Genomic DNA, 109,425 nt, shown 5'->3' with positions numbered 1-109,425 from the left:
CCGGCACTGATCGCGGCGGAAGGCCGGCTCCGTCGGGATCGGGACCGTTTCGCGGCGTTCCTCGAGACGGTACTGGCGGGCTGGGCGGACGCCGTGTGCGAGCCCGAGTCGGTCGCTCGGACGGCCGCGAGCGAGACCGACGAGTCGGCCCACCGCCTCGCGCGGACCTTCCAGCGGGCGACCGATCGCTTCGCCGATAGCGAGGGTGTTCGACGCAACGGCTGGGGCTGGCACTCGCCCGACGCGTGGCGAAACCTCCGGGACGCACTGGCACAGGGTGGCCTTCTTGAGGGCGAGTGATTCCGCGAGAACCGACCGCTACCGGACGGAGAGGTCCTCGCCGCCCGCTGGGGCAGTGAACTCGAGTTCGACCTCGAGTTCCCGGTCGTGCTGGTCGCCGAACTCGATCTCGACCTCGATCGGGTCGTCGTACTCGAAGGGGATCTCCCACTCCGAGGCGGAGATCGTAAACGAGGAGCCGGCCTCGAGTTGCTCGGCCAGTTCGTGGAGGAACGCCGCGGTCTCCTCGCTGGAGAGGTAGACCTCCTGTTCGAAGAAGCCGCTGGTGATCGTCCGCCGGTCGCCGGTCCGATCGTCGGGGAAGTCGACGCGGTCACTCATGGTTCTCGCTCCCACGCCGGCACCGATAAAACCGCAGTCAGGGAATTCGATACGTTCGAAGCGGCCGAACGCGCCGGGTATCTAGCCGAATCGAGGCAGCCCTTCTTGTGGTCGGCGAGTGAAAACTAGTGGCATGGATCTTCTCGAGGCGCTCGGTAACGGCACTCGCCTGGCGATCCTCAGGCAGCTCTCGCGGGAACCGATGTACGTCTCGGAACTCGCGGAGGCGACCGGTATGGACGGCACGACCGCCGTCCATCACCTCTCGACGCTGGAGGAGGCCGGACTGGTGACCCACTACAGACGCGGCAACAGGAAGTACTACGAACTCGTCCAACGGGTCGAGTTACGGATCGCGCCGCCACCCGAGCGGACCTTCGTCCTGCAAGCCGACGAGGCCGACGAACACGACACCGCGGCGGACGACTGACCCGCTCCGCCCGGGTCTCCCGTCGGACGCGAGCGTCACGGACCACCGACCACGATGCGTGTATAGATTTCCAACGGACGTTCCTCCCCGGACTGTTAGCTATATGTGACCATGCACCGTGGATCGATGGTATGATCGAGGCGGCCCTCGAGGGCGTGGTCGACTCCCAGGGAACGTGGTTCGCGTACCTCGTTCTCATCGTCGGGGCGATCGCCCTGACCTACAGCGTCGAGAAACTCATCAGCTACCTCACGCGGGCGGCGATGGGGCTTGGCGTCTCGATCTTCGCGCTGGCGATCGTCTTCACCGGCATCGAGTTCGACGACACGGTCGTCGCGCTGGTGTTCGGGGCCGGCGACTTAGAGGGAGTGGCGCTTGGCACCGCGCTCGGAACCGCGCTGGCGATCACCGGTATCACGCTGGCCGCCGCGGCGATCTACAAGCCGTTTCCCGTCGAGGTCCCACGGGACTACCTGCTGTTGTTCGCGATTGCGCCGCTCTTGCTGGTCCCGTTCGTCGCCGTCGATCGGCTCGGGTTCGTCCACGGGCTCGTCCTCGTCGCGGTCTTCGTCGGTCTCTTCGGGTATATCGTCGCCCGAGAACTCCAGCGCGACGTGCCGGTGTTCAGGGACTCCGAGATCGCCGAGCGACTCGAGGCCGACGGCGGCGTCCCGCTCGACGACCTCGCCATCGGAGATGTCGACAGCCGAACGGTCTTGGAGGAGATCCCCGAGGATCGGTACGTCGCCGAGCGACGCTACGAGGGGCTGTTCTGGCTCGGGCTCGCGGTCGTCTCGCTGGTCGGCGTGATCGCCGGCGCGATGCTGCTCGAGGCCGGCTCCGAGGCGATCGTCGAGTCGTGGGGGATCGAGGAGACCGTCTTCGGGGCGACGGTGTTGACGCTCGTGTTGACGGTCGAGAACCTGCTGTTGACGATCGAGCCGGTCCGGCGTGGCATCCCGGAGATCGGGATCGGCCACGTCATCGGCAGCGTCGTCTTCTCGGTGACGGCCAACGTCGGCGTCATCACGTTCGTCGCCGACGTGACGATCCCGCGAGCGGTCCTTTACTTTCATCTGCCCGCCGTCGTCGTCCTCACCGCCGTCGCCGCCGTCTTCGTCTCGAGCGGACGGCTCCGACGGCGACACGGGCTCGTCTTGCTGGGCCTCTACGCCGCCTACTGGCTCGTCTCGCTGCTGGTCTTCGGCGGCGTACCGATCCCAGAGGCGCTCTGATCGGGGCGACGCACCGGCCGGACGGGTCGCGCGCGTACGATCCGACGGTCGAAACTAAGTGTCACAACGGTGTAGGTCGGCCGCGATGGTCGTCCCCAGTTCGCCGGTCGCGCTCGTGGCCCTCTTTCTGGTCGGCGTCGTCCTCGTGATCTGGTGTGTCGAGGTCTTCATCGAGGCCGTCGCCAGAAGCGCCGTCTCGCTGGGGCTCTCCGGCTTTTTCCTCGCGGTCGTGTTGGCCGGCATCGACCTCGAGAACGCCGTCCTCGGCGTGACCGCGGCGTTCGTCGCCCTCCCCGACCTCGCGCTCGGGACCGTGTTCGGGGAGTCGCTGTTCGTCCTCGCCGTCGCGGTCGGCCTCGCCGGCCTCCTCGTACCCTTTCGAACGGCCGTCCCCCGGGCGTATCTGCTCATGCTCGTGCTGGTGCCGCTTCCCGCGTTCGCGCTGTCGCTCGACGGCCGGCTCACCCCCCTCGAGGGCGCGGGGCTGCTCGTGTTGTTCGTCCCGTTGCTCGGCTACATCTTCCGGCGCGAGCGCCGGACCGAGACGACGTTTCTGCTCTCGGCGGAGGTCCAGGATGCCGTCCCGCTCGAGGGCGGCGCGGAACCGAGACCGGAAACGCCCGATGGCGGAGATCTGACGGCCTCCGAATCCGACGGGCAGACGGCGGACGACGGCTGGGATCTCGACCTCGACGAGTTCGTCCCCGCCTTCGAGGACCGGAGCGGGCTCTTCAACCTTGGCGTCGCCGCTCTCGCGGTCGCGGGGATGACGATCGGCTCCGGGATCACGGTCGTCAGCGCCGAGGCGATCTTCGTCGCGCTCGGTATCTCGGGATTGGCCTTCGGGGCGACGGTGTTGAGCTTCATCGCCTCGCTCGAGGAACTCGCGCTCACCGTCGAACCTGTCCGGCGCAACCGGCCGGAACTGGCGGTCGGCAACGTGATCGGCAGCACGGTCTTCTACGTCACCGCCAACGTCGGCATCGTCGCCGCGGTGCATCCGATCGAAACCGGCGGGGACGTGCTGACGATCCACTGGCCGTTTCTGGGCGTCTGTCTGCTCGTCGCGACCGCCATGCTCGCCCGCGGACGCGTCGGCCGCGTCGGCGGCCTCCTGCTGTGTGGACTCTACGCCGCGTACTGGGTCGCGAACTACCTCTGACGGGACCCGCCGTCGGACGGCCGGAGGACCGCGATTCTCAGTGTGAGAGGAGACGGTAACGATTCACGTCTCGAGGCGGCCGGATCGAAAGGAGCAATTAGGCAACGGCAAGCCGGTGTTGGAACCGCTCGCGCCGCCCAAGTCGATCTTGAGCGGGGAACGATCGGACCGGTTTATTGCGCACTACCGAGACCCCGTATCCAGTACGCGGGCGGGAACGGATCGCTACCCGGCGTACTGGTTTACTATGACACGGAACGACGATCACGCGTTCTCGAGGCGGTGGCTCCTTCGATCATCGGCGGCACTTTCCATAGCCGGCGTCGCGTCAACGGCGCTGGCACAGGAGGCGCTCCCGAGCGAAATCGAACTCGGCGGCCGAGTCAGTAGCTGGGTCGGGCAAGCGCCCGACGCCATCGCCGACGAGCGGAACCCGACCCTCCGGCTCGAGGCGGGCCAGGAGTACACCCTCACGTGGGAGAACCTAGACGGCGCGGCCCACAACTTCGTCATCGTCGACGGGAACGACGAGCGACTCCTCGAGACGGATCTCGTGGCCAGTTCGGGCGAGACCCAGACCGTCGAGTTCACCGCCGAGGAGGGAATGGTCGGGTACTTCTGTGGCCCGCATCGCTCCTCGATGAACGGCGAGATCGAACTCGTTGGGGGCGATGGCGGCGACGGGGCGACGACCGACGACGGGCCGCTGATCGGCGAGGGACCGACGGTCGGCCTCGAGCCCGTCGCCGACGGGTTCGCCAACCCGGTCACGCTCGAGACGGCCGACGAGGACGCCGACCGCCGGTTCATCGTCGATCAGACCGGTACGATCTCCGTCCACGGCGAGGACGGCCTCGAATCGGAGCCGTTCCTCGACGTCTCGGACCGACTGGTCGACCTCCGGGAGGGATTCGACGAGCGTGGCCTGCTCGGACTGGCCTTCCATCCCGACTTCGCGGAGAACGGCCGCTTTTTCGTCCGCTACAGCGCACCGCCCCGCGAGGACACCCCCGAAGGGTACGATCACACGTTCGTCCTCTCGGAATTCCAGACGGCGGACGACGACCACGCGAGCGCCGATCCCGACTCCGAACGGACGATCCTCGAGATTCCGGAGCCGCAGTTCAACCACAACGCGGGCCCGATCGCGTTCGGCCCGGACGGCTTCCTCTACGTCGCCACCGGCGACGGCGGGGGAGCCAACGATTCGGGCGAGGGACACGTCGAGGACTGGTACGACGAGAACGAGGGCGGCAACGGACAGGACACGGAGGAGAACCTGTTGGGCGGAATTCTTCGGCTCGATGTGGACGGCGGGACGTCGGAGACGTCCCGAGACGGAGGCGGCGACGCCGCCGACGAAGGCGAGGAGCGCGACGAGCGCGCCTACGGCATCCCCGACGACAACCCGCTGGTCGATATGGAGGGCCACCGCGACGAGTACTACGCATGGGGGCTGCGCAACCCGTGGGGGATGACACTCACCAGCGAGGGGACGATCCTCGCTGCCGACGTCGGTCAGGAGTTGTTCGAGGAGGTCGACCACGTCGAACGCGGCGGCAACTACGGCTGGAACGTCAGGGAAGGGACCCACTGTTTCAGCACCGAATCGCCGACGGAGCCGCCCGAGGAGTGTCCCCGGGAGACCCCCGAGTCGGTCCGCGGGGGCGAGCCACTGCTCGATCCGGTCCTCGAGTACCCCCACGAGGCCGACGGCGAACCGGTCGGCGTCTCCGTGATCGGGGGCTACCTCTACGAGGGCGAGGAGGTCGACCCCCTCGCCGGCACCTACGTCTTCGGCGACTGGAGCCGGAACGGCCAGAGCCCCGGCCGACTGTTCGTCGCCCGCCCACCGACCGCGTGGCTCGAGGAGAACGCGACAGTCGAGACGGAGGAGGACGACGACAACCCCTTCATCGATCCGCCGGGCGAGGGCGACGGCGATGGCGAGGGTGACGGCGGGGAAACCGAAAGCGAGGACGGACTCTGGCCGATCGAGGAACTCGAGGTCGAGACCGCAAGCGAGGACGATGACGACGACAGGACCGAGGACGATGACGGCGAGCCGGTCGCTGTCGACGGGGACATAAACCGCCTCGTCTACGGCTTCGGCCGCGACGACGCCGGCGAACTCTACGTCCTGACGTCGGCGACGCCATCCATCGAAGAGGACGACGGCGCGGTCTACCGGATCGTTCCCCAACAGCGATCCGAACACTGACCGCGTCGGACGGGACACTTGGCGTCGGCGCGGTCGCTTGCGATTCCGTCCGCGCAAAAAAGACCGGCCGGCCGCTCAGATCTCGAGCGAGAAGACGGCCAGCGTAGTCCCGAGTTCGACGTCGGTGTGGTGGCCGCCGCCGGCGGGCATCGCGATGTACTGTTTCTCCTCGTGGGGGTCGACCCAGGAGATCGGCGCGCCGTCGACGCCGTGGTCGCCGACCTCGAACTCGGCGAGGCGATCGCCCGACTCGACGTCGTAGGCGGCCATCACGCCGTTGGGCGTGCCCGCGAATGCCAGCCCGGTCGGCGTGGTGAACGACCCGCCACGGGGATGATAGTTGGACCAGTCGTACCACTCCTGCCACTTCACGTCGCCGGTGTAGGGGTCAATGCCAGCGATGACGCCGATCGCACCGTTCCACACCGGCGGATAGGCGGGTCGGCCCGACGCGTCACCGTCGCCGTCAGTGGCTTCGTCGTCCGCGGTTTCGGCGTCGTCGCCGTTCCCCTCGTCGACCTCCGCCTCGAGGTGTGGGTCTTCGCCCTCGGCGACCTCCTCGGCATCGAGGGTCGGCTCGTCGGGCTCCTCGATGTCTTCGGGCGGTTCGCCGCCGACGATATCCATCCCCATGTACCGCTCGCCGGCCTCGTACTCCTCTTCGTACCACGACAGCGCCATCGGCTCGTTGGCCCCCTTGACGACCATCGTCCGGGTGTTGGGATCGAAGGAACTCGGCTGGGGGTTGGTGCCGCCGGTGAGATGGGGCATCATCCACTCGGCGCTGTCGATGTCGTCGTACGGCGGCAGGGAGAAGGTGTTGACGTGCTGGACGTACTCCTCGCTGCGCTGGTGGAGCTGTCCGGTTGCCATATCGACCGTGTAGACCCAGCCGGTCTTGCCCGGCCACGCCGCGAATCGCGTCGTCTCTCCGTCCGATTCCTCGCGGAAGACGATCGGCGGGCTCGGCGAGTCGTAGTCCCACCAGTCGTGGGGCGAGTCCTGGTAGTGCCACTGGTACTCGCCGGACTCGATGTCGATACCGACCTTCCCGCAGGTAAAGGGGTTGTAGCCCGGTCGAACCGTGCCGTACCACGGCCCGGGATTGGCCGACGGCACGATCACCGTCCCCGACTCCGGTTCGATGGCCGCCGAGGCCCAGGCGGTCCCCCCGCCGTGACGCCACGACTCGCCGACCCACTCCTCCGACGGCGTCATGTTGAACCGCCACTGCGGGTTCCCCTCGAGATCGATCGCGTCGAAGAAGCCGCTGACGCCGAACTCGCCGCCGAAACTCCCTTTCAGCAGGGTGCCGTCGTAGATCAGCGGCGGGAACGAGGAGGTCGACCCCCGCTCGCGCTCCCACTGCAGTTCCTCGTGGATGAGGTCGTCGGCGACCTCGCCGCGATAGGCGGCCGCCCCGTTGTAGTACCACTCCGTCTCGCCGGTGTAGCGATCGACCGCCAGCACGCCCAGATCGAGCGTACTCTTGTAGACGGTATCGCCGTAGACTGCCGGGCCACGCTCGGCCGGCGGCGCGTCCTCCGAGTAGCCCACGGCCGGCTCGTAGTAGTGTTCCCACAGCTTCTCGCCGGTCCGGGCGTTGAGCGCGTAGAGCTGGTCGGCCCCGACCGTCGTGTACATGATCGGCGGATCGCCGTCGACGACCAGCGGCGACCCCTGGAACTCGTGGCTCGGGTTCGGCTCGAGCGCCTGCGGCGGCGCGAGATCGATGCGCCACTCGAGTTCGAGCTGGTCGACGTTGTCCGGCGTGATGTGTTCCGCCGGAGTGTGGCGTTGGTTCTCGTAGGCCCCGCCGAACAGCAGCCAGTTCGTCTCGTCGTCCGCGGTCCGACTGAGGTCTTCTTGGGTGATCTCGCGCTCGGGAATGGTATCGATATCCCCCTGTGCGACGTGTGACTCGCCCGGTTTCTCGTCCCACGGTGCGTCCGACGGCAGGTCCATGTGTTCGGTCTCGAACGGCATCAGTAACTCACCTCGCGGGGCGCTCGCATGTGATCGTCAATGTGAACCACGTCGTTACGGAGGAACTCCTGGCCGATGATCGTGATCGCAGCACTGCCCGTGATCAGTGCCGAGAGCTGTTCGTCGGCGATCTCACCGCCAGCGAGATCGCGGGCGGCCGACCCCAACAGGTAGTAGCCACCGAGCATCGACTTGATGTCCCAGAGCCCGCGGTCGATCATCTCGTCGGTCACCAGTACCTCGTTCTGCCAGAGGAAGTGATCCAGGCCGTCGATCCACAGCAGGGCACCCTCCGCGGCCCGCCGATGCAGCGGCGCGACGAACTCGTGGACGACCCCGTCCTCGACGGCTTCGGCCGGCGGATAATCCGGCGTCTTCATCCACCACGAGAGCTGCTCGCGCGAATTGACGATGTTCGTCACCAGCGCCGTCCGCTCGCTCTCGGCGAACCCGACTTCCGCGAGGGTCGCCGGCAACTCCTCGATGTGGAGCAGCTGTCGGGTCGTCTCCTCGATGTGATCGGGGGTAAACGCCGGCAGATTCTCCTCCGCGCTCGCGAAGAACCCGACCTCAGCGAGGTGGTCGTTGATCGTCCATGCCGGCGTCGTCAGCTCCTGATAGGCCGACGCCCCCTGCTCGGGTACCCCCATCGACGCCAGTTGGGGCAACAACTCGAAACTCTCCTCGAGTCCAGTCAGTTCCTCGGCCAACAGCGCGCCGTCCAGCGTGCCGGTCAACCCGGCCCGTACCGCCTCGCCCATCTCGGCGAGCCCGCCCGCAGCGCCGCTTGCGACCTCCCCGCGGAGATCACGGAGCGTCGCACCGGCGACACCGCCGCCGGCGACGACGCCCAGCGCCTTCAGGAACTCGCGACGGTCCTCGTCGCTTACCTCCCCGTAACTGTATCGCTCTTCAGGTGCAGTTCCATATGCCATGATGCCTGTTAACGGACATCACATCACCCATTAGATGCGTTCATAGTTGCATCGTTTGCAACATATTTATTCCGGCGGCCCCGTGGGATGCATTTACGGACCGAACACCCAGCATATGATGGGGTCGACAACCACTGATTAGAACATCGCTCCGAAACGCAATCACCGGTTTCAATGTCCGTTGTGGAAGTAATCCCTCTCCAGAACCGGGGACGAGTGATGAATCACGCTTCGTCGATGAGGGCCCGATTCGGCACGGCCCCACGTTTCCACCGAACACGATCGACGGCGAGGACCAGTCCACGTCGCCGGTCTCACGGGGCGGCGTGAGCCAGCCGTGGCAACTCCCCGGTGGGACCGCGGGCCGAAGCCGCCGCTGATCGATGCAATCGGTCCCGGCCGCCGGTCGACCGTTAGCTGTCCCCGTCGGTCTCGAGTTCGAACTGCTCGTTCTCGCTGACGGCGTTGAGGACGATACTGGTACTCGACTGGTTGATGTCGGGATCGGTGATCAACTGCTTGATCTGATCGTTCATGTCGTCGGTGTCTTTGAACTTCCCGATGGCGATCACGTCGTAGTCACCCGTGACCTCGTAGACCGAGATCATCTGTCGGTGGTCTTTCAGCGTCTCCGTGATCTCGGGCAGGGCGTTCCCTTCGGCCTTGAGTTGCATCACGGCGGTCACGTCGTAGCCGACCGCGTCGTAGTCGATCTTCGGCGTATACCCCTCGATCACGCCCTCGTCCTCGAGGTCGGAGAGGTGGTTCGAAACGGTCGTCACGGAGACATCGAGTTCCTCCGCGAGGCTGCGGAGACTCGAGCGGCCGTCGTCGAGCAGTTCGTTTACTAGATCGGAATCCAGATTCTCGTACGTCATTGATTGATCTAAACGGCTTCTTATATTAGGAGTTTACGGATATCAACTTCTATCTCGGGCTTGGGTCGGACTGTTTCGGCACTGACGGTTTCGGCTCACCCCCTGTCCACCTACGGGTCGAAAACGCGACCGTTCCGACGACTCCCGCGGCGCTTCGACGGACAGGAACGCTCTAGTGGCGTCGCTCCTAACGGGTTGGTATGACAGCGCCAGCCAAACCGGTTGTCGGCCGCCTCGAGACGGTCGCAGTCAGCGGCACCGACACGACCGAAACGGTCATCGCGAAGGCCGACACCGGGGCGGACCGGACGACGATCGACGAAACCCTCCTCGAGCGGATCGGTAGTACCGGCGCGATCGACGACGTCACCGTCAGGTCCGGCGGCAGCGCCGAGAGTCGCGACATCGTCGCGATCAGCGTCGACGTCCGGAGCGTCGACCGGGGGCCTCGAGTCGTGTTGGCCGACGTGGACGACCGCCAGCCGTACACGGGCGAAGTCCTGCTCGGGAGCGATCTACTGGACGGGTTCTACGTCGACTGCGAACTACAAAACACCACCGTGAACGCCGATTAGCGGGGGGTTCGACGAGTCACCACACGAGCGGGTACTCCGATCGTCCCGCCGTGGTCCGCGACGGCGTATATGACTCGCGAACGATTTCACGGGCGCGGTTACAGTGGCCGAGACGAACTGCTTTCTATGAGCCTCGTCCTCCTGGGTGCGGTCCTCTCGCTTTGTCTGCTCCCATCGCTTTGCTTTCTCGGTCTCTGGCACGGACTCGGCCGACTGCAACGCAGTTCGCTGATCGAACGCGTCACCGACCGTGCAGGGAACGCCGATACGGATCCGGTGGTTACGTGGGGCGATGTTCTCGATGCGTACTCCGACCCCCGGAAACGGCTCTTTGCGGCCACCTCGGGATCGCGACCGTCGACGACTCGTGACGACCAGTGTGCCGTCTGTGCCGCGGAGAACGACCCCGTCGCATCGTACTGTCACAACTGCTTCCGGAAACTCGAGTGAGACGGATTTCCGCTCACGTATCTGGCCGGAAGGACGTGAACCGTAGCCGGGGCTCGAGGATTACTGATGGAAAATGTTCTGTCTGGGATTTGAACCACGCCCAGACGTACTCACTACGCTGTGTGCGACTGGTCTGATTCAAATCAAGGGTCACATTTTCGGCTCACGGATTTGTTCGCCGAAAAGTACTCCGTCTGGGATTTGAACCACGCGAAGACGTTCCTGCTCACTCACTTCGTTCGCTCGCGGATTGCGACTTCTCTACTTCAAATCCCAGAGCGTGCGCTTCCTCCTTCACTCACTTCGTTCGTTCAGAAGAGTGCTCCGTCTGGGATTTGAACCCAGGTCATCGGCTCGAAAGGCCGAAATGATTGGCCGGACTACACCAACGGAGCGTTCACTGCGTTCGCGCACCGAGCCTCGACGGACTGCGTCCGTCTCACCAACGGGAGCGCGTCTCGCAACTCATTGTTGCCGAGGCCTAATGAAAAACGTTCCGTTCCGGGCCGGCAGTGCCACGATATCACGCACGCTGACCCGTCAGGCCGTTAACAGCAGCCCGCTCGAGCGACCCGTTTCACCCGCAGGCGGTCGCTGCCGAATCCGCGAACCATCCTTCGAACTGACCGGCTTCTCAACGCTTTTGATCCCCGGTGTCCATTCCACCGAGCATGAAATACGCCCGCTTTCGCGACCCGGCCGGTGCGGTCCGCCGTGGCGAGTACGAGAACGGCGCTGTCCACTTCGGAACGGAAAGCTACGACCTCGAGAGCGACGAGATCGACGTGTTGCCGCCGACGGAGCCGTCGAAGATCGTCTGTATCGGGCGGAATTACGCCGACCACGCGGCGGAACTCGACTCCGAAGTGCCGGATCGGCCCTTGCTCTTCCTGAAGCCGCCGAACGCGCTGGCGGCCCACGGCGATACCGTCACCCTGCCCGCGGGCAAGGAACGGATCGACCACGAGGCCGAACTCGGCGTCGTCATCGGCGAACAGTGCCGCCACGTCGCCGAAGCCGACGCGATGGACGTCGTGGAGGGCTTTACCTGCGTCAACGACCTCTCGAACCGCGACGATCAACGACAGGAACAGAACTGGGTCCGCGGGAAGGCCTTCGACGGCGCGGCTCCGATCGGACCGGTGCTGGCGACCCCCGACGAAGTCCCGGCGGACGCGTCCGTACAAACCCGCGTCAACGGCGAACTAAAGCAGGACGGCTCCCGCGAGCAACTCATCTTCCCGATCCCGGAACTGATCGCCGAGATCACGACGTATCTCACCTTGGAGCCCGGCGACGTGATCGCGACGGGCACACCCGAGGGCGTCGGCCCGCTCTCGGACGGCGATACAGTCGAGATCGAGGTCGAGGGCGTCGGTACCCTCGAGCATTCGGTCCGGATCCCCTGAACCGGCCCGCAGGAGGCGGCACTCGATCGACGAACGCAGCCGCTCACCGCCCTCGAGAGAAGCCTTTTCGGATCTCTTGCGCGTGTCTCCGGGCATGACCGTCCGATTCGACGCGGTGACCGTCGACTGGCTCGGCCACGCTACCGTCCGTCTCGAGGGACAGACGGGTGCGGTCGTCTACACCGATCCCGGCCCGGAACGGGTACTGGAGGGGCTCGATCCACGGGACGGCGACCTGATCCTCGTCTCCCACGGCCACCACTACGATCCCGACGCGATCCGGCGGGTCGCCCGCGACGACGCGCTGGTCGTCGTTCACGAGTCAGTCGACGCGAGCGAGATCGGCGGCGGCGTCGAGCGGCCGGAATCCCTGCCGTTCGACGTCGAACGCGTCCGTACGGACGAGTCGTTCGTCCTCGGCCCGCTGGATCTGTTCACGACGCCGGCGTACAACGACCCCGCTGGGCCACGTGCCGACGCCGACGGGACCGTTCCACATCCCGAGGGACGGGGCTGTGGTTTCGGTGTGACGATCGACGGAATCACGGCGTTCTGGCCCGGCGGCACCGACGCCCTCCCGCGCCACGAGTCGCTCGCGATCGACCTCCTGCTCCCGCCGATCGGCGGGTCGGCCACGATGGACCGCCACGAGGCCGCGTCGCTGGCGGGCGAAATCCGCCCTGATCTGGTCCTGCCGGTTCACTACGACACGAACGGGGCGCTCGCGGCCGACGCCGAGGCGTTCGTCGTCGACGTGGCGACCCGCGGCGTGCCGGTCGTCCTCGACGAGTAGGCACGCCGGCGGCCATGCTTACACGCCCACCCGAGACCAGGCAAAGAGCGCGACTGCGGCCAGGGCCAGCACACCGAGTGCGAGCCACTGCCCGACTCCGGAGTCGGCGATCGGGGCGAAGAAGTCGACGAGCCCGGACCCCTGCAAGAGACCGAGCCCGAGGAGGACCATGGCACCGATGGCGATCAGCCCGACCGTGATCCCCTCTTTCATCATCCACGCGGTCTCGTCGGCCTCCTGTGCGCCCGAGGTCGTCGGCTCATCTATTGCGCCCTCGTCGGGGTCGCTGTGCAACGGCCGTTGGTCGTCTTTGTCGTCCGCCATGTCACCGTTCTAGACGGTGAGTGGCCACGCAGACGGGAACCGGTTGCACCTGCAGTCACAGGGCACGCGACGAGCGTTGGTTCTGTCGGCGTCGAAGGCCCTCGAGGCGCAGGCCTAGAGGACGCCCATCTCGCCGAGTCGTTCGGGCAGATAGGTGTCCGTCACGAAGTCCAACCCGCGAGCGGCCAGCGACTGCTGTTCGGATTTCTTCCCGAGATCGAGCTGGAGTTCGATCTGTTCCTCCCAGTAGTCGGTCTGGAACCGCGGATCCTCGAGTTCGCTCTCGAGGGCGTTGATGTCGGAATCGGAGAGCGGGTCGGAGGGCAGATCGTACTCGACGATGTCGGCGGGCTGGATGCCGATGAAGTCCGCCTCGGGGGTCGCGAGATACTCCGAGAGGTGGGCGGACTTGATCGAGCCGTAGGCCACCGAGCCGTAGATGCGGTACGACCACGGGTCGCCGTCCGTAAACACGGTGACCGGCAGGTCGAGTTCGTCGTGGAGCCGCTTGGTGATCCGGCGGGTCGCGCGGGCGGGCTGGCCCTTCAGGTGGACGATCAGGGCGTTGAACTCCTCGTCGAAGCCGTTCTCGACGAGCCGATCGCGCATCCCACCGGTCTCGACCGCGAGGATGAAGTCGGCGTCGGAGCCCAGAAACTCGATCGTGTCCGGGTTGTTCGGGATCTGGTAGCCGCCCTCGCCGACGTCTTCCTGACAGTGGATCTCGCGTTCGCCGCGGCGGGTCTGCTCGCGCAGGTGCAGCGGGCCCATGATCGTCGCGCCCGACTCCTCGGGCCGCATGTGGAAGTCCTCGCGGGTAACCCCCGAGACGATCTCGAGGTCCTCGACGAGGTTGTTCGACTCGTCCTGGCTCGAGAACTGGGCCTCTTCGTTGTCCCAGCTCTCCGAGAGGTAGTAGAGTTCACGCAGGGTCGAGGAGCGGTCCTCCTCGAGCTGGTCGGCGAGGAACTCGATCGTGTAGACCGCTTTCAGGAGCTTCCGCGCCCCCTGGACCGAGTTGGCCGACCGGGTCGACTCGCGGTCGCCGTAGACCCAGACGTCTTTGTCCTCGTCGTACTCGATGTTGTTCTTCGTCCGCGTCGGCACGGACATGTGGGGGATCTCGCCCAGTTCGAACTGGTCGTAAAACTGCGCGGCGAGATCGATCAACTGCTCTCTGGCTTCCTGGGTATCGTCTGCGCTCATTGGTTTACGGTCAGTTTCTCGCTTTCGACGCCTTTGACGTCCAGATCGAAGGTCGCATCGTCCGGTACCTCGTACTCGAGGGCCGCCTCGTCGTCACTTTTGACCTCGGGTTCCCACTTGACGAACCACTCGCCGTCCATCTCGACGACGGTCGCGCCGTCCGAGAGGGCGGTGGGTTCCGCCGAGACGATATCGGTGATCTCGAGGGACTCGTTCGTTCCCGAGTTGTTCTCGACGACGACCGAGACGGCCCGTCCGTCGCCGTTTGCCTCGACGTTGCGCTCGACGAGGACGTTGTTCATGATGCGAGCGATCGCGTCGTCGATGTCGGGTTCGTCGCGGTCGGTGACCTCGGCGACTTTCTCGGCCATCTCCGGGAGGATCTTCCCGAGGACGTTCTGTTTCTTCCGGCGCTGTTGCATCGAGCGCCGTTTGTTGAGGTAGCTCTTGAGATCGCGGGCCGCCTCGCGGATCGCGAGTTCGATCTCGTCTTCGATCTCGGGGACGTTCGCGACCGCGTCCTTCGACTCGCTGGTGAAGGGGACGTTCGTCGAGGCGACGTGGACCATGATCACGACCGGGCCGTTGGGCAGCCCGGAGCCGCCGGGCTGATCTAACCCGTAGTTGCGCCAGCCGATCGACTTCACTACGTCCGTCGTGGCACAGGCCCCGCGCTGGTAGACCAGCGGCACCCGGTTGGCAAAGCGCATGACCTCGCCGGTGCCCTCCGCGGGGAGGTCGCCGCCGTAGGCGATCCCGGCCTCGACGATGAACGGATCGCCGCCGGAAACGCCCGCGTCGCGGGTCGCCGAAGCGTAGAAGTCCGCATCGAACTCCTTCTCGAGGCCCGCGGTGATGAGGTCCTCGGAGATCGGCGAGAGACACCGCGTCGGCGGCGCCATGATGTCGGTCGCACGCATCGCGTCGACGAGGTCGCTGGTGGCGTCGCGGTCGCCGTTCAGTTCCCGTACCAGCGGTGGGTCGTCGGGCACGGTGGCCATCACGTCCCAGATAGCATTCGTAACGTTCTCGCGGGCCGTCTCGCCGAAGGAAACGTCGTCGTACTCCTCGGTGAGGTCGGCCGCGCGGTCGACGAACGCCCGGAGCCGCGTCCGCGTGAGCCGGTGGCGGACGTTCCCCTCGTCGTCGCCGGCCGCGAGTTCGTCCCCGAACGCGGCCCCGAGCCGGTCGGCGAAGGCGTGGATGGTCTCGTCGTCCTTGCGGGTACTCGTTGCCTCGTCCGCGAGGTCGTAGAGGTCGGCAACCAGTCGCGACTCGTCGTCAGCACCACCGTCGGCTCCGTCGTCCACCGACTCGGTTTCGACGGCGTCGATCAGCTCGAGCCAGACGGCTTCGACGGCGTTTTCCCGGACGGTATCGCCGAACGTCGTTCCGTGGTCGTCTTCGACGGCTTCGGCGGCGGACTCGACCGTCTCGAGCAGTTCGTGATAGGCGATGCGGTCGTAGTCGTCGACCCCGTCGGCGATGGACTGGGCGAACGCAGCCGTCGCCTCGGCACCTTTGTTCGCGGTCGCGTCTTCGACTGCGGCGTGGAGGTCGACGTTCTCGTGACTCGCGGGCGGTCGCCAGCGCATCTCGCGGCCGTAGTGACGATCGCGGAACTCGTCGATGATCGAGTCGGCAGTCTTCTTGCCGACGCGGGTGAACTCCTCCTGAACGAACCCGGAGACGGTCTGGGAGTCCGTCGCCGTCAGCATCTTCATCACCGTCCCGAGTTCGACGCCGTGGGGATGGGGACGGATCTCCTCGGTCTCCTCGGGGAGCTGATCGGTCGCGCGCTCGAACTTGAAGTGTTCCTGGGGCTCGCGCAGCTCGAGGCGGGCATGGGGGTTGACGACCGCCGTGTGCTTGATGTAGTCGTGGAGCTGCTGGCGGGCCCGCATGTTGGCCTCCATCTCGAGTTCGATGCGCGTGCCGTGGGGCCGGTCCCAGGTGGTCTTTTCCTCGACGCTGATCTCGGGCTCGTTGCTGTCGGTATCGATGATGAGTTCGAAGTATTCGGCCTCCTCGGAACCCTGCGTGCGGCTGGTGATCTTCGCGGGCTTGCCGCTGGTCAGTTGTGAGTAGAGGACGGCCGCGGAGATCCCGATCCCCTGCTGGCCGCGGGATTGTTCGCGTGCGTGAAAGCGAGAGCCGTAGAGCAGTTTCCCGAAGACTTTCGGGAGCGATTCCTTGGTCAGCCCCGGCCCGTTGTCCTCGACGATCAGGCGGTAGTAGTCGCCGGCCTCCTCGATCTCGACGTAGATATCCGGGAGAATTCCCGACTCCTCGGCGGCGTCTAAGGCGTTGTCGACGGCCTCTTTGACGGCCGTGACGAGGCCTCGAGCGCCGCTGTCGAAGCCGAGCATGTGCTTGTTCTTCTCGAAGAACTCGGCGATGGAGATCGACTGCTGGCTCTCGGCCAGCTCCTCGGCGATCCCCGGCTCGTCACCGAGTGTCGACTGGAACGACGTCATCGTCTCCCTGTACTAACGGGGAGGCTAAAAGGTGTGTGCTACCGGAGTGAAAGTGAATCCGCAGCGGCCTTTTCGTTTCGTCGGTGCCACGGACCGGTCCGAGAAGTGTCCTCGTCCCGCTTAGAAGGTGATAATCTCGTAGTCGTCGTCGACCAGCGAGCGGATGCTTGGGTGTCCCTCGTTGTCGTCTACCGTGACGACGCCGGCGTCGTTGACGGCGTCTTCGACGCCGAACGCGCCCGCACAGTAGTCACAGGCCGCCGCCTCGTCGCTGACCGATCGGTAGAGGTCGTGGTAGTCGTGGTCCTCGTCTTCCAGTTCAGGAATCCACTGCGTGCCGGCCCCGTCGAAGATGAGTTCCAGATCGTCCTCGAGGTTCTCGGCGAACTCCCGGGCCGCCTCGAGGCCGTTGACGAGCCGCCCGAGGTCGCTGTGGGATTCGGTCCCTGCCAGAATTACGATTGCTGCGTTCGTCATTACGGCGGGTCGTAGGCGATTGGCAGGTAAAAGAAGCGGGCGGTCGTGTGCCGCGGACGAAGATCCGTCGACGACGGCGAGTGTTCGTCGATCCGAGGCGTTGGATATCGAGGACGGAACGCGACGACCGGTATCGCCTCGCCGGAATTGAGTCAGTGATCGTGACTGTGATCGTGACTGTGGTCGTGTCCGCCCCGCGTGAACTGCCCGGAAAAGGCCCGCTGGACGACCTCCGAGAGCGCGGGGTGGATGTGGACCGACTGGCGGATATCCTGGACCGTCCCGGAGCCGGCCGTCATCGCGACGACGACTTCCTGGATCAAGTTCGAGGCCTCCGGCCCGACGATGTGACAACCGAGGATCTCGCCCTCGAGGTCGATGATCGGCTTGACGAACCCCTCGGCTTTCATCGCCGACCCGCGGGCGGTCTCCTCGTAGCGGTAGGTGCGCGTGGCGTATTCCCGGTCCGACTCCCGCAACTCCTGCTCGGTCAGTCCGACGCCGGCGACTTCCGGCGAGCCGAAGACGGCGAAGGGCATCGCCGAGTAGTCGACCGGATCGAGGGCCTCGCCGAACAGGTTCCGCGCGACGGCGCGGGCCTCGTGGTTTGCGTTGTGTTTCAGCAGGTATTCGCCGACGATATCGCCCAGCGCCCAGACGCCGTCGGCGGTCGTCCGCAGGTACTCGTCGGTTTCGACGAAGCCGGCGGCGTCGGTCTCGATCCCGGCGGCCTCGACGTTCAGCGCGTCCGTGTTGGGGACGCGGCCGGCGGCGACGAGTAGTTCGTCGCCGGTGACCGAGACCGTCTCGCCGGGACCCGCCGTCTCCGCGTCCGCGGCGCCGTCCGACTCGGAGAACGGCCGTGCCTCGACCGTGATCGACTCCCCCGACTGCATTGCTGCGGTGGCCTCGTAGCCCGTGTAGACATCGAACCGGTCGGCGTAGCGGTCGGTGAACTCGGCGGCGACCGCCGCGTCGGCGTCGGGAAGCAAGTACGGCCGCCGGCCGACGATCGACACGTCGCTGCCGAAGGTACCGAAGAAGTGGCCCAGTTCCGCGGCGATGTAGCCGCCACCGACGATCACGAGGTGATCCGGCGGAGACTCGAGTTGGAGCGCCTCGCGACTGGTGAGGTAGTCGACGGAGTCGATCCCGTCGATCGGCGGAACCGCCGGGCGGGTCCCGGCCGCCACGAGGACGGTGTCGGCGGTGAGTCGCTCGCCGTCGTAGTCGCCGCCGGCGAGTTCGATCGTCCGCTCGTCGACGAACCTGGCCTCGGCCTGGTACAGGTCGTGGCGGTCCGACGAGGAGAGGCCACGCTCGAGCGAGTCGGAACTACCGTGGACGTCCTCGGTGACTTCGCGGACGATCTCGGCGACGTCGACGTCCTCGACGGTCGCGTCGATGTGGAACGCGTCGGCCCGCTCGATCGTCTCCAGTACGTCGGCGTGATACAGCAACTGCTTCGAGGGGATACAGCCGCGGTTCAAACAGGTCCCGCCGAGCCGTCCCTTCTCGACGATCGCGACCGACTGGCCCTGATTCACCGCCGCGTTCGCCACGTCCAGTCCCGATCCCGAACCGATGACCAGAAAGTCGTACTCTTCCATACGTGGGGGACGGCCGCCAACGCAATGAATATCGGGCCACGTTTCCCCGTATCTCGGCCGGAATCCCTCCGGTGATGTCGGAAAACTACTGCGGGGTGCCTCCGCGCTATTCCTCGACCGGCGGCCACTCCCAGGCGTCCGCCTCGACCACACCGAGGAGTCGCCGTCGCCGGTCGGTCTGGTCGGCCAGTGCCTCGGCGAACGCCTCGTCGGAGACGGTCGAGATGTCGTCCTCGCGCAAGCGCTCGAGGTCCGGGGCCCGCGGGACCGATGGCGCGGGGTCGATGAACGAGTCGTCTAACGTCTCGAGGTAACTCTGTGCGCTCGAGCGGCCGTTCTCGACGATGGCGGGGTCGAGCCCCTGTCCCTCGGGCATCGCGTACCGGGACAGCATGAGCGCCTCGTCGAGGATCGGGACGGCGACGGCCGAGGCTCGGGAGGCCGGCTCGCTGTGGTAGTAGTGCAGGATCGGGTAGGACTTGTGCTGTTCGGCGAGGGTACTCAGGTCCGCCGCGAGCGACTCGACGGTCAACTCGAGCCCGCGGAAGTCCTCGCCGTTCCAGCCGGTTCGGAGGAACGCCTCGCTGCGGTTGCCCAACCCCGTCACGGTGCTGGCGAAGGAGCGTTTGTCGGCGACGGCACCGAGGACGGTCAGGACGTAGGAGACGCCGAGCGTGACGAAGGCCATTCCGGAGGCCGTCGTGAACGCGCTGGCGACCTCCCAGATGTTGCCGCCGTAAACGGGGGTGTAGTCGCCGTTCCCGTCCGTGAACATCGTGTAGGCGACGTAGTAGAACCGCCCCCACCAATCGGCGGGACCGCCGGTCCGGCTGTTGACGACGGCGAGGGGCTCGCTCGCGAAGATAATCGTCCAGCCGACCCAGATGAGACCGATCCACGTCGCGAGCGTGAGCATCAGAATGAGGGGACCGGCAAGGCTGAGCGCGCGGTTGCGGTCCCCCGTCGCGGCGCGGAGTCCTTTCCAGACGCCGGTCGTGAGCCGGCCCGACACGGGGCCGGAACCGCCGTCGACCCACAGCGTCGTCCAGACGATGTCGACGATGCCGGTGACGAGGATGACGATCCCGACGGCGAGATAGACCGGATTCATTCGACGACCGCCCGCTGCTCGAGGGTCTCGGCCAGCACCTGCGCGATCTCCGCGTTGGTCTCGGGGCTGTAGTGGCCGCCCTCCCCGCGCTCGACGTACAGCGACTCGACGTCGCCGTCGGCCGGCGAGAGGTGGGTGGCCATGTCGATCGTCGTCAGGTCCGCGTACCGCTCGTCGAGTCGCTCGAGCAGGTCGCCGTAGATCGGGCCGTGTTCGGCCTCGTAGGTGGCGTACCGGAGCTGCTGGACCATCACGAACGTCGGCTCGAAGTCCTGCTCGTCGGCGTAGTCGACGAACTCCTCGATGAGCGCGTCGAAGAGGGCCTCGTGGGTGTCGAACAGTCGCTCGTGGTACCGCACGCGGGGCCGCTCCAGTCGCAGTGCCGACTGCGTCTGGGCCAGGTCGAAGTCGATTCCCGGGATCGATCGGCCGAGCCGCCGCTCGAGGTCCTTCCCGGCCGTATAGGCCGCGTAGCGGACGTGTTCGTTTTTCTCGAGGAAGTCCGCCGTGTACGGTCGCGTCGCGAAATGCGGCTGGAACCAGTGGTCGTAGTGGAAGTCGTACTCCCGGAGGAAGTCGGCCTTGGACTCGAGATCGAGTAACTCCTCTTTCTCGTCGACGGGGCTTTCGATCCGCTCCAACTCGCCGTCTTCTAACACGTACCGGGGCTTGACCGCTAAGATATTGCCGAACTCCTGATAGTGTTTCCAGACCGAGAGGATGCGGGCGATCGAGGAGGCGGTGACGACCATGCAGACGTGATCGGTCGGGTCCTCAGGGTACTGCCGTTTGAGCCGCATCAGGGCCTGATCGAGGCCGTAGTTGCCGCCGCCGTAGTTGGCGACGTGGGTGTGGAGTTCCTGGGCGAGGTAGTGCTGAAAGGTCTCGTCGTCGTCGACCTCCCGGCAGAAACAGTAGGAGTCGCCGTAGGTCGAGACCGTCAGCTCGGCGTCGGAATCGCGCTCTTTGGCGGGACAGACCCGGCTCGCGTACTCGTCGGTCGAGTACGTGACGACGCTGCGGACCTCCTCGCCGGGGAGGTGGTCACCGGTGTCTTTCTGTTTCTCGCGGTCGGGCTGTGGACACCAGCCCAGTTCGGGGTCGAAGCTGCTGAACTTCCCCAGTAACTCCCGGTCGATCTCGGGGAACTCCTCGGTGGCGACCGAGGGGACCCGCTCGAGCGCTCGGTATGACACGACCTCGAGAACGACCGCGACGCCGACCACCGCGAGGGCGATCGCGACGAACGGAAGCATGGACGTATCGTACCGGAACGGGCGGTAAGTGGGTTGGGCCGGACAATGCCGCTTTCACGTCGCCGTGGGTCGGACGTCGACGGCTCGGCGGCGACGCCGGATCCGGATGGCGCTGTAAATCCCCAGTCCGGCGGCGAGCAGTCCGGCGACGACGTCGATCCAGAAGCCGGGTTCGCTCGTCGTCTCGACGCCGCCGCTGCCGGCACCCAGCAGGAACGGAGCGGCGACGAGCCAGAGGCCGACGAGCGCCACGAGGACCGCGACGCCCATGCTCCCGAACGCCCCATTCGTGCGGCGGACGTAGTTGTACGCGCCGGCGATCGACAGCGTCACGCCGATGAAGACATCGTTCCAGAACTGGCCCGCGGCCAGTTCGAGAAGCAACGCCTGCCCGAGGACCGCGATCCCGGCCAGGGCGATCGCTGCCGACAGCCACGTTCCGCGTTCGGCCCGGTTTGGTTCGAACGGCGTTTTGTCCCCGCCGGTCACCCCCTCGTCCCCGCGGTTGTCGTGTTCGTCGGTTCCATCCTCTCGCCAGGGAGTGTCGGGGTTCTCGGTGCCGTCGTACTCGCTCATGGCCTCGAGATCCACGCCTCGGCGCAAAGAGGCCGCTGCCCGTGTCTGCAGGCCGGACCGGTTCGAGGCCAGCGCCGTCAGAGCAGCCCGGCGATCGAGCGAACGAGCGATTCGGCGGTCACGAGCGACGTCAGGAACATCGCGACCACGGCCGCAAAGAAAATCGCTTGCTCGAGTCGACTCGGCTCGAAGTAGCGCTTGATCGCCGCAAACAGTGCAAGCGCCGTGATCGGCAGCCCGACGACGCCGTTGACGGCGGGCATGAGCAGCGCCAGCCTGACCGGCGTGAAGTCGGTGAACGCGAGGATCGGGATCGCGAGGACGACCGAGAGGCCGATCAGGAAGTGGACGGTCCGGCGGAAGTGCATGTCGCCGAACTGGGTCGTGAGTTCGTACGACTGCGGGACCATGAAGCCGGCGGCGAACAGCGTTCCGGTCGCGCTCGTGAAGGAGGCGGCACCGACCGCGAGGACGAACACCCCGAGTACCCACGGGCCGATCATGTCGATCAGCGGTTCCGCGGGGGCAGTCAGGGTGAGCGTCCCGTCGGGGACGGCCATCGCCGCCGCGATGACGACCGTCGCGCTGAGCGCGACGACGGCCGCCAGTCCGACGGTGTGATCTTTGCGGTAGCGGGAGACGTTCGTCCAGTCTTTCTCGTGTTGCATGCTCGTCTGGATGAAGAAGTTCGGATAGTAGACGGTCGTCCCCATCAGCGCGATGATCATCGTGAGATAGTTCAGATCACCGGATATCGTCGGGACGAACCCCATCGCGACGCCGCCAAGCGCGGGCTGGAGGTTCGCGACGATGACCAGATACGAGGCGAAGATCGCGAGAACGAGCGTCGCGATGACGCCCTCGATGCGGCTGTACACCCGGAGTTCAACGAGCGAGATGCCCAGCGCCGCCATGAGGATTATCCCCACGTACAGGTTCGACAGTGGGGTCAGAAAGACCAGTGCGGCTCCCGCGAGCGCGTAGTTCGCCACGCTCCAGAACTGCATGATGAACGCGATTCCGAGCGCGAACGGTTTCGCCGCCGTCGGGCCGATCACGTCCCTGATATAGTCCATGAGCGGTTCGTCCTTCGCCGCGAGGCGAGCCGACATTTCGTGCATCGTCAGCCCGACGCCGAGTGCCAGCGGCAGGACCCACAACAGGCCGAACCCGAAACTGACGCCCGCCTGTGTCAGGATGTAGACGGACCCGGCTCCGAAAATATTCGCTGCGAAGAGGAGACCGAGCCCGTACTGGTGAACTGTTTGTTTGGCCTTTTCGACAGGAACGTCGACCACGGTACTGTGTTCTTCCATGTGTGGGACTGCTCCGAAAACCGGCAGACGTGTTGCCCGCTCGAGCCAGTCCGGCCGCATCGACTCGCGGCCGGACGAATTGCACCTGTGTACTGTCGCACGGAATGCTGTACCCGAAGCAACGATTGGGATCCGGTTGAGCGGAAAGCTTGAGATAGCAGCCCACCCCTCGCAACGCCGACTCGAGTAATCCGATGTTTACCGATTCATGACGGATCGACCCAGCGTGACGACCTCGAGGGCGTCGGGCTCGGAGCGGCAACGATCGCCGACACCGACCGATCAGCCCGCCGACCCGATCGAGACGTCGTCTCTCGAGAGTCGGCCGACGCCGCCGATCGGTCCCGTATCGGGCCGACCCTCTCGAGTCCCTGCTGGCACCACTTTCTTGGGAGTTCGGGTCGAAGCGGCCGATACAGGCCAAGTTGCCTTCAGAAGAAGGCCTATATATTTCTATCCCTTACCACAGGTGAAGACCAAATGCAAGGACAATCCCAACAGCAGGCCTACGACCGGGGTATCACCATCTTCTCCCCGGACGGACGCCTCTACCAAGTCGAGTACGCTCGCGAAGCCGTCAAACGCGGTACCGCGAGCGTCGGCGTTCGAACGCCCGACGGCGTCGTCCTCGCCGCGAACCGCCAGATCAGCTCGCCGCTCATGGAGCGCTCGAGCGTCGAGAAGATCCACAAGGCAGACGACCACGTCGGCGTCGCAAGCGCCGGCCACGTCGCCGATGCGCGCCAGTTGATCGACCTCGCACGGCGACGCGCACAGGGCGAACAGCTCCGCTACGGTCAGGATATCGGCGTCGAGACGCTGACCCGATCGATCACCGATCATATCCAGGAGTACACCCAGACCGGCGGCGCGCGACCGTTCGGGGTCGCGCTGCTGGTCGGCGGTGTCGAGGACGGCCAGCCGCGGCTGTTCGAGACCGACCCCTCCGGCACCGACTACGAGTGGCAGGCCGCCGCCGTCGGCGGCGACCGCGACGTCATCCAGGGCTACCTCGAGGAGGAGTACCGCGAGGACCTGGACATCGATGCCGGCATCGAACTCGCCATCAGCGCGCTCAACGAGCCCGAAGAGGAGTCCGTCGCGGCCGAAGCGGTCGACGTCGCGACGATCACGACCGAGGACGAGTCGTTCAGTACGGTCGACGACGAGCGCCTCGAGTCGATCGTCGCGGAGATCGACACGGAGGAAAGCGATGAATAACCCGCTCTCGCAGGGCAACGGCGACCCGTCGCCGTACGAGCCCGAACTGGGGTCGCTGCCGAACGGCAGCCAGACCGGCGACGACGGGACGGTCACCAAGACCGGGACGACGACCATCGGCATCACGACCGACGAGGGCGTCGTCATCGCGACGGACATGCGCGCCAGCCTCGGCGGGCGGTTCGTCTCGAACAAGAACGTCCAGAAGGTCGAGCAGATCCACCCGACCGGCGCACTGACGCTGGTCGGCTCCGTCGGCGGCGCGCAGTCGTTCATCTCGACGCTGCGAGCCGAGGTCAACCTCTATGAATCCCGGCGCGACGAGCCGATGCCGATCGAGGCGCTGGCGACGCTGGCGGGTAACTTCGCCCGCGGCGGCCCGTTCCGGGCGATCAACCCCATCCTCGGCGGCGTCGACAGCGAAGGCAGTCACGTCTACAGCATCGACCCCGCCGGCGGTGTCATGGCCGACGACTACACCGTCACCGGCTCCGGGATGCAACTGGCTTACGGCCTCCTCGAGCAGGAGTATGAGGACGACCTCTCGCTCGAGGACGCGAAGTCCGTCGCGGCCCGCGCGATCAAAAGCGCCGTCGAGCGCGACACCGGCTCGGGCAACGGCGTCTTCCTCGCGGAAGTCACCGGCGAGGGCGTCGACATTCAGGGCCACGAGGAGTTCGACGCGGTCATCTAAGCCGCTTCGACGGCAGGTTCGGTTTCGCCGCCGCGATTCACCGGATCCGCGCTCGCGCGCGTACACGTGACTTTTATTAGGGCCGGACCGCTATCCGAAAGCAGGTTTTACATGTCCCAGGAAAGCGAGTACGGAGCCGGGCAGATTCAGGTCTTAGAGGGCCTGGAGGCTGTACGAAAGCGACCGGCGATGTACATCGGCTCTACCGATTCTCGAGGACTCCACCATCTGGTCTACGAAGTGGTGGACAACTCGATCGACGAGGCACTGGCCGGCCACTGCGACGACATCACCGTCTCCATCCACGAGGACGGCTCGGTGAGCGTCGCCGACGACGGCCGCGGCATCCCCGTCGACACACACGAGGAGTACGACCGCCCTGCACTCGAGGTCATTCTGACCGTCCTCCACGCCGGCGGCAAGTTCGACAACAAGTCCTACCAGGTCTCCGGCGGCCTCCACGGCGTCGGCGTCAGCGTCGTCAACGCCCTCTCCGAACGACTCGAGGCCGAGGTCAAACGCGACGGCGGGGTCTTCCGCCACGCCTTCGAAGGCGGCGAACCCGTCGGCGACATGGAGCGGGTCCGCGATATGGAGTCCGACGAGGAGACCGGCACCCAGATTCAGTTCTGGCCCGACACCGGAATCTTCGAGACGGGCGAGATGTCGTTCTCGACGCTGTCGAACCGGCTCCGCGAACTGGCCTTCCTCAACTCGGGCGTTCGCATTACGCTCCGCGACGAGCGCGAGGAGACCGACGACGGCGACGTGGTCTCCGAGACCTACGAGTACGACGGCGGCATCCGCGAGTTCGTCGAGTACCTGAACGAGACGCGCTCGGCGATGCACGAGGACGTCATCTACTTCGAGGACGAGGAACAGAGCATCCAGATCGAGGTCGCGATGCAGGCCACACAGGAACTGCAGGGCTCGATCCACGCCTTCGCGAACAATATCAACACCCGCGAGGGTGGCACCCATCTCACCGGGTTCAAGACCGCTCTGACCCGGACGGTCAACGACTACGCCAACGAGAACGACCTCCTCTCGGACCTCGATAACAACCTCACGGGCGAGGACATCCGCGAGGGACTGACGGCGGTCATCTCGATCAAACACCCCGATCCCCAGTTCGAGGGCCAGACGAAGACGAAACTCGGCAACTCCGAAGTTCGAGGAATCGTCGAGAGCGCCATGCACGAGGGGCTCGGCACCTACTTCGAAGAACACCCCGACACCGCCGAGTCGATCGTCAACAAGGCCGTCGAGGCCGCCAAGGCCCGAATGGCCGCCCAGAAAGCCGAGGAACTCACGCGGCGCAAGTCCGCCCTCGAGTCGACCTCCCTCCCCGGGAAACTGGCCGACTGCCAGACCAAAGACCCCGAAGAGGCCGAACTGTTCATCGCGGAGGGTGACTCCGCGGGCGGCAGTGCGAAACAGGCCCGCAACCCCGACCTCCAGGCCATCCTGCCGATCAAAGGGAAGATCCTCAACGTCGAGAAACACCGGCTCGATCGCATCCTCGAGAACGACGAGATCCGGAACATGATCACCGCCATCGGCGCGGGGATCGGCGACGAGTTCGACATCGAGGACGTCCGGTACAAGAAGATCATCATGGCGACCGACGCCGACGTCGACGGGGCTCACATCCGGACGCTCCTGCTGACGTTTTTCTACCGGCACATGCGCCCGCTGCTCGAGGGTGGCTACGTCTACGCGACCCAGCCGCCGCTGTACCGGATCCGCTATCGCGGCGAGACCTACGACGCGATGACGGAGGCCGAACGCGACGAGATCGTCGCGGAGAAATGCGACGGCAACCCATCGCAGGTCCAGCGGTTCAAGGGGTTAGGCGAGATGAACCCCCAACAGCTCTGGGATACGACGATGGACCCGGACAACCGCATCCTCAAACAGATCACCATCGAGGACGCGGCCGCGGCGGACAAGATGTTCTCCGTCCTGATGGGCGACGCCGTCGAACCCCGCAAGCAGTTCATCAAGGAACACGCGCCGGAAGCCGAGTGGATCGACATTTGAGAGCCGAGGTGAGGTAACTACATGAGTTCAGACGTACCCGATCCGACTGATATCGAGGCGCGAGCGGTAGAGAACGTCCGCATCGAGGACGAGATGGAACAGAGCTACATCGACTACGCGATGTCCGTCATCGCGGGGCGGGCGCTGCCCCGCGTCGAGGACGGTCTCAAGCCCGTCCACCGGCGCATCCTCTATGCGATGCACGAGATGGGTGTCTCGAGCGGCTCGAGCCACCGCAAATCCTCCTCGATCGTCGGGGAGACGATGGGTGACTACCACCCCCACGGTGACAGCGCGATCTACGACACCCTGGTCCGGATGGCCCAGGACTTCTCGATGCGATATCCCCTCGTGGACGGCCAGGGGAACTTCGGCTCGATGGACGGCGACCCGGCCGCCGCACAGCGATACACCGAGGCCCGGATGTCGCCGATCTCCGAGGAGTTGCTCGCGGACATCGAGAAAGACACCGTCGACTTCTCCGCGAACTACGACGACCGCCTGCAGGAACCCGACGTCCTGCCGGCAGCGTTCCCGAACCTACTCGTCAACGGATCCTCCGGGATCGCGGTCGGGATGTCGACGAACATCCCGCCGCACAATCTCGGCGAGGTGATCGACGCGACGATCGAACTGATTGACGACCCCGACGCGACGGTCGAAGACCTGATGGAACACGTCAAGGGACCCGACTTCCCGACCGGCGCGAACATCGTCGGGCGCGACGCGATCTACTCCGCCTACAAGACCGGGCGTGGCCGCCTCCGCGTCCGGGCCGAGTTCGAGGTCGAGGAGTGGAAGAACGGGCGTGAGCGGATCGTCATCACCGAACTCCCGTTCCAGGCCAACAAGGCCCGCCTCGTCGAGCGCATCGCCGACGACGTCAACGAAGGGGAGATCGAGGGGATCTCCGACCTGCGCGACGAGTCCGACCGCGACGGCGTCCGGATCGTCATCGAACTCAACCGCGGGGCAAACGCCGAGGTCGTCAAGAACAAACTGCTCGAGAACCACCTCGAGAAGACCTTCGGCGTCATCAACCTCGCGCTGGTCGACGGCCAGCCACGGGTCCTCTCGCTCAAGGAGACGTTAGAGGAGTACGTCGCCCACCGCCGCGAGGTCGTCCGCCGGCGCAGCGAGTACGACCTTGCGGAGGCCGAGGACCGCGCCCACATCCTCGAGGGCCGGCTGACGGCCGTCGAGAACGCCGAGGACGTGGTCGAACTGATCCAGAACAGCGAGACCCGATCGGACGCAAAGGAGAACCTCCAGGACGCCTACGACTTCTCCGCGGACCAGGCCGACCACATCGTCCGGATGCAACTGGGGAGTCTCACCTCGATGGAGGCCGCGGAGATCAACGAGGAGTACGAGGAGGTCCAGGCCGAGATCGAGCGCCTGACCGCCATCCTCGAGAGCGAGGACGAGTTGCTCTCAGTCATCAAGGAGGAACTCCGCGAGATCAAAGCCGAGTACGCCGACGACCGCCGGACCTCGATCGTCGAGGACGAGGGGACGGTCACCCACGAGGACCTCATCCCCGAGGAGGAGGTCGTCGTCGTCATGACCGAAGACGACTACGTCAAGCGGATGCCGATCGACCAGTTCGACCCCCAGGGACGGGGTGGCAAGGGCATCATCGGCGCGGATGTCAAGGAAGACGACCGCGTCGCGACGGTCTTCCGGGCGAACACCCACGATTACCTGCTCTGCTTTACCAATCAGGGCGAGGTCTACCGGCTCAAGACCTACGAGATCCCCGAGATGGGCCGGACGGCCCGCGGGAAATCCGCGGTCAACATCCTCGACCTCGATCCCGGCGAGGACATCACGGCCATCGTCGACACCGACGCCCTCGAGGACGACGAGTACGTGACCATGGCCACCCGGAACGGCTACGTCAAACGCACCGCCGGCGAGGCGTTCGACAACATCCGCTCGACGGGGATCATCGCCGCCGATCTCGAGGCGGGCGACGAACTCGTCGACGTCGAGGTCACCGACGGCTCGCAGGACCTGGTCATCGCGACCGAGGGCGGGATGACGATCCGCTTCGACGAGGACGAAGTCCGCGCGATGGGGCGAAACGCTCGCGGCGTCAACGGCATCAAACTGCAGGACGGCGATGCCGTGGCCGGACTGGTCGCGACCGACGAAGGCGACGAGCAGGCGCTGCTGACAGTGACCGAGAACGGCTACGGCAAGCGCACACCCCTTTCGGAGTACAGCACCCAGTCCCGGTACGGCAAGGGCCTGATCGACATCAAGACCGGCGAGCGAAACGGGCCCGTGACGGCCGTCAAAGCCGTCTCCGACGACGACCAGCTCGTACTGATGAGCGAACGTGGGCAGATCGTTCGGACCCGCGTCGACGAGATTTCGACCGTCAGCCGGAACACGATGGGCGTGATCGTCATGGACGTCGAGGAGGGCGACGCAGTCGCTGCGGTCGACGACATCCCGGCAGCCGCCGCCGAAACCGGCGACGAACCGGTCGACGCGACGGACTGAACCGGCCGCGACTCGGCGCTGCTCAAGCGGGCGAAAAACGCTGTTTTCGAACCGATACGGCGGAGAGAGCAGACGCTAGATGGACGGAGAGACGGCGGTCGAGTGCCGATCAGTGGGCCGGTTCCTCGGCGGGCGCGACCATGTCGTCGATCCGCAGGATCAGGATGTTGTTCGTGTCGTCCTTGCCGTCGACTGTTCCCTCGATCAGCAGCTTCGAGAGCGGCGTCGGACCGACGGTGACCGAATCGTCCTCGTGGATGTCGCTCAGCGTCCCCTGAATGTGGATCTCAGCCCGGCAGAGTTCGGGGTGGTGAACGCTCGAGAGGTCGATTTCCTCGATGATGGTGGCGTCGACTGGTTCGCCCTCGTGTTGCATCGGGACCGCGGCGGGCTCGTCCATCTGCTGGATCTCGAGTGCCTCGTAGGCGGCTGCAGTGGGCTTGTAGCCACCTTTCGGCCCCGGTACACCCTCGACGAGCTGGAGGGCTTTGAGACTCTGCATCTGGTTACGGATCGTGCCGGGGTTGCGGTCGACCTGTTCCGCGATGTCCTCGCCTTTGATGGCATCTTCGGACTCTTTGTGGAGGTTCGTGAGCGCGCGGAGGATTTTCTTCTGGCTGGGTGTGAGTTCGATGGATGACATAGGTATTTATTCGTATTTGGTTTCCTTAAACCCGGCGGGTGAGTCCGTCGGATTCGTGGGGGAACGTGACGTTTGCACGGGGGACGTGAAGATGTTTCTTTTCGTTCCGCGACGGAAACTAGGTGTCCGTTGGCACGATTCACCGGGAGTCAAACGCTTGCGAACTATCCCTGTGGATCCGGCTCTGCCGGGGTCACGACGCGGACGTGGTGTGCGACCGTTTCGGGCAGCGATACCGGCTCCTCGCTCTCGCTCGAGCGAGCAGTCACCATGCCGAAGGGGGCGACCTCGAGAATCTCGAGTTCGACGCCGGGTTCGACGCCGCGGTCGGCGAGATAGGAGAGAACCTCGGGGTCGCGGTCGGCAACCTCCGCGACGGTGACGATCGCCCCCTCCTCGAACTCGGAGATGGCCTTGCCTGCGGGCCGCTCGGGCGGCTCGAGGTCGGCGCCCGGGATCGGCGAGCCGTGGGGATCGACCGTGGGCTCGCCGAGCGCGTCGGCGACGCGGGCCTCGAAATCCTCGCTGATGTGGTGTTCGAGTCGGTCGGCCTCGGCGTGGACCTCCGACCAGTCGTAGTCGAGATGCTCGGTGAGGTAGGCCTCGAGCAGGCGGTGGTGGCGCACGATCTCGAGGGCGACCGTCTCGCCCTCGTCGGTCAGCGTGACGCCGCGGTACTTCTCGCGGTCGACGAGTTCCCGTTCCTCGAGCTTGTCGAGCATGCTGGTGACCGTCGGCGACGTGACGTCTAACTCCCCGGCGATCTCGGACGTGCGGATCCGCTCGTCGGTCCCGCGTTGGAGCTGGTAGATCGCCTTGAGGTAGTCCTCCATCACGTCGCTCAGCATCATGCTGTCCCGGATTTAGACGGGTCTAACCCTAAACCTGTCGCCCTCGAGAACGCCACGGGATCGCCACGACCAAGCCGGTCGACCCCCTATCGTGGATATGGACCGAACCGTCAGGATCATTGGCGCGCCGATGGACTACGGGGCGAACCGCCGGGGGGTCGACATGGGACCGTCCGCGATCCGATACGCGGATCTGGCCGACCGACTCGCCGAGGCGGACGTCGAACCCGTCGACGACGGCGACCTGACGATGCCCCGGGCAGAAGAACGGGATCCGGACGCCGACCAGCCCACCGACGGGAACGCGAAGTTCCTCCGGGAGGTCGAAGACGTCTGTCGGCGAGTGAGCGACCGCGTCGCGGCGACGCTCGCGGACGGGGAGTTCCCCCTCGTTCTCGGTGGCGACCACTCGGTTGCGATCGGCTCACTGGCGGGGTCGGCACGCGAGGCCGATCTCGGCGCGATCTGGTTCGACGCCCATGCCGACATCAATACGCCCGAGACCTCGCCCAGCGGCAACGTCCACGGGATGCCGCTGGCCGCGGCGCTTGGCCACGGGTCGTTCGGCGAGACGGAGTGGGCTCCCGCCCCCCGGCTCCAGGCGTCTTCGATCGCGTACGTCGGTCTCCGGAGCATCGACGATCGCGAACGCGAACTGCTCCGGGAGAGCGAACTGACCGTCTTTACCATGTCCGACATCGATCAGCGGGGCGTCTCGTCCGTCGTCGAGGACGCGCTCGCTGTCGCGACCGACGGGACCGACGGCGTCCACGTCAGCCTCGACCTCGACTGGCTCGATCCCAAGACCGCGCCCGGCGTCGGCACCCCCGTCCGCGGCGGCGTCACCTACCGGGAGGCCCACGCCGCCCTCGAGGCCCTCTCGCGGCGCGACCGCGCGGACGACGTCCTCAGATCGATGGACGTCGTCGAGGTCAACCCGATCTTGGACGAGGGCAACGAGACGGCGACGCTGGCAGCCGAACTGACCGCGAGTACGTTCGGCAAGCGCATCTTCTGACCGACCAGTCGTCGACGCCCGCTCCACGAAACGAGACGTTTGTCAACATCGTTCGTGGGGCAACCGGTTTCAACAGCTTTGTATCATAGTGTTTCTCAGTATGCCGTATGACTGAGAACGTCGTCGTACTCGGAGCCGGCTACGCCGGAACCGGTGCGATCACGAAGCTCCAATCCGAACTCGGGGGCAACGCGCGACTGACCTGGATCGCCGACGTCGACTATCACCTCGTTCTCCACGAATCCCACCGCGTCATCCGCGATCCCAGCGTCCGCTCGGACATCACCTTCCCCGTCGAGGAGATCGCCGACCCCGCGACCCGCTTTATCCAGGACGAGGTCGTCGGCCTCGACGTCGACGAGCAGGTCGTCGAACTCGAAGACACCGACGACGTCGAGTACGACTACGTTCTCGTCGGACTGGGCAGCCAGACCGCCTACTACGGTATCCCCGGCCTCGAGGAACACTCCCTGACCCTGAAGAGTTTAGACGACGCGCTGGAGATCCACGAAGCGGTCAAAGACGCCAGTCAGGAGGCGACCCGCGGCGAGCCCGCACAGGTCGTCATCGGCGGTGCCGGCCTCTCGGGCATCCAGACCGCCGGCGAGATCGCCGAGTTCCGCGACGAACACCGCGCGCCGATCGAGATCCACCTCGTCGAGGCCCTCGAGGAGATCTTCCCCGGCAACGACCCCGAGATCCAGCAGGCCCTGCGGGACCTCCTCGAGGACGCCGGTGTCCAGATCCACACCGATGACCCGATCACCGAGGCCACTGAGGACCACATCGAGTTCGACGAGGGCGAGCCCCTCGATCACGATGTCCTCGTCTGGACCGGCGGCATTACGGGCCGCGACGCGATGGAGACCGCCGACCTCGAGAAGGAACACAACCGCGTCAACGCGAGCGCGAACTTCCAGACTTCCGACGAGCGCGTCTTCGCCATCGGCGACTCGGCGATCATCGATCAGGGCGACCAGCCCGCACCGCCGACGGCACAGGCCGCCTGGCAGGCCGCCGAAGTCGCCGGCGAGAACATCGCCCGCGCGATCCAGAACCGCCCGTTGAAGACCTGGGAACACGAGGACAAGGGGACCGTCATCTCCGTCGGCGACGAAGCCGTCGCCCACGAGGTCAAGCCCGCCTTCGGCATCTCCCTGCCCGTCGACACCTTCGGCGGCATCCCGGCCAAGAACTTAAAGAAGATGATCGCCGCCCGCTGGATCGCCGACATCACCTCCTGGAACGAGGCCCGCAAGTCCTGGTCGTCGTTGTAACTCGGTTTCGACGCCCCGACTCCGAGAGTCCGTTTTTCTGCCCGCTCGAGCGAGCAGCCGTCAGTCCGGCCGTTCGTCGGTCGGTCCGTCACCGGCCGGTTCACCCATCGGTTCCGCGGGGACCCCCGCGACCGTCGTCCCCGGTGGGACGTCACGAGTCACCAGCGAGTTCGCCGCCACCCGAGCGCCCGCTCCGATCTCGACGCCGGGCAGTACGATCGCGCCCGCGCCGATCATCGCTCGCTCGCCGACGACGACCTCGCCGGTCCGGTACTCCTCGTAGAGGAACTCGTGACAGAGGATCGTCGCGTCGTAGCCGACGATCGCGTCGGCCTCGACGGTGATCAGGTCCGGCCAGAAAACGTCCGGCGTGGCCTCGAGCCCCCACGAGACCCCCTCGCCGACCGTGACGCCGATCCGGCGCAGGAGCCAGCGCTTGAGTGTGAGACTCGGCGAGATCCGGACCAGCCAGACGACGACGTAGTTGATCGCGACCCGGAGCGGGTTGCGGGCGGCCGTCCAGTGGGCCAGCGAGTTGCGCGGCCCGGGCGTCGCGTGGCGTTCGACGCGCTCGTGTCGTGGCGTCGTATCGTCGGAACCCGTCACTGGGTCGCGGTTTCGAGCCGTTGGCACATGAAACCGAGCGATGCGGAACCGCGTGTGACTATCGCTGGGTGCCCAACTAGTAAGGGGATACCGCTGTTGCGCTCCGAACTGACCCACCGCTATGTCCCGTTCCCGACAGACCGCCCTCGAGACCGAGACCATCTACACGCTGCTCGCGGACGAAACACACCGGGCCGTCCTCGAGGCGCTTCGGGCGGACGAGCCGGCGTCGCCCGACGAACTCGGTCGTCGCCTCGCCGCGTCGGATCGCTCCCTCGAGGAGAGTACCGCCGGATGGACTGATCGTCGTGCGATCACCGTCGAGCTGATCCACTACTACCTGCCGAAACTCGACGATCACGACGTCGTCGAGTACGACCGGTCGGACGCGACGGTGACGACCGGACCGAACGTCGACGACATTGCACCGCTTCTCGACGGGATCGAAACGGTCTCGTCCTGACGGCAGGAGTCGATCCGCCGCCGACCGCTGCCTACGGCTGCCGAGGGCGACCCGGGTTCCAGCGGTCGCGTTCCGCCGCCGTCCGCGCGCCCGGAACCCCGATCAGGTCTCGAAAGGACGACCCCGTGAGGGCACAGCGATAGGCCGGTTTGTACATCATGTTCTCGCCGCCGGCCCGGACGTTCCACTCCGCGTCGATCTCTTCGCGGAGGTAGTACTGTGCCCGCTCGTTGCCCGGCTTGACGTAGTAGTCGCTGAGCCGGATCGGGTCCCGCTCGAAGAGCCCGCCGGGTTCGCGGCCGTCGACGATCACGACCGGCTTCTCGAGGTAGAGATCCCCGTTCTGTGCGCGTTTCGCGTGTGCGTTCTCGGGGTGGGAAGCGAGGATCGATTCCCGCTCGGCCGGCGGCATCTCCGGGCCGACGACGGCAACCTCGTCGACGGTGAAGTAGCCGATCAGATAGCGGTGCGCGCGGTCGCCGTCGGGCCGGCGCAGGCCGGCGTAGAACCCGACGACGTCGCCCGGCTCGAGCGCGCGCAGCCGCGAGACGTAGCCGCTGGTCCGGTGTTCGCCGTAGGTCAGCGCCGCGAAGTTGGGGTCACGGTGGAGCGGCCAGGACTCGAGGGCGTCGCCGGCGACGGTCTCGCTCCCGTCGTGGACCGGCTGTGGCGTGATACGGGTCGTCAAGTCCGCGGCGACGCCGTCACCGGCCCGCAGCTCCCACGAGCCGAGCGTTTCGGTCTCGGCCGTCTCGCGGGTCTTCTCGGGGATCGGAACGTACTCGAACCGCCCGTCGTCGTACAGCGGAGCCAGGGCACCGAGGTTCGTGCTGTCAGCGCCGACGCCGGCGAGGACGACCGTCATGGTGTTCGTCGTCCCGTCGGGACGGCGAGGGGGTAAACCCCCCGATCGCGTTCGGTCACCCGTCCGTGCCGCGAGCGAGATAGAACAGGGGAATCGCGAGTGCGAGGAACACGGACCCCAGCCCGGCGATGCCGATCCAGGCCGTCGACAGCCACCGGTCGGGGAGGACGCCGCCGACCTCGAGGACCCACAGCAGGCTGTAGGTTCCGAGGAGCAAACAGCCGGCCACGTAGAGCCGCAGGAGCCAGCCGGCGATCCGATAGACCGTCGCCGTCGTGATCGCCGGCGGGAGCGCGTCCTCGAGGCCCTCGATCATCGGCTCACCGTCCGATCGCCGTCGTCGACGACGGCCGTCACGTCGCCCCTCGAGCGTCCGTGACCGCGGGCCGTCGGAAGCGATGCCATCGATCGATACCCGACGATGTGGCGTCGAACCGCTTGAATCTTCGTGTCCTCGGGACGGGGACGGAACACCTGCTGACCGCGAAACCGGTCGCGTCCGCGGCGGTCGTCGCCGTGATCCGTTCGTACCGACCGGTGCGCTCGCGAGAGGTACCCTTATCGGGGCGGACGTGCCACTCCAGCGTATGCGTGTCACCTTTCTCGGAACGGGTTCGGCGTTGCCCACTGGCGAACGGTTTCAGGCGGGCATCCTCGTCCAGGAGGACGGACGGACCGTCCTGATCGACTGCGGAGCCGGGGCCCTCCAGCGGCTCCAACAGTCCGGCGTCGGCTACGAGGGCGTCTCGACGGTGCTGCTGACCCACCATCACCTCGATCACGTCTCCGACCTGCTCCCGCTGCTGAAGGCCCGCTGGCTCGCCGGGGAGGATCACCTCGAGGTCGTCGGGCCGCAGGGAACCAAGGCGTTGCTCGACGACCTGCTGGCGGTCCACGAGTACATGCAGGACAAGATCGACCTGCAGGTCCGGGAGGTCGTCCCCGGCGAGTTCTCGGTCGCCGGGTTCGACGTCTCGGCCTACGAGACGCGTCACTCCCTGCCGTGTCTGGCCTACCGGTTCGACGACCGGTTTACCTTCAGCGGCGACAGCGAGGCCTTCGAAGGGCTGGCCAACTTCGCCGAGGGATCGGCGATCCTCGCCCACGACTGTTCGTTCCCCGACGGCGTCGACGTCTCGAACCACCCGACGCCCGACAGCCTCGGCCGCGCACTGGCCGGCCGGGAGATCGGCCGGGTCTACCTGACCCACCTCTACCCCCACACCGAGGGCCAGCACGAGGAAATGCTCGAGTCGATCGGAGCCCACTACGACGGCGACGTTCGGTTCGCCGAAGACCTCCAGACGGTTTCGATCGAATCGGGTCGAAACGAGTGACGGTCAGGAGGGGAAGAAAGTCAATGGTATAAGTGATTTTTGAAACCTTTAACCACACATATTGGATTTTATCTCTTTTAGATCCCGTTTCCAAAAAGATATGTGCGGTCGCGTTTGTAGGATCATAACAACAGAAATGATCCGATGCGAATCCCCACGACCGAACCGGGAGGTGAACACATGAGCGTTCCCGATCGACTCGCGGACGCCCTCATGTCTCACACGAGAATCGTACTCGTCGTCCTCCTGCTCACGACGGCAGTCGTCGGTGCAGGCATGCCGATGGTCGACGACGACTCCTCGCTCGATCAGTTCGAGAGCGACTCCGACGAGGCGAAAGCCCTCGAGCGGATCGATGAGAACTTTACCAGCGAACAACGGGAAAACGCCACGACCGTCCAGTTGATCGTTCGGGGTAGCGAGGACGACAACGTTCTCACGAAAGAGTCTCTGATCGACTCTCTGGAGCTACAACAGGAGATCCGCGAGGACGAGTCGATCAACGAGACGCTGGTCGAGAACCAGTCGATGGTCGGCGTCGAGAACGTCATCGCGACGTCGGTGATCAAAAACGAACGGGCGGCCGAACTCAACGAGACCCGGTCGCGGCTCAGCGACGGGCTCAACACGACGGTCGGGATCCAGCGACAGTACGAGCAACTGAACGACTCGTACAACGAGACCGACCCCGAGTACCAGCGACAGGCCGCCGAACTCGAGGCACAACTCAACGCCACCGTCGAGAACGCGACGGCCGGCCTTTCCGAAACCCAGACCGCGCGGTACGAGGCTGCGGTTCAGGACGTCCGTGAGATCGAGTCCCAGCAGTACGAGATTCGATCACAGACGGACGCGCCGGCGGAAGATCCCGAGTACCAGCGACTCTCGGCCCAGCGCCAGGAAGCGTATCGGAACGGCACCGTCGGCGTCCTCGAGGCCGAGTACGCTGCCCTCCAGAGCAGCGAGCAACCGCCGCTCGAGGAACAGATCGCGGCCCTCGAGGATCTCGACGATGAGGAGTTCGAGCGAACCCTCGAGGAGACGCTGTCGGGTGAGGGCGACGACAACTTCGCGATCGGGTTCATGCCGTCGTCGTACGAACCCGGCTCGACGGCGGCCGAAACCCGCATGACGGCGATCACGCAGTCGACCGCCGGCGACACCGCGGGCGGGATGGAAAGCGGCATGATCAGCGACGAGATCCTCGATAGCCAACTCGAGATCCGCGATATGGCGGAGTCACACGAGCAGGACTATCTCGTCTTCGGTGCCGGCGTCATCACGGACGAGATCGACCGCTCGATGGGCGACAGCCTCGCCATCGTCGGCCCGCTCGCGCTGTTGTTCGTCGTCGTTGCCCTGCTGGTCGCCTATCGTGACCCGCTCGATATCGTCCTCGGGGTCGCCGGCATCGTCGCCGTCCTCGTCTGGACGTTCGGCTTCATGGGCTGGGCCGATATCGCGTTCAACCAGATGTTCGTCGCGGTCCCGGTGTTGCTGATCGGGCTCTCGATCGACTACGCGATCCACGTCTTCATGCGCCACCGCGAACAGCGCGAGGCCGACGGCGCCGATGGGACCGTCCGCGGTTCGATGACGGTCGCGCTGGCCGGCGTCGGCGCCGCCCTCGTCTGGGTGACGGCCACGACCGTCATCGGGTTCCTCTCGAACCTCGTCAGTCCGATCGGCCCCATCCGCGAGTTCGGGGTCGTCAGCTCCGTCGGTATCGTCGCCGCGCTGATCGTCTTCGGTGCGTTGATCCCCGCCGCAAAGGTCGAGATCGACGAGTTCCTCGAATCCCGCGGCTTCGACCGCCGCAAACGGGCCTTCGGGACCGGTGGCGGCCGTTTCAGCGAGGTGCTGACGGTCGGTTCGACCGCCGCCCGTCGGTTCCCGCTTGCCGTCCTGCTGGTCGTCGCGCTGATCACCGCCGGCGGTGCTTACGGGGCGACGCAGGTCGACACCAGCTTCCAGCAGGAGGACTTCCTCGCCGACAGCCCGCCGGAGTGGACGCAGAACCTGCCCGGCGGGATGGCTCCCGGCGAGTACCACGCCAAGGACAACCTCGAGTACGTCAACGAACACTTCCAGCCGGAAAACAGTCAGGCACAGATCCTCGTCGAGGGTGATGTCGCCGACGACGAGTTCCTGAACGCGACCGATCAGGCACGGGACGACGCCGCCGCCGAGGGCGGTGTTGCCTACACGCTCGCGACCGGCGACGCCGACATTCAGGGGCCGCTCTCGACGATGGAACGGGTCGCCGGCCAGAACGAGTCGTTCAACGAATCGTTCACCGCGGCCGATACGGACGGCGACGGCGTCCCCGACGAGAACGTCTCGGCGCTGTACGACCAGCTGTTCGAGATCGACGAAGACGCCGCGAGCCAGGTCCTCCACCGGACCGACGGCGGCGAGTACGAGTCCGCACGACTGATCGTCGGCGTTCAGGGCGATGCATCCGCCAGCGAGACGACCGAAGAGATGCGGACCATCGCCGACGACTACGAAGATCGCGGCGACGGCGAGTGGAGCGCCATCGCCACCGGCGATCCGATCGTCAGCCACATCGTCGAACAGGACCTGCTCGATACCGTCCTCGAGAGCCTGCTGATCACGCTCGTGGCGGTGTTCCTGTTCCTCACCGCCGCCTACTGGCTGGCCGGCAACAGCGCGTCGCTGGGGGCGGTCACCCTGCTCCCGGTCGCGTTCTCCGTGGCCTGGATCCTCGGCACGATGTATCTCATCGGGATGCCCTTCAACGTCCTCACGGGGATGATCACGAGCCTCACCGTCGGGCTCGGGGTCGCCTACAGCATCCACATCAGCGAACGCTACCGGCTCGAACTCGAGCGCCAGGGCAACGTCTGGTCGGCGCTGCAGACGACCGTCACCGGCACCGGCGGCGCGTTGCTCGGCAGCGCGGCGACGACCGTCGGCGGGTTCGGGACGCTCGCCTTCGCGATCCTCCCCGCGCTCCAGCAGTTCGGGATCATCACCGGGCTGACGATCACGTACGCGTTCCTCGCGAGCGTCGTCGTCCTCCCGTCGCTGCTCGTGTTGTGGACGCGGTACTTCGGCCCGGACGTCTCGTTCGATACGGCCGGCGCCACCGGCTCCGCACCGACCGCCAGTGACGGCGGCGAACCGACCGACGACGGAGGGAGCAACGAGTGAGCGACGAGAACGCGGCCGTCGACGCCTTCGAAACGCTGGGGCTGACCAGCTACGAGGCCAAGGTCTTCATCGCCTTGCACCGGCTCGGCGCGGGGACCGCCCGCGACGTCGCCGAGGTCACCGACGTCCCCCGGTCGCAGGTCTACAGCGTCGCCGAGAGTTTGGAATCGAAGGGCTTGCTCGAGGTCCAGCAGTCGAACCCGATCCGGTACCGGCCGGTGAGCGTCGACACCGCTCGGGAGACGCTCCGGAATCAGTTCGAACGCGAACAGGACCGGGCCTTCGAGTACGTCGAAACGGTCAAGAACGAACCTTCGGGTGAGGAAACCCAGGAGGATATCTGGACGGTCCGCGGTCGCGACCGCGTTACCGACCGGATCATCGAACTCGTCTCGAAGGCCGACGACCGGATCATCTTCGGGACGCGCCTCTCGGAACTGGTGACCGACTCGATCGAGCGGACCCTCTCCGAGCGGGCGGCGGCCGGCGTCTCGGTCGTCATCGTCAGCAGGACGCCGGCGATCCACGAGCGGTTCGCCGACCATGAGGGGATCGTCGTCGACACCCCACCGAGCCACCGGGATGACGATCAACGCTCCGGCCGCATCGCCGTCGCTGACGACGACAGCATCCTGTTGAGCGTCCTCGGCGGGGAGAGCGGCGAGACGGCGATCTGGAGTTCGGAGTCGGTGTTCGCCTCGGTGCTGATCCAACTCATCGAAGCCAGCGACGAGGTCAGGGGCGACTAAGCGCCCGTTGGCGAGGCCGACGGACTCACTCGAGCCGATACCGCAACAGGGCGGCGATCCCACCGAGGTTCGACAGCTGCTGGCCGGGTGGGAACTCGCTCGAGAAGACCGTCACCTCGCCGCCTTTCTGCTCGGTCGTCCGGATGACGTCATCGACGCTGATCGCCCACTCGCCGTCGGGACCGCGTTCTTTCTGTAAGCGGTCGTCGAGGACGAGCAGGTGTTCGATCGCGCCGAATTCGGCTGCTTTTTCGACCTGTTCGGGGCCGTAGGCCGCCTTGGCACCGTCCGCGATGCGCCGCGTGAGTTCGTCGATATACTCGGCCTCGCTCTCGATGCGGGTCTCCTCTTGGACGTCCGCAACTGCGCCCCGTTTGAGTACCTCGTGGACGCCCCGGTCGCCGACCGCGGCCGTATCGACCATCGTAACGGTCTCGGCGACCTCGGGCTCGTTTTGCTCGAGGTGCTTGTAGGCGTCCTGTTTCGTGAAGCCGGGGCCGGCGAGGATGATCGCGTCGACGTCCTGCCGTTTGAGAACCTCGCCGAGTTCCTCGAACAGTTCCGACCGGCCGCGGGCGTACTCGCCCTTGCCGGTCGTGCCGGTGATCGTCGCCCGCTCTTCCGTACCGTACTGGGCGACCGTGTGGACGTGGGCCTGACCTTCCTCGACGGTCGCGATGGCCACGTCGGGGTTTTCGGTCGCCTCTTCGGCCTCCTCGAGGCGGGCCTCCTGGTCGGGTTTGAACCGCTTCTCGATCGAGAGTTCGTCGCGTGGTTCGACGTTGAGGGTGTGATGGAAGTTCAGCTGGTCCTCGCGCGAGCAGGCGACGATCTCGCCGCCGACGCGCAGCCGATTGGCGAACTTGTGGAACTCGACGTCCTCGACGGCGATGGCGACCCACATGTGTTCGCGCTCGCCGCCGGTATCGCGCATCTGGTCGTCGTTGCGCTGGATCCGCCGGGTCGTATCGCCCGCGACGCGGTCGCCGGGCTCCAGAACGTACTGCAGGTGCCAGAGGTCGTCGACGCTCTCGGGGACGACCGTGACCCGTTCGCGGCCGCCCTCGACCTGCTCCCGGTCTTTGATCTGCATGGCCGTTCGTTCGCAGGGTGGCGGTAAGTGGACTGCGATCGGTGCGCCCATCGGCGACTCGAGGGGTTGCCCCCATCCCATCCGGTTGCCGTCCGGTGGCTCTACGACATCTCACTGAGTGTTGAAATTCGCGTTAATTGTACACAATTAACATAGTCAGGGGTCGACGCTATGCCCGGTGCGGACCTAAGTATAGTATGAACATGGGATACATGGCTCAGTTAGAAGACTTCGGAACGCGGTCGCTGGTGACCCACGCCATCATGGCGATGACGTTTGCAGGGGCGATCGTGTCGGGACTGTTCGTCGGCGGCCAAGTGGGACTCGTGTCGTTCGTCGCGTTCCTGAACTTCACCGCCGGCGTCTGGGTCGCACAGTCGATCCACTCGCTGGGGAACGCGCGGGGCGACGACTCCTACGAGGGGATCCTGTCGGTGTTGGCCGATACGACCGGTGAGAAGAGCTACCGGGGGCTCGACACCGGCCGGCTCGCCCGGCTCCTGACCCTGATCGCGGTCGTGACGGCCGTCTCGCTTCTGGTCTCCGGGGAAGTCCTCTCCGGTACCGTGGCCTCGATCGGTGCCGTCGCCATCGGCGTCGTGGCGCTCGTGACGGCGATGGTCGGGTTCCTGATCGCGATGAGTTCGGCGTACGACGCGTCCGAACGCGAACGGATGCGAACCGTCGAACGCGACTCGTCCGAACACGGAGGTACCGACCGATCGACGGGCGAACTCGAGGACGGCTCCGACATCCGGATCTCGATCCGGGAATCACACGTGGACGAACCGGCCTCGGAGTACCGGTAGACGCGGACGACACTGCCAGAGCGGGTTCATCAGTCCCGAAGCGATTCGAGTTTTCCTTTGGCCTTCTCGAGGCCGGATTCGAAGGTCGCCTCGATCTCCTCGACGGATCGTTCGACGTAGTGCACACGCTCTTTGGGGACCCGGCGAACGACGTCGTTGCCGTCGTCGTCGGTCCCGTACGCGAACAGCCAGTGATCCTGGAAGTAAGCGATGCGGTCGTTGTCGACCGTGGCCCGTTCGTCGGTCTCGCCGGGCGTCTCGTAGACGATCGTCGCGGTCCCGAGTTCGGGGTCCGAATCGGTGTCGGTATCGATATCGACCATGGTGGTCGCGTCCACGAACCGCGGTGTAGTCGTGGGGCCGGCAGATGCAGCCACCGGCCAGCGGGAGCGTGGCCCGTAGCTGACGGCGGGACCCGTGGCTGCCCCGATGGCACTCGCTTCGAGGACGGAAGGTACGGCTTCGAAAACGTCGACTCGGTGTCGGTCAGCGATCAGACGAGGAGTTGGATGTCGGATTCGGCCATGTGTTGCAACGCAGTGGCTGCACCCACACCCGTAGTGACGCCGTCGTAGAAGTCGTCCTCGTCGTAGTCCATCAACTCGATCGTCATCTGGCAGGCCTGCAGGTCGACGCCGCTTTCCAGTGAGAGATCGATCAACTCCTCGATGGTGGCGGTCCCGTTCTCGTCGATCTTCTTTTGCATCATCTTCGTGGCCATCATGTCCATCCCGGGCAGCGCAGCGACGGCGTTCGGGACCGGCATGCTCGGGTTACCGACGGCACTCAGCTTGAGGTCTTTCGACTTCTCCTCGTGGAGGATGTCGAGCCCCCAGAACGTGTGGAAGACGACGACATCCCAGCCGAAAGCGGCCGCCGTACTCGCGAGGATCAGCGGCGGATACGCCATGTCGAAACTGCCCTGCGTGGCGACGATGGTCATCTTCTGCTGATCGTCGCCGACTGCCGTCTCGAGCGCGGCGACTTTCTCCTCGAGTTCCGCGACCTGTGCCCGCAACTCCTCCTCGGTCATCGGCTCGCCGTCCGTCGCCGACGGTGTGTCCGTACTCATCTTACGCCGTCTTCTGCACGTAGTGTTTGTAGACGTCGCCGTCCTCGACCTGCTCGAGGAGTTCGACGCCATCGGTCCCGGTCGCCCAGCCGTCGATGTCGCTCATACTGCCCGAGTCCGTCGCTACGACCTCGAGAACGTCGTCCTCGTCGAGGTCGTCGATAGCCGACTTGGCCTTGACGACTGGCATGGGACACGATGCACCTTTGACGTCGAGCGTCTCCGTGATGTCGAATTCGTCACTCATAGTTGGATACTCCGTATCTGTATTGGAGCTACTACACAATATTGGGCACGAGGTTAAAAGGATGTCGGTTATTGTGGAATACACAAACAACCAGTCCTCCGCACAGGCGCAATACAACCCTTAGGTTGCGTTTATCGCCTCTTGAGAGGGGTCCCACCCCACATCCTACTGGCCCTATATTGTGCGTTGAAGGAACTACTATGCAAATCCTTTTATGCGACCAGCCAATACAGAGGGATGTACGACAATGAACCCAGAAGACTTCCCGACCCCTGACACAGAAGTCGAAACGATCACGCCGGACACGCTGAAGAGCCGCATCGACGCGGGCGAAGACGTCACGCTCCTCGATGCGCGTATGGAATCGGACTACGACGAGTGGCACGTCGACGGCGAGACCGTCGAGTCGATCAACGTCCCGTACTTCGAGTTCCTCGAGGACGAGATCGACGACGACATCCTTGCACGGATTCCCCAGGATCGAGAGGTGACCGTCCTCTGTGCCAAGGGCGGTGCCAGCGAGTTCGTCGCAGGCACGCTCGCGGACCGCGGGTACGATGTCAACCACCTCGAGGACGGGATGAACGGCTGGGCGCGCATCTACGAGCGTGTCGAGGTCACCGGCTACGACGGCTCGGGGACGCTCTACCAGTACCAGCGCCCCTCCTCGGGCTGTCTCGGGTATCTGCTCGTCGACGGCGGTGAGGCCGCCGTCGTCGATCCGCTGCGGGCGTTTACCGATCGCTACCTCGCTGACGCCGAAGAGCTGGGCGTCGACCTGCAGTACGCACTCGATACGCACATCCACGCCGACCACATCTCTGGCGTCCGCGACCTCGACGACGACGGGGTCGAGGGCGTCATCCCCGCAGCGGCGGTCGACCGCGGGGTCACCTACGCCGACGAGCTGACCCAGGCCGAGGACGGCGACCAGTTCCAGGTCGGCGACGCCACCATCGAGACGATCGCGACGCCCGGCCACACGACCGGGATGACCTCGTACCTGCTCGATGCGAGCCTGCTCGCGACCGGCGACGGGCTCTTCATCGAGAGCGTCGCCCGCCCCGACCTCGAGGAGGGCGACGATGGGGCCCCCGACGCGGCCCGAACCCTCTACGAGTCGCTCCAGGAGCGGGTCCTCGCCCTGCCCGACGAGACCCTGATCGGCGGCGCTCACTTCAGCGATTCCGCCGTCCCGGCCGACGACGGCACCTACACCGCGCCGATCGGCGACCTCGTCGAGGAGATGGATGCCCTGACGATGGACGAGGACGAGTTCGTCGAGCTGATCCTCTCGGACATGCCGCCCCGACCGGCCAACTACGAGGCCATCATCGCGACGAACCTCGGGCAGCAAGCGGCCGACGACGAGGAGGCGTTCGAACTCGAACTCGGCCCGAACAACTGCGCGGCGAGTCAGGAGTCGCTCGCCGGTGACTAACGCCACATGGTAGCTGATCCAATCGCGCTCCAACTGACCGCCGAGCTGTTCCCCAACGGGATCAGCCGTTACGCCATCGGCGGACTACTCGTCGGTCTCGGCACGGTCGTGATCTACGTCGGGACCGGTATCCCGGCCGGGGCGAGTACGTTCCTCGAGTCGACGCTGTCGTACGTCTCGGGGCAGTCCCGGTTCCAGCAGTACGTCTCCTCGCGAGACTGGCGGGTCGTGTTCACGCTCGGTATCATCCTGGGCGCGTTCGCGTTCGCGGCGACGGTCCAGTCGGGCGTGTTGACGACCTCGCTCTACGAGCCCGGGACCACCGGCGAACTGTACGAGGTCGGCGGCGTGACCCTCTGGTCGACCGACGTACAGCCCTGGCGGCTGCTGGTCGGCGGCGTGTTCGTCGGGATCGGCACCCGAATCGGCAAAGGGTGTACGTCCGGCCACGGCGTCTGTGGCGTCGGGTCGGCGTCGAAGACGTCGCTGGTCGGCGTGGCGACGTTCCTGACGGTCGCGATCGTGACCGCACAGGCCGTTTCGGCACTGGGGGTGTCGCCATGAGCGAGACGGTCACCGCTCGAGTTGGCGAGCAGGGAGGTGACGACCCGTGAGCGGCGACCGCCATCCCCTGTTCATGCCGCTGATCCTCGTCGGCGGCCTGATCTTCGGGTTCGGGCTCGGGTTCAGCCAGATGGCGCGTCCGGAGGTCGTGCTGAACTTCCTGCAGTTCGAGGACTTCGGACTGCTGTTCGTCATGTTCGGCGCGGCGATCGTCTCCGGGATCGCCTTCGCCGTGATGCCCCGGATACGTGACAGCGCGCCGCTGACGGGCGACCGATACGAACGCCGGCTGAAGCCGTTCGACCGGAACGTCCTGATCGGCGGCGCGCTCTTCGGCGTCGGGTGGGGCCTCTCGGGCATCTGTCCCGGTGCCGCCTACGCCAGCCTCGGGGTCGGTAACGTCACCATCCTGTGGGCGCTCGCCGGCATGTTCGTCGGCGCGTACCTGCAGGGAGCCTGGCGAAGCAAGCGCGCCGCGGCCGACGCGGCCCCCGCGGGTGCCGACTAACGCCCTTCACGTCTCGTGTTTCGCAAACTGAAAAGAAGGCAATTCGAACACTAATGGATCCAGGAACGATACTACTGTTTGCAGCCGCCGCGCTCGCGAGCCTGTTTATGGCCTGGGTGATCGGCGCCGGCTCGAGCGGCGCGACGCCGTTTGCCCCGGCCGTCGGGGCGAACGCCATCTCGACGATGCGCGCGGCGTTTCTCGTCGGGATCCTCGGGTTCGCCGGCGCGGTGACACAAGGCGCGAGCGTCTCGGAAGCCGTCGGGAGCGGCCTCGTTGAGGGTGTCACGCTCCCGACCGCCGGCGTCATCGTCGTGTTGCTGCTTGGTGCCGGCCTGATGGCGATCGGCATCTCCACCGGCTACCCGATCGCGACCGCGTTCACCGTGACCGGCTCGGTCATCGGCGTCGGCTTCGCGCTCGGCGGCGATCCGGCCTGGGGGAAGTACGCCGAAATCGGCGCGGTCTGGCTACTCACGCCGTTCGTCGGCGGCGGGATCGCCTATGGGCTCGCCAGTATCCTCCCGCGACCCGATGTCCCGGAAGACGTCAGCGTCCCGATCCTCGCCGGGATCGTCGGCACGGTCGTCGCGACCCTCGAGTTCTCGTTTCTCTCGTCGGTCGGAGGCACGCTCGCGGCCGCCGGGGCCACGCTGGTTCCCGTCGACGGCGTCGCCACCGTGACCGCGATCTCGCTCGGCTTCGGCGCGATCGCCGCGGCCGTCGTTCGCTGGGACGTCGGTCGTGATCAGGCCGGCGGCCTGCGTCGGTTCCTGCTCGCGCTCGGTTCGCTCGTGGCGTTCTCGGCGGGCGCGAGTCAGGTCGGACTGGCGGTCGGTCCGTTGTTCCCGCTCCTCGAGGACCTGCCGACGGTGTCGCCGGTCGTGGTGTTGCTCGGCGGTGGGGTCGGGATCCTCGTCGGCTCCTGGACGAGCGCACCCCGCATGATCAAGTCGATCTCACAGGAGTACGCGTCGCTGGGGCCGCGCCGGTCGATCTCGACGCTTGTCCCCTCGTTTCTCATCGCACAGACCGCGGTCCTGTTGGGGGTCCCGGTCTCGTTCAACGAGATCATCGTCAGCGCCATCATCGGCAGCGGACTCGCGGTCACCGGTGGGGACGGTGTCAGCCCCCGTAAGCTGGGCCTCACCGTCGCCGCGTGGGTCGGGTCGTTCGGACTCGCGTTCGGACTCGGCTACGGCTTGATGTTCCTGCTGGAACTCTGAGACCGCTGGCGGACGCGGCCGACTCGAGGGAGTCGGCCCGTTTCGGTCGGCTCCCGGTCGCTGTCGCGGTCGTCCATGCGTTCTCGAGGGGTGACGGACACCGGGATACCGCTTGCGAGTCGCAGTATCCTTTTCGTCCTCGAGACCGCTATCCGTGGTTGCATGCAGAAGATAGATCTCGACGACATGACGCCGGAATCGGGAGGCCAGAAGCGACGAAGCGTATCGGACCCGCTCGATGCCACGGATTTCTCGATGAACTACTACGCACTCGAGTCGGGCGAGGAGTTCGCCGGCAGCCTCCATACACATCTCGACCAAGAGGAGACGTTTTTCGTCCTCGAGGGGGAGGCCACGTTCGAGACGAAGCCGGAGCTAGGGGCGGCTAGCGAAACCGTCACCGTCAGCGAAGGGGAGCTGATCCGGTTCGATGCGGGGGAGTACCAGCAGGGGCGAAACGAAGCCGACGAGACCCTCCGTGCGCTCGCGCTCGGCACGCCACAGGAGTCGACCGACATCCGAGTCGCAGTACCGTGTCGGGACTGTGGCGAAAGCGAGTACATGGAGTTCACGATGGCCGGCGGGGAGCCGGCGATGGAATGCCCGGACTGTGGTACCGAACTCGAGGTCTAGTACTGGCGTCGGCTCGGCACTATCGCGTCCGGATCCAGCGTAGGGGGTCGTGGACGGCGAACAGCGTGTAACCGGCCGAATCAATACCGACTTATCTCTCCCTTAACGAGCGTCCACACTGATGGCTACTCGTGACTCGTGGGTTTCGAATCTGGGGTTCGTTCTCGCTGCGGTCGGCAGCGCCGCCGGACTCGGGAACATCTGGCGGTTCCCGTGGCTGACGGCCGAGAACGGTGGGAGTGCGTTCCTCGTGATGTATCTACTGTTGATCATCGGCGTCGGCGTGCCGGGCCTCCTTGCCGAATTCGTGCTGGGGCGACGCGGAAAACAGACGCCGACCGGGGCCCTTCGCTCGCTCATCGGTTCCCCCGAGGGATCGGCGCTGGGGTCGTTTAACGTGGTCACGACGATCGTGATGCTCTCTTTCTACTCGGTCGTTGGCGGCTGGATCCTCCGCTATACGCTGGTTTCGCCGGTTGGTGCGTATTTCGGCCAGCCAGCGCAGTACTTCGGGCAGATGAGTTACGGCCTGCAGGCAGTGGGGTTCCATCTGGCCTTTCTCGCTATCATCGCCGCGATCGTCTTCTTCGGTGTGAGCCGCGGCATCGAACGGGTCTCGAAGGTCATGCTCCCGGCCGTCGTGGTACTCCTTATCGGTCTCGCGGCGTGGACGATGACGCAGCCGGATACTGCCGCCGGTTACGCGTTCTATCTCGGCTTCGACGGCGAGTACCTCGCTGCAAACTTCGTGAATATTCTCGGCCCGGCGGCGGGACAAGCGCTGTTCACGCTCTCGCTCGGTGCCGGTGCGATGCTTACCTATGCGTCCTACCTCGAGGACGATGCGTCGCTTCCCCGTGCCACGCTCGTCATCGCGATTTCGAATACGGTCATCGGGGTACTCGCCGGACTGATCGTGATCCCGCTGCTGTTCTCACAGGGTATCGATCCGGGACAGGGCGGTCCGGGGGCGCTATTCGTCGCGCTCGCGTCGGTGTTCGGCTCGCTACCGGGGGGTGCCGTCGTCGCGACGGTCTTCTTCGCAACCGTGTTGCTGGCCGCCGTGACCAGTGGCATCAGCCTCCTCGAGACACCTGTTGCAACACTTGTCGACGAGTACGGCGTCTCGCGCCGACGGGCGACAGTGGGAGTCTCGCTTCTGATCGCAGTGACCGGGGGCGGACTGGCACTCGCGAGTTCGGTCTTCCGGTTCGTCTCCGGACCGCTCGTCGATATCATGCTGTCGGTCGGGCTGTTCGCGTTTCTCGCGATCGCCGGGTGGATCCTGCGGACGGAGGCAATCGAGGAGTTCAGCGCTGGTGCCGGCCGCTTGGACGCGCTGGCCACGCCGTGGGTGATGACCGTCAGCTGGGTGCTACCCGTCGTCGTTCTGTTTTCGTTGCTGAGTACGTTCACGTCGCTTGCCGGCATCTCACTGGGGCTGAATGGGCGCGCCGTCGTCGCTATCACCGGGACGATCGTCTGCCGGATCGTCGTCGCAAGCGCCACTGGTGACTGACACGGCCCACCGAGATTGGAGCTGCCGTCGCTCGGTGTTCACGAACGGCGGAGAGACGCTGTTCGAACGGTCAGTATCCACCGCCGGGTCGTTGCAGCTGCGTCGCTACGCGTGTTGTGCGATGGACGACGGCATGGTCACGGACCTCGCGGCGACCGGAACACGCCTCGAGGAAGTGGCCGACACGGCGGCCGACGACGACGTGGCTCGGACGCTCGGGGACCTGCTCGAGGCCGTCGGCGAGGCCGGGGCCGAGCCTGCGGACCCCGTCGGTCCGGTCGGCGTCGCGAAAGCGCTTCGCGATCCGGACACTCAGGCCGGAATCGGTTTTCTGCTCGCACTCGCGAAAGCGCTGGGCCGAGCGACGGGATAACCGGTCGCCTCGCCGTCTTGGACGCGTGTTTCGGGCCGGCCACAGTTGCCCGCGAGGCGACGGCGACGGCGGTCGCGTCGGCACTCGTGTCGCTGCGTGGCGAGCCGGGTTCCGGTGTCGGACCGCCGGTCAGGCCGATCGGTTCGGCGGGATCAGCATGACGTTCCCGTCCGCCCGTGCGACGATGTCCTCGGAGACGCTCCCGAGCAGCAGTCGGCGGAGTCGGCTGTGCCCGCGCGAGCCGACGAGAGTCGTGGTCGGCTCGTACTCGGCCTCCGCGGCGAGGATCTCGTCGGCGGGATCGCCCCGGCGGACTTCGGTCCGCGTCTCGATCCCCCAGTCCTCGAGTCGCGTCGCTAGCTCCGTCAGTCGCGCTTCGGGATCGTCGTCCTCGGGAAGCCCCGGGTCCGTCGGCGTTTCGACGTGGACCAGCGTTGCCTCCTGGGTCGCGTGGCGGAGGTACGAGAACGCCTCGAAGGCCCGCTCGGCGTTCTCGGAGAAGTCCGTCGCGTACAGCACGCGCTGGAACAGGTGTTCGCGGACGACGTCCGGCTCGTCCGCCTCGCGTTCGATCCGGTTGACCAGCAGCGGGACGACCGTCGTGCGCGCGAGGTTGCGCGCGGTCGAGCCGATGACTCGGTTCTCGAGCGGGCTCTTCCCGCGCGAGCCGACGACGGTGAGGCTGGCACCGACGGCCTCGGCGATGCCGTTGATTCGTCGGTGGGGCGTCCCGCGGACGACGTGCGTCTCGACATCGAAGCCCGCGTCTTCGACGACACGGCGGTAGCGCTCGAGGGCCTGCTCGCGGCGTTCCTCGAAGTGCATCCCGGGCATGCCCGCGTGGACGTTCGACGGAATCACGGTCACGAGATGGATCTCCTCGACGCCGATCCGCTCGAGACACTCGAGACAGGTCTCGCTCTCGATCGTCGCCTCGCTAGCGGCGGAGAGGTCGGTCGCACAGATCGCTTTCATACTACTCGTAGGGCCGACGGCTCTATATTGTTTCCGGGTATCAATACCGATTGCAATCACGCGGTCACGGACGGAGCAGGCGGTGACCCGAACATCGGCAAGTGTCAGTCGGAATGATACCGAGAGCGTGATCGGAGAAACCGCGCGACCCGGTCCGTTCGACCGCGCGCGAACTGTGTAGACGGACCGCCGCTCGACCCGTATATCCCCGTAAGTTATCCGGATATCTTCGTATGATAGTCGTGAGATAGACTGCAGTAATATTGTGCGCACTTCCCAAAAGCGTTATAATCATCCTCCGGGTAGACAGTAGTGAGCAGAAACCCATGAGATGTACACAACCGAACGGCGGTGGTCGGTCCCGATGATCGATCTCACCGCGTCTTCGTCAGCAGTACAGGCAGCCATCCTCGTCGGTACCGTCCTCCTCGAGGCGGTCGTCCTCTACGTCGGGTACGGCGCGCTCGAGCGAGTCGCAACGCCGGTCATCGATAGGGTGAAGCACGCATAATGGAGCTATTCGGAATCGCACTGGCGACGCTCGTGCTGTTCGTGAGCTTCGGCTTCATGGTCGGCGTGCTGTTCGGCTTCTTCGGGATGGGCGGTTCGTTCCTCGTCACGCCCGCGTTGCTCGTGATGGGGTATCCCGCCAGAGTCGCCGTCGGGAGCGGGATGGCTTTCGTCTTCGGGACGGCGGTCATCGCGACGTTAAAGCACCACGACCTGGGACAGGTCGACTACAAACTCGGCGGGTTGATGATTGTCGGGACGTCGGTCGGTATCGAGGTCGGGCGAATCGGGGTGTTCTACCTCGAGGATCTCGGCCTCGCCGGCGGTGTCATCGGTGTCACCTACGTCGTCCTGCTGGGCGCGATCGGCGTGTTCGTCACGCGGAACGCGCTCAAAAACGACGGCAGCGATAGTTCCGGTGGCGGCCACCACGACGCGGCCGACGACGAGATCGATCCGGACGCGATCCCCGACATCGCGAAGAAGATCCAGTCCTACCGCGTCCCGCCGATGATGACGATCGCGGGCGGCATCCAGGTCTCGCTGTGGATGGTCCTGGGCGTCGCGTTCGCGACGGGGCTGCTGTCGGGCTTCCTGGGTGTCGGCGGCGGCTTCATCCGGATGCCCGCGATGTTCTACCTCATCGGGGTGCCCGTTCCCGTCGCGGTCGGGACCGATCTCTTCGAGATCGTGTTCTCGGGCGGGATCGGGTCGTTCCTCTACGGGATGGAGGGCGGCGTCGACCTCTCGATCGTCGCGCCGCTGCTCGCAGGGAGTGCACTGGGCGCTCGGATCGGCTCGGCCGCGACCAGCATCGTCAACGAAGACGACATCAAGGTCTACTTCGGACTGATGCTCCTGGGCGGGTCGATCGCCGTGGCGTTCCAGCAGGCCGGCGACTACTTCGCCATCGAGATCTTCAACACCGTCGGCTTCGCCCTGATCCTGCTCTCGGCGTTCATGGTCAGCGGGGCCGTGATCTACAGCACTGTGACGGAGATGCGCGCACAGGCGAACGCGTCCGTTCCGTCGGCGGACTGAGGACGCTCTCCGCCGCTCGCTGCGTTTCATCGCAGTTCATCGAGATTGCACGATATTCACACAACCCTTATAGCGATGCGGCCCCTATCACCGGATAGTAACATGGCAAACTCGATGGCAGAGCAACTACAGCAGGACATGGAGTGTGAGGGGTTACTGGAATGTATCCACGGACTCAAGCAACTCGACAAGGACTGCTTTCGCGTCCTCGTCGAGAGCGAGCAAGCGCTGACGATCGACGAGGTCGCCGATCGGGTCGACCGCGAGCGTTCGACCGCGTACCGATCGATCCAGCGCTTGCTCAAGAGCGGGTTCATCCAAAAGGAGCAGATCAACTACGATCAGGGCGGGTACTATCACGTCTACTACCCGACGGACCCGACCCAGATCGCAAACGACATGCAGCGAAAGCTAAACGACTGGTACGCGAAGATGGGGCAACTCATCCAGGAGTTCGAGGACAAGTACGAACATGCGGAGGCCGATACCGAGATTCCTGCCCAGAGCTAACCGTCTCCCGGTCGATATCCGCTAATTATACGCGTCTTCTCACAGCAGTAGCCCCGCGAAAGCCCGCGGCTGTAGCGGTACGCAGCAATCGAACGCTCGATTCGACCCCGTCTCCGGTCCGGCCGCCGGCAGCGGACGCCCCTCGTGAGAAAGCAAGGGACGGGACGTTCCGGTCGGGAGTACGATACTCGACGGATTCGACCGACGAACCGAGATCCGCGAGAGCGTCGGTATGGCGTTTCTGAGAGATGTCGATTCGGTCCGACGGCAGTCGCTCGACGTATCGACGAGATCAACCAGTGAACCGCGTCGGTCTCGAGTCAGGAACAAAGACGACTCCGAAGGAAAGCCAAGCGGTCGGCCGAACGCGGCCCGCTACTGTGCTGCGTGGGCCTCGAGCGCGTCGACGAGCGTGTCGGCCTGCTGGAAGCCGTCGTCGAAGCGAGCGACCGCCTCGCCGTCACGCAGGACGACGAGCGTCGGGACGCTCCGAACGTCGAATTCGGCGGTGAGATCCGGAACGAGACCGGCGTTGACCGTCGCGACGACTCCCGGTGCGCTGCGTGCGACCGCACCGAGTACCGGCTCCATGGACGCGCAGATACCACAGCCGGACGTAACGAACTCGAGCAGGACGAGATCGTGTGTCGCGAGCAGGTCGTCGTAGTCGGTCCCGTCGGTCAACTCGACGGGGCTTCGGGTCGTGGGGCCGTCGCCGGTTGACTCCGGTGGCGTTGAGTCGGTCATCACTGTTGGTAGGCCCTGAACGTATTTCAGTGTTTTGTGGCCAGTGTACAATACTAGTTGCTCTTGCTAGACCGAGCCACTGATCGAAAGCGGTCGACGATGACGCGCCGCCATCGGCGGAGGGACAGCGAATATCGCCGCTATCTATGACACGGGTGTTTCCGGGAACCCCTCGTGAATGCCCTCGAGAAGGCCCATCTCGAGACGGTCGTCGACTACCGGTGACTCGAGCGATGATGAATCTCGCCGTATCGCACAGTCGAATACGTCGGGCCCGGTAATTGACTGCAAACGACGGTGCGCGCCGTCTCTACTACCTTCGAACTAGTATGAGTACCTCCGAATCCAGAGTCGACGTCGAACAGTTTCTCACCAACCTCCTCGCGTTCCGATACCGGGAAGTGACGATGGTCGGCGCGACGGTGGCCGTTCTCGTCGCCGCGGTCGTCTTCTTCCCCGGATTCGAGAACGTCGGGAACGGTGTCCAGTCCGACCTCTCTGGCGAGTTGCTCGCCGGGGTCGTCCTGATCGCGATCGTCGCCGGCGCCGTCAAGGGCATGACCGGGTTCGGCTACTCGCTCATCATGACGCCGATCGTCGCGTCGGTGATCGATCCGACCGTCGCTGTCGTCGTCCTGGCGATCCCGCCGTGGATGCTCAACATGTTCCAGATCGCCGAAACCGGGACGGGACGGGCGTTCGTTCGTGAGGAGTGGACGCTGCTGGTACTCGCGATCGCGGGGACCATCGTCGGCGTTGCGGCGCTCGCGACGTTCAGCGTCGGCCCGATCGTCGCGTTCGTCATCGGTCTCGTCCTCTTCGGTTACGTGGCCTTTCAGTTCGTACAGAACTTCGTCACGGTCGAGGAAGCCCACCACCCGTTCGCCCTCGGCGCCGCCGGGTTCTTTCAGGGCTTCCTGCTCGCGTTCGCGAACCTCGGGCCGCTCCTCCCGGCGTACTTCCACACCTTCGAACGCGACACCGAGCGATACATCGGCGGCCTGTCGATGGTACTCGGGACGATCTTTACGGTCCGTCTCGTCCAGATGGCGCTGTTCACCGATCTTCTGACGACCTACCGGCTCTGGCTCGGTTCGATGATCGCAGTGGTTACCATCGTCGGGTTGTTGCTGGGTACGTACCTCCGGCGCTTCGAGTTCGACGAGCGAACGTTCGACTGGTTCGTCGTCGGACTCCTGTTTATCATCTCGCTCAACATCTTCCGGAACACCGTGCCGGCGCTGTTCTTCTAGATTCGGGGCAACGTCACTTCGTCAGCGAGAGCAAAACGAGTCCCATCCCGCTCGAGACGATGACTGCCTGCACGAGGGCGGCGGACGCGATCGTCGTCCCGAACACGTGATAGATCAGCCCCTCACAGATCGCCCCGGCACCGATGAAGACGAATCCACCGGAGACGTACAGCATCGGCGTCTGTCCGCTCCGCCGATAGCCGTGAAACGCCAGATACGCGACGACGAGACTCAAAACGAGCGTAATCAGTTTGGCGAGGAGGAACGACGCGTCCATTACTCGTCACCCCGGATCCCGCGCCAGAGGTCGGTGAAGTTGTCGGCGAGTTCGTCGCGTGTCTCCATGGTCAGCGAGAGTTGTCCGTCGGTGACGTCGACGTGGAGTTCCTCGAGTGTGGTTTCGAACTCGCTTCGGTGAGAGCCGTCCGCGTCGACGGTTCTGCATTCCTCGATGAGGTCGTATTCTTGCAGCGTCGACACACGGCGATAGACCGTCGTCAGCGAGGCGTCACACTCCTCGCTGAGCGTCTTCGCTGTCTTCGGTCCGTCCCGATCGGCGGCGAGGAGTATCTTCCGTGCGTACTCGTCCGCGAGGAGTTGGAAGATCGCCGTCGACTCCGAGGAACCACCGGGTTGCACACGAGAGATCCTCTCGTTCAGCGGCAAATAGGCCACGATTCGCTGACCCGGCAAATCACCACAACCGTCTTGTATTCCCCCTCGAGCGGCGTCAGTGAGATGCCGTTATAGCGACTCGTCGGGGCGGACGGCTGTTCGAACGCGGTTCAAAACCGATCAGACGGCACAGGTCGGACACGCCCGGCTGTGGCGGACGTAGATCAGCCCGACCAGCAGGACCACTGAGAGGGCTCCGAAAACCGGTCGTAACGGATCGACGTACGTCATGACCGCCGAGGAACTGAACAACGCGAGCAAAACGACGTTACAGATCGGACAGCTGACTGCCAGAAACCCGCCGACGAGACCGCCAAGCGCCAGGCGATCTTCGCTGCTCGTGTCGCCGTCCTCGAGCCCGGGTTCGACTCGCTCGGTCGCCAGCCGCTGTGCGGTGTACACGCCGGCGAGCAGTGCGGTCGACGTCAGGAACAGGTAGTCGATCGGCGTCCGCGGGACCATCCGAACGTAGAGCGGGTTCGGGAGCAAGCCGGTGACGAGACCGAACAACAGGAACACGCCGATTCCAGCGGCCGCTCCGTACCCCATCGCCCGACGATCCGAGCGGATCGGTCGGAGGAATCCCCGTCCCGTCATTTCGCCCCCTCCGTCGCGATGGTACACCGTTCGGGATGGCCCGCCCGTCCGAGGAAGAACAGCAACAGCACGAGCCCGCCGACGCGAACCAGCGCGCCGTCGTACGGGAGCGCCGCGAGGCCCCCCGCGAACCCGAGAAAGCCGAGGAGACCGGCACCACAGCTCGCACAGCCAGAGGCAAGGAGTCCGGGGACGATCCCGGAGAGGTCGGCGAGACTCGAGACGCCGACGAGTCGCAGCTGTGTGACGGCGTTGACGACAGCGATCCCCGACAGGAGTGCATACAGGACGATGATTCCGAGCCCGGTCCAGCCGTCGGTTCGGTACACCGTCTCCGTGAGTGAGACGACGACGTACTCGAACCAGTGGAGGCCGTCGCCGAGCATCTGAAGCGAGAACGCCGGCATCGTACTCAGAATCAGGAGGACGTAGGTCGCACCCGTGACGGCAACGGCGCCGATCGTCCTTCGCCACGTCTCGAACGGATACGAGACCGCTGCAATGAGGTTCGTCAGATACTCTCGACCCGTGGCGCGTGTATTCATCCGATCGAATCGACGGGGGACGACCTGAAATCACCAACTCCGATTTGCTGGGCCAGCAAATCGGCGATTCCGTTACCGTCCCGGATCGGAAACGGTCACGAGAATTCAATGTCGATCGATCAGCCATCCCGTCGCGCGTTCCTCGCCGGTTCCGTCGTGACACTCGGCGCCGGTGGCGCCTACTATCTCACGCGATCCGACGACACCGCACAGCATCTCTCCCCGTCGTTTCACTCGAGCGACGAGACGTCAGCGTTCGGCGTCGACCTCGGCGGAAAGCCGATCATGGGCTCACGGGCAGCACCGCTCGAGATCTACTACTGGACCGACTTCCAGTGCCCGTTCTGCGAGCAGTTCGAACGGGAGACGCTCCCCGATCTCGTTCGGGAGTACGTCGAACCGGGCGACGTTCGCATCGTCTTCGTCTCGCTGCCCTATTTCGGTGCGGACTCGATGACCGCCGCGGTCGCCGGCAAGTGCGTCTGGGAGCGGGTTCGCGACGACGATCCCGGCGCGTACTGGGACTGGCATACGGCGGTGTTCGACGAACAGGGCGAGAAGAACTCGGGGTGGGCGTCGACGGACAACCTCCTCGAGTACACCCGTTCCGTCGACGGCGTCGACGCGGACGCCCTCGAGTCGTGTCTCGAGGACCGACGGTCGGAGTTCGAAGCCGCGGTCGAAGCCGATGCGGAACGAGCGACCGAGTTCGGCATCTCGGGGACGCCCTCGTTCGTCGTCTTCGATCCGGAGTCCGAAGCCGCCGGATCGCTCACCGGTGCCCAGCCGCCGGAACGGTTCGACGACGCGATCGAACGGGTCAGGGACGCGTAGCACCGAACGGCGTCGGACCCGGCATCCGTCCGACGGGCTCGGCGGTCGCCCGGCTATCGGAGTTGCGTCGGCAAACGGCCGCGTCAGGCGCTGTTTCGACGTTCGTACCCCAAGCCCTACTTCTCGGTGGGACCGAGATCCAATCGAAGCCGCTTGCGGTTCACGAGAACGGACGGACGACCGACAACAGGTTCCGCTCCCAACAGCCATGATCGACCCAGTCCTCGGCAGTCGGCTGCAGTTCGCGCTCACCACGATCGTTCACATCATCTTCCCGGTGATGAGCATGGGGCTCGCCCCCTTCCTCGTCTACTTCACGTGGAAGGACATCCGCACCGGCGAGCCGATCTACGAGCAGTTGCGACGGTTCTGGACCCGGATCTTCGCCGTCAGCTTCGTCGTCGGCACCGTGACCGGTATCGTCCTCGAGTTCGAGTTCGGGACGAACTTCGCGGCGTTTTCGACGACCGCCGGCGAACTCTTCGGCGGTCCGCTCGCGCTCGAGGGAATGATGGCGTTCATGCTCGAGGCGACGTTTCTCGGCATCTTCGTCTTCGGGCGCGAGCGGGTCGGGAACGCGCTGTATATGGTGTCGGCGGTCGCGGTCGGACTGGGGACGTGGCTCTCGGCGGTCTGGATCCTGATCGCCAACTCCTGGATGCAGACCCCACGGGGCTACGAGTTGACGACGGCGAACGGACATACGATCGTCGAACTGGTCGATCCGGTCGCGGCCTACGCCAACCCCCGGTTCCCCTGGATGTTCGTCCATATGCAAAACGCCGCCGTCGAGTCCGTCGCGCTGTTTATGGCTGGGCTCGGCGCGTATTTCGTCTTCAGACACCACGTCTGGGAGTACCCCGTCGAGAACGTCGCGTTCTGGGAGACGACGCTCAAGTTCGGCCTCATCGCGTTGCTCGTGACAGCGCCGTTGCAGGTGCTACACGGCGACCTGTACGCGCGACACATCGTGGAAACCCAGCCCCAGAAGTTCGCCGCGATGGAAGCCGTCTGGGAGACCGACTCCTACGTCCCCGAGTACATCGTCGCGTTCCCGACCAGCCTCAACCAGCTGCTGGATCCGCGTGCCAAGGAGATCTTCGGCATCGGTATCCCCGGTGGCGCGTCGTGGCTCGCGAGCGGCGGCGATCCGCAGGCGACGATTCAGGGGCTCGAGGAGTTCGAGGGAAAACAGCCGCCCGTGGCGATCGTCTTCTGGTCGTTCCGGATGATGGTCGGTCTCGGGTTCTGGTTCGTCCTGCTCGCCGTCTGGGGCGGCTACCGCTGGTGGAGCGGCGAACTCCTCGAGGACGATCTCCTTCACAAGGCCCTGATGCTCTCGACGCTGCTCGGCATTGTCGCGGTCGAACTGGGCTGGATCGTCACGGAGGTCGGCCGCCAGCCGTGGGTCGTACAGGACGTTTTGCGGACGACAGACGGTGTCTCGCCGGGGTTGACCGCCGCCGAGGCGACGGCGACGCTTGTGGGGTTCGCGGTCGTCTACCTCGGCCTCCTGACCCTCTACACCTACGTCGTCGTCCGCATCGTTCGGGCCGGCCCGCCGGACGGGGACGACCTCGCGACGCGGGACGCGTCGGAACGGCCCGCGTCGGAGGTGAGCGCCGATGACTGAGCCGGCCGCGCTCGCGACCGAGCCGTTGTTCGGTCTCCCGCTGGCCGACCTCTGGTTCGGGCTGGTGTTTTTCATCCTCGCGATGTTCCTCTTTCTGGACGGCTTCGACTTCGGGGTCGGCGCGCTGTTTGCGACGCGCGAGGACGACGACGAACGCGAACGGTTGCTGGCGGCCATCGGGCCGTTCTGGGACGGCAACGAGGTGTGGCTCGTCGTCTTCGGCGGCGCGTTGTTCGCGGCCTTTCCGTCCGTCTACGCCAACCTCTTCAGCCGCCACTACCTGTTGATGTTCGCCATTCTGGGCGCGCTCATCGTTCGGGGACTCGCACCCGAGATGTACGAACAGCGCCACGACGACGGCTGGCAGCGCTGGTGGGGCCGGGCGTTCGTCGTCGGCAGCCTCACCGCCCCCTTCTTTCTGGGTATGTTCACCGCGAACTGGGTGACCGGCGCGACGTCGATCGTCACCCTCCCGGCGCTGATCGTCGGTCTCGCCGTCGTCGCGCTCACCGTCGTCGACGGCGTGGCCTTCCTCCGACTGAAGACGCGAGGTGACTTACGCGACGACCTCGAGATGGACGGCTATCGCGCGCTCGGCGCGTACCTCGTCCTCGTTGTCGCGGCGCTTGGCTCCGTGTACGCGGTCGAACCGGCGTTGCGGTCGGCCCTGCTCTCGGCACCGGTGCTGGCGCTCGTCCTCGCGACGCTCGCGTTCGCCGGCGTGTACGTGGCGGCGACGCGGGCGGACCGCTACTACGCGGCGTTCGGCGCGGCCGCGGGGCTGGTCTTCGCGCTGGTCGCCATCGTCGCCGGCCTGATGTACCCGTCCATCGATCGAGCGGCCGGACTGACGGTCGAGACGGCCATCGTCTCGACGCTGCAGCTCAATCTCATGTCCGTCGGCGCGGCCGTCCTGTTGCCGCTCGTGTTCGTCTACTTCGCGGTCCTCTACACCGCCTTCAGCGGGCCGATCGAAACGGGTGAGTCGTACTGATGGCAGCCGACGGCGACGACGATCGGTCCGCGGCCCGCGACGACCGCATCGGCGACCGGGCAGCGACCGGACGACCGCCCCGACTCGGCTCTCGAGTCCTGCTGACGTGGCTCGAGCTGACGGTCGTCGGGATCACCGGCGGTCTCCTCGGCGCGACGATTGGCGGCCCGCCGGGGTTCGTCATCTACCTGACGACGACGCTCCTGTCGGTCGGGGTCGTCTTCCACAACGTCAACGAACTGATCAAGGGCTGGCTCCGAGCGACAGGAGCCGACGAGGTCCCCGAACCGACGGACTGAAACGGAGTCTGCCGGCCACGACCCGCTCGAGTGAGCCGGCTGCTCACTCGAGTGTCGCGATCAGCAGGAACGTCTCCGGACGGACGGCCGCGTGTTCGATCTCGAACCCGGCCTCGCGGAGCGCGTCCGCCGCCTCGTCGGCACTGTACCGTTCCTCGACCGGCGGACCGGCTTCGCCGGTGCCGGTCGCCGCCCAGTCGACGATCACGAGTCGCCCGTTCGGAGCGAGCGACCGCCGGACCTCGGCGATCGCCTCGTCGCTCGCGAACTCGTGGTAGGTCATCGTCGAGAACGCGGCGTCGACGTCGCCGTCGTCGAACGGGAGGTCGCTCACGTCGCTGGTCACGAGTTCGACGTTCTCCGGAACGCCTTTCTCGCGGTAGTACTCGTGCATCGCCGCCTGCAGATCGACCGCGTAGACCGCCCCGGCGTGTGGAGCGACGTCGTCGGTGAAGAAGCCGGTCCCGCTCCCGAGGTCGGCGACGGTATCGTCCGGCGACAGCGAGAGCGCCCACAGCAGTTCCTCGGCCGAGACGAACCGATATCGCTGCTCGGCGTCCTCTAACTTGTCCGCTCGATCGGCGTCGAACGTGTGGTGACCCATGGTTACAGGGCCTCGAAGGCGGCGTCGACGAGTTCACCAGTCTCGGCGACGATGTCCGCCATCTCCTCGTCGTCCGGCGCAATCCCGACGAGCCGTGCGATGCGCATGATCGAGACGTGATAGACGCGCTGGCGGCCGGGTTCTTTCTCCCAGACGACGACGTTACACGGGAACAGCGCGCCCATCTTCCCGTCGGTCGCCTCGAGCGCCCGGTCGGCCACCGCCGGGTTACACGCCCCGAGGACGTAGTAGGGGTCGCGGTCGGCGTCGACCTTCTCGTTCAACAGCTCCGACGGGGAGAACTCGACGGGGACCCCGAAGCCGGCGTCGGTGAACACCTCGCGGACGTGTTCGATGGCTTCCTCGTGGTCCATCTCGAGGGTCGTCTGCGTCGCACCGATCTCGTCCGGATCGATCTGGCTCGGGTCGATAGGCAACGTCATCGTATACAGTATTGTGCCCGTCACGAAAAGAACTTCCGAATTCGACGTTCCGCGGTGGCGGGACGGCTCGTCATCGCGTCACGCCACCGGGAGCAGCGGTCCCGCGTTTCGCCCCGTTCCGAAACGCCGGCCGTCCGCTCGGGCGGAAAAACGCCACAACACATATACCCACACTCGATCGAACGTCGAGGTGTGAACTCCGATTCGGCATCCCGACGGTCGCTTCTGGGACTCGCGGGCGTTGCGAGCCTCTGTTGTCTCGGAACCGGCGGCCTGGTGGTCGGCGGGACCGCTGCCGTCGCCGGCGGAGCCGCGGCCGGGAACGCGAGCAGCGGGGTCGTGCAACTGGCGGTCACCCTCGTCACGCTCGGCATGATCGGAATCGGACTGCGGTTTCGGACCCGCTGTTCGGACTGCGACACCTGAATCGAACCCGCGGAAACCGAACCGGCCGCGCCCGTCGTCCCTTCCCGCTGTTCACCGCTCGAGGTACGACCGGGGGTCGGACGCCGTCCCGAACTGTTCGTCGACGAACCACGAGACGATGCTGCCCTCGGCCCGATGTAGCACGTCGCTACACGTCGCTTTCGAGACGTTCAATCGATCGGCGATATCCGTCAACGTCGCCTCCCGCGGCGTCGCGTACCCGCAGGATGGTCGCCGTTACACCGGAACCGACGTACACTGGTCCGTCTGAGACCGGACCCGACCGTCGGTGATCTGGGCTGGCGGCTGCCGCCCCGAACGGGATTGGCTTCCGTCCGGTCCATGTCACGGCCGTCGACGGAACCTTTCGATAGACGGACCAGAGGGGCTTTTTCGCCGACGATCCAAGGACATCTGTGTACCGGCCACCTCGAGAGATCGTCCTGGCTGCCGTCGTACTCGTCGCCACCGTCGGACTCGGTGGCCTCTTCGTCGGTGACGCCGATCCGGCGCCCCCGGAACCGGCGCCGTTCGACGAAACCGTTTCCGTGGGACTCACGCTCGAGAACGAACAGAAACTCGACGAGAACGTCACGCTCCCACGAGCGCAGGCGTTTTACTCGCAGTATCAGTACGTCGTCGGCTACTACGGCGTCGAGACGTTCGTCGACGCCCAGCGACAGGACGGACACGAACAGCGCTTTGGCTATCCGCTGGCGGTGTACGTCACCGACTACGGCGACGCGCCGGTCGAGTTGAACGAGGAGGGGTATCCGGTCACCGACCGACAGCTCCCGTGGATCGACGCCACTGACGCGTGGTTCGTCGTCGGCAGCGAGGCCCGAACGCCGTCGGGCGAGACCGTCGTTTCGTTCGCCGACAAAGCGGACGCGGCGTCGTTCGCGACGGCTCACGGCGGCGAGGTGTATTCGTGGGACGAAACCCTCGAGCAGTCGTTCGACACCGACGACGTGACCGGCGTCCGCGACCGCGTTTCCGAACAGGACCGCCGTGCCGATGCGACCGTCGAGTCGACACAGGCCCGCACCGATCGGCCGGTCTCGACCGTCGTCGCAACGGACGCCGATGCCGTTCGGGAGCGCATCGACGAGGACCCTGCCAATATCACGGTCGTCGATACCGTCCAGGCGGGCATCGACGAAGCGCCAGCGAACACCACGGTTCTGGTCTCCGACGGGACCTACGAGGAAACCCTCGAGATCGACCGTCCGATCACGCTCGCCGGGGACGGAACACCGACGATCAGCGGCGACGGCAACGGGTCGGTCGTGACCGTCACCGAACCGCGGGTCGGAATCCGTGACCTCGAGATCACCGGCGTCGGGCCGCTGACCTCCGGTGCCGAGGACGTCCCCGGACCGGCGATCGACGACGACGCCTGGGACGAGAAGTTCCTGACGTACTACACCGGTGCGGACGCCGGCATCTCGGCCCACGTCGCCGCGGGGCTGTCGGTCGAGAACGTGACGATCGAGACGCCCTCGAACGGGATCATCCTTCGCGAGAGCCCCGAGACGGTCGTTCGGAACGCGACGGTCCGTGGCAACGAACGGTGGGAGGACGGGTTCGCCGGAATCATGGCGTTCCGGTCGCCGGGCGTGATCGAGGAAACGACGATCGTCGACGGGCGGGACGCGATCTACGCGTACCGATCCGAGGGGATCGTGATTCGGGAGAACACGATCGACGAAAGCCTACTGGGAATCCACTTGATGCATACCGACGGCACGCTACTCGCGGACAACCGACTGAACGACGTCGTCGATACGGGGATCTACGTCATGACGGGGCCCGAGCGGAACGCGATCGTCGGCAACGAGATCAGGGGCTCACAGGTCGGCGCCTACGTCGGCGGCTCGGACACGTACGTCGCCGAGAACGTCCTCGAGGCCAACGACGTCGGACTAGAGCTGGCGGCGTCCGGCTCGATCTACGAGCGAAACGTCATCGCGGGGAATCAGGTCGGCGTCAACGATCGGGTGATACTGCCGACGAACCGGGTCCTCGAGAACGACTTCGTCAGCAACGACGACCACGCCACCGCGGGCGCCGGACCGTTGCGCGTCTGGACGCACGACGGTCGCGGGAACTACTGGCAAGGAGCCACCAGTATCGCGGACGGCGACCCGCCGTCCCGGTCGTATTCACCGACCGACACCGTCGACGGTCGGATGCACCACACCGACGGGGCAGCGACGCTCGCCCGAGCGCCGGCGCTCGACGCGCTCTCGGGGTTCGAAGCATCGGTGTCCGGAATGCGGACGGGTAGTGTCACCGACACGGAGCCCACGTGCGAACCGAACAACCCGGAACTGCTCGAGCGGACCGATTACGCCGATCGCGCCAGGTCCTGCGACGGCTCACTCACGATCGAACCATGACGACAGCCCAACCCCTACTCGAGGCATCGAACGTCGATTTCGCGTACGGAGACGTGACCATCCTACAGGACGTATCCGTCCCCGTCCGACCGGGCGCGGTGACGGCCCTGATCGGTCCGAACGGGACCGGAAAGACGACCCTGCTCCGCACGCTCGCCGGACTCCAGGAACCGACCGGGGGGTCCGTCGCGTATCACGGGCCGGATGCCGCACGCGAGGTCGGGTATCTCCCTCAACATCCCGAGTTTCGGCCCGGGTTCACCGTCCTCGAAACGCTCACGTTCTACGCGTCGCTCGTCGGCGGTGGCCGCGACGAGGCGATGGCACGACTCGAGCGCGTTGGACTCGAAGACGCCGCGACGCGCCGGGTCGAGGCGCTTTCCGGAGGGATGACGCGACTCGTCGGGATCGCCCAGGCGACGATCGGTGACCCGCCGCTGGTCGCCCTCGACGAACCCGCGTCCGGACTCGATCCGGGGATGAGCAAGCACGTGTTCGCGGTGGCCGACGAACTCGCCGCCACCGGAACCGCGGTGGTGGTGAGTTCGCACGATCTCGAACTCGTCGAGCGGACGGCCGACGAGGTGGTCGTCCTCGACGACGGCACCGTCGTCGAACGCGGGGCCCCGACGGCGCTGTGCGATCGCCTCGGCGTCGAATCGCTCGAGAACGTTTACGAGGCGTCGATCACCGGCGATCTCCGTCGCGTTCGAGTCCGGGGTGAGACGGCGTGACCGGTGCGTCGCGCTCGGTACACGACGACTCGCCGCCGGCGACCGACGACGAGACCGACCTCGAGCCCCCGAGGTCGGCCGACCGTGCGCCGAAGCCGACTCGCCGGATCGAACGCGTCGTCGTCCGCGAACTCAGGACCCTCTCCCGGACCCGGACGTTCGTCCTCCTCGGCGCGGCGTTCGCGGCCGTCCTGCTGGGAATCGCGTGGGTCGGGGGCGGTGTCGGGGCCGGCTACGTCCCGACGATCGTCGATCTCCTGACGCCGCTCGAGTTGCTCGTCCCGATCGTGGCCGTCGCGTTCGGCTACCGGGCGATCCTCGGCGACCGCCGACGGGGCGAACTCGACGTCCTCGAGACGTATCCGATCGCACCGCGCGAACACGTCATCGGCGTCTTCGTCGGCAGGGCCGTCGGACTCCTCGGGACGGTCGCCGCGTCGCTTCTGCTCGTCGGCGGCGCGGTCGTCGTCGGTCGCGAGGAACCGTTCAGCCGGTACGCGTCCCACGCCGGTGCCGACTCCCCGCTCCTGTTCGCGCGGTTCGTCGTGCTGACCGCGCTGTTCGCGCTATCGATCCTCGCTGTCGCGATCGCGATCTCGGCGCTCGTAAGCGGAACGCGAAGCGCCCTCGCGCTGTCCGTCGTCGCGTTGGTCGTCGTGCTGGTGGGGCTGGATCTCGCACTCGTCTACGGCCTCGCCGGCGGCTATCTGGGCGAGTCATCGCTCGTCTACGCGCTCGCGGCGAGTCCGCTCAGCGCGTACCGCGGACTCGTCTTCGAAACTGTCGTGATAACGGCGGCAGGAACCGGACCACAGACGGCCTCGCCAGTGGCCAGTCTGATCGGACTCGCGGTGTGGACGATCGGCTCCCTTGCCGTCGCGACCGCGGCAATGAATCGGTAACTGTCGTTTCGGGCACGATCGCGGGATCGGTCGTTACATCATCGACATCACGAGGTCGCGACTCACGTCGCCGTGTTCGTAGAGATCGCCGCCGTAGTCCGCTTGGAACGCGTCCGCGTCGTCGGAGTCGGAAAAGCCGATCATCGACGGCCCCATCGCGCCCTCGACCTCGCTGTCGACGACCAGCGTGAGATCGGTTATCGGCGCGAAGGCGTCCGCTTCGACGTGGCTGGTAATCTCGGGCGCGTCGCCGCCGGTATCGACCTCGTAGTCGACGCTCGAGTAGTCGGTCACGTACGTCACGCTCGGCTCTTGCTCGTCCTCGTGTTCGAACGTGAACGCGTACGTACAGAGGGAACTGCAGAACTGTGCCGGACGGTCTTCGTCGAGTACTTCCTCGGCGTCGTCGTAGAACGATTCGCCGACCGGTCCGGGGTAGTCGACGATCGCCATCGTGCAGTTGTCACAGCTCGTCCCGTCCTCGATCGTGACCGGGTCGGGACTGTTCGCCTCGTCACCGCCGAGACAACCGGCCAGAGCGGTCAGCCCGGTGAGGGCCGACCCGGCGAGGATCGTTCGACGCGACACGCTTCGTTCGCTGTCACTTCCGTGGGACTCGTCCATGTGCGTCCTTGGGTGGCGACCGATAAGTGGAGTCTGGTCCAATCGACGAAACAGCGTGCGGTCGTCCACACGGAACCGCCACGAGATCGACGTCGGTATCACGCCGTTGCTCGGCCCGATCGTGGTTGCCGTTCGCGCGACCGGTGGCGTACCGAGAGTGCTGGAGCCTCGATACGGCGAACCCGGCGATCTCCTCGCTGCAGCACTGCTCGTCAGCGAGGTGCCGTCTACGGCGGCCTCACCAGCCACCGGTCCCAAGCAGACGTCCTCACGGGCCACCGAATACGATCGGAGTTTGTCCCAAATACACACAACCACACCGAAAAAGGGACCGTCCGAGGCGCTCGAGCGTTCGAAACTGCCGGACGATCGGCAGTCGGACACACCGTCACCGGCGACCGGCAAGCGACCGGCGGACGAGTCGGTGTGTCACGGTCGTCGCCGAGGCCGGCCGCACGCCACCGGAGTTGCCTCGCGACGGGAACGGTGACGGGCCACAGATCGCCGGGAATCAGTATTCGGGGCGCTGAGCCCGAATGACGTCCGCGAGCTGTTGTTCCTCGTCGGCGATGAGTTCCGTCAGATCGTCGGCCGTGATGATGCCGACGAGCTGGTCGCCGTCGCTGACGGGGAGGCGGCGCACGCCGTGTTCGGCCATCAGGTCCGTCGCCTCGTAGAACCCGTCGTCTCGCTCGATCGTACAGGGATCCTCGGTCATTATCTCCGCTGCCGTCTGCTCGGCATCGGTCCCGTCGGCGAGGACGCGCACAGTCAGGTCGCGGTCGGTTACGATACCCACCGGCGCATCGTCGTCGATAATCACGATACTCCCGACGTTCTCCTCGTCCATCATCGCCGCGAGTTCGGAGACCGATGCGTCGGGTGCGGCCGTTACGACATCGCTGCGGGCTAAGTCATCGATCGGCATGAGGACACCGGATAGGCCGACCACACGAGACGTCTTAGTCTCGGGGCCCAAGTGTGACGACGGCGGACTCTCTCGTCGGTACGACCGTCACACGACCGTACTCGAGTCCGCGACGATCGCGCTCGCACCGATCGCGAGCGGGCCGTTTCCGGCGGGTTTCTTGTACGTTGCTGACGTGTCTCCCGTATGGGAACGCACGTACTCGTCCCGTTGGACGGCTCATCGCAAGCGTGGGCCGCGTTCGATCACGCGGTCTCGAATCACGACGGCGGGCGAATCACGACGTTACACGTCGTCGATCCGATGGCGGGAGTATACAGTGATTACGGGGGCGGCGGCTACTACGATCCACAGATCCACGATCAGGCCGTCGAACGGGGTAACGAACTCGGCGAAGAAGCGCACGACCGAGCGGAGGAAGCAGGCGTTCTCGAGACGACCACGATCGACACCGCGGTCGAAACTGGACCGGCCGCTCGAACGATCGTCCAGTACGCCGACGAAAACGACGTCGATCACATCGTCATGGGTAGTCACGGTCGGTCCGGCGTCACTCGTGTCCTGCTCGGAAGCGTGGCCGAAACCGTCACGCGGCGCTCCCCAGTCCCGGTGACGATCGTTCGATAACGGAACACGCCCGTCGCTTACACTGTCGGACAGAAGTCACTACGAAGTCGGTCGCCAATTCGCGGCCGACCGGCGACGGCCACAGCAGAGCGCTCGATCTTCACGCCGATCTGCCCAACAGTTGCTGTGTCACACGGACTGCCGTCCGTCAGTTCCGACGAGACCCGACCGTCCCGCGATTGCACGGGGTATCGGGACAGCTGCCCGTATGAGCCGTTGTGGACGTCCGCTCGCTACGCATCGGTCCGGACCTCTTTCCGCCCCGTTATCTCGTCCGGATCGAGGCTGAAATAGCGGAACGTCATCTCCCTCGGCGGTCGCTCGAACACGTCGATGATCGGGATCTGGATCCCCCACATCCCCTGAATTTCCGTCGACTCGTACGGCGCATCGGCTGTATCCGAAAGCCGTCCCGTGGCGACGACGCTTCGCCAGCCGGTGTCGGTCTCGTCGTGTGTCACGAAGGAGACGGGGTTATCCACGAGGTCCTCCTTTCTGCTGTCCTGTGGGATCGAGAGTCGATAGTAAAACCGCTTTACGTCCGCGCTGTACCCGTACGAGACGGGGATCGAAACCGGCGGTTCGTCGGGATCCGTGGCGAAGGAGATGACGCCGGTCCCGCCGCGACCGAGGAATTCGTTTATTTCGTCCTCGCTCAGTTGCAGCCATCGAGGGTCCTGCATACGTTCTCCGACGATGCGCCGGCTAAAAATCCCCCTCTTATTGGAGACCGTACTATCACTGGAACGGGAACGTCGCCACCGACCTGCCGGGATCGTCTCGTCGCCACTGACAATCGTTGCACACCCGACCGCACGACAGCGTTGTCATTCGTTTCAGCGGCTCCGATAGCGGTGGCCAAGCGTGTCCCGCAGCGAGCCGATCGACCGCGAGACACGCCCTCGAGTCGGTCGAATCCCGTCCCGGTCGTCGAGGGTGCCTGTGCAGGGACGATACCTATCAACGGGCTCGCAGTATGAGTCTTGTAAGGTGAGTCCAATGGTGACCCAACTATCTCCCGAACGGCTCGCGGCGATGATCGACTCGGACGAGTCGTTTACGCTCGTCGATACCCGCCCCGAAGACAGTTACGAGGGGTGGCGGATTCACGGCGCCGAAAACGTCCCGTTCGACCCCCACAACGAGTTCGATGACGAGAAAATCGAGCGCATCGAGGCAGCGAGCAACGGCGACTCGATCGTCGCGATCTGTGGGAAGGGGCTCACGTCGACGCCGTTCGGTTTCGAACTCGAGCAACGCGGCTACGACGACGTGGCCGTCGTGAAAGGTGGCATGGAAGACTGGAGCAAGGTGTACGAGGTCGTCCCCGTCGAGACGGCAAACGAGGATCTCGTCGTCCTGCAGCTACAGCGCCGGGCAAAGGGCTGTCTCGGCTACGTCGTCGGCTCGACGGCCGCCGAGTCGGCGGTCGTGGTCGACCCGACCCGACAGACGGACCAGTTCAAGATCGCCGCCGAGGAGGCCGGACTCACGATCGAGCGCGTCCTCGACACCCACGTCCACGCCGATCACATCTCGGGCGGGCGAAAACTGGCGACCGAGCTGGACGTTCCCTACCATCTCGGCGAACGCGCGAGCGAACGGGGCGTCGAATACGACTACGAACCGCTCGCCGACGGCGAGACGATCGTCCTCGACGACGTCGAAATCGAGACGCTACAGACGCCGGGACACACGACCGAGATGGTCAACTCCCTCGTCGACGGCGAGGCGCTGCTGACGGGTGACACGCTGTTCGTCGAGTCCGTCGGCCGGACGGAACTTCAGTTCGGTGACGAGGACGCGGCCAACGGCGCCGAACTACTGTACGAATCGATCCACGACACCGTTCTCGAACTCCCGGACGAGACGCGGATCCTCCCGGGACACGTCTCGGTTACGGCGGAGAACCGATACGAGGTCGGCTCGCCGGGCGAACTGATCGGCGCTCGTCTGGGCGACCTCCGCGACGATCTCGAGTTGATCGGATTGGACGAGGACGAGTTCGTCGATCGGATCGTCGAGAACGACCCGGAAAAACCGCCGAACTACGAGCGCGTACTCGAGATCAACACTGGGACGGAGCCGCCCGAGGACGAGTCCGAGGCGACGGAACTCGAACTCGGCCCCAACAACTGCGCGGCCTGATTCGCCGGCGAGCGTCGGACACGGGATCACTGCCAGAACAGTGTCAGCAGGCGACTCCGTGGACGGTTTCATCCGTTCCGTTCAGTGTGGGTACTGCCACAGTGGACGGCGGACACTCATTACTGTCGGCGCCGCTGGACCTATTTCTCGGTCATGAGATCGGCGTGACGATTTTATACCGGGTGGTCGAAGCCATTCGTCATGGCCGATCGAGTTCTCGTTCCCTACGACGGGTCGCCACAAGCGACGGACGCTCTCGAGTTGACCTTCGACGAATTCCCGGACGCGACCGTCATCGCGCTGTACGTCATCGAGATCCCCGACGGGCGCTGGGCGCAACTCCTCGGACCGGAACTGCAAGCACCCGTTTCCGAGAAAGCGAAGGAACACGCAGCCGATGTCCTCGAGACGGCGACGGAACTCGCAGCCGAGTCCGGTCGCAGTCTCGAAACGAACGTCGTCACGGGCGAACCGGATGATCGCATCGTCGCGCAGGCGGCAGCGGAATCGGTCGATCTGATCGTCATCGGCAGCCACGGCAAGGAGGGGGTCTCCCGCGTCCTGCTCGGGAGCGTCGCGGAAACCGTCGTTCGACGATCTCCGGTTCCCGTCCTCGTAGTCCGGTAGTGACGACCGGAAACTCAAACCGCTACGACGGCGCGACGAACGACGGGGACCGCCGTTCGACGCTCGCATCGGGATGCGATCCGAGTATTTTGCCCGCTTCGACGTGGATGTCTCGGAGTGACCGGCCCGTTGACTGCTCGGTTGTTATGTATCTACACAAAACCATCCGGACCAAACGATCGGGGTGGCCCGGTTCATCTCACCGATAGCCCCGAATACAGCCCACATGTGCGTTGCGAATCCGTCCGGACACATCGGCCGTCCATTACGGATCGAACTCTCGAGGGGAGTCGCCACTATATTGTACACTATGTACAAAACCTTTAAGCAGTGTCGGTCCATACGTAGTGGTGATGGCAACTGATGCACGCGACGACGTTTCGGCACGATCGCTCGACGAACCGATCTACATCGACGGCGGAAGTCACCTCGAGGACGTCACGGCGGAACACGAGGTCGTTCTCGTGGACTTCTACGCCGACTGGTGTGGCCCCTGTCAGATGCTCAATCCCGTCCTCGAGAAGCTGGCCGACACGACCGACGCCGTGATCGCCAAGGTCGACGTCGACGAACACCAGCAGCTCGCGGGGTCGTTCGGCGTTCGCGGCGTGCCGACGCTCGTCCTCTTCGCGGACGGTGAGCAGGTCGAACAGCAGTCCGGCGTGCTGCCGGAAAACCGACTCCGTGCCCTGATCGAGAGATACACCGAATGAACGAGGCAACCGACGCGACCGCGGACGTTCGAAACGTCGTGATCGTCGGCTCCGGCGTCGCCGGTCTCTCGGCGGCCGTCTACGCCGCGCGGGCCGACCTCGAGCCGCTGGTACTCGAGGGGCCCGAGCCGGGCGGCCAGCTGACGCTGACGACGGACGTCGAGAACTACCTCGGCTTCCCCGAGGGCGTCGGCGGGATGGAACTGATACAGAACGGCAAGGACCAGGCCGAGCGCTTCGGCGCCGAATTCGAACACGGGACCGTCGAGGACGCGACGCTCGCGGACCGGCCGTTCGAACTCGAACTCTCGAACGGCGATCGGCTGCGAACGCGTGCGCTGATCGTCGCGAGCGGCGCGAGCGCTCGCTGGGTCGGCGCGGAAAACGAGGACGAGCTGATGGGCTATGGCCTCTCGACGTGTGCGACCTGCGACGGCGCGTTCCACCGCGGCGACGACGTCCTCGTGATCGGCGGCGGCGATTCGGCGATGGAAGAAGCGCTCTTCCTCGCGAAGTTCGCCGACAGCGTGACCGTCGTCCACCGCCGTGAGGAACTGCGCGCGTCCGAGATCATGGCCGACCGGGCCCGCGACAACGAGACCATCGAGTTCCGCTGGAACACGGAACTCGAGGCGCTCCGGGGCTCCCAAGACGAAGGCGTCACCGGGGCAACGCTCGTCTCGCACCCCGAGGGGTATCCCCTCGAGCAAGCCGCGAACGGTGCCGACGTGACACGCGAGACGGTCGACGTCGGCGGCGTGTTCTACGCGATCGGCCACACGCCGAACACCGACTTCCTCGCGGGAACCGCGGTCGACCGCGACGAGAGCGGCTACCTCCACACGCGAACCGACGACGCCGGCCGCGCGACGACCGAGACCGCGGTCGAGGGCGTCTTCGCCGCCGGCGACGTCGCCGATCCGAACTACCAACAGGCGATCACTGCCGCCGGAACCGGCAGCATGGCGGCTCTCGACGCCGAATCGTACCTCGAGACGCTCGAGCGGACGACGGAACCCGCACTCGAAGTCTCGCAGTAGTCGTCCGCGTCGCTGGGAGCATTCGAGCGGGTTGGCACGCGCATTCGACTCTGACTCTCTATTTCGACGCCCTCGAGGACGGGATCCGGTCCGACACCGACTCGACACGGTGATCCGCGGCCATCGCGTGCGGGTCGGCGCGATTACTCCTCTTTGATCCGGCTACCGCCCGGCGGCATGAAGTGCTGGATCCGGTCCGGGCTGGCGATCTTGCGGACGAACGACTCGTCCTCGAAGCGCTCGCGGAACCGCCGGTAGAGCCGTTTGGCCGTGTCCGCCTGGGCGTACTGCCCGGGCTCGAGTTCGATCGTCGTCTCCGTCCGGTCTTCGATGGCCGACGGCGGGCCGCCGATCACTCGCGTGTAGGGCTCACACTGGATCCCGACCGCCGCGCCGACGGGGGTATCGCGGTAGTAGGTCCGATCGCCGCGGATCGCGAACCCACCCTTCTCCAAGTACTCGCCGCTCTCGGGGGTCTTCGAGACCTGATCGGCATCGACCGCGTAGACGTCGCCCGCGTAGCGGCCGTCCTTCCAGACCGAGGCATACGAGACCGCGAACTGGGCCGCCTCCTCGATGCTCGACTCGGGGAGTTCGATGTCGCTCGAGGACGCTTCACTGGGGTCGGTCGCCTTCAGCACGGTGACGGGACCGCCGTGGGCCTGCGTGTGGAGGACCTTGTCACCGGGCTCGAGGTACTTCTTGACGATCTCCTCGTTCTGGTCGGCGTTGCGGCCGCCGATCACGAGGTAGTCGTCGCTGGTGTGGAACCAGCGGAAGCGATCGAACCAGGGCTCGTTCTCGCGGATCGGAATCGAGGGGTCGGCGAGCCAGTCCCGGTTCGGCCCTTCGTCGTCCGCCTCGTCCTCGTCGTCGCTCGCGGCGTCCTTTGCTTCCCACTCGTCGCGGCGTCGCTTGGCGTCTTCTAAGTCCTCACGGGTGTTCTCGATGGCCGCCAGCGCGCCCTCCTTTTTGTCCTCGACGCGTTTGGCCTCGGTGTAGAGCCGGTCGGCGTTCTGTTCGACGCCCCGATCGGCGACCAGTTCGATCCGCTCGCCGTCGAGGTCGACGGTCACGGTCCCCTCGCTGCCGTCGACGTCGATGACCGCCTCGGCGGCCGCGATACCGCGGTCGGCTCCTTCCTCGAACCGCTCCCGGATCTCGTCCCAGGCGCGGTCCTGCTCGCGGGCCCCCTGGACCGTCGAGAGGATCTCGTCGACGAGTCCGTACTCGGCGTAGAGCAACTCCGCTCGCTCGCGTAACTGCTCGGCCTCCTGCTCGAACCCCTCGATCGCCCCCTGCTGTTGCTCGATGATCCGCTCGTGTTTGGCGATCTCGGACTCGAAGTCCGGCCGCTGATCGGTCGGATCGGGCTCTTCCTCTTCGGCGAGTTCGAGCCGGAAGAAGTAGTCGTCCAGCGCCGACAGGAACGAGTCGTAGCCCTCGGCGGGCAGGTCCGCGTGTTCCTCGAGCGGGAACGGCGTGACGTCGACGACGGGACCGTCGCCTGCGTCGGTTCCCTCGCTTTCGTCGTCCCCGTCGGCCTCGTCCCCGTCGTCACCCTCGAAGTAGAGCCTGGGCTCGAAGTTACCGTTGCGGATGTCGAGTGCAAGCCGTTCGATGGCCTCGTAGATCCGGTCGTAGACATCGTCGTCGGCGTCGTCGATGTCCAGCCCCTTCTCGACGCCGGCGCGGGTACAGACCTCCTCGGCGTAGAGCCCGCCGAAGTTGAGTTGGGTCGCCAGCGTCCGGACCACGTCGGTGTCGGAGTCGTCCATCTCGTGGTCGAACGCCTCCCGGGAGACCGTCAGCGGGTTCGTCCGGGTATCGGGGAACTCGTAGCGCGAGCCCGGGACGACCGTCCGAGACTTGAGTCGGACGGTCTCGAGGCAGTCGATCACCTCGTACTCGCCGTCGGTGACCGCGACGTTGCCCTGCCCGAACAGTTCGACGATGATCCGGGTCGTGCCGTCGTCGCGCTCGAAGACGAACTCGAGGATGCGGTCGAACTCGTACTGTTCGACGCCCGCGAAGTCCGCTCCCGACAGTCGGTTCCGGAGCATCATCGCGAACTGGGGCGGCCGGCCGGGGGCGTCGGGCACCCGCTCGGGGGCGACCGTGTGGGCCCGCTTGACCTCGCCGACCTCGAGGATCAGTTCCAGTCGGCCCCGGTCGAAGTCCCGCATCTTGAGGCGGACGAGATCGTCGCCGTAGAGGTAGGCTTTGTCGACTTTCGCTCCCTCGTAGGTACCGAGTTCCCCGACGAGGGCCGCGAGGTCGACGCTTGTCAGCTCCCGCTTCGAATCCATACTACACACTGCCCGGCCCGGTCAAAAAGGGATGTCGCTCCGGAGACGGTCGATCACGTCGGCGAGCGTCCGCGAGGATGTCGACCGCCCACCCGTCGGTCGCTGTCGGAACATCTAATCCCCGCGGGCACTCAGTACGGGGCATGTACGAGGCCGTGGGTGGCGTCACCCGTGAGTCGAACGCGCGACTGCGAGGAGGAACTGACCGAACGCGGACGGTCACGAACGGGGGGCCGACCCGATGAGCGCAGGCGAGGAACCGCCCTGGACCGACGTCTCCCGGTTCCCGGACTTTCTCGATCATCTCGAGCAACAGGGCGGCGCGACGGTCCGCGGGATCGTCGACCGGATCGATGCCGATGTCGATATGGACGGCGTCGTCTATCACGATCGGGGCATTCGCTCGCCGGGCTACGACGCGACGTTCGTCCCCGAGCCCGAAGGTGAGCGACTTCGGCCCGCGTTCAGCGTCGAACTCCACACCGTCGGCCCCCGAAGCATCTGGGCGGTCTTCGACGCGACGCTCTCGTGGGACTTCTATCTCCTTCAGGCCGAGGGGATCGCGGCGATCGCCTGGGTGAGCGACGAGGAGTACAACGCCGAGGAGTCCGGGATGTTCCTCTCGAAACACGACGCCCTCGCCGCCGGCCGGTTCTCCTTTGGCACGTTCATCTATGCCGACGAGGACTGGCAGGAACAGCTGGAACTGATCGAGGGAACCGATACGCCCGCCTTCCTCCAGCGCGACGACGGCAGCACGCTCATCCCGACCAGCCAGGCCGATTTCTACGACGTCGTCAACTCGACGCCAGAGGCGTTCCGGACCAACGGCGGCGGTGCGCCGCCACATCTGGGACTGCTCGAACTCGAGGTTTCGATCGACTAAGGACGGTCGGCCGCCGTATCCGACCGCAACCGTTTTCGAGCCGGCGTCGGAGGGAACCCGTATGTCGTCGCTCGAGGAAGTCGTCGTCGTCGCGACCATCGCCGGCTGTACCACCGGGCTCGGGGCGTTACCACTCCTTCTCACCGACCGAATCAGCCACCGCGTCTACGACGGGTCGCTCGGCCTCGCAGCCGGCATCATGGTCGGGGCCGCGGTCTTCGCCCTCGTGTTGCCCGGCCTCGAGATGGGGTCGCCGCTCGAGGTCACCGCCGGTCTCCTCGCCGGCGGCGGCTTCCTGCTGGTCGTCAACGCCGTTCTCCCGCACTTGCATCTCCTCTTTCGCGGGGAACGGGTCGAAGGGACGGGACCGAAATTCGACCCCGCCGGCGAGCTACCGTCAGCCGAGGCTGACGGCGACCTCGACCCGCTCGGCGACGATGCCGACGACCTGCGTCGCGCCGCACTGGTCGGCGGTGCCGTCACCATTCACAACGTCCCAGAGGGGCTGGCGGTGGGGATCGCCTTTGCGAGCGGCGAGACGGCGCTCGGCCTCGCCATCGCGACGGCGATCGCCGTCCAGAACGTCCCCGACGGGTTCGCGATGGCGGTGCCAGCCGTCCGGGCCGGCGTCTCCGCCCCCCGAACGCTGCTGTACACCACGCTCTCGGGCGGCGTCCCGGAGCCGATCGCCGCTGCCGTCGGCTTCTCGCTCGTCGCCGTCGTCTCCGGGCTCTTTCCCCTCTCTGCCGGCTTCGCTGCGGGGGCGATGATCGCCGTCGTCTTCCGGGAACTGGTCCCCTCGAGCCACGGCCACGGCTACGCCGACACCGCGACGGCGACGTTCGTCCTCGGCTTCGCGGTCATGCTACTCGTCGACACCGTCCTCGCGGTCTGACCGGGGTGTCTCGTCCACCGGCCTACGGGTCAAAGGAAACATACGTTACCGAATCCACACGAACGTATGGTCTCCCGCGAAAACAGCGTCCTCGCCGTTGCGTTCGCCCTCTGTCTGGCCGCCTTCCTGCTCGGTGCGGCCCTCGGCCTCGAGGGACCGATCTACGCGTTCGTGGTGGTGATCGCGATCCCGATCGTCGGGCCGCAACTGTACCTGGCGGCCACCGGCGACGAGGCGGTGCCGGCGCCGACTCGGATCCGGACGGCCCTGCTGCTGGGCGGCGGTCTCTGTCTGCTGTTCGGGACCGCCGGTACCGACGCGGAGCGGCGGCTGTTCTGGGGGATCGGGACCGGACTCCTCCTGACGGCTCTCGTCTACGAGGTTCGGACGGGATACCTGCGCGAAATTGCGAGCCGCTGACGGAGCCGCCGTACTGATCACGGCAGCGTGGCGTCGCCTTGAGCGAACTGCGAGAACGGAAACCGAGCGTGCCGGTGTCGCTCTCGGGGGAGTCGAGCGACGGGATGGGTGCCGGCGCGCTCGCGGACAGTGCGGTGTGCCGCTGTCGGAGTGGGATGGGGGGGTAGAGGGGATGACAACGGTGCCGACGATTGTCGGCACGAGAGTATACACTATGGAAAATAATAAATTTTGTGCGTTTAGAACATGAACTATTCCCGCAGGAAAAATTCGAAGCGCGACGCGATTTCGTGTCTCGATTCGTCGCAGTCGGGAGTCGGAGCGGCCGGCAGCGGTCCCGATCGGCTCTCGAGCGGGCCCGGCCACACACGAACGGCCTAGAGACGTTTGCTCACGTACGGGCCGTCCTGATGGTAGCCGAGTTTGTTCCGGTAGTACTCCCGCGCGCCGATGCCGGAGATGACGCTCAGTTTGTCGTAGCCGGCGTCGACCGCGAGGTCCTCGGCGCGATTCATTAGCCGGCGGCCGTAGCCCTGATGCTGATGTTGATCCGTCTCGCTCTCGTCGCCCATGGCGACCTCGGAGCCGTAGACGTGCAGTTCCCGGATCAACGCGGCGTTCTCGAGTTCCGGGCGGACAGGGTCGTTGGGGAACCGGAGCCTGCAGAAGCCGACCAGCAGGTCCTTCTGGAAGTCCTCGAAGGAAATGAAATGCTCGGTGCCGCCGCAGGCCTCGTAGGTCAACACGTCGAGGTCGACGTTCTCGGCGTCCTCGTCGTTCATCCCCGCTTCGCGACAACGGATACAGTCACAAGACCAGCCGTGTTCGTCCATGCGCTTGCGGGCGAGTTGGCGGAGATTGGACTTCCAGACGCCGGCATCGATGAAGTCCGCGGGGATGTCCCGCTGGACGCGCTGGAGTCGCGTGTACCGGGGAATCATGTCCTTGATCTCGGCGATCAGCTCCGCGGCCTCGTCGTTGCCCAGCGGTTCGAACTCGCCGTTGTGCCACCAGTCGTAGGTCGCCGTTCCCCGGACGATCAGCGTCGGATAGATCTTCAGGTAGTCCGGCTTCCACTGCTCCTCCTCGAAGAGCCGCCGGAAGTCCTCGAGACACATCTCCTTGCTCATTCCGGGCTGGCCGGGCATCATGTGGAAGCCGACCTTGAACGCCGAGTCCCGGAGCCGGCGGTTGGCGTCGATCGACGCCTGCGCACCGTGGCCCCGGTGCATCTCCCGGTTGATCCGCTCGAAGGTCGTCTGGACGCCGACCTCGACTTTCGTCCCGCCCAGCTCGAGCATCCGGTCGATCTGTTCCGGATCGCACCAGTCGGGCTTGGTCTCGAAGGTCGTCCCGATGTTGCGGACGTCGGCCGTCTCGTTCTCGGCGATGACGTCCTCGAGGTACTGCCACTCGTATTCTTCGGGGTCCTCGGCGAAGCTGACGCCCTGAGCCGGTTCCGGCTCCTTGTCGACGTCGTAGTCGTTCATCGCCTCGAGGGCACGCTTGACGAACCACTCCTGGTAGTCGTGGCTGCGGGCGGTCATCGTCCCGCCCATCAGGATGAGTTCGACCTTGTCGACGGGGTGGCCGATCTGGCGCAGCTGCTCGAGTCGGAGCGTGACCTGCCCGTAGGGATCGTAGTCGTTCTGGACGCCGCGGGCGGCGGCGGGCTCCTCGCCCGTGTAGCTCTGGGAACTCGAGAACTCCGAGTCGGGGCCGCCGGGACAGTAGAGACACTTCCCGTGGGGACAGCGCTCGGGCGAGGTCATGATCGCGACCGGCGAGACGCCCGAGGCGGTGCGGACGGGTTTGCGCTGTAACACCGCTTCCAGATCCTCGCGGTGTTCCTCGGGCGCGTAGTCCAGCAACTCGGAGTTCTTCGGCACCTTGGGTGCCGAGTGTTCCGAACAGGCCTCGAGCTTCGCTTTCTCGACCTCGTCGCGCTCGATCTCGCCGGCGAGGATCCGCTCGACGAGCGTCTCACAGACCCGCTCGAACGCTTCGGTTTCGGTCGGTTCGGGCGTCTCGGTACTCACTACGTACGAATGGTCGCCGTTCGCGAATAAGCGTGTCGGACTCTTCGATGCGGCCGCTACCACCGCGACGTCCAGTCCGTGTGTGATGGTTCCGTCTATCAGTCGGGCTTCCGAAAGGTAATCGCTTAAGGGATGTCTCACCCTATCCTCGGCGTATCGAATGTCTCCCGACCTGGCGGTCGTCGTCGCCGCGGTCGCGTTGCCGTTCGTCGCGGCAGCACTGACGCCGCTCGTCTTCCGTCTCCTTGGCGAAACGACCGGGTTCGTCGGAACCGTCGTCTCGCTGGCGTCGTTCGGCCTGCTCGCCACACAGTACGGCACCGAGGGCAGCGTTTCCCTCGAGTGGATCTCGTCGCTGAATATCGCACTTCGGTTCTACGTGGACGGCTGGGCGCTGCTGTTCGCGATGCTTGCCACCGGTATCGGCGCGCTCGTATTCACGTACTCCCCCGCATACATGCACGGGCAGGCCGGCCTCCCGCGGTACTACGCCGCCCTGCTTGCCTTTATGGGCTCGATCGTCGGCGTCGCGCTGGCCGCCGATCTGGTCGCGATCTTCCTCTTTTGGGAACTCACGAGCCTCTGTTCGTTCGTTCTGATCGGCTACTACACCGCCGACGACTCCTCGCAGTACGCCGCCCGGATGGCCATGTTCATCACCGTCGGTGGCGGCCTGTTCCTGCTCGTCGGCCTCCTCTTGCTCTCGATCGTCGCCGGCGACGTCCTCGGGCCGGGGGCCGCGTTCGACCTCGCCACGATGCTCGAAAACCCCGAGACCATGAGCAATGCCTTGCGGGAGCGGGGCCTGTTCCTCCCAGTTCTCGGCCTGCTGGCGATCGGTGCGGGCACCAAGTCCGCGCAGGTACCGGTCCACTTCTGGCTGCCCAACGCGATGGCGGCCCCGACGCCCGTCTCCGCCTTTCTCCACTCGGCGACGATGGTTAAAGTCGGCGTCTACTTCATCGGCCGCATCCGGCCCATGCTCGTCGGCGAGGAGTGGCTCTTCCTCTTCGCGACGCTCGGGCTGACGACGATGACCGTCTGTGCGATCATGGCCGTTGCCGCGACCGACATCAAGGAACTGCTTGCCTACTCGACTGCGAGTCACCTCGGGCTGATGGTCGCCGGCTTCGGCTTTACCTCCGTCTACGGCGCTGAAACCGGTGTGTTCCACCTCCTCAACCACGCACTGTTCAAGGCCGCGCTCTTTCTCGTCGCCGGTATCATCGCCCACGAAGCGGGGACCCGCGAGATCCGGGAGTTGGGTGGCCTCCGTCACGATCTTCCCGTCACGGCGGCGATCACCGGCGTCGTCGCGCTCAGCATGGCCGGTATTCCGCCCTTCAACGGCTTTTACTCCAAGGAGCTGCTCTTCGAGGCCGCCGTTGAGGCGAGCCATTACCACGAAATCGGACTGCTGGGTTGGCTCTACCCCGCCGTCGCCGTCTTCGGCAGTATCTTCACCGTCCTCTACTCGCTGAAGTTCCTCTCGCTGTTTTTCGGCGAGCGCCCCGAGGCGCTCGGCCACGTCCACCGGCCGAACGTGAGCCTGCTCGTCCCGCCGGCCGTCCTCGCGTTGCTGGCCGCGATCGTCAGCGTCGACCCGCAGCGAGCGGTCGACCTCGTCGTCCAGTCGGGACTCGAGGCGACGGCGGTCGACCCCCACGCGATGCACGTCGGCCTTCCGACCTCGTACTCGACGCCGGTCGGCATGAGCGCGGTCACGATCGGGGCCGGCGTCCTCGCGTATCCGTCCTACGGACGGATTCACGACGGCATCCGCGCGGGGCTGGCAGCGATCCCGCCGATCCGCGCGAACTGGTGGTACGACCGCATCGTCGAGGGACTCACCGACGAGGGACGGCTGTTCGCCGAGTGGGTCCACAACGGCCATCTCCGGACGTACGCGACGTGGACGCTGGCGGCGACCTGTGCGCTCGCACTCACCGGGTTCGTGGCCGCCGGTGCCATCGTCCCGGCGACGATCGGACTCGAGGTCACGATCCCCATCGCCCTCGTATTGCTCGTGGCGGTGGTCGGTGCGGTCGCGGTCGCACGCGCCGACAGCCACATCGCCGGGATCCTCACCCTCTCGATCCTCGGCTTTATGATCGCCATCTTCTACATCCTCGCGAGCGCGCCCGATCTCGCGTTGACCCAACTGGTCGTCGAGACGCTCGTGCTGGTGATCTTCCTGCTGGTCGTCGAGGAGATCCCCGAACGCTACGAGATCGAGGTCGGACGGGTCGCCCGCGATGCCGTCCTCTCGGTCGCCGTCGGCGTGACCGTGTTCGTGACGATCCTCGTCACGACCGACGCTCGGCCCGACGGGCCGACCGAGATCGCCCGCGCCTACGCCGAGCGGGCGGTTCCGGGCGGCGGCGGGACCAACATCGTCAACGTGACCCTCGTCGACTTCCGCGGCTTCGATACACTCGGCGAACTCGCCGTGATCGCGCTCGCCTCGATCTCGATCCTGACGCTGATCGTCATGCGCGGTCGCGGCGACGCGAGTCCCGCCGGCGACGATCCGTCGACCGACTCGAGCGGCGGCGACGGACCGACCGCCGCCGACGCCAGCACCGACGGCGGCCCCAGCGGAGGTGAGGACACGTGACGACGGTCATCATGCGGACGACCGCGCGGGCGATCGTCCCGATCGTCCTCGTCGTCGCGATCTCGCTGTTCTTCGAGGGCCACAACCTGCCCGGCGGCGGGTTCATCGGCGGCGTCCTCACGGTGACGGCCTTCGGGATCGTCTACATGGCGTTCGGACTCGACTTCTTAGAGCGGGGCGTCCTCGGCCGCGAGGTCGATCCCGGCAAGGGAGCCTCCCGGGACCGCGTCGTGTTGGCGTATCGCCGCCTGTTCGCCTACGGGTTCGCGATCGCGGTCCTCAGCGGACTCGTCCCGCTGGTCTTCGATCGGCCCTTCCTGACCCAGACGTTCGTCATGCTCGAGGGGGTGCCGATCTACGACCACCTCGAGGTCGCGAGCGCGATGGCCTTCGACTTCGGGGTCTACTGCGTGGTCGTCGGCGGCCTGCTCACGATCCTCTCGGTGGTGGGAGCCGAATGACGGCGATCGCCCTGGCGGCCGCGGTCGGTGCGCTGTTTGCCCTCGGGACCTTCCTGCTCCTGCGGCGGGACCTGATCCGGGTCGTCTGGGGGCTGGCGATCATCAGTCAAGCCGCGAACGTCTACCTGCTGGCGATGGGCGGGATCGCGCCGGCGACCGCCGACTCGGTGCCAGTACTCGCCGGTCATGGGGACCACGTCCCGGAGACCGCCGATCCGCTGGTCCAGGCGCTGGTGTTGACCGCGATCGTCATCGGCTTCGGCATGACGGCCTTCGCGCTCGTGCTGTCGTATCGGGTCTACGAGGAACACGACACGTTGGACGTAACGGAACTGGGTGATCGGAAATGACGATGACGACGATGACCGCGACGCCGGTCGGAACCGAGTCACAGCTCGTGATCGCGCCGATGTTGATCGTACTGGTCGCGGCCGCCGCGACGCTGTTTCTCGGCCGCCACCCCCGGGCTCGAGCGGCCGTGAGCCTCGCAGCCGGTGCGGGCTACGGGCTCGCAGTGGCGGCAATCGACTGGTATATCGTCCTCGCGCCGGGCGCGCCGGGGATCGCGACCTACCAGGTCGGCGACTGGCCGGCCCCATTCGGGATCACGCTGGTCGCGGATGGCCTCTCGGCGTTCATGCTGACGATGGTCGCGATCCTCGGCATCGGATCGCTGGTCTACTCGACCAGACACCTCCCCGGCGGGGAAGGTCGGAGTTACTACTTCCCGCTCTTTCATTTCCTCGCGCTGGGCGTGACGGGAGCGTTCCTCACCGGCGACCTCTTCAACCTCTTCGTCTGGTTCGAGGTCATGCTGATGGCCAGCTACGTCTTCGTTGCTTACAGCGGCGGTCCCCAACACACCCGCGCCGCGTTCTGGTACGTCGCGCTCAATCTGCTTGCAAGCGCCGTCTTCCTGCTCGGCGTCGGCGGGATCTACGCGACGACCGGCACGCTCAACATGGCCGATCTCGCCCAACGGCTCGCCGAGCCGGCCGCCTACGGCCTCGAGCCCGTGCCCGTCGTCGGCCTGCTCGGCATGCTCCTGTCGGTGTTCGCGATCAAGGCCGGGCTGGTCCCCTTCCAGTTCTGGATCCCAACGGCCTACCGGGCCGCACCGCCCCAGATCACCGCCCTGCTCGCCGGCGCGACCAAGAAGGTCGGCATCTACGCGATCATCCGGCTTTCCTTTACGGTCTTTGCCGGTGCCGAGGTCGCCGTCGATCTCCCGCTGCCGGTCGTCGACGCCGCGATCGCCGGCGACTCGCCGCTGCCGTTCGTCGGCGCGGCGCTGCTCGTCATGGGCGCCGGCAGTATCCTCGTGGGCGGCATCGGGGCCGTCGGCCGCGACACCATGGAGGGCGTGTTCGCCTACTCGAGCATCGGCCAGGTCGGCTTCATCGCCGTTCCGGTCGCGATCGCGGCGTCGACGGTCGACCCGACGCTTCGCGAGTTCGCGATCATCGCCGCGTTGGTGTTTGCCTTGAATCACACGCTGGCGAAGGGACTGCTCTTCCTCGCGGTCGGGACCGTGCGCTCGGCGACGGGGACGAGCCGCTTCGCCGATCTGGGCGGGCTGGCCGGCCGGTCGCCACCGCTTGCCATCGCGGTCTTTATCGCCTCGCTCGCGCTCGTCGGCATCCCGCCGCTGTCGGGCTTTTTCGGTAAGTTCCTCGTCTTCGACGCCGCGGCGCGGGCGGGGGCCGGCCCCGTTCTCGTCCTCCTGCTCGTCGGCTCACTGTTGACGATCGCGTACGCGACTCGCATGTGGAACCGGAGCTTCTGGGGCGCTCGAACCGACGCCGTCGACGCGGCGACGATCGATCCCGTCGAAGTGGGCGTCCTCGTGGTCCTTGCGGCCACGATCGTCGTAGTCGGAGTCGGCTTCGATCCCGTCTACGAGTTCGCGGAAACGGCCGCGGAGGCCGCCCTCGATACGGATACCTACGTCGACGCCGTCGACCCGCAGAACGCGAGCGAACTCGGCGGCTCGAGCGGGGGTGATCACTAATGCGGGTTCGCACCTGGCCGGTCGTCGGCGTCGTCTTCGCCGTCCTGTGGGTGTTCGTCGTCGGCCAGCCGCTGACGCCGATCTCGCTGCTTCGGGGCTTCCTCTCGGGACTGATCGTCGGATTGCCGATCGCGTACGTGTTCCGGCGGCTCTACGGTCGGCGACTCGATCTCGGCCGCGGGGTTCGTGCGCTCCCCTACGCCGGGCTCTATCTGGGGGCGTTCACGCGGGAACTCCTGTGGGCGAACGTCGACGTCGCCTACCGCGTCCTCTCGCCGGGCATGCCGATCGAGCCCGAGGTGATCCTGGTACCGCTGCGTGTCGAGTCCGACGTCGCGGTCACGGTCATCGCCAACAGCATCACGATCACGCCCGGCACGGTGACCCTGGACTACGACGACGAGACCAACGCCCTGTACGTCCACGGCGTCAACGGCCGGAACCCCGAGGCCATCGCCGAGCCGATCCGTACCTGGGAGGACTACGCCCTCGAGATATTCGCCGAGGACGCCTCGCCCGACGACGAGCCGCGGCCGATCGTCGTCTCCGGCGGGGAAAGAGACAGTACGGCGGACCGCCAACGTGGAGGTGTCGGCGATGACTGAAAGCGATCCCGCCGTCCTCGAGACGGCGATCCGGGCCGCGCTCGTGGTCGTCAGTGGCCTCTGTGTCGCCTGTGGCTACCGGGTGATCCGCGGGCCGACGAACCCGGATCGAGTGGTCGCGCTCGATGCCATCGCGACCAACGTCATCGCGATTGCCGTCCTCTTTGCGCTGCTGACCGGTCGGGGCCTCTTCATCACGGTGAGCCTCGTGCTGGCGATCATCGGCTTCATCGCGACCGTCGCCGTCGCCAAGTTCGTCACCGACGGGGAGGTGATCGAATGATCCACACCGCCGTCGTCGTCGGCCTGATCGCCATCGGGGTCTTCTTCCTAACCGTCGGGACGATCGGGCTGCTTCGCCTGCCCAACGTCTACAACCGGATGCACGCCACGAGCAAGCCCACGACGCTTGGCACCGCCGCGATCTTCCTGGCCGGCTTCGTCGAGTTCGGCCCCGGATCGGAGGGGCTGACCGCCCTTATCGGGATCGGCTTCTTGTTCCTGACGGTGCCGACGGGCACCCACATGATCGCCCGGGCCGCCGAACAGATCGGCGTGCCGTTCCTCGGAAGCGTCACCTGGCCCGATCCCGACGCCGTCGAACGCCCCGACCGCGTCGAGCGAACGGACGACGCCGAACCGACCGACGACTGAGCCGGACCGTTAGAACGGGTCCCCAGTACGATCGCAGGACGTCGCGGACGGCCCGAAAGCGACTGTCAGCCGTCCGTACCGTCACCGGTCGTACTCGAGGTCCCGTTCAGGAACCCCGTTGCCGGTCCGGTCGCGCTCTCGTGTCCACTCCCGGGCGTCCTCGAGCGACTCCGTGTCCAGCAGGCGCTCGAGTTTGCGCTCGAACTGCTCGTCGCTCAACTCACCCGCGGCGTAGCGCTCGCGCAGCGTCTCGAGGGCGTCACGCGAGTCCGTCGCGGTGTCGGTCGTCGCCTCGGTTCGTTCGGTCCCCGCCGACGAGCGGAACTCGTCGGCCCACTCCTCGATGTCATCCTCGTCGCCGAACAGGATCGCGACGACCGGGACGACGGCGATATAGCCGACGAGCAACGCCGCGAGCCACCAGTCCTGACCGGTGAACATCGCTCCCATCCAGATCGCCGTCACGAGCAACGAGACGATCCCGGTGGCGTTCTCACGGAGTCGGGTCCACGGATCGTCGTCGCCCGGTTTGTGGCTGCTCCCCTCGAGTCCGCTCATACGGATACATTCGATGTGGAGCGGAAATACGTTGGTGGTCCGAGGGGATCGTCGATCGGCGAGCCGAACGGACTCCCGATCGGTCGGTCACGGAACGGCGTCGCTGTCGCTCGTGGTGAAAGCGGACGACGGAGGAAGAACGGGGCTTACGCGAGCGTCTCGCCGAGCGCCTCGAGCGCGGCCTCACGAACCGCATCGCGTTCGCCGGGCAGGAACTCGACGTGGCCGTCCTGACCGCCGACGACGGTGACGCCGCCGTTGGGAACTGCCTCGGCGATGGCGTCGCCGAGTTCGCGGACGTCGACCGGTTCGCTCGCACGGACGTGGAGTTCGTCGTCGCCGACGCCGAGCGTGACGACCGGCGGGTCGGCACGGTCGCGTTCGCTGCGGTGGAGCGCGTCCAGCAGCAAGATCGTGGTCGGGAAGTTGTACCGGTGCGTGAAGGCGTCGGTGTCGAGAACGGAGACGGTAACCCCGTCGACGCCCCGCACGGAGAGGTTCTCGCGGGCCGTCTCGAGTTCGGTCTCGAGTTTGTCGCGGAACTGTTCGGAGACGTGAGCGGCGAGGTCGCCGTCGCGGGGGCGCTCGGTGTCCCCGTCGCCGAACAGCAGGTCGATGATGAGTTCGCGCTTGTCCTTGTAGGACTGGTAGTAGGCCTGCAAGGCGACGGCCTCGCGGCGCTCGGAGATGCCGGTCTCGTCGTAGCCGGCCTCGCGGGCGAGTTCGAGGTAGGCCTCGGGGGTGTCCTCCCAGTAGCTGACCGCGGGGAGGTGTTCGAGGTCGGCCCGGACGTCGTCGTTGACGTGGGCGGCGACGTTGGCCGCCAGCGCCGTCGAGGTCACGTCCGAGACGTCGACGCCGGCAAGCGAGGGCGCGACGGCGAGGTCGACGGCGTCGGTGACCTCCTCGTCGGCTCGGCTGTCGTCGATCACGAGCGAGTCGGCGTCGTACAGCGAGAGCAGGTCGTAGCCGTCGACGGACTCGACGGTCGAGCCGGCGTCGACCAGTACGACTAAGGGCAGCTGCTCGCCGTGGCGGTCGCGGGCCTCGAGCATCGAGGTGACATCGCCCGTGGCGGCGTCCATGTCGTAGACGCGACCGTCGAGCGGTCGGCGCTCGAAGTAGTGATACTCGGCGTCGTCGCGGGTGTGTTTCTCCCGGATCAGCGGAAGGACGGCGCGTTCGATCGCTGCACCGGCGACGTAGCCGTCGGCGGTCGCACCGTGGCGGACGACGATCGGACGCGCCTCCATGACGGCACGTCGGATCGCGGTCGCCGCGTCGGCAACGCCGTCCTCGACGGCCGCGACGGCCTCGTGGTCGGCAAGCGGCGCGACGTCGGCCGGACGGGCCTCGCGTTCGATCGCCGTCTCGAGGCGGTCGACGACGCGCTCGCGGTCGTCGCCTTCGAGAACGTCGAGGGATTCGGTCTCGACCTGCAGATCGCCGTGGTGGTGTTCGACCTCGCCCTCGAGAGCGACGACGTCGTCGATCTCGACGTTGGGGTAGGCGCGAACGCCGGCCTCCTCGAAGGCCGCACACTCGACGCTGCCGGTTTCGTCCGTCAGTTCGAACACCGTCGGACCGCTCGTCTGTCGAACGCCGGTGATTTCGCCCTCGAGGCGGACGACGCTACCGACCTGGTTCTCGATGGCCTCGACGGTCGTCCGCTTGAGTGCGGGCTCGTCCTCGGCCTCGGGTTCGGCGTCGGCCGCGTCGTCGGTGGCGGGGGTCGAGGCGGCGGCGGACTCGGTCGCGACCGAGCCGCTGCTCGTGACAGCGCCGGCGGCCTCGGCGGCCGCGGGCTGCTCGTCGACCGTTTCGGCTTCGGTTTCGGTCTCCTCGGCGGCGGCTTGCAACTCGCCGGCCTTCGCGTCGCGGTCGTCGGTCGTCGTCGCTTCTGTCTCCTCGGCGGCGTCGGCGTCGTCGGTCGACGACTCGGTCGCGCCGGCGTCGCCAGTCTCGGCGTCGGCATCGTCCTCGAGGTCGTCGGGCTGGAACTCGTCGTCCTCGGTTTCGATCAGTTTGCCGCGGAACTCGCGTTCGCGCTGGCGGATCGACCAGCCGAGGTCGACGTTGCCGTTGTCCCGAACGTCGAGGACCTGAACGAAGACGTCGTCGCCCGGTTCCCAGTCGAGACTCTCGAGTCGCTGGTCGAGTTCGCTTCTATGCAACAGTCCGGTGACGTGATCTCCGATGTCGACGAAGACACCGAAGTCGGCGTAGCCGTCGACGGTACCCCGGTAGTACCGACCGGGGGTGAGCTGTGAGGCGGCGGTGCCGCGGAATTCGAATACGGCGTCCTCCTCGTGGCTCTCGCAGATCTCGCCATCAACGGGTGTGCCGCAGATGATACAGTTACCCATCTACTCGGACCAAGCAGTTTCGCCCTAAAACGGTTGTCGGAATGCGTTCGCCAGCCGAACCCGGTCCGCGGGCCGGCGTCATCGGTCTGCTGTCCGTCATTGCCAGTGGGACCGCGACCGCCCTGCGGTCCCACCGGGAAATCGGGACGGCAAACCGCTCAGTCGAAAACCGGCGACTCCTCCTCGAGGGCCTCGACGTCGTCGACCAGCTTACGGACGTCCTCCGGGAACAGCGAGATCTGGATCTCGTTGTCGTCCTCGTCCTCGAAGACGAACTTGACGCGCTTGTCGCCGAACTCCCGCGCTTCCGCCGACTCCACGTCGAACAGCTTGGCCGTCGCCGCCTTGTTGTTCGGTCCGACGTTCTTGATCGCACCGTCGTTCAATTCTACCATGAACTCCTCGAGCGTAAGCGCGAGCATAGTCGCCGTACGAACCGGAGCTAAAAAACGCCACGGCATCGCCGGTCGACCGGCGGCTGCCTATAGTAGCTCTTGAAAGTCAATGTACACCCGATCGCAGGGCAGCGTTGCGATCGGTGTGTGAATCGTTTCAAGAGCCACTAGAAAGCCAGTGATCCCCGCAACGACCTGTCAAGGCCGGCCACGGGGACCACCGCCGCATGCGTGGTGTGTCAGTTCGCCTGCGGCTTGCTGGCGTAGCAAGAGCTGAGGCATAAATTATGGTGATCGTCCACTTCGGGGACGGCGGGCCGACGGTCCCCGATGGTGGGTCAGGTACCCGTTGACCGCGACATCCTGACGCCGTCAGCTCGAGTGGTCGTCCGCCTCGCCCACTTTTAAGTTGCATTCGCCCGAACCGAGCGGATGCTATGGAACTTACCTGGCACGGCCACTCGACGTGGCACGTCACCGTGGGGGAGACGGAGCTGCTGATCGATCCGTTCTTCGACAACCCGAAGACGGATCTGGAGCCGGCAGACGTCGATCAGCCTGACTACGTGCTGTTGACACACGGCCACGCCGACCACATCGCTCACGCGGGCGAGTTCTCGGACGCGACGCTGGTCGCGACGCCGGAACTCGTTTCCTACTGCGAGGAGGAGTTCGGCTTCGAGGACGCCGTCGGCGGGATGGGGATGAACCTCGGCGGCACCGTCGAGTGTGGCGACGCCTACGTCACCATGACCCGTGCCGACCACACGAACGGGATCATGACCGAGAACGAGAAAAGCGCCGGCATGCCGGCCGGGTTCGTCATCTCGGACACGAAGCCGACCCAGGTCGCAGATGAGGAGTCAACGACGATCTACAACGCCGGTGACACCAGCCTGATGAGCGAGATGAAAGACGTCATCGGCCCCTATCTCGAGCCCGACGCGGCGATCGTCCCGATCGGCGACCACTTCACGATGGGGCCGATGCAGGCCGCCGTCGCCGTCGACTGGCTCGACGTCGACCACGCCTTCCCGCAGCACTACGATACGTTCCCACCGATCGAGCAGGACCCCGAGGACTTCGCCAGCGAGGTCCGCGGAACCGGGAGCGACGCCGAGGTCCACACGATCGAGGCCGACGAGCCGTTCGAACTCGAGGGCTGAGCGGAGGTCCGCGACGGGCGAGTCGGTCGATGTAACTCGCGATCGCCTTTTCTTGGCCCGGCCGAGCGATCAGTCGTCAGTACCGGTAGCGGACGGCTCGGTGCTTCCGATTCGGTAGCGCGTCTCGAGCGGATACCGATCGTTCCAGACGAGCAGCAAGTGGAGGGCGACGGCGACGCCGAACAGGCCGAAGTTCCACACCGGTGAATCGTAGTAGATGACGTCGACGATCACCGGGTCGGAATAGACGGGCCAGAACGGCGAGAGCGGAGGCGCGATGTCAGGCGCGGAGAGGATATCGGCAAACAGATGGCTGATACCGCCGGTAAGCAGCCCCGCTGTCGCGAACACGAAGACCGCCTCGCTCCCGATGTCGGTGCTTCGGATCCAGCGGGTAGCGTTGAACCAGTCGGTGAGATACCGGGCCGCGACCGCGCCGGCGAGGACGCTACTCAGCGCCACGAACAGCACGGTATGGGTCACGCCGTGATGGCTGATCGGAAGAACGCCCTGCAAGACGAGATCGGTGTCCGGGAGCATGGCCGTCACCAGCGTGAAGCTGGCGAACACAAGCGCCGCTCGGCGACCCCAGACGAGCCACGCTGGGGCAGCGAACAACAGCGCCATCGCGAGGTGACCGGTGACATCGACCATCGAATCACCCGCTAGCGGAGCCGCCGCATTGCTCGAAGGGCCAGCGACGCGCCCGTTCCGATGCCCGGGAGCCGTGCGGAGAGCGCGGCAGCGCCGAAAAGCAGGAATCCGCTCTTCGGCCGCCCCCGTCGAAACTCCAGCGCGCTGTCGATCAGCGTCGAGAGGACGCTGAGCCTGTTGATCGACCGTCTGTCGAGAGACACCATCGTTCGTCCGCGGACGTTGGCCCGCGACCGGCAAGTCGAACCACGCTGCAGGTGCAGGCCAGACGCCGCGATTCCGACTCACGGAGCCACCGACCAAACGTTTACACCATCGCTCGTAGACGACTCGAGTGCTATGGCGAAGCAGGTCACCACCGTTTCCGACGAGGGGTACAGCGCGACCAACGAGATCCGCGACTTCGAGACGACCATCGACGCCAACGGCGAGGCGGCCCCCGACACCCTCGAGACGCTGCTTGCGGCCTACGGCTCCTGTTACGTCCCGGCGCTGCGGGTCGGCGGCCAGCAGCGCGGGGCCGACGATCTCGGCCGGATCGAGATCGACATCGACGGCGACCTCAACGACGACGACAAACTCGAGTCGATCAGCTTCGATATCCGCGTCGCGGCCGACGTCGACGACGACACCGGCGAAGAGATCCTCGAGCGGGCCTTCGAACTCTGCAAGGTCCACGACGCGCTCAAAGACGGGCTGCACGCGGAGACGAGCTTCAAGGGCGACGCGTTCTGAGGACTGTGTTCGACGGTCCACCGCCGTCGACCTCGTTCCGCCGCCGTCGGCGCTTGCTCGTTCCGGTCAGCCGTCCAAGCAGTTCCGTGATCGGAGGGGTCCGAACGCACATTGTCCCCGCAGCCGTCCGTCACGATACGAATGGGTCGAACCAGCACGGTCGTCGTGGTCGCGGGACTGCTCGTTCTCGCCGGGTGTAGCGGCGGGTTCGGCGGCGTGGACGGCGACGGGACCGCCACGGCCGGTCCCGGCGGCGACCTCGAGATCCACCACATCGACGTCGGACAGGCCGATTCGACGCTCGTGGTCACGCCGTCGAACGAGACGATCCTGATCGACACCGGCGACTATCGCGACGACGGTGCGACGGTCGTCGACTACCTCGAGGCCCACGACATCGACCGGATCGACCACTTGGTCACGACCCACAGTCACGCCGACCACGTCGGCGGCCACCCCACGGTCATCGAGTCCCTCGAGACGAACGGCGACGGCGTCGGTGCAGTCTACGACTCCGGGGTTCCGCACACGACCGCGACCTACGACGAGTATCTCGACGCGGTCGAGGCCTACAACGTGACGCTGTACGAAGTCGCCGCGGGCGATCGCCTCCCGCTCGAGAGCGACGGCCTCGAGGCGACCGTCCTGAACCCGCCCGAAGACGGGACCGGTGACGACATCGACGCCAACAGCGTCGTCCTCGCGCTCGAGTACGGTGATTTTTCCTACCTGACAACCGGTGACATCGCCGAGCGGGCCGAACGCCGACTGGTCGAAACACGCGGCGAGGACCTCGCGGCCGACGCCTATCAGGCGGGCCATCACGGCTCCTCGACCTCTTCGACCGATCCGTTCCTCGACGCGGTCGCCCCCGAGGTGGCCGTCGTCTCGAGCCCGCTCGACTCGCGGTACGGCCACCCCCACGACGAGGTGCTTTCGGCCTTTGCCGACCGTGGCGTCGAGACCTACTGGACCGGCGTCCACGGAACCGTCGTTCTTGCGACCGACGGCAGTGAGATCGACGTTGCGACCGAACGCGAGGGGCCGACCGATCCCGAAGCGCTACTCGAGCGGAAAGCCGATGCGCAGTCGTCGCTCGCGACAGAACCGAACGGGGGCGAGCGCCCACGCGCCGACGAAGTCCGGCCCTCGTTTGATAGCACTCCCGCCCGTACGCTCCCCCGATGAGCGAAACCTACACCGGGGTCCTCGACCGCATCGTCGACGGGGAGCAAGCGGTGCTGTTGCTCGAGGACGATGGGGACGACGACGGGGCGGCCGAGAACGTGTCTGGCGAGGCGCCCAGGGACAGAACGGCGGGCGGACGGCCGACAGTCGTCGACGAACTCGTCGTCGGCGTCGACGCCCTGCCGGCCGCGGGCCGCCACGAGGGGGCCGTCTTCGACGTTCGAGTCGAGACGGACGGAACGCTGCTCGAGGCGACCTACCGAGCGGACGCGGAAGGGGAGCGTCGGGAGTCCGCCCGGGAGCGGTTCGACCGACTCTCCGAGCGGTTGCCCGACGAGTAGCGCCAGCGGACGGGTGAGTGGAGGGGACGAAACGGAAAGGGGAAGACCGAACCGCGGGTGGGTTCGGGGGGATGACAGGCGACACGCGGCCGTCAGTGCGACGATGGCGTGTCGCCATCCCCACGTTGGGAGGTCTCTGCATTAGCCCTACTGCCAAAACGTATTGGGCCTCGCGACGAACGAATCCAGGAGTCGGCAGCATCGTCCCCCTTCCGGCGCTGAACGCCCGGAACCGATCGCTCGAGTCGACGGCGTGTGTGCGAGTCGGGATGGGCAGGTTGAAGACCGTCCTCGAGACAGGAACGGCCATGTTACGATCGTTTGACGGGACCGAACCACAGGTCGCCGACTCGGCGTACGTCGACGACGCGGCGGTCGTCATCGGCGACGTCGTCATCGAGGAAGAGGCGAGCGTCTGGCCGAACGTTACGATCCGCGGGGATCACGGCCGGATCGTCGTCGGCGAGGGGGCGAACGTCCAGGACAACGCCGTCCTCCACGAGGACGCCGAACTCGCGCCGTACTCGACGGTCGGCCACAGCGCCATCGTCCACGCCGCGACCGTCGCCGAGCGTGCGCTGGTCGGCATGAACGCGGTCGTCTTGGACGGCGCCCACGTCGGCGAGGGATCGGTCGTCGCCGCCGGCAGCGTCGTCACCGAAGGCACCGAGATCCCCGAGTCGACGCTGGTCGCCGGCACCCCCGCGGAGCCGAAGACCGAGATCGAGGACGCCCACCTGCAAGCGACGGCCGACCGGTACGTCGAACTCGCGTCGGAACACGCCGAGACGTCGGAACGGCTGGACTGACCGTCCCTCAGCGGTCGCCGTCGCCGGCCGCGGTCGCGCCCGTACCGTAGAGAACCTCCCGCACGTCGTCGACGCCGGCCCGCCGGACCACGGCTCGAACCGGATCGAGAGCGCCCGCGAGGTTATCGGAGTCGCCGTCCAGCACCAGCAGGCGGGCCTCCCGCCCGGGCTCGACCAGTCCGTACTCCAGATCCGCGATCTCGGCCCCGTTGACCGTCGCCATCCGGAGGATCTCGGCGGCAGGCAGCTCCGACAGCTTCGCGAGGAACTCCATCTCACGGAACATCGACGGCGAGTTCAGCATCACGTTGTCCGTCCCCAGCGCGAGCGTCGTCCGCTCGTTGAGTTCCGCGTAGGGCGACAGCCCCACGTCTGTGACGAGGTTCGACCGCGGGCAGACGACGACCGGAATCTCACTGTCCGCGAGCCGGTCGAGGTGGACCGGTTCGGGATGGACCATATGGACCAGAAAGTCGGGATCGAGATCTAGCGCCGGGTTGATGTCGCTCGAATCGACCTCGCCGGCGTGGATGCCGAAGGGCTTGCCCGCCTTGCGGGTCGCCGTCCGTTCCCGATCGAAGCTGTCGTCGTTGGCCCCGCTGGCCCCGAAGCCATCGCCCGCATGCATCGCGTCGATCGATCCCCGCGCGAACGACAGCGCGTCGATCGAAAGGCCCTCGACCGCCCGCTCGAGCGTCCGAACCCCCTCGACGCCGCCCTCGCGAAACTCCAGACAGGCCGCCGTGCCGCCCCGCTGCATGAACCCCAGCGACCGTCGCATCGCGGTGGCGAGTTCGTCCTGCGAGGCCGCCCGCAGGAGTCGGTGTTTCAGCCCGTCCGGCGGCGCGACCAACTCCTCGAGCGAGAGGCCGCCGCCGGCCTCCTTGGCGATCGAGTCGCCGATGTGGGTGTGAGCGTTGACGAAGGCCGGCAGAATGATATCGTCGCTCTCGACTGCCGTCTCCTCGACGGCCTCGATGCGGCCGTCGTCGTCGATCACGACCCGCCCCTCGACGGGCTCGAACTCGCGGCCGCGGAGGATCGTTCCCGTTCGTTCCATACCGAGCCGTTCGTGGGCCGTCTTTTCAATCGTTGCGACCGACGGGCGACAGTAGACGGTATGGCTCGAGGCGCTCGTTTGTGGCGTTCAAGTATCGGTCAGCCGTGTCGTTCCGCTGCGAGCCCGCTCGAATAGCGAGACAGCGGTGGGTTCGATCCGGCTCGAATACTGCATGAGCGAGGTGCCGAGAATGCTCATAACCAGCACGTAACCCACCGTGAAAGCGTAGATCGTCTGTGCGGTTTCCGCCGCCATGCCGCTGCCGGCCCCAGAGAGAGCGAGACTCGCGATGATCAGTGAGAACTCGCCGCGGGTGGCCATCCCGAAGCCGACCCGAAGTGACCGACGGTCGTCGAGGCCGTAGATCCGCCCACCGAGGTAGCCACTGATAATCTTCGTCGGCGTCGTCACGATCACCGCAGCGACGATCACCCCGAGGATCGAAAGCGTGAACAGTCCCGGATCAGTGACGAGGCCGATCCAGAAGAAGAAAATCGCGGCGAAGGCGTCTCGCAACGGCTCGAGCAGTCGCTCTAAGTCATGGACGTGATCGGTCGACGAGAAGGCCATGCCGACGAAGAAGGCGGCGACTGCCTCGCTGACGCCCAGCGCAAGCGCGATCCCGGCGACGAGGATCGTGACGCCGAGTGCCCGGACGACGATGAACTCGTTCGTGTCGGCGTCGAGAAAGCGCTGAAAGAAGCCGGTCCCGAAGGTGACGAGCCCGAGCAACACGAGGATGAACCCGACCGCGATCCCGATCTGACCGACGGCTTCCCCGATATCACCGCCGCCCAAGACCAGTGCGGACGCGATCGCCAGGTAGACCGCGATGAACAGATCCTCGTAGACGAGCGTGCCGAGCATCGGTTCGGACTCGTCGTTGGCGATCCAGCCCAGATCGATCAGTGATTTGGTGATGATCGCGCTCGAGGAGATGTAGACGATGCCCGCCGTCAGGAAGGCCGCGAGGAAGCTTCCGAAGACGAGATAGCCGAAGAGCAGTCCGATACCGAAGTTGATGACCAGATCGACGGATCCCGCTTTGCCGATCCGGTCTTTGCTCGCGATCAGTCGGCTCAGGTTGAACTCGAGGCCGAGAAAGAACAGGAGGAGGACGATCCCGATCTCCGCACCGACGACGATGAAGTCAGTTTCGCCGAGTGCGAGTCCGCCGACTGCGGCCAGGAGATCGACGCCGCCGATCGTCACCTCGGGAACGGTGACGGCAATGGCACCGACACCGACCTCGTTGCCGGCGAGTGCAGGGAGCGCGCCCAGTACGTTCGATCCCAGCACCACCCCGATGATAATATAAAACGGGATCACCGATTGCTTGATCCGACTCGAGAGGACGCCAGCGATGGCGACCGCAGTAAAGAGAATACCGACATCGACGAGCGCCGTTTCAGTCGCCACTAGCGCTCACCTCGTGCAGGAAGGGTCGTTTCGATCACTCGTCGAGTCCGGCGCCGAGCAGTTCCTCGAACTCGGCGCAGTCCTCGCGGTCGCCGATGACGACCAGCGTGTCACCGACCTCGAGGACCGTCTCCGGCGTCGGCGGCGAGATCAACTCCTCGCCGCGCTGAATGGCGACAACGGAGACGCCGGTTTCGTCGCGGATGTTCGCCTCGGCGAGGGTCTGGCCGGCGACCTCGGCGGTCTCGGAGACGCCGTACCACTCGAGGTAGGTGTCGTCGGAGAGCATCGTTTCCACCTGTTCGGCCTGCACCGGCTGGAAGTACGCCCCCTCCAGAATCGTACCGATTTTCCGGGCCAGTCGATCCGACGCCTCGAATACCTTCTCGCTGTCTGCATCCGCGTCCGCTTTCAGGTACACCTCTCGTTTCCCCGTGTTGTGGGTCACGATGACGAGGCGCTCCCCATCATCGAGTTCGATCTCGAACTTCTTCCCGACGCCGGGGAGGTCGCTCTCGTAGACGGTCATACGTCACCAAAGCGAAGGCGTGATAATAAATGGCGTGTCCCGATCGACCGATTACAGTCGTTGCTGCCGGTGATTGTATCGACGCTGTCAGGGAGCGATTTGCAGGCATCGCAGCGCTCGCGCTCGAGGGCCGATACGCGGTGCCAACAGCCGTTCCAGCAAAGCCGGTCACTTAATGGATCGGAGACGCTATCGACAAGCGAGAAGACGAGGGCGGCATTTAGAGCGGGCGCTGACTACGTTCTCTCCATCCAACAAGTGTCCGCCCGACTGGTCGCAGCGGAGGTTCACGGTGAACGGGTCATGTCTCCAACAAGCCAAATCCGCCTGATTCGGGCCGACGCAGCCCCGTTTGCCGGCGAGTCACTGGGAGACACCCGTCGTAATCCAGAGCGTGGATGGACCGTGATCGGCGTCTCACGGGGCGGTACTATCCGTACCGACGAACGGACCACCATTGAAACCGACGACAAAGTGATCGTCGCGGGGAGCGACGATGCAATTCAGGAGTTCGAGCGGACGGTCACCTCCTCATGAGTGCGGGTACGCATAGTGCCGACGAGCTGCTACGCTATACCGAAATAAGCGGTACGTACACGTCCTGTACTGACCGTGGGACCCTAGTCGACGAACTGATCCAGCGTCGCGTCCACGCCGTTCCGGACCTCGCTGACCAAGGCACCGTCGATGTCGAGCCCGAGAACGTCGACGGCGGCCCGGCCGACCCGGTCGCGCAGGTCGGCCGGCGAGTACACTCCGAGCCGCCACTGGGAGTACTGGGACGCCCGCAGGGCCGCGACCAGCGGCGACTGCTCGTCCAGCCGCCTGATTTCGCCGTTGACCATCACCCGCGAGGTGGACTCGGTCATCGAGGGGCGACTCGGCACGTCGAGGATGACCCGCTCCGGGTCGACGCCGGCCCGGTCGCTGATCTCGCGTTCGAACGCTCGGATCGTCCCGTGATCGGCCTCGATGATCCCGCCGGGCACGTCGTCCATCTCCGCCCACACCGCCCGCTTGAACAAATCACGCTGATCGAGGCGGCGGGAGAACTCGCTCGTCGCCGGACACGAGCGCAACGCCACGAGCAGATCCGGATCGTCCATCCGCTGGAGTGTCGTCGCATCGACATCGGTTTCGGGCGACTCGAGCAACCGTTCGGCCGCCCGGCGGAGCATCGCCTTGCCGATGCGGGCGACGCTGTGGCTGTAGACCGTCGGGTTCATCAGCGCCCGGGCGACCAACAGGCTCTCGGCGGTCTGGACGTTGCCTTCCGCGAGGACGAGTTCGCCGTCGACGAAGGTCAGCTCCCGGACCAGCCGGCCGTGGTCGATCGTCCCGTAGGGCACCCCCGTGTGGTGGGCGTCCCGTACCAGATAGTCCATCCGGTCGACGTCGAGTTCCCCGGAAACGAGTTGCCCGAACCGCCCCTCGCCGGCGACCAGATCTGCGACCCGATCGGGCTCTAAGCCGTGTGATCGCAACACCGCCCCGACCCGCCCGTTGGCCAGCAGGTCGTGGACATCGTCGTGATACCGGCCCGTCCGACGGTGGGTCAGCGACTCGAGGTTGTGGCTAAATGGCCCGTGACCGACGTCGTGGAGCATGGCGGCAGCGTGAACCCGCTGGGCCTCCCGGCCCTCGACGCCGAGTTGCTCGAGGGCCTCGCAGGCGAGGTGGTAGACGCCGAGGCTGTGTTCGAAGCGGGTGTGGTTGGCCGAGGGGTAGACCAGCGAGACGGTGCCCAGTTGGCTGATACGTCGCAGCCGTTGGAGTGCCGGCGTGTCCAGCAGATCGCGGGCGACGCCGTCGATCCGGATATGGTCGTGAACGCTGTCCTTGATCGTCTTCATTGGCGCGAGAGTTCGGCCCGAACGTACAAAAACGGTCGTCCGGCCCCCGACAGCCGCCCGGACGCCGCAAGCGGGGTTGCGAATACCGGTGTAACGACTACCCGCGTGGCCGTCGGCGTCTCGACGGACGATGACCGACCTGACGATTCCCTCGGACGCCGACACGGATCGCATCAAAGCCCTCGTGCAGGACCACCTCGAGATCGGTGACACCGTCGCGGTCCGGAGCGAGGAACGGACCGAGGACCACGGGACCGATGTCGTCGGCGACGTGACCGGGTTCGAACCGGGCTATCTCGAGATCGACGGCCAGTCGCTCGATGCAGGCAGTGTCCGCTACGACGAGATCCACACGGTCGGGACGATCGAGAGCGATAGTCACCGCTGAGACGGGCCACAAACCAATCGAGCCCCGCAGTGGCCGGTATCAGGTCGTTCCCTCGAGGTCGGCCACCACCGCCTCGCGCAGCGCGTCCGGGAGCGGCGTCGGGCCGTCCGCGTCGACCGTGACGGCCACCGTGGTGACCGTCGCGACGACCCCCTCCGCGTCCCGGAGTTCGTACTCGAGGGTGACACTCGTCTCGCCGACGTCGGTCACGTCGATTCCGACGGTAACCGGGGCCAGCGACGCGAGCGCCCGCTCGTACTCGACCTCGAGGCGGACGACCAGATGATCGAGGTCGTCAGGGCCGTAGCCGTGGCTCGCGAGGTAGCGGTCCCGCGCGAGGTCGGTGTAAGCGACGAACTTCGAGTTGTTGACGTGGCCGCTGCGCCCGAGGTCGTCGGTCCTGACGTCGATCGTCGTCTCGTAGGCCGCCATCGATCAGTGTGAGGTGGTGCCACGGCGAATACGTTGCGAACTCGGTCGGCCGCTCGAGTTACGCAGGTCGTCGGCGGACGATTCGAACTGCCGGTTTCGAAGCCCCCGGGCGACGTCTCGTGCCGAACCGACCACACGGTGTGCGGTGGCGCGCGCTGTGTCGCGGTGAGTGAGTAACGAACCGCGACACGACGCTGCGCGAGGGATGAGCGACCGACTGAACGGAGAGAGCGAATCGGCTGGGGAGGACGTGGCCATTCCCCGTTGCCACGATAGCAGGGACGTCCGTATCGACTGCGATGGTGGGAAGAACAGGGTCGTTCTGCTATCGTGGCTGCACGGCGTCTCCACACCCTCCCCAACCGATTCGTTCACGCCTGGCGGCGTTCACTCATCCCTCGCACGGTATCGTCGACTGCTCTCGTTCTCACTCGAGCAGTCGACAGCGTGCGCCACCGCACGTCGTCTGTGGCGGCCTGACCCAAAACACAACGTGCCTCTCTCGAGTCCGACCGCCTCCCGAATCGCACGCGGAACCGACCGGGGCCGAACTCACTCGAGCGCGACCCATTCCCCCCGCTCGTCGCTGCGTTCGATCGCGTCGAGAACTCGCTGAGCGGCGAGCCCATCCGCGAAATTCGGCGCGAACGACTCGCCGTCCGCGACCGCACTCAGGAACTCGTAGTTCTCGTGGACGAAGGTGTGTTCCCAGCCCAGCACGTGGCCCGGCGGCCACCAGTGGTCGACGTAGGGGTCGTCCTCGTCCGTGACGAGGATCGTCTCGTAGCCCCGATCGCCCGCCCGGAGGACCTCGAGTTCGTTCAACCGCTCGATCGAGAACCGCAGGCTTCCCCTCGAGCCGTGGATCTCGATGGTGTGGTCGTTCTTGTGCCCCGTCGCGAAGCGCGACCCCTCGAGGGTGCCCATCGCACCGTTTGCGAACGCGAGTTGGGCGGTGTAGGCGTCGTCGACGGTGACGGGGCGGGTTTCGTCGTCCTCGACGGCGTCGCCGTCTTCGTTCTCTCGAGGCTCCGCCGGAGCCTCGCTCCCTTCGACCGGCCGTTCCTCGACGAACGTCTCCAGGTGGCCGCTGACCCGCTCGATTTCGCCCGCGAGGTCGTCCTCACCTACGAGAAAGCGCAGGAGGTCGACGGTGTGCGCCCCGAGGTCGCCCAGCGCCCCCGACCCGGCCATTTCTTCGTCGTTACGCCACGACCACGGCGCGTCGGGATCGACCAGCCAATCCTGTAAGTACTGCCCGCGAACGTGATGGATCTCACCGAGGTCGCCCGCCTCGAGCAACGTCTTGGCGTACTGGATCGCGGGCACGAACCGGTAGTTGAACGCACAGCCGGCGGGCACGTCGTCGCCGGCTTCGCTAGCCGCTGTGGCCATCGCCTCGGCGTCGTCCAGCGTCGGCGCGAGCGGTTTCTCGCAGAAGACCGGCGTCCCAGCCTCGAGGGCGGCGATCGACGGCTCGGCGTGAACGTGGTTCGGGCCGAGGTTGTAGAAGACGTCGACGTCGGCGACGACGTCGCGCCAGTCAGTTGCGATCGAGTCGAAGCCGAGCCGTTCGGCGGCGTCTTCCAGTGCGTCCTCGTCGCGGCCGACCAGCACGCTGCGTTCGATCGCCGGTGCGTCGGGGAAGAACATCGGGAGCCGCGCCATCGCGTTCGCGTGTGCTTTCCCCATGAACCGATAGCCGAGGACGCCGACCTCGAGAGTCATGGACGGCCGTTCATCGGCCCGATAGTTAGCGCTTTGCCGTGGGTCGGCAGTGACGGGACCGATTACTTCCACGCCGCACGATACGGTTTCCTCGATCCGTCCCGTACCGGGTGCATGAGTGTCACAGTCCGGCTCGCCGACGCCGAGAGCATCAGACTGACGGCGAACGCCGTCGAAACGGTCCCGCCCGACCGACTCGAGTTTACGCTGCGTGGGCGACTGACGATGACCGAGGCGCTGCTCGCCCAGTTCGAAGGCGCGACGTTGAACCCCGTCCGCATCGCCGTGTCGGCCGACGGCGATCCCGTCGAGATCGATCTGACGGCGTCGGCGGCGCTCCGGCTCGAGGACGTCGACGTCGGCGTCGCGACGCCGGACCCGGACGATATCACGGACGGGGTCGACGCGCTCCGGCCGTCGGCGAACGACGACCCCGACGGGGCCGACGTGCGACCCGACGTCCTCGCGTTTACCGTCGAGGGTGCGATCCGGGACGTGCCGCCCGCGACGCTCGCGGCGATCGTGGACGACGCGCCGGGGATCGAATCGGCCACGTTCGCCGTCGAGGAACCGCTCAGGAGCGACGGAGGAGAGGCCAATGACGTGGTCTTCGAGCTGACCCTGTTCGGCTACGGGATCGTCGTGCGCCGCGATGGGACGATCGTCGTCGGGAGCAGTGAGGGGCTCACCGGTATCGATCTCCCCTGATCGGAAGGGTCGGAGATCCATGCCGGTGGCCTCGACTGGACGAGAGACGGCGGAAACAGACGGGGCGCGGTTCGGCCGAGGTGTCAGTCGTCGGCCGGCGTCGGCGCGCCGCGCTCGATATCGATGTTGCCCTCGTCGAGGTCTTCCTCGACGTTGCGGGCCGCCTGCACCATGTTCGCCATCTTACCGTAGGCGACGTCACGCGGCAGCAGCTTCACGCCGCAGTCCGGCGAGACGACGAGTTGCTCCGGCGGGACGACCTCGAGCCCCTTCAAAATGTTTTCCTCGATCTGCTCGACCGATTCGACCTCGGCGACGTGGGCGTCGGTGACGCCCAGCGCCAGGTCCTTCGAGAACTCGGGGTCCTTGAAGACGTCCAGCTGTTCGTAGTCGCCGTTTGCAAGCTCGAGGTCGAACTCGTCGACGGGGAACTCGAGGATCTCGGGGTAGATCCGGGAGTAGTCGCCGTAACAGACGTGGAGGCCGATACGGACCTCCTCGGGGATGTCGGCGACGATGTGTTCCAGCGCCTCGCCGACGATGGCGTGGTCGTCCGGCGTGGTCGCGAGCGCGGGCTCGTCGATCTGGATGTAGCGCGCGCCGGCGTCGACGAGCTTCTCGATCTCCTCGTTGACGAGGTCAGCCAGCTCGAGGGTGAGTTCGTCGTCGTCCTCGTAGGCCTCGTTAAAGGACCAGTTCGCGAGCGTGTAGGGGCCCGTGATCGGGACCTTGACCGGTCGGTCGGTGGCGTCGGCGGTGAACTCGTACTCGTCGACGAGCCAGGAGTCGTCGTACTCGACCTCGCTGACGACGCTTGGCTTGTCGAAGTAGTTGTGGCCCCAGACCTTGACGGGGCCGTTGAACTCGTAGCCCTCGATCCGGTCGGCGAAGAACTCGACCATCTCGTTGCGCCGCATTTCGCCGTCGACGACGACGTCCAAGCCGGCGCGTTCGTGTTCGGCCGTAATCAGGCGGGCGGCGTCGTCTTTGGCTTCCTGCCAGTTGTCCTCGTCGAAGTCGCTGTCCTCGTCCTCGAAGCGGTCCTTCGCGCGGTTGAGCCACTTGGGCTTGGGGTAGGAGCCGACGACGGTCGTCAGCAGGAAGTGGTCGTTCTCGTGGTCGGCCGGTCGGAACTGATCTTTGTTCTCGTTGGTCATGCTGCGGTCACCTCCGCGAGGTCCGCGGCTTCGGCAAGGACCTCGAGTTTCTCCACGTACTTGCCGTAGGGCAGGTAGAACGTCTCGGTGTTGGTCGTCAGGTAGACCGTCTCGAAGTCGGTGACCCCGAGCTGGCCCTCGACCCACTCGACCCGGTCACGGATCGCTTCGGGGTCCTCGACGAGCGTGTTCTGGCCGTCGGCGAGCCCGAGCGCGACGTCGTCGGTCGCGCCGTACTCTTGGAGGTTGTAGACGTTGTCGTCCTGGTTCGCGACGAAGTCGAAGCCGACCGCGTCGATATCGGCGTCGAGCAGGTGTGCGTAGACCTTCTCCTCGAGTGCGCCCCAGTAGGGCTGAACGACCACGTCGGCGTCGGTCGCGCTCGCGACCTGATCTATCGCCTCGCTGGCGCGTTCGTCAAGCCCATCCGCGGGAGCGGACTCGACCAGCGAGGGCTCGAGCAAGAACAGCGTCTCGACATCGGGGAAGGTCTCGACCTCGCCCGCGAGGAAGTCGGCGATCGCGGCGAGGAAGTCGGCGTCGTCGCCGTACTGTTCGTCGGTCGCGAGATCGAACAGCGAGTACGGACCGGGGAGGACGGCCTGCAGGTCCTCGCCGCTCGTCAGCTGGGTTGCCGCCTCGAGTTCCGCGGCGACGTCGCCGGTGGGCTCGAGGTCGTCGGTGACGACCGGCTCCCGGTAGAAGTTGTTGTTGTCGTAGTAGCGGACGATCCCGCGGGTCTCGACGGCGTCGGCGACGGCCAGCGGATGGGCGAGCATGTCGTCCCAGCGCAGCTGGCCCTCGACGATCCGATCGAGGCCGGCTTCGGTCTGGACGCCGATGACCTCCTCGCGGGCCTCCTCGTAGGCCGCGGTGATTTCCTCACCCTCGTCGCCGCTGATGAGGTCGTGTTTCTGGTGTCCCTTGAGATCCGAGAGATCGTCTTTCGCCCAGTCCGGGAGCGGATACAGCCCCGGCGTGGTCGAAACGTACTCAGTCATCGTAGCCCCGACTAGGCTATACCGACGCTTAATATTTTCCATCCACACTAATGCACTACAGTAATTTTCCCGGGTTTCCGGACGCTCGAGCGTTCGCTCCAAGGGGCGCGTCAACAGCCGGCACAGTGGGAGAACGCCGGTCGCGATTACCGAAGCAACTCGAGTACCGTCAGCGTCTCGAAGGGGAACGACTCGTCGGCGACGGCGACGGCGCTGAAACCCGCTTCGCCGGCCTGTTCGACGACCTCGTCGACGCCGGTGAGGCTGCTCACGAGCAAGTAGACGCTGCCGTCGGGTGCGAGGACCCGCCCGACCGCCTCGAGGAACGGATCGATGACCGCCCGGCCGTCCTCGCCGCCGGAGAGGGCGTGTTCCATCCAATCGTCCCACTCGTTTTCCGGATCGGTCGGCAGGTAGGGCGGGTTGAACGCGACCGCGTCGAAACTGCCGTCGCGGAACGGCGAGACGAGATCCGCACGTACCGTCTCGACGCCTTTGCCCCGGGCTTGCCGGACGGCGTGGGGATTTAGGTCCGACGCGATCACGCGGGCGTCGGTTTCGGCGGCGATCCGCCCGGCGACGAAGCCCGAGCCGGTGCCGACCTCGAGGACGCGCTCGGCCCCCTCGAGGCGCTCACAGACTGCGTCGGCGAGTAGTTGCGAGTCCTCGGCCGGTTGGTAGACGTCCGTTTCGACGTCGCGTTGCTCCTCGAGTCCCATCTATCGTTCCTCCGGTGTTTGCATACGGTGTTCCTCGCTCCGTTCACGGTCGGCGTCGTCGGCGATTCGGAACCCGCCGGTCTCGGCGCGGCCCGAGAGTTCCCGCTGCGGGAACGGGATCTTGATCCCCTCGTCCTCGAAGGCTCGCTTGATCGCGTCGATGGCGGCGGTCCGGGCCGTCCAGTAGCGTCTGGCGCTCGGCTTGTCGATCCAAAAGCGCACGCCGAGGATCACCGCCGAGTCGCCGAAGGACTTCCCGACCACCTGCGGCGACGGCGCGGTCAGCACCTCGTCGACCTCCGCGAGCGCCTCCTCTGCCAGCTTTGCGGCCCGGTCCACGTCGGTCCCGTAGTCGACGCCGACCTCGACCTCGATCCGCAGGCGGCCCCGCTTCGAGCGGTTGGTCACCATGCTCGAGGCGATGACGTCGTTGGGGATCATGATGTACTCGCCGTCGAACGACCGGATGCGGGTGTTGACGATCGAGATGTCGGTGACGATCCCCTCGTCGCCTTCGACCTCGATCCAGTCACCGATCTCGAACGGTCGGGCGAACATCAGGACGAACCCCGACAGCATCGTCCCCAGCGTCTGGCGGGCCGCCATGCCCAGCACGATCCCAAGGAAGCCGGCCCCGACGAGCAGGCTGCCCAGATCCTCGATCCAGATACCGAGGATCACGACCAGCGAGACGGTCCAGATGATCACCTGCGAGAGTCGATGGGTGATCTGGCGCTGGTGTTCGGTGACCGCGGCCGTCGAGTCCATCACCTCCTCGATGATCCGTCGGACGAACCGCGTGACGATGACGGTCAGTACGAGCAGGATGAACGAAAAGACCGCCCGCGGAACGGTGTCGCCACCCGGGTCGAGCCCCACGAAGAGCTGACGGACCTCGTCGGTGCGGTCCCAGACGCCCAGAACAACGCCGGCACTGACCGCACAGGCCCCGATCAGTACTGCCACTGAGACGACGTCCGCATAGAGCGGTCGCGTTCGCTCGGCCACGCGCCCGTGTAGCCGCCGGTACGAGAGCAGGACGGCGAAGACGAGCCCGACTGCGACGAGGGACACCGCGAGCCGAAGCGGGACTGTCGGAAACACTTCCGAGAGCCAGTCGAGCCGCGTCAGTACAGACATGCGTTCGTCTCCCGAGTTCTCGGCCGTGCAGCTTTGAGTATTCGTTGGTTACTTCGCCCCGGTCGCGGGGCCACTGTAGGCCCACCGAACGGCCGACTCGAGCCGCCTCGTCCGACGTTACGTCTCGCTCTCGCACCCGGCTACGTCTCCGGTTCACCGACGTCCCACGCGAGCCCGGCCAGTACGGCGAACTCCGCCGGTGCCATCGCGTCGGGCCGTTTGCGGAGCAGTTCCTCGTCGGCCGCCTCGACGACCGCGTCCGGCTCGCCGAGCCCGGAGATGTGGGCCGTGTTCCGGATCGCATTGCGGACCGTCTTCCGGCGCTGGGTGAAGACGGCCTTGACGAACCGCAGGAAGAAGTCCTCGTCCGCGACCGTGTAGTCGGGCTCGCGTGGGACCGCCCGGACCACCGCGCTCTGGACGGCGGGCTGTGGGTCGAACGCCTCTTTGGGGATCGACTCGACGAGTTCGACATCGGCGTAGTGCTGGCTCGAGACCGAGAGCCGGCCGTACTCCGACGTTCCGGGCTCGGCGACCATCCGCTCGGCGAACTCCTGCTGGAACATCAACACGAGGGGCTTTTTCTCCGGAAAGAGCCGAAACGCGATCTCGCTCGAGACGCCGTAGGGGAGGTTCGAGACCGACGCGGTAAAGTCGGGGAGGTCGACCGCGAGGGCGTCGCCCTCGATCACGGTCAGTTCACCGGCCGCGATCTCGTCGGCGAACTCCTCGCGCAGGAATTCGGCGAGGTCGCGGTCGCGTTCGACGACGGTCACCTCGTCGCCGACCGCGAGCAGTCGGTCGGTCAACGCGCCCGTCCCGCCACCGATCTCGAGCAGGTGACTCGTGTCCGCATCGATCGCTTCCAGGTAGGTCGGCAGCCGGTCCAGTACCCGATCGTCGACGAGGAAGTGTTGATCGCGGTCCGGATCGCCCCGCACGCCCGCTCGGGCGATCAGCCCGTCTGGGTCTCTCATTGCCGGCGCTTCGGTCGGGCCGGGTGTAAACGCACCGCCTCGGCCGTCCGTTGGCAGTGCGGAAAACGGACCCACTTGACGTGCAACGGGCCGGCGGCCCGTGAACGGGCGGGGTTCGCGGACAGCGCCGTCGACCGCGGCTCGAGAACACCGGTGGGTGGAATACGTGTGTTTTATAACCGTCACCGGACAAAGCGGGCGTACGACTATGCCGAAATCTAATGGCCCCCGTCAGGGAACCCGGAAAAAGCTCGCGAACGATCCTCGAGACCGCGGCACGTCGCCGCCACAGCGCGCGATTCAGGAGTACGAGGAGGGTGAGAAAGTCCACCTGAAGATCGACCCAAGCGTCGCCGACGGTCGCTTCCACCCGCGATTCGACGGTCGCACCGGCGAAGTCGTCGGCAAACAGGGTAGCGTCTTCAAGGTCGCGATCAACGACGGCGGCAAGGACAAGACCCTGCTCGTCGCCGCGGCCCACATGCGCGCACAGAACCAGGAAAAGAGCCGGATCTAAGCAGGATGACGATCTTCAAAGAGATCGTCGACGAGGAGTTCCTGACGGTCTCGGAGACGAAGGAGCTGCTCGCCGACATCGAAGCCGAACGCGCGATGGACGAGGACCGCGAGCTGCGGTACGAACTCGCGCGAGCGATCGAACACGCAAACCGGTTTGCCGTCCTCGAGCCCGACGAGGCGCAGGCCCTGGTCGATGACCTGCAGGACTTAGAGAAGGTCGACGAGCCGACCGCGTACAAGATCGCCAACCTCCTGCCGCGCGACCGGGACGAACTCCGGTCGGTATACGCAAAGCAGCGCTACTCGCTGTCGGGGGACGAACTCGACGAGATTCTCAACGTCGTCGCGCAGTACGCCTGAACGCAGTTCGCCGTTTCCGTTCGGAGCGGTCCCACCAGCGACGACCGGCGTTCGACGATCACGACTAGCGTCAGCGCTCGAGGCCGCGTTTCCGCGTCGTTTTCAATTCTCGTGTAACTACCGTCGACTGGCATTTCCCGTCGCCTTTCCGTGAAAGGGGGACGAGGAATCCGGGTAGGTGGTGTCAGTCGTGGACAGCGCTGAGGCGGAGACCGAACCGATAGGGACACACGGAACCGACGCGCTCGAACGGGACATCGGCCTTCTCGGAGCCACGGCGATCGGAACGGGAACGATGATCGCCGGCGGTATCTTCGTCCTCTCGGGACTCGCCGTCGCAAACGTCGGCGCGGCGGCGATCGTCTCGTTCGGGCTGGCGGCGATCGTGGCGTCGTTCACCGCGCTGACCTACGCCGAGTTCGCGACCATCTACACGGTCGACGGCGGCGGCTACGCCTACGTGGCCGAGGTGTTCGATTCTGACTGGTCGTACGTGGTCGGCTGGTTACTGATTCTGGGCTACCCCGCGAGCGCGGCCTTCTACCTCGCGAGTTTCGCCAACTGGTTCGCCCGATTCGTACGGCCCGAGATCGCGCTCCCCGAGGCGCTCCCGTACTGGATCCCGGGGGTCGTCGTCCTCGCGATTCTCGTCGGAGTCAACCTCGCCGGTGCCGAGGAGACGGGTCGATTCCAGATCGTCGTGACCGGGCTGAAGATCGCGCTCATCGGGCTGTTCCTGGTCGGCGGCCTCAGCGCGTTCGACGCGGACGTCGTTGCGTCGTCGCTCACGGCGAACGCCACGCAGTTCGACGACATCGCTCTGACCTCGGCGCTCGTGTTCATCACGTTCTTCGGGTTCGAAGCGATCGCCACGAGCGAAGGCGAGATCGAAGCGCCCGAGCGGACCGTTCCCCGGGCGATTTTCCTGAGCATCGCCGTCGTCACCGTCCTCTATGTCCTGGTAATCGTCGTGGTGGTGCTTGCGATCAACGACGGCAGCTTCCTCTCGTTTCTCGCCGAGCGAGCCGGGCTGTCGTCGTCCGGCGCTGCCACGGGGTTCGTCGCCGAACGCGGCGAGGTCGCGATGGCGCGGGCGGCCCAGTATTACCTCGGCGACGCCGGCTTCTACGTCTTCATCGTCGGCGCGTTGCTGTCGATGATCTCGGCCGCCAACGCGACCGTGCTGGCCGGCTCTCGAGTGAAGTTGGCGATGGCCAGACGCGATCACCTTCCGGAGCGGGTCCAGCGGATCAACCCACAGTCCGGCGTCCCGACGGTCGCGGTGGTGCTGACCGGCTGTCTCATCCTCGTTTTCTTCCTGCTGTTCGGCGTCGTCTTCGGCGCGTCTCCGGGCGGGGGCGGCGGTGCCCACGACCCCCTGCTCGGCCTCGAGTCGCTGGCTCACTTCGCGGACGTCATGCTCCTGGGCGGGCTGGTGTTCGTCAACATCGCGTTGATTCGGTCTCGCCGGAAGGAACCCGACCGGGAGCGGCGGTTCAGGGTCCCG

At 65.9% G+C, this 109,425-nt stretch carries 115 protein-coding genes, 1 tRNA gene and 2 pseudogenes (2 of these 118 cut by a window edge); 65 read left to right on the top strand and 53 right to left on the bottom strand.

Annotated features, from left to right (window positions below):
- Positions 1-300: the 3' end of an ABC transporter substrate-binding protein gene (locus tag NATPE_RS07385; RefSeq protein ID WP_006179361.1), read on the top strand. It extends 1,011 nt beyond the left edge of the window; the window shows 300 of its 1,311 coding nt (coding positions 1,012-1,311); its start codon lies beyond the left edge, outside the window; its stop codon occupies positions 298-300.
- 18 nt (positions 301-318) lie between these two features.
- On the opposite strand, the gene NATPE_RS07380 is transcribed toward NATPE_RS07385, so the two are convergent.
- Positions 319-621: an amphi-Trp domain-containing protein gene (locus NATPE_RS07380; RefSeq protein ID WP_006179362.1), complete on the bottom strand. Its 303-nt coding sequence runs from the start codon at positions 619-621 to the stop codon at positions 319-321.
- Between the two features lie 133 nt (positions 622-754).
- Between NATPE_RS07380 and NATPE_RS07375 the strand changes: the two genes are divergently transcribed.
- The 4 genes from NATPE_RS07375 to NATPE_RS07360 all read left to right on the top strand — a co-directional run bounded on the left by NATPE_RS07375 (position 755) and on the right by NATPE_RS07360 (position 5,669).
- Positions 755-1,051: an ArsR/SmtB family transcription factor gene (locus tag NATPE_RS07375; protein WP_006179363.1), complete on the top strand. Its 297-nt coding sequence runs from the start codon at positions 755-757 to the stop codon at positions 1,049-1,051.
- Between the two features lie 131 nt (positions 1,052-1,182).
- A complete protein-coding gene (locus tag NATPE_RS07370; RefSeq protein ID WP_006179364.1) occupies positions 1,183-2,286 on the top strand; it encodes a sodium:calcium antiporter in 1,104 nt (367 codons plus the stop codon).
- Between the two features lie 85 nt (positions 2,287-2,371).
- Positions 2,372-3,448, top strand: a complete 1,077-nt coding sequence (locus tag NATPE_RS07365; protein WP_006179365.1) for a sodium:calcium antiporter — start codon at positions 2,372-2,374, stop codon at positions 3,446-3,448.
- 247 nt (positions 3,449-3,695) lie between these two features.
- On the top strand, positions 3,696-5,669 hold the full coding sequence (locus tag NATPE_RS07360; RefSeq protein ID WP_006179366.1) for a PQQ-dependent sugar dehydrogenase: 1,974 nt from the start codon (positions 3,696-3,698) through the stop codon (positions 5,667-5,669).
- 75 nt (positions 5,670-5,744) lie between these two features.
- Here NATPE_RS07360 and NATPE_RS07355 read toward each other — a convergent pair whose 3' ends face one another.
- The 3 genes from NATPE_RS07355 to lrp form a co-directional block, all read right to left on the bottom strand.
- Positions 5,745-7,655, bottom strand: coding sequence for a pyrroloquinoline quinone-dependent dehydrogenase (locus tag NATPE_RS07355; RefSeq protein WP_006179367.1), 1,911 nt, complete (start codon positions 7,653-7,655; stop codon positions 5,745-5,747).
- Entirely contained in the window at positions 7,655-8,590 is a 936-nt protein-coding gene (locus NATPE_RS07350) for a hypothetical protein (protein WP_006179368.1), read from the bottom strand. The genes NATPE_RS07355 and NATPE_RS07350 overlap by 1 nt, the downstream gene beginning before the upstream one ends.
- 413 nt (positions 8,591-9,003) lie before the next feature.
- Entirely contained in the window at positions 9,004-9,468 is a 465-nt protein-coding gene (gene lrp / locus NATPE_RS07345; RefSeq protein WP_006179369.1) for an HTH-type transcriptional regulator Lrp, read from the bottom strand.
- Positions 9,469-9,668: 200 nt separating this feature from the next.
- On the opposite strand from lrp, the gene NATPE_RS07340 reads away from it, so the two are divergent.
- On the top strand, positions 9,669-10,043 hold the full coding sequence (locus tag NATPE_RS07340) for a hypothetical protein (RefSeq protein WP_006179370.1): 375 nt from the start codon (positions 9,669-9,671) through the stop codon (positions 10,041-10,043).
- Positions 10,044-10,169: 126 nt separating this feature from the next.
- Positions 10,170-10,493 (top strand): hypothetical protein, encoded by a 324-nt coding sequence (locus tag NATPE_RS07335; RefSeq protein WP_006179371.1) that lies wholly within the window; start codon positions 10,170-10,172, stop codon positions 10,491-10,493.
- 320 nt (positions 10,494-10,813) lie between these two features.
- Here NATPE_RS07335 and NATPE_RS07330 read toward each other — a convergent pair.
- Positions 10,814-10,888 (bottom strand) — tRNA-Glu (locus tag NATPE_RS07330).
- A 276-nt stretch (positions 10,889-11,164) separates the two neighbouring features.
- Here NATPE_RS07330 and NATPE_RS07325 point away from each other — a divergent pair.
- A complete protein-coding gene (locus NATPE_RS07325; protein WP_006179372.1) occupies positions 11,165-11,902 on the top strand; it encodes a fumarylacetoacetate hydrolase family protein in 738 nt (245 codons plus the stop codon).
- A gap of 94 nt (positions 11,903-11,996) precedes the next feature.
- Positions 11,997-12,695 (top strand): MBL fold metallo-hydrolase, encoded by a 699-nt coding sequence (locus NATPE_RS07320; RefSeq protein ID WP_006179373.1) that lies wholly within the window; start codon positions 11,997-11,999, stop codon positions 12,693-12,695.
- Between the two features lie 18 nt (positions 12,696-12,713).
- Here the strand turns inward: NATPE_RS07320 and NATPE_RS07315 are convergent, their stop codons facing one another.
- The 9 genes from NATPE_RS07315 to NATPE_RS07275 form a co-directional block, all read right to left on the bottom strand.
- On the bottom strand, positions 12,714-13,019 hold the full coding sequence (locus NATPE_RS07315) for a hypothetical protein (protein ID WP_006179374.1): 306 nt from the start codon (positions 13,017-13,019) through the stop codon (positions 12,714-12,716).
- Positions 13,020-13,133: 114 nt separating this feature from the next.
- On the bottom strand, positions 13,134-14,225 hold the full coding sequence (locus tag NATPE_RS07310) for a DNA topoisomerase IV subunit A (RefSeq protein ID WP_015298872.1): 1,092 nt from the start codon (positions 14,223-14,225) through the stop codon (positions 13,134-13,136).
- A complete protein-coding gene (locus NATPE_RS07305) occupies positions 14,222-16,702 on the bottom strand; it encodes a DNA topoisomerase VI subunit B (protein ID WP_006179375.1) in 2,481 nt (826 codons plus the stop codon). The genes NATPE_RS07310 and NATPE_RS07305 overlap by 4 nt, the downstream gene beginning before the upstream one ends.
- Positions 16,703-16,822: 120 nt before the next feature.
- Entirely contained in the window at positions 16,823-17,179 is a 357-nt protein-coding gene (locus NATPE_RS07300) for a DsrE family protein (RefSeq protein WP_006179376.1), read from the bottom strand.
- Positions 17,180-17,331: 152 nt separating this feature from the next.
- A complete protein-coding gene (locus tag NATPE_RS07295) occupies positions 17,332-18,789 on the bottom strand; it encodes a dihydrolipoyl dehydrogenase (RefSeq protein WP_006179377.1) in 1,458 nt (485 codons plus the stop codon).
- A gap of 106 nt (positions 18,790-18,895) precedes the next feature.
- Positions 18,896-19,900 carry a hypothetical protein gene (locus NATPE_RS07290; protein WP_006179378.1) on the bottom strand — a complete coding sequence of 335 codons (1,005 nt, stop codon included), beginning with the start codon at positions 19,898-19,900 and terminating at the stop codon, positions 18,896-18,898.
- On the bottom strand, positions 19,897-21,156 hold the full coding sequence (locus NATPE_RS07285; RefSeq protein WP_015298871.1) for a hypothetical protein: 1,260 nt from the start codon (positions 21,154-21,156) through the stop codon (positions 19,897-19,899). Before NATPE_RS07285 ends, NATPE_RS07290 begins: the two co-directional genes overlap by 4 nt.
- Before the next feature lie 54 nt (positions 21,157-21,210).
- A complete protein-coding gene (locus NATPE_RS07280) occupies positions 21,211-21,732 on the bottom strand; it encodes an SPW repeat domain-containing protein (RefSeq protein ID WP_015298870.1) in 522 nt (173 codons plus the stop codon).
- A gap of 77 nt (positions 21,733-21,809) precedes the next feature.
- Complete coding sequence (locus tag NATPE_RS07275) at positions 21,810-23,048, bottom strand: NRAMP family divalent metal transporter (protein WP_006179382.1); 1,239 nt, start codon at positions 23,046-23,048, stop codon at positions 21,810-21,812.
- Between the two features lie 480 nt (positions 23,049-23,528).
- On the opposite strand from NATPE_RS07275, the gene psmA reads away from it, so the two are divergent.
- The 4 genes from psmA to gyrA all read left to right on the top strand — a co-directional run bounded on the left by psmA (position 23,529) and on the right by gyrA (position 29,517).
- The gene (gene psmA, locus NATPE_RS07270) at positions 23,529-24,269 is read left to right on the top strand and encodes an archaeal proteasome endopeptidase complex subunit alpha (RefSeq protein ID WP_006179383.1); all 741 of its coding nucleotides are present in this window, start codon (positions 23,529-23,531) and stop codon (positions 24,267-24,269) included.
- Entirely contained in the window at positions 24,262-24,963 is a 702-nt protein-coding gene (gene psmB, locus NATPE_RS07265; protein WP_006179384.1) for an archaeal proteasome endopeptidase complex subunit beta, read from the top strand. The genes psmA and psmB overlap by 8 nt, the downstream gene beginning before the upstream one ends.
- 111 nt (positions 24,964-25,074) lie before the next feature.
- Complete coding sequence (gyrB, locus tag NATPE_RS07260) at positions 25,075-27,006, top strand: DNA topoisomerase (ATP-hydrolyzing) subunit B (protein WP_006179385.1); 1,932 nt, start codon at positions 25,075-25,077, stop codon at positions 27,004-27,006.
- Positions 27,007-27,027: 21 nt separating this feature from the next.
- The gene (gyrA, locus tag NATPE_RS07255; RefSeq protein ID WP_006179386.1) at positions 27,028-29,517 is read left to right on the top strand and encodes a DNA gyrase subunit A; all 2,490 of its coding nucleotides are present in this window, start codon (positions 27,028-27,030) and stop codon (positions 29,515-29,517) included.
- A 109-nt stretch (positions 29,518-29,626) separates the two neighbouring features.
- Here gyrA and NATPE_RS07250 read toward each other — a convergent pair whose 3' ends face one another.
- Positions 29,627-30,160, bottom strand: a complete 534-nt coding sequence (locus tag NATPE_RS07250) for an Rrf2 family transcriptional regulator (RefSeq protein ID WP_006179387.1) — start codon at positions 30,158-30,160, stop codon at positions 29,627-29,629.
- 164 nt (positions 30,161-30,324) lie between these two features.
- Positions 30,325-31,011, bottom strand: coding sequence for a metal-dependent transcriptional regulator (locus tag NATPE_RS07245; RefSeq protein ID WP_006179388.1), 687 nt, complete (start codon positions 31,009-31,011; stop codon positions 30,325-30,327).
- A 97-nt stretch (positions 31,012-31,108) separates the two neighbouring features.
- On the opposite strand from NATPE_RS07245, the gene rocF reads away from it, so the two are divergent.
- Both rocF and NATPE_RS07235 read left to right on the top strand, forming a co-directional pair.
- Positions 31,109-32,029 (top strand): arginase, encoded by a 921-nt coding sequence (rocF, locus tag NATPE_RS07240; RefSeq protein WP_006179389.1) that lies wholly within the window; start codon positions 31,109-31,111, stop codon positions 32,027-32,029.
- Between the two features lie 107 nt (positions 32,030-32,136).
- A complete protein-coding gene (locus tag NATPE_RS07235) occupies positions 32,137-33,306 on the top strand; it encodes an NAD(P)/FAD-dependent oxidoreductase (protein ID WP_006179390.1) in 1,170 nt (389 codons plus the stop codon).
- Positions 33,307-33,366: 60 nt separating this feature from the next.
- Here the strand turns inward: NATPE_RS07235 and NATPE_RS07230 are convergent, their stop codons facing one another.
- On the bottom strand, positions 33,367-33,912 hold the full coding sequence (locus tag NATPE_RS07230) for an acyltransferase (protein WP_006179391.1): 546 nt from the start codon (positions 33,910-33,912) through the stop codon (positions 33,367-33,369).
- Positions 33,913-34,033: 121 nt separating this feature from the next.
- On the opposite strand from NATPE_RS07230, the gene NATPE_RS07225 reads away from it, so the two are divergent.
- The gene (locus tag NATPE_RS07225) at positions 34,034-34,375 is read left to right on the top strand and encodes a DUF7344 domain-containing protein (protein WP_006179392.1); all 342 of its coding nucleotides are present in this window, start codon (positions 34,034-34,036) and stop codon (positions 34,373-34,375) included.
- Between the two features lie 31 nt (positions 34,376-34,406).
- Here NATPE_RS07225 and NATPE_RS07220 read toward each other — a convergent pair whose 3' ends face one another.
- Both NATPE_RS07220 and NATPE_RS07215 read right to left on the bottom strand, forming a co-directional pair.
- Entirely contained in the window at positions 34,407-35,240 is an 834-nt protein-coding gene (locus NATPE_RS07220; RefSeq protein ID WP_006179393.1) for an Nmad3 family putative nucleotide modification protein, read from the bottom strand.
- Between the two features lie 55 nt (positions 35,241-35,295).
- The gene (locus NATPE_RS07215) at positions 35,296-35,556 is read right to left on the bottom strand and encodes a hypothetical protein (protein ID WP_006179394.1); all 261 of its coding nucleotides are present in this window, start codon (positions 35,554-35,556) and stop codon (positions 35,296-35,298) included.
- Between the two features lie 271 nt (positions 35,557-35,827).
- Here NATPE_RS07215 and NATPE_RS07210 point away from each other — a divergent pair, with 271 nt between their 5' ends.
- The 3 genes from NATPE_RS07210 (at position 35,828) to NATPE_RS07200 (ending at position 40,503) form a co-directional block, all read left to right on the top strand.
- Positions 35,828-36,577, top strand: a complete 750-nt coding sequence (locus NATPE_RS07210) for an MBL fold metallo-hydrolase (protein WP_006179395.1) — start codon at positions 35,828-35,830, stop codon at positions 36,575-36,577.
- A gap of 180 nt (positions 36,578-36,757) precedes the next feature.
- Entirely contained in the window at positions 36,758-39,754 is a 2,997-nt protein-coding gene (locus NATPE_RS07205) for an MMPL family transporter (protein ID WP_006179396.1), read from the top strand.
- Positions 39,751-40,503 carry a TrmB family transcriptional regulator gene (locus NATPE_RS07200; protein WP_006179397.1) on the top strand — a complete coding sequence of 251 codons (753 nt, stop codon included), beginning with the start codon at positions 39,751-39,753 and terminating at the stop codon, positions 40,501-40,503. The genes NATPE_RS07205 and NATPE_RS07200 overlap by 4 nt, the downstream gene beginning before the upstream one ends.
- A gap of 25 nt (positions 40,504-40,528) precedes the next feature.
- On the opposite strand, the gene NATPE_RS07195 is transcribed toward NATPE_RS07200, so the two are convergent.
- Positions 40,529-41,596 carry an mRNA surveillance protein pelota gene (locus NATPE_RS07195; protein ID WP_006179398.1) on the bottom strand — a complete coding sequence of 356 codons (1,068 nt, stop codon included), beginning with the start codon at positions 41,594-41,596 and terminating at the stop codon, positions 40,529-40,531.
- Between the two features lie 197 nt (positions 41,597-41,793).
- Between NATPE_RS07195 and NATPE_RS07190 the strand changes: the two genes are divergently transcribed.
- Positions 41,794-42,405 (top strand): hypothetical protein, encoded by a 612-nt coding sequence (locus NATPE_RS07190; RefSeq protein ID WP_015298866.1) that lies wholly within the window; start codon positions 41,794-41,796, stop codon positions 42,403-42,405.
- 29 nt (positions 42,406-42,434) lie between these two features.
- On the opposite strand, the gene NATPE_RS07185 is transcribed toward NATPE_RS07190, so the two are convergent.
- From NATPE_RS07185 to NATPE_RS07175, 3 genes are all read right to left on the bottom strand, one after another.
- A complete protein-coding gene (locus NATPE_RS07185) occupies positions 42,435-42,728 on the bottom strand; it encodes a hypothetical protein (protein ID WP_015298865.1) in 294 nt (97 codons plus the stop codon).
- Positions 42,729-42,898: 170 nt separating this feature from the next.
- Positions 42,899-43,477, bottom strand: a complete 579-nt coding sequence (locus tag NATPE_RS07180) for a DsrE/DsrF/DrsH-like family protein (RefSeq protein ID WP_006179401.1) — start codon at positions 43,475-43,477, stop codon at positions 42,899-42,901.
- A 1-nt stretch (position 43,478) separates the two neighbouring features.
- Complete coding sequence (locus NATPE_RS07175) at positions 43,479-43,724, bottom strand: sulfurtransferase TusA family protein (protein ID WP_006179402.1); 246 nt, start codon at positions 43,722-43,724, stop codon at positions 43,479-43,481.
- Positions 43,725-43,971: 247 nt separating this feature from the next.
- On the opposite strand from NATPE_RS07175, the gene NATPE_RS07170 reads away from it, so the two are divergent.
- The 7 genes from NATPE_RS07170 to NATPE_RS07140 all read left to right on the top strand — a co-directional run bounded on the left by NATPE_RS07170 (position 43,972) and on the right by NATPE_RS07140 (position 49,988).
- The gene (locus NATPE_RS07170; RefSeq protein WP_006179403.1) at positions 43,972-45,165 is read left to right on the top strand and encodes an MBL fold metallo-hydrolase; all 1,194 of its coding nucleotides are present in this window, start codon (positions 43,972-43,974) and stop codon (positions 45,163-45,165) included.
- A 6-nt stretch (positions 45,166-45,171) separates the two neighbouring features.
- Positions 45,172-45,729: a YeeE/YedE family protein gene (locus NATPE_RS07165; RefSeq protein WP_006179404.1), complete on the top strand. Its 558-nt coding sequence runs from the start codon at positions 45,172-45,174 to the stop codon at positions 45,727-45,729.
- 46 nt (positions 45,730-45,775) lie between these two features.
- Positions 45,776-46,237: a YeeE/YedE family protein gene (locus NATPE_RS07160; RefSeq protein ID WP_006179405.1), complete on the top strand. Its 462-nt coding sequence runs from the start codon at positions 45,776-45,778 to the stop codon at positions 46,235-46,237.
- A gap of 53 nt (positions 46,238-46,290) precedes the next feature.
- Positions 46,291-47,463, top strand: coding sequence for an inorganic phosphate transporter (locus NATPE_RS07155; RefSeq protein ID WP_006179406.1), 1,173 nt, complete (start codon positions 46,291-46,293; stop codon positions 47,461-47,463).
- 162 nt (positions 47,464-47,625) lie between these two features.
- Positions 47,626-48,096, top strand: a complete 471-nt coding sequence (locus NATPE_RS07150) for a cupin domain-containing protein (protein ID WP_006179407.1) — start codon at positions 47,626-47,628, stop codon at positions 48,094-48,096.
- Between the two features lie 121 nt (positions 48,097-48,217).
- Positions 48,218-49,615, top strand: coding sequence for a sodium-dependent transporter (locus NATPE_RS07145; RefSeq protein WP_006179408.1), 1,398 nt, complete (start codon positions 48,218-48,220; stop codon positions 49,613-49,615).
- 121 nt (positions 49,616-49,736) lie between these two features.
- Entirely contained in the window at positions 49,737-49,988 is a 252-nt protein-coding gene (locus NATPE_RS07140) for a DUF1641 domain-containing protein (protein ID WP_241432713.1), read from the top strand.
- Between the two features lie 129 nt (positions 49,989-50,117).
- On the opposite strand, the gene NATPE_RS07135 is transcribed toward NATPE_RS07140, so the two are convergent.
- The gene (locus tag NATPE_RS07135) at positions 50,118-50,963 is read right to left on the bottom strand and encodes a universal stress protein (protein ID WP_006179410.1); all 846 of its coding nucleotides are present in this window, start codon (positions 50,961-50,963) and stop codon (positions 50,118-50,120) included.
- A 364-nt stretch (positions 50,964-51,327) separates the two neighbouring features.
- Between NATPE_RS07135 and NATPE_RS22620 the strand changes: the two genes are divergently transcribed.
- The 3 genes from NATPE_RS22620 to NATPE_RS07125 all read left to right on the top strand — a co-directional run bounded on the left by NATPE_RS22620 (position 51,328) and on the right by NATPE_RS07125 (position 53,024).
- Positions 51,328-51,474 (top strand): DUF7512 family protein, encoded by a 147-nt coding sequence (locus tag NATPE_RS22620; protein WP_015298862.1) that lies wholly within the window; start codon positions 51,328-51,330, stop codon positions 51,472-51,474.
- Entirely contained in the window at positions 51,474-52,514 is a 1,041-nt protein-coding gene (locus NATPE_RS07130) for a sulfite exporter TauE/SafE family protein (RefSeq protein ID WP_006179412.1), read from the top strand. The genes NATPE_RS22620 and NATPE_RS07130 overlap by 1 nt, the downstream gene beginning before the upstream one ends.
- Positions 52,515-52,616: 102 nt before the next feature.
- A complete protein-coding gene (locus tag NATPE_RS07125; protein WP_006179413.1) occupies positions 52,617-53,024 on the top strand; it encodes a helix-turn-helix domain-containing protein in 408 nt (135 codons plus the stop codon).
- Positions 53,025-53,399: 375 nt separating this feature from the next.
- Here the strand turns inward: NATPE_RS07125 and NATPE_RS07120 are convergent, their stop codons facing one another.
- On the bottom strand, positions 53,400-53,771 hold the full coding sequence (locus NATPE_RS07120; protein WP_006179414.1) for a thioredoxin family protein: 372 nt from the start codon (positions 53,769-53,771) through the stop codon (positions 53,400-53,402).
- Positions 53,772-54,100: 329 nt separating this feature from the next.
- On the opposite strand from NATPE_RS07120, the gene NATPE_RS07115 reads away from it, so the two are divergent.
- Positions 54,101-55,024 (top strand): sulfite exporter TauE/SafE family protein, encoded by a 924-nt coding sequence (locus tag NATPE_RS07115; RefSeq protein WP_006179415.1) that lies wholly within the window; start codon positions 54,101-54,103, stop codon positions 55,022-55,024.
- 13 nt (positions 55,025-55,037) lie between these two features.
- Here NATPE_RS07115 and NATPE_RS07110 read toward each other — a convergent pair whose 3' ends face one another.
- From NATPE_RS07110 to NATPE_RS07095, 4 genes are all read right to left on the bottom strand, one after another.
- The gene (locus tag NATPE_RS07110; protein ID WP_006179416.1) at positions 55,038-55,301 is read right to left on the bottom strand and encodes a DUF7521 family protein; all 264 of its coding nucleotides are present in this window, start codon (positions 55,299-55,301) and stop codon (positions 55,038-55,040) included.
- Positions 55,301-55,663 (bottom strand): winged helix-turn-helix domain-containing protein, encoded by a 363-nt coding sequence (locus tag NATPE_RS07105; RefSeq protein ID WP_006179417.1) that lies wholly within the window; start codon positions 55,661-55,663, stop codon positions 55,301-55,303. Before NATPE_RS07105 ends, NATPE_RS07110 begins: the two co-directional genes overlap by 1 nt.
- 156 nt (positions 55,664-55,819) lie before the next feature.
- A complete protein-coding gene (locus tag NATPE_RS07100) occupies positions 55,820-56,296 on the bottom strand; it encodes a hypothetical protein (protein ID WP_006179418.1) in 477 nt (158 codons plus the stop codon).
- Complete coding sequence (locus NATPE_RS07095; protein ID WP_006179419.1) at positions 56,293-56,841, bottom strand: hypothetical protein; 549 nt, start codon at positions 56,839-56,841, stop codon at positions 56,293-56,295. Before NATPE_RS07095 ends, NATPE_RS07100 begins: the two co-directional genes overlap by 4 nt.
- A 108-nt stretch (positions 56,842-56,949) precedes the next feature.
- Between NATPE_RS07095 and NATPE_RS07090 the strand changes: the two genes are divergently transcribed.
- The 4 genes from NATPE_RS07090 (at position 56,950) to NATPE_RS07075 (ending at position 60,601) form a co-directional block, all read left to right on the top strand.
- Positions 56,950-57,675, top strand: coding sequence for a DsbA family protein (locus NATPE_RS07090; RefSeq protein WP_006179420.1), 726 nt, complete (start codon positions 56,950-56,952; stop codon positions 57,673-57,675).
- A gap of 208 nt (positions 57,676-57,883) precedes the next feature.
- Positions 57,884-59,308 (top strand): cytochrome ubiquinol oxidase subunit I, encoded by a 1,425-nt coding sequence (locus tag NATPE_RS07085; protein ID WP_006179421.1) that lies wholly within the window; start codon positions 57,884-57,886, stop codon positions 59,306-59,308.
- The gene (gene cydB / locus NATPE_RS07080; protein ID WP_006179422.1) at positions 59,301-60,302 is read left to right on the top strand and encodes a cytochrome d ubiquinol oxidase subunit II; all 1,002 of its coding nucleotides are present in this window, start codon (positions 59,301-59,303) and stop codon (positions 60,300-60,302) included. Before NATPE_RS07085 ends, cydB begins: the two co-directional genes overlap by 8 nt.
- A complete protein-coding gene (locus NATPE_RS07075; protein ID WP_006179423.1) occupies positions 60,302-60,601 on the top strand; it encodes a hypothetical protein in 300 nt (99 codons plus the stop codon). The genes cydB and NATPE_RS07075 overlap by 1 nt, the downstream gene beginning before the upstream one ends.
- Positions 60,602-60,644: 43 nt before the next feature.
- Here NATPE_RS07075 and NATPE_RS07070 read toward each other — a convergent pair whose 3' ends face one another.
- Together NATPE_RS07070 and NATPE_RS07065 are read right to left on the bottom strand one after the other, a co-directional pair.
- The gene (locus NATPE_RS07070; RefSeq protein WP_006179424.1) at positions 60,645-61,205 is read right to left on the bottom strand and encodes a class I SAM-dependent methyltransferase; all 561 of its coding nucleotides are present in this window, start codon (positions 61,203-61,205) and stop codon (positions 60,645-60,647) included.
- 2 nt (positions 61,206-61,207) lie between these two features.
- The gene (locus tag NATPE_RS07065; protein WP_006179425.1) at positions 61,208-61,648 is read right to left on the bottom strand and encodes a DUF302 domain-containing protein; all 441 of its coding nucleotides are present in this window, start codon (positions 61,646-61,648) and stop codon (positions 61,208-61,210) included.
- Between the two features lie 192 nt (positions 61,649-61,840).
- Here NATPE_RS07065 and NATPE_RS07060 point away from each other — a divergent pair, with 192 nt between their 5' ends.
- Positions 61,841-62,074, top strand: a complete 234-nt coding sequence (locus NATPE_RS07060) for a hypothetical protein (protein ID WP_006179426.1) — start codon at positions 61,841-61,843, stop codon at positions 62,072-62,074.
- A 51-nt stretch (positions 62,075-62,125) separates the two neighbouring features.
- Here the strand turns inward: NATPE_RS07060 and NATPE_RS21050 are convergent.
- Positions 62,126-62,293, bottom strand: a pseudogene (locus NATPE_RS21050) (helix-turn-helix domain-containing protein); the annotation flags it as partial.
- A gap of 197 nt (positions 62,294-62,490) precedes the next feature.
- Between NATPE_RS21050 and NATPE_RS07055 the strand changes: the two are divergent.
- From NATPE_RS07055 to NATPE_RS07045, 3 genes are read left to right on the top strand one after another with little or no spacing between them, the layout of a single operon-like run.
- Positions 62,491-64,476 (top strand): NosD domain-containing protein, encoded by a 1,986-nt coding sequence (locus NATPE_RS07055; protein ID WP_006179428.1) that lies wholly within the window; start codon positions 62,491-62,493, stop codon positions 64,474-64,476.
- Positions 64,473-65,210: an ABC transporter ATP-binding protein gene (locus NATPE_RS07050; protein WP_015298860.1), complete on the top strand. Its 738-nt coding sequence runs from the start codon at positions 64,473-64,475 to the stop codon at positions 65,208-65,210. The genes NATPE_RS07055 and NATPE_RS07050 overlap by 4 nt, the downstream gene beginning before the upstream one ends.
- Complete coding sequence (locus tag NATPE_RS07045) at positions 65,207-66,112, top strand: ABC transporter permease (RefSeq protein WP_015298859.1); 906 nt, start codon at positions 65,207-65,209, stop codon at positions 66,110-66,112. Before NATPE_RS07050 ends, NATPE_RS07045 begins: the two co-directional genes overlap by 4 nt.
- A gap of 33 nt (positions 66,113-66,145) precedes the next feature.
- Here the strand turns inward: NATPE_RS07045 and NATPE_RS07040 are convergent, their stop codons facing one another.
- Positions 66,146-66,736, bottom strand: a complete 591-nt coding sequence (locus NATPE_RS07040) for a nitrous oxide reductase accessory protein NosL (RefSeq protein ID WP_006179434.1) — start codon at positions 66,734-66,736, stop codon at positions 66,146-66,148.
- Between the two features lie 511 nt (positions 66,737-67,247).
- Positions 67,248-67,664 (bottom strand): CBS domain-containing protein, encoded by a 417-nt coding sequence (locus NATPE_RS07035; protein ID WP_006179435.1) that lies wholly within the window; start codon positions 67,662-67,664, stop codon positions 67,248-67,250.
- A gap of 186 nt (positions 67,665-67,850) precedes the next feature.
- Between NATPE_RS07035 and NATPE_RS07030 the strand changes: the two genes are divergently transcribed.
- Entirely contained in the window at positions 67,851-68,291 is a 441-nt protein-coding gene (locus NATPE_RS07030) for a universal stress protein (RefSeq protein WP_006179436.1), read from the top strand.
- Positions 68,292-68,524: 233 nt separating this feature from the next.
- On the opposite strand, the gene NATPE_RS07025 is transcribed toward NATPE_RS07030, so the two are convergent.
- Positions 68,525-68,974, bottom strand: a complete 450-nt coding sequence (locus NATPE_RS07025) for a pyridoxamine 5'-phosphate oxidase family protein (protein ID WP_006179437.1) — start codon at positions 68,972-68,974, stop codon at positions 68,525-68,527.
- A gap of 316 nt (positions 68,975-69,290) precedes the next feature.
- On the opposite strand from NATPE_RS07025, the gene NATPE_RS07020 reads away from it, so the two are divergent.
- The 4 genes from NATPE_RS07020 to NATPE_RS07005 all read left to right on the top strand — a co-directional run bounded on the left by NATPE_RS07020 (position 69,291) and on the right by NATPE_RS07005 (position 72,819).
- Entirely contained in the window at positions 69,291-70,439 is a 1,149-nt protein-coding gene (locus NATPE_RS07020) for an MBL fold metallo-hydrolase (protein WP_015298858.1), read from the top strand.
- Positions 70,440-70,640: 201 nt separating this feature from the next.
- Entirely contained in the window at positions 70,641-71,066 is a 426-nt protein-coding gene (locus NATPE_RS07015) for a universal stress protein (RefSeq protein ID WP_006179439.1), read from the top strand.
- A gap of 353 nt (positions 71,067-71,419) precedes the next feature.
- Positions 71,420-71,779 (top strand): thioredoxin, encoded by a 360-nt coding sequence (trxA, locus tag NATPE_RS07010; RefSeq protein WP_006179440.1) that lies wholly within the window; start codon positions 71,420-71,422, stop codon positions 71,777-71,779.
- Positions 71,776-72,819, top strand: a complete 1,044-nt coding sequence (locus NATPE_RS07005; RefSeq protein ID WP_006179441.1) for an NAD(P)/FAD-dependent oxidoreductase — start codon at positions 71,776-71,778, stop codon at positions 72,817-72,819. Before trxA ends, NATPE_RS07005 begins: the two co-directional genes overlap by 4 nt.
- Positions 72,820-72,962: 143 nt before the next feature.
- Here the strand turns inward: NATPE_RS07005 and rqcH are convergent, their stop codons facing one another.
- The gene (gene rqcH, locus NATPE_RS07000; RefSeq protein WP_006179442.1) at positions 72,963-75,128 is read right to left on the bottom strand and encodes a ribosome rescue protein RqcH; all 2,166 of its coding nucleotides are present in this window, start codon (positions 75,126-75,128) and stop codon (positions 72,963-72,965) included.
- Positions 75,129-75,369: 241 nt separating this feature from the next.
- Between rqcH and NATPE_RS06995 the strand changes: the two genes are divergently transcribed.
- The 3 genes from NATPE_RS06995 to NATPE_RS06985 all read left to right on the top strand — a co-directional run bounded on the left by NATPE_RS06995 (position 75,370) and on the right by NATPE_RS06985 (position 77,329).
- Positions 75,370-76,014 carry a hypothetical protein gene (locus NATPE_RS06995; RefSeq protein ID WP_006179443.1) on the top strand — a complete coding sequence of 215 codons (645 nt, stop codon included), beginning with the start codon at positions 75,370-75,372 and terminating at the stop codon, positions 76,012-76,014.
- A 61-nt stretch (positions 76,015-76,075) separates the two neighbouring features.
- Complete coding sequence (locus NATPE_RS06990) at positions 76,076-76,909, top strand: ZIP family metal transporter (RefSeq protein ID WP_006179444.1); 834 nt, start codon at positions 76,076-76,078, stop codon at positions 76,907-76,909.
- Positions 76,910-76,975: 66 nt separating this feature from the next.
- Positions 76,976-77,329 carry a hypothetical protein gene (locus tag NATPE_RS06985; protein ID WP_006179445.1) on the top strand — a complete coding sequence of 118 codons (354 nt, stop codon included), beginning with the start codon at positions 76,976-76,978 and terminating at the stop codon, positions 77,327-77,329.
- 377 nt (positions 77,330-77,706) lie between these two features.
- On the opposite strand, the gene NATPE_RS06980 is transcribed toward NATPE_RS06985, so the two are convergent.
- Positions 77,707-79,368, bottom strand: coding sequence for a tRNA uridine(34) 5-carboxymethylaminomethyl modification radical SAM/GNAT enzyme Elp3 (locus NATPE_RS06980; RefSeq protein ID WP_006179447.1), 1,662 nt, complete (start codon positions 79,366-79,368; stop codon positions 77,707-77,709).
- Between the two features lie 160 nt (positions 79,369-79,528).
- Here NATPE_RS06980 and mbhE point away from each other — a divergent pair, with 160 nt between their 5' ends.
- The 7 genes from mbhE to mnhG are packed head-to-tail and all read left to right on the top strand — an operon-like array spanning position 79,529 to position 85,716.
- Positions 79,529-81,985 (top strand): hydrogen gas-evolving membrane-bound hydrogenase subunit E, encoded by a 2,457-nt coding sequence (gene mbhE, locus NATPE_RS06975; RefSeq protein ID WP_006179449.1) that lies wholly within the window; start codon positions 79,529-79,531, stop codon positions 81,983-81,985.
- On the top strand, positions 81,982-82,446 hold the full coding sequence (locus NATPE_RS06970; RefSeq protein WP_006179450.1) for an MnhB domain-containing protein: 465 nt from the start codon (positions 81,982-81,984) through the stop codon (positions 82,444-82,446). The genes mbhE and NATPE_RS06970 overlap by 4 nt, the downstream gene beginning before the upstream one ends.
- Positions 82,443-82,796, top strand: coding sequence for a sodium:proton antiporter (locus NATPE_RS06965; RefSeq protein WP_006179451.1), 354 nt, complete (start codon positions 82,443-82,445; stop codon positions 82,794-82,796). Before NATPE_RS06970 ends, NATPE_RS06965 begins: the two co-directional genes overlap by 4 nt.
- An 11-nt stretch (positions 82,797-82,807) precedes the next feature.
- Positions 82,808-84,457 (top strand): complex I subunit 5 family protein, encoded by a 1,650-nt coding sequence (locus tag NATPE_RS06960; RefSeq protein ID WP_172637294.1) that lies wholly within the window; start codon positions 82,808-82,810, stop codon positions 84,455-84,457.
- Positions 84,457-85,062, top strand: a complete 606-nt coding sequence (locus tag NATPE_RS06955; protein WP_006179454.1) for a Na+/H+ antiporter subunit E — start codon at positions 84,457-84,459, stop codon at positions 85,060-85,062. Before NATPE_RS06960 ends, NATPE_RS06955 begins: the two co-directional genes overlap by 1 nt.
- Positions 85,055-85,345, top strand: a complete 291-nt coding sequence (locus NATPE_RS06950; RefSeq protein ID WP_006179456.1) for a monovalent cation/H+ antiporter complex subunit F — start codon at positions 85,055-85,057, stop codon at positions 85,343-85,345. Before NATPE_RS06955 ends, NATPE_RS06950 begins: the two co-directional genes overlap by 8 nt.
- Entirely contained in the window at positions 85,342-85,716 is a 375-nt protein-coding gene (mnhG, locus tag NATPE_RS06945) for a monovalent cation/H(+) antiporter subunit G (protein WP_006179458.1), read from the top strand. The genes NATPE_RS06950 and mnhG overlap by 4 nt, the downstream gene beginning before the upstream one ends.
- An 81-nt stretch (positions 85,717-85,797) precedes the next feature.
- Here mnhG and NATPE_RS06940 read toward each other — a convergent pair whose 3' ends face one another.
- From NATPE_RS06940 to NATPE_RS06930, 3 genes are all read right to left on the bottom strand, one after another.
- Positions 85,798-86,274, bottom strand: a complete 477-nt coding sequence (locus tag NATPE_RS06940; protein WP_006179459.1) for an SHOCT domain-containing protein — start codon at positions 86,272-86,274, stop codon at positions 85,798-85,800.
- 146 nt (positions 86,275-86,420) lie between these two features.
- Entirely contained in the window at positions 86,421-88,640 is a 2,220-nt protein-coding gene (locus NATPE_RS06935; protein ID WP_006179460.1) for a DHH family phosphoesterase, read from the bottom strand.
- Between the two features lie 158 nt (positions 88,641-88,798).
- A complete protein-coding gene (locus tag NATPE_RS06930) occupies positions 88,799-89,062 on the bottom strand; it encodes a hypothetical protein (protein ID WP_006179461.1) in 264 nt (87 codons plus the stop codon).
- Positions 89,063-89,472: 410 nt separating this feature from the next.
- Here NATPE_RS06930 and NATPE_RS06925 point away from each other — a divergent pair, with 410 nt between their 5' ends.
- Positions 89,473-90,201 carry a metal-dependent hydrolase gene (locus NATPE_RS06925; protein ID WP_006179462.1) on the top strand — a complete coding sequence of 243 codons (729 nt, stop codon included), beginning with the start codon at positions 89,473-89,475 and terminating at the stop codon, positions 90,199-90,201.
- A 69-nt stretch (positions 90,202-90,270) separates the two neighbouring features.
- Here NATPE_RS06925 and NATPE_RS06920 read toward each other — a convergent pair whose 3' ends face one another.
- On the bottom strand, positions 90,271-90,855 hold the full coding sequence (locus tag NATPE_RS06920; RefSeq protein WP_006179463.1) for a metal-dependent hydrolase: 585 nt from the start codon (positions 90,853-90,855) through the stop codon (positions 90,271-90,273).
- An 11-nt stretch (positions 90,856-90,866) separates the two neighbouring features.
- Entirely contained in the window at positions 90,867-91,061 is a 195-nt protein-coding gene (locus tag NATPE_RS06915) for a hypothetical protein (protein ID WP_006179464.1), read from the bottom strand.
- A 133-nt stretch (positions 91,062-91,194) separates the two neighbouring features.
- Between NATPE_RS06915 and NATPE_RS06910 the strand changes: the two genes are divergently transcribed.
- The 4 genes from NATPE_RS06910 (at position 91,195) to NATPE_RS06895 (ending at position 93,928) form a co-directional block, all read left to right on the top strand.
- Complete coding sequence (locus NATPE_RS06910) at positions 91,195-91,590, top strand: OsmC family protein (RefSeq protein WP_006179465.1); 396 nt, start codon at positions 91,195-91,197, stop codon at positions 91,588-91,590.
- A 141-nt stretch (positions 91,591-91,731) separates the two neighbouring features.
- A complete protein-coding gene (locus tag NATPE_RS06905; RefSeq protein ID WP_006179466.1) occupies positions 91,732-92,778 on the top strand; it encodes a ComEC/Rec2 family competence protein in 1,047 nt (348 codons plus the stop codon).
- A complete protein-coding gene (locus tag NATPE_RS06900; RefSeq protein ID WP_006179467.1) occupies positions 92,775-93,119 on the top strand; it encodes a hypothetical protein in 345 nt (114 codons plus the stop codon). Before NATPE_RS06905 ends, NATPE_RS06900 begins: the two co-directional genes overlap by 4 nt.
- A 308-nt stretch (positions 93,120-93,427) precedes the next feature.
- Complete coding sequence (locus NATPE_RS06895) at positions 93,428-93,928, top strand: gamma carbonic anhydrase family protein (RefSeq protein ID WP_049804830.1); 501 nt, start codon at positions 93,428-93,430, stop codon at positions 93,926-93,928.
- 7 nt (positions 93,929-93,935) lie between these two features.
- On the opposite strand, the gene NATPE_RS06890 is transcribed toward NATPE_RS06895, so the two are convergent.
- The 3 genes from NATPE_RS06890 to NATPE_RS06880 form a co-directional block, all read right to left on the bottom strand.
- Positions 93,936-94,988, bottom strand: coding sequence for an amidohydrolase family protein (locus NATPE_RS06890; protein WP_006179469.1), 1,053 nt, complete (start codon positions 94,986-94,988; stop codon positions 93,936-93,938).
- Positions 94,989-95,075: 87 nt separating this feature from the next.
- Positions 95,076-96,407, bottom strand: coding sequence for a cation:proton antiporter (locus NATPE_RS06885; protein ID WP_006179470.1), 1,332 nt, complete (start codon positions 96,405-96,407; stop codon positions 95,076-95,078).
- Between the two features lie 34 nt (positions 96,408-96,441).
- Positions 96,442-96,936, bottom strand: a complete 495-nt coding sequence (locus NATPE_RS06880) for a cation:proton antiporter regulatory subunit (protein ID WP_006179471.1) — start codon at positions 96,934-96,936, stop codon at positions 96,442-96,444.
- Positions 96,937-97,125: 189 nt separating this feature from the next.
- Between NATPE_RS06880 and NATPE_RS21045 the strand changes: the two are divergent.
- Positions 97,126-97,473, top strand: a pseudogene (locus tag NATPE_RS21045) (TrkA C-terminal domain-containing protein); the annotation flags it as partial.
- Between the two features lie 83 nt (positions 97,474-97,556).
- Here NATPE_RS21045 and NATPE_RS06875 read toward each other — a convergent pair.
- Positions 97,557-98,789, bottom strand: a complete 1,233-nt coding sequence (locus NATPE_RS06875; protein ID WP_006179473.1) for an HD domain-containing protein — start codon at positions 98,787-98,789, stop codon at positions 97,557-97,559.
- Positions 98,790-98,919: 130 nt separating this feature from the next.
- On the opposite strand from NATPE_RS06875, the gene NATPE_RS06870 reads away from it, so the two are divergent.
- Positions 98,920-99,177, top strand: coding sequence for a hypothetical protein (locus tag NATPE_RS06870; protein ID WP_006179474.1), 258 nt, complete (start codon positions 98,920-98,922; stop codon positions 99,175-99,177).
- Between the two features lie 39 nt (positions 99,178-99,216).
- Here NATPE_RS06870 and NATPE_RS06865 read toward each other — a convergent pair whose 3' ends face one another.
- Together NATPE_RS06865 and NATPE_RS06860 are read right to left on the bottom strand one after the other, a co-directional pair.
- Positions 99,217-99,609 (bottom strand): acyl-CoA thioesterase, encoded by a 393-nt coding sequence (locus NATPE_RS06865; RefSeq protein WP_006179475.1) that lies wholly within the window; start codon positions 99,607-99,609, stop codon positions 99,217-99,219.
- A 552-nt stretch (positions 99,610-100,161) separates the two neighbouring features.
- Positions 100,162-101,337 (bottom strand): Gfo/Idh/MocA family protein, encoded by a 1,176-nt coding sequence (locus NATPE_RS06860; protein ID WP_006179476.1) that lies wholly within the window; start codon positions 101,335-101,337, stop codon positions 100,162-100,164.
- Between the two features lie 114 nt (positions 101,338-101,451).
- On the opposite strand from NATPE_RS06860, the gene NATPE_RS06855 reads away from it, so the two are divergent.
- Positions 101,452-102,045 carry a hypothetical protein gene (locus NATPE_RS06855; RefSeq protein WP_006179477.1) on the top strand — a complete coding sequence of 198 codons (594 nt, stop codon included), beginning with the start codon at positions 101,452-101,454 and terminating at the stop codon, positions 102,043-102,045.
- An 83-nt stretch (positions 102,046-102,128) separates the two neighbouring features.
- On the opposite strand, the gene NATPE_RS06850 is transcribed toward NATPE_RS06855, so the two are convergent.
- From NATPE_RS06850 to NATPE_RS06830, 5 genes are all read right to left on the bottom strand, one after another.
- The gene (locus NATPE_RS06850) at positions 102,129-103,202 is read right to left on the bottom strand and encodes a methionine synthase (protein WP_006179478.1); all 1,074 of its coding nucleotides are present in this window, start codon (positions 103,200-103,202) and stop codon (positions 102,129-102,131) included.
- Entirely contained in the window at positions 103,199-104,203 is a 1,005-nt protein-coding gene (locus NATPE_RS06845; RefSeq protein WP_006179479.1) for a hypothetical protein, read from the bottom strand. The genes NATPE_RS06850 and NATPE_RS06845 overlap by 4 nt, the downstream gene beginning before the upstream one ends.
- A 146-nt stretch (positions 104,204-104,349) precedes the next feature.
- Positions 104,350-104,922, bottom strand: coding sequence for a HemK2/MTQ2 family protein methyltransferase (locus NATPE_RS06840; protein ID WP_006179480.1), 573 nt, complete (start codon positions 104,920-104,922; stop codon positions 104,350-104,352).
- Positions 104,923-106,062: a mechanosensitive ion channel family protein gene (locus tag NATPE_RS06835; RefSeq protein ID WP_006179481.1), complete on the bottom strand. Its 1,140-nt coding sequence runs from the start codon at positions 106,060-106,062 to the stop codon at positions 104,923-104,925.
- Positions 106,063-106,202: 140 nt separating this feature from the next.
- Positions 106,203-107,039 (bottom strand): 16S ribosomal RNA methyltransferase A, encoded by an 837-nt coding sequence (locus tag NATPE_RS06830; protein ID WP_006179482.1) that lies wholly within the window; start codon positions 107,037-107,039, stop codon positions 106,203-106,205.
- A gap of 208 nt (positions 107,040-107,247) precedes the next feature.
- Between NATPE_RS06830 and NATPE_RS06825 the strand changes: the two genes are divergently transcribed.
- The 3 genes from NATPE_RS06825 to NATPE_RS06815 form a co-directional block, all read left to right on the top strand.
- Complete coding sequence (locus tag NATPE_RS06825; RefSeq protein WP_006179483.1) at positions 107,248-107,556, top strand: 50S ribosomal protein L21e; 309 nt, start codon at positions 107,248-107,250, stop codon at positions 107,554-107,556.
- A 5-nt stretch (positions 107,557-107,561) separates the two neighbouring features.
- The gene (locus tag NATPE_RS06820) at positions 107,562-107,918 is read left to right on the top strand and encodes an RNA polymerase Rpb4 family protein (protein WP_006179484.1); all 357 of its coding nucleotides are present in this window, start codon (positions 107,562-107,564) and stop codon (positions 107,916-107,918) included.
- A 181-nt stretch (positions 107,919-108,099) separates the two neighbouring features.
- Positions 108,100-109,425, top strand: partial view of an APC family permease gene (locus NATPE_RS06815; RefSeq protein ID WP_006179485.1) — the 5' portion only. It continues 135 nt past the right edge of the window; the window shows 1,326 of its 1,461 coding nt (coding positions 1-1,326); it begins with the start codon at positions 108,100-108,102; its stop codon lies off the right edge, out of view.

The sequence above is a fragment of the Natrinema pellirubrum DSM 15624 genome, from assembly GCF_000230735.2.
In the GTDB taxonomy this organism is placed as follows: domain Archaea; phylum Halobacteriota; class Halobacteria; order Halobacteriales; family Natrialbaceae; genus Natrinema; species Natrinema pellirubrum.
The sequence above is the reverse complement of the archived record's forward strand: the minus strand, read 5'-3'. Positions and strand labels throughout refer to the sequence as shown.

Excerpts from the sequence above, each read along its gene's own strand:
- NATPE_RS07380 (WP_006179362.1), bottom strand. The coding sequence starts at position 621 with ATGAGTGACCGCGTCGACTTCCCCGACGATCGGACCGGCGACCGGCGG.
- NATPE_RS07375 (WP_006179363.1), top strand. The coding sequence starts at position 755 with ATGGATCTTCTCGAGGCGCTCGGTAACGGCACTCGCCTGGCGATCCTC.
- NATPE_RS07370 (WP_006179364.1), top strand. The coding sequence starts at position 1,183 with ATGATCGAGGCGGCCCTCGAGGGCGTGGTCGACTCCCAGGGAACGTGG.
- NATPE_RS07365 (WP_006179365.1), top strand. The coding sequence starts at position 2,372 with ATGGTCGTCCCCAGTTCGCCGGTCGCGCTCGTGGCCCTCTTTCTGGTC.
- NATPE_RS07360 (WP_006179366.1), top strand. The coding sequence starts at position 3,696 with ATGACACGGAACGACGATCACGCGTTCTCGAGGCGGTGGCTCCTTCGA.
- NATPE_RS07355 (WP_006179367.1), bottom strand. The coding sequence starts at position 7,655 with ATGCCGTTCGAGACCGAACACATGGACCTGCCGTCGGACGCACCGTGG.
- NATPE_RS07350 (WP_006179368.1), bottom strand. The coding sequence starts at position 8,590 with ATGGCATATGGAACTGCACCTGAAGAGCGATACAGTTACGGGGAGGTA.
- lrp (WP_006179369.1), bottom strand. The coding sequence starts at position 9,468 with ATGACGTACGAGAATCTGGATTCCGATCTAGTAAACGAACTGCTCGAC.
- NATPE_RS07340 (WP_006179370.1), top strand. The coding sequence starts at position 9,669 with ATGACAGCGCCAGCCAAACCGGTTGTCGGCCGCCTCGAGACGGTCGCA.
- NATPE_RS07335 (WP_006179371.1), top strand. The coding sequence starts at position 10,170 with ATGAGCCTCGTCCTCCTGGGTGCGGTCCTCTCGCTTTGTCTGCTCCCA.
- NATPE_RS07325 (WP_006179372.1), top strand. The coding sequence starts at position 11,165 with ATGAAATACGCCCGCTTTCGCGACCCGGCCGGTGCGGTCCGCCGTGGC.
- NATPE_RS07320 (WP_006179373.1), top strand. The coding sequence starts at position 11,997 with ATGACCGTCCGATTCGACGCGGTGACCGTCGACTGGCTCGGCCACGCT.
- NATPE_RS07315 (WP_006179374.1), bottom strand. The coding sequence starts at position 13,019 with ATGGCGGACGACAAAGACGACCAACGGCCGTTGCACAGCGACCCCGAC.
- NATPE_RS07310 (WP_015298872.1), bottom strand. The coding sequence starts at position 14,225 with ATGAGCGCAGACGATACCCAGGAAGCCAGAGAGCAGTTGATCGATCTC.
- NATPE_RS07305 (WP_006179375.1), bottom strand. The coding sequence starts at position 16,702 with ATGACGTCGTTCCAGTCGACACTCGGTGACGAGCCGGGGATCGCCGAG.
- NATPE_RS07300 (WP_006179376.1), bottom strand. The coding sequence starts at position 17,179 with ATGACGAACGCAGCAATCGTAATTCTGGCAGGGACCGAATCCCACAGC.
- NATPE_RS07295 (WP_006179377.1), bottom strand. The coding sequence starts at position 18,789 with ATGGAAGAGTACGACTTTCTGGTCATCGGTTCGGGATCGGGACTGGAC.
- NATPE_RS07290 (WP_006179378.1), bottom strand. The coding sequence starts at position 19,900 with ATGAATCCGGTCTATCTCGCCGTCGGGATCGTCATCCTCGTCACCGGC.
- NATPE_RS07285 (WP_015298871.1), bottom strand. The coding sequence starts at position 21,156 with ATGCTTCCGTTCGTCGCGATCGCCCTCGCGGTGGTCGGCGTCGCGGTC.
- NATPE_RS07280 (WP_015298870.1), bottom strand. The coding sequence starts at position 21,732 with ATGAGCGAGTACGACGGCACCGAGAACCCCGACACTCCCTGGCGAGAG.
- NATPE_RS07275 (WP_006179382.1), bottom strand. The coding sequence starts at position 23,048 with ATGGAAGAACACAGTACCGTGGTCGACGTTCCTGTCGAAAAGGCCAAA.
- psmA (WP_006179383.1), top strand. The coding sequence starts at position 23,529 with ATGCAAGGACAATCCCAACAGCAGGCCTACGACCGGGGTATCACCATC.
- psmB (WP_006179384.1), top strand. The coding sequence starts at position 24,262 with ATGAATAACCCGCTCTCGCAGGGCAACGGCGACCCGTCGCCGTACGAG.
- gyrB (WP_006179385.1), top strand. The coding sequence starts at position 25,075 with ATGTCCCAGGAAAGCGAGTACGGAGCCGGGCAGATTCAGGTCTTAGAG.
- gyrA (WP_006179386.1), top strand. The coding sequence starts at position 27,028 with ATGAGTTCAGACGTACCCGATCCGACTGATATCGAGGCGCGAGCGGTA.
- NATPE_RS07250 (WP_006179387.1), bottom strand. The coding sequence starts at position 30,160 with ATGTCATCCATCGAACTCACACCCAGCCAGAAGAAAATCCTCCGCGCG.
- NATPE_RS07245 (WP_006179388.1), bottom strand. The coding sequence starts at position 31,011 with ATGATGCTGAGCGACGTGATGGAGGACTACCTCAAGGCGATCTACCAG.
- rocF (WP_006179389.1), top strand. The coding sequence starts at position 31,109 with ATGGACCGAACCGTCAGGATCATTGGCGCGCCGATGGACTACGGGGCG.
- NATPE_RS07235 (WP_006179390.1), top strand. The coding sequence starts at position 32,137 with ATGACTGAGAACGTCGTCGTACTCGGAGCCGGCTACGCCGGAACCGGT.
- NATPE_RS07225 (WP_006179392.1), top strand. The coding sequence starts at position 34,034 with ATGTCCCGTTCCCGACAGACCGCCCTCGAGACCGAGACCATCTACACG.
- NATPE_RS07220 (WP_006179393.1), bottom strand. The coding sequence starts at position 35,240 with ATGACGGTCGTCCTCGCCGGCGTCGGCGCTGACAGCACGAACCTCGGT.
- NATPE_RS07215 (WP_006179394.1), bottom strand. The coding sequence starts at position 35,556 with ATGATCGAGGGCCTCGAGGACGCGCTCCCGCCGGCGATCACGACGGCG.
- NATPE_RS07210 (WP_006179395.1), top strand. The coding sequence starts at position 35,828 with ATGCGTGTCACCTTTCTCGGAACGGGTTCGGCGTTGCCCACTGGCGAA.
- NATPE_RS07205 (WP_006179396.1), top strand. The coding sequence starts at position 36,758 with ATGAGCGTTCCCGATCGACTCGCGGACGCCCTCATGTCTCACACGAGA.
- NATPE_RS07195 (WP_006179398.1), bottom strand. The coding sequence starts at position 41,596 with ATGCAGATCAAAGACCGGGAGCAGGTCGAGGGCGGCCGCGAACGGGTC.
- NATPE_RS07190 (WP_015298866.1), top strand. The coding sequence starts at position 41,794 with ATGAACATGGGATACATGGCTCAGTTAGAAGACTTCGGAACGCGGTCG.
- NATPE_RS07185 (WP_015298865.1), bottom strand. The coding sequence starts at position 42,728 with ATGGTCGATATCGATACCGACACCGATTCGGACCCCGAACTCGGGACC.
- NATPE_RS07180 (WP_006179401.1), bottom strand. The coding sequence starts at position 43,477 with ATGAGTACGGACACACCGTCGGCGACGGACGGCGAGCCGATGACCGAG.
- NATPE_RS07175 (WP_006179402.1), bottom strand. The coding sequence starts at position 43,724 with ATGAGTGACGAATTCGACATCACGGAGACGCTCGACGTCAAAGGTGCA.
- NATPE_RS07170 (WP_006179403.1), top strand. The coding sequence starts at position 43,972 with ATGAACCCAGAAGACTTCCCGACCCCTGACACAGAAGTCGAAACGATC.
- NATPE_RS07165 (WP_006179404.1), top strand. The coding sequence starts at position 45,172 with ATGGTAGCTGATCCAATCGCGCTCCAACTGACCGCCGAGCTGTTCCCC.
- NATPE_RS07155 (WP_006179406.1), top strand. The coding sequence starts at position 46,291 with ATGGATCCAGGAACGATACTACTGTTTGCAGCCGCCGCGCTCGCGAGC.
- NATPE_RS07150 (WP_006179407.1), top strand. The coding sequence starts at position 47,626 with ATGCAGAAGATAGATCTCGACGACATGACGCCGGAATCGGGAGGCCAG.
- NATPE_RS07145 (WP_006179408.1), top strand. The coding sequence starts at position 48,218 with ATGGCTACTCGTGACTCGTGGGTTTCGAATCTGGGGTTCGTTCTCGCT.
- NATPE_RS07140 (WP_241432713.1), top strand. The coding sequence starts at position 49,737 with ATGGACGACGGCATGGTCACGGACCTCGCGGCGACCGGAACACGCCTC.
- NATPE_RS07135 (WP_006179410.1), bottom strand. The coding sequence starts at position 50,963 with ATGAAAGCGATCTGTGCGACCGACCTCTCCGCCGCTAGCGAGGCGACG.
- NATPE_RS22620 (WP_015298862.1), top strand. The coding sequence starts at position 51,328 with ATGATCGATCTCACCGCGTCTTCGTCAGCAGTACAGGCAGCCATCCTC.
- NATPE_RS07130 (WP_006179412.1), top strand. The coding sequence starts at position 51,474 with ATGGAGCTATTCGGAATCGCACTGGCGACGCTCGTGCTGTTCGTGAGC.
- NATPE_RS07125 (WP_006179413.1), top strand. The coding sequence starts at position 52,617 with ATGGCAAACTCGATGGCAGAGCAACTACAGCAGGACATGGAGTGTGAG.
- NATPE_RS07120 (WP_006179414.1), bottom strand. The coding sequence starts at position 53,771 with ATGACCGACTCAACGCCACCGGAGTCAACCGGCGACGGCCCCACGACC.
- NATPE_RS07115 (WP_006179415.1), top strand. The coding sequence starts at position 54,101 with ATGAGTACCTCCGAATCCAGAGTCGACGTCGAACAGTTTCTCACCAAC.
- NATPE_RS07110 (WP_006179416.1), bottom strand. The coding sequence starts at position 55,301 with ATGGACGCGTCGTTCCTCCTCGCCAAACTGATTACGCTCGTTTTGAGT.
- NATPE_RS07100 (WP_006179418.1), bottom strand. The coding sequence starts at position 56,296 with ATGACGGGACGGGGATTCCTCCGACCGATCCGCTCGGATCGTCGGGCG.
- NATPE_RS07095 (WP_006179419.1), bottom strand. The coding sequence starts at position 56,841 with ATGAATACACGCGCCACGGGTCGAGAGTATCTGACGAACCTCATTGCA.
- NATPE_RS07090 (WP_006179420.1), top strand. The coding sequence starts at position 56,950 with ATGTCGATCGATCAGCCATCCCGTCGCGCGTTCCTCGCCGGTTCCGTC.
- NATPE_RS07085 (WP_006179421.1), top strand. The coding sequence starts at position 57,884 with ATGATCGACCCAGTCCTCGGCAGTCGGCTGCAGTTCGCGCTCACCACG.
- cydB (WP_006179422.1), top strand. The coding sequence starts at position 59,301 with ATGACTGAGCCGGCCGCGCTCGCGACCGAGCCGTTGTTCGGTCTCCCG.
- NATPE_RS07075 (WP_006179423.1), top strand. The coding sequence starts at position 60,302 with ATGGCAGCCGACGGCGACGACGATCGGTCCGCGGCCCGCGACGACCGC.
- NATPE_RS07070 (WP_006179424.1), bottom strand. The coding sequence starts at position 61,205 with ATGGGTCACCACACGTTCGACGCCGATCGAGCGGACAAGTTAGAGGAC.
- NATPE_RS07065 (WP_006179425.1), bottom strand. The coding sequence starts at position 61,648 with ATGACGTTGCCTATCGACCCGAGCCAGATCGATCCGGACGAGATCGGT.
- NATPE_RS07050 (WP_015298860.1), top strand. The coding sequence starts at position 64,473 with ATGACGACAGCCCAACCCCTACTCGAGGCATCGAACGTCGATTTCGCG.
- NATPE_RS07040 (WP_006179434.1), bottom strand. The coding sequence starts at position 66,736 with ATGGACGAGTCCCACGGAAGTGACAGCGAACGAAGCGTGTCGCGTCGA.
- NATPE_RS07035 (WP_006179435.1), bottom strand. The coding sequence starts at position 67,664 with ATGCCGATCGATGACTTAGCCCGCAGCGATGTCGTAACGGCCGCACCC.
- NATPE_RS07030 (WP_006179436.1), top strand. The coding sequence starts at position 67,851 with ATGGGAACGCACGTACTCGTCCCGTTGGACGGCTCATCGCAAGCGTGG.
- NATPE_RS07025 (WP_006179437.1), bottom strand. The coding sequence starts at position 68,974 with ATGCAGGACCCTCGATGGCTGCAACTGAGCGAGGACGAAATAAACGAA.
- NATPE_RS07020 (WP_015298858.1), top strand. The coding sequence starts at position 69,291 with ATGGTGACCCAACTATCTCCCGAACGGCTCGCGGCGATGATCGACTCG.
- NATPE_RS07015 (WP_006179439.1), top strand. The coding sequence starts at position 70,641 with ATGGCCGATCGAGTTCTCGTTCCCTACGACGGGTCGCCACAAGCGACG.
- trxA (WP_006179440.1), top strand. The coding sequence starts at position 71,420 with ATGGCAACTGATGCACGCGACGACGTTTCGGCACGATCGCTCGACGAA.
- NATPE_RS07005 (WP_006179441.1), top strand. The coding sequence starts at position 71,776 with ATGAACGAGGCAACCGACGCGACCGCGGACGTTCGAAACGTCGTGATC.
- rqcH (WP_006179442.1), bottom strand. The coding sequence starts at position 75,128 with ATGGATTCGAAGCGGGAGCTGACAAGCGTCGACCTCGCGGCCCTCGTC.
- NATPE_RS06995 (WP_006179443.1), top strand. The coding sequence starts at position 75,370 with ATGAGCGCAGGCGAGGAACCGCCCTGGACCGACGTCTCCCGGTTCCCG.
- NATPE_RS06990 (WP_006179444.1), top strand. The coding sequence starts at position 76,076 with ATGTCGTCGCTCGAGGAAGTCGTCGTCGTCGCGACCATCGCCGGCTGT.
- NATPE_RS06985 (WP_006179445.1), top strand. The coding sequence starts at position 76,976 with ATGGTCTCCCGCGAAAACAGCGTCCTCGCCGTTGCGTTCGCCCTCTGT.
- mbhE (WP_006179449.1), top strand. The coding sequence starts at position 79,529 with ATGTCTCCCGACCTGGCGGTCGTCGTCGCCGCGGTCGCGTTGCCGTTC.
- NATPE_RS06965 (WP_006179451.1), top strand. The coding sequence starts at position 82,443 with ATGACGGCGATCGCCCTGGCGGCCGCGGTCGGTGCGCTGTTTGCCCTC.
- NATPE_RS06960 (WP_172637294.1), top strand. The coding sequence starts at position 82,808 with ATGACCGCGACGCCGGTCGGAACCGAGTCACAGCTCGTGATCGCGCCG.
- NATPE_RS06955 (WP_006179454.1), top strand. The coding sequence starts at position 84,457 with ATGCGGGTTCGCACCTGGCCGGTCGTCGGCGTCGTCTTCGCCGTCCTG.
- NATPE_RS06950 (WP_006179456.1), top strand. The coding sequence starts at position 85,055 with ATGACTGAAAGCGATCCCGCCGTCCTCGAGACGGCGATCCGGGCCGCG.
- mnhG (WP_006179458.1), top strand. The coding sequence starts at position 85,342 with ATGATCCACACCGCCGTCGTCGTCGGCCTGATCGCCATCGGGGTCTTC.
- NATPE_RS06940 (WP_006179459.1), bottom strand. The coding sequence starts at position 86,274 with ATGAGCGGACTCGAGGGGAGCAGCCACAAACCGGGCGACGACGATCCG.
- NATPE_RS06935 (WP_006179460.1), bottom strand. The coding sequence starts at position 88,640 with ATGGGTAACTGTATCATCTGCGGCACACCCGTTGATGGCGAGATCTGC.
- NATPE_RS06930 (WP_006179461.1), bottom strand. The coding sequence starts at position 89,062 with ATGCTCGCGCTTACGCTCGAGGAGTTCATGGTAGAATTGAACGACGGT.
- NATPE_RS06925 (WP_006179462.1), top strand. The coding sequence starts at position 89,473 with ATGGAACTTACCTGGCACGGCCACTCGACGTGGCACGTCACCGTGGGG.
- NATPE_RS06920 (WP_006179463.1), bottom strand. The coding sequence starts at position 90,855 with ATGGTCGATGTCACCGGTCACCTCGCGATGGCGCTGTTGTTCGCTGCC.
- NATPE_RS06915 (WP_006179464.1), bottom strand. The coding sequence starts at position 91,061 with ATGGTGTCTCTCGACAGACGGTCGATCAACAGGCTCAGCGTCCTCTCG.
- NATPE_RS06910 (WP_006179465.1), top strand. The coding sequence starts at position 91,195 with ATGGCGAAGCAGGTCACCACCGTTTCCGACGAGGGGTACAGCGCGACC.
- NATPE_RS06905 (WP_006179466.1), top strand. The coding sequence starts at position 91,732 with ATGGGTCGAACCAGCACGGTCGTCGTGGTCGCGGGACTGCTCGTTCTC.
- NATPE_RS06900 (WP_006179467.1), top strand. The coding sequence starts at position 92,775 with ATGAGCGAAACCTACACCGGGGTCCTCGACCGCATCGTCGACGGGGAG.
- NATPE_RS06895 (WP_049804830.1), top strand. The coding sequence starts at position 93,428 with ATGTTACGATCGTTTGACGGGACCGAACCACAGGTCGCCGACTCGGCG.
- NATPE_RS06890 (WP_006179469.1), bottom strand. The coding sequence starts at position 94,988 with ATGGAACGAACGGGAACGATCCTCCGCGGCCGCGAGTTCGAGCCCGTC.
- NATPE_RS06880 (WP_006179471.1), bottom strand. The coding sequence starts at position 96,936 with ATGACCGTCTACGAGAGCGACCTCCCCGGCGTCGGGAAGAAGTTCGAG.
- NATPE_RS06875 (WP_006179473.1), bottom strand. The coding sequence starts at position 98,789 with ATGAAGACGATCAAGGACAGCGTTCACGACCATATCCGGATCGACGGC.
- NATPE_RS06870 (WP_006179474.1), top strand. The coding sequence starts at position 98,920 with ATGACCGACCTGACGATTCCCTCGGACGCCGACACGGATCGCATCAAA.
- NATPE_RS06865 (WP_006179475.1), bottom strand. The coding sequence starts at position 99,609 with ATGGCGGCCTACGAGACGACGATCGACGTCAGGACCGACGACCTCGGG.
- NATPE_RS06860 (WP_006179476.1), bottom strand. The coding sequence starts at position 101,337 with ATGACTCTCGAGGTCGGCGTCCTCGGCTATCGGTTCATGGGGAAAGCA.
- NATPE_RS06855 (WP_006179477.1), top strand. The coding sequence starts at position 101,452 with ATGAGTGTCACAGTCCGGCTCGCCGACGCCGAGAGCATCAGACTGACG.
- NATPE_RS06850 (WP_006179478.1), bottom strand. The coding sequence starts at position 103,202 with ATGACCAACGAGAACAAAGATCAGTTCCGACCGGCCGACCACGAGAAC.
- NATPE_RS06845 (WP_006179479.1), bottom strand. The coding sequence starts at position 104,203 with ATGACTGAGTACGTTTCGACCACGCCGGGGCTGTATCCGCTCCCGGAC.
- NATPE_RS06840 (WP_006179480.1), bottom strand. The coding sequence starts at position 104,922 with ATGGGACTCGAGGAGCAACGCGACGTCGAAACGGACGTCTACCAACCG.
- NATPE_RS06835 (WP_006179481.1), bottom strand. The coding sequence starts at position 106,062 with ATGTCTGTACTGACGCGGCTCGACTGGCTCTCGGAAGTGTTTCCGACA.
- NATPE_RS06830 (WP_006179482.1), bottom strand. The coding sequence starts at position 107,039 with ATGAGAGACCCAGACGGGCTGATCGCCCGAGCGGGCGTGCGGGGCGAT.
- NATPE_RS06825 (WP_006179483.1), top strand. The coding sequence starts at position 107,248 with ATGCCGAAATCTAATGGCCCCCGTCAGGGAACCCGGAAAAAGCTCGCG.
- NATPE_RS06820 (WP_006179484.1), top strand. The coding sequence starts at position 107,562 with ATGACGATCTTCAAAGAGATCGTCGACGAGGAGTTCCTGACGGTCTCG.